General features: G+C 73.4%; 95 protein-coding genes and 3 pseudogenes. 40 read left to right on the top strand and 58 right to left on the bottom strand.

What is annotated here, in order from left to right; translation table 11 throughout:
- The 16 genes from ACIPM1_RS29625 to ACIPM1_RS29550 form a co-directional block, all read right to left on the bottom strand.
- A partial coding sequence (locus ACIPM1_RS29625) for a flavodoxin-dependent (E)-4-hydroxy-3-methylbut-2-enyl-diphosphate synthase (RefSeq protein ID WP_402439758.1) occupies positions 1–293 on the bottom strand: 293 nt, incomplete at its 3' end.
- 4 nt (positions 294–297) lie between these two features.
- Entirely contained in the window at positions 298–1,320 is a 1,023-nt protein-coding gene (gene hpnH / locus ACIPM1_RS29620; RefSeq protein ID WP_402439756.1) for an adenosyl-hopene transferase HpnH, read from the bottom strand.
- A 5-nt stretch (positions 1,321–1,325) separates the two neighbouring features.
- On the bottom strand, positions 1,326–2,015 hold the full coding sequence (locus ACIPM1_RS29615; RefSeq protein ID WP_402439754.1) for a 1-hydroxy-2-methyl-2-butenyl 4-diphosphate reductase: 690 nt from the start codon (positions 2,013–2,015) through the stop codon (positions 1,326–1,328).
- Positions 2,015–4,024, bottom strand: a complete 2,010-nt coding sequence (gene shc / locus ACIPM1_RS29610; RefSeq protein ID WP_402439752.1) for a squalene--hopene cyclase — start codon at positions 4,022–4,024, stop codon at positions 2,015–2,017. The genes ACIPM1_RS29615 and shc overlap by 1 nt, the downstream gene beginning before the upstream one ends.
- Positions 4,025–4,143: 119 nt before the next feature.
- A complete protein-coding gene (locus ACIPM1_RS29605) occupies positions 4,144–5,208 on the bottom strand; it encodes a polyprenyl synthetase family protein (RefSeq protein WP_356194012.1) in 1,065 nt (354 codons plus the stop codon).
- 71 nt (positions 5,209–5,279) lie between these two features.
- The gene (gene hpnE / locus ACIPM1_RS29600; protein WP_402439750.1) at positions 5,280–6,707 is read right to left on the bottom strand and encodes a hydroxysqualene dehydroxylase HpnE; all 1,428 of its coding nucleotides are present in this window, start codon (positions 6,705–6,707) and stop codon (positions 5,280–5,282) included.
- Entirely contained in the window at positions 6,704–6,844 is a 141-nt protein-coding gene (locus tag ACIPM1_RS29595) for a DUF6380 family protein (protein WP_402439748.1), read from the bottom strand. Before ACIPM1_RS29595 ends, hpnE begins: the two co-directional genes overlap by 4 nt.
- Positions 6,844–7,794 (bottom strand): presqualene diphosphate synthase HpnD, encoded by a 951-nt coding sequence (gene hpnD / locus ACIPM1_RS29590; protein ID WP_402439746.1) that lies wholly within the window; start codon positions 7,792–7,794, stop codon positions 6,844–6,846. Before hpnD ends, ACIPM1_RS29595 begins: the two co-directional genes overlap by 1 nt.
- Positions 7,791–8,687 (bottom strand): squalene synthase HpnC, encoded by an 897-nt coding sequence (gene hpnC / locus ACIPM1_RS29585; RefSeq protein ID WP_402439744.1) that lies wholly within the window; start codon positions 8,685–8,687, stop codon positions 7,791–7,793. Before hpnC ends, hpnD begins: the two co-directional genes overlap by 4 nt.
- Before the next feature lie 358 nt (positions 8,688–9,045).
- Complete coding sequence (locus ACIPM1_RS29580) at positions 9,046–9,837, bottom strand: ABC transporter ATP-binding protein (protein ID WP_392196499.1); 792 nt, start codon at positions 9,835–9,837, stop codon at positions 9,046–9,048.
- Complete coding sequence (locus ACIPM1_RS29575; RefSeq protein ID WP_356193977.1) at positions 9,830–10,759, bottom strand: ABC transporter permease; 930 nt, start codon at positions 10,757–10,759, stop codon at positions 9,830–9,832. Before ACIPM1_RS29575 ends, ACIPM1_RS29580 begins: the two co-directional genes overlap by 8 nt.
- Before the next feature lie 93 nt (positions 10,760–10,852).
- Entirely contained in the window at positions 10,853–11,746 is an 894-nt protein-coding gene (locus ACIPM1_RS29570; RefSeq protein ID WP_402439741.1) for a glycosyltransferase family 2 protein, read from the bottom strand.
- Positions 11,743–12,522: a CDP-alcohol phosphatidyltransferase family protein gene (locus tag ACIPM1_RS29565; RefSeq protein ID WP_402439739.1), complete on the bottom strand. Its 780-nt coding sequence runs from the start codon at positions 12,520–12,522 to the stop codon at positions 11,743–11,745. The genes ACIPM1_RS29570 and ACIPM1_RS29565 overlap by 4 nt, the downstream gene beginning before the upstream one ends.
- A complete protein-coding gene (locus tag ACIPM1_RS29560; RefSeq protein WP_402439737.1) occupies positions 12,500–13,561 on the bottom strand; it encodes an iron-containing alcohol dehydrogenase family protein in 1,062 nt (353 codons plus the stop codon). The genes ACIPM1_RS29565 and ACIPM1_RS29560 overlap by 23 nt, the downstream gene beginning before the upstream one ends.
- Entirely contained in the window at positions 13,549–14,301 is a 753-nt protein-coding gene (locus ACIPM1_RS29555; protein WP_402439735.1) for a sugar phosphate nucleotidyltransferase, read from the bottom strand. The genes ACIPM1_RS29560 and ACIPM1_RS29555 overlap by 13 nt, the downstream gene beginning before the upstream one ends.
- Positions 14,298–16,106 carry a DUF5941 domain-containing protein gene (locus ACIPM1_RS29550; protein ID WP_402439734.1) on the bottom strand — a complete coding sequence of 603 codons (1,809 nt, stop codon included), beginning with the start codon at positions 16,104–16,106 and terminating at the stop codon, positions 14,298–14,300. The genes ACIPM1_RS29555 and ACIPM1_RS29550 overlap by 4 nt, the downstream gene beginning before the upstream one ends.
- A 488-nt stretch (positions 16,107–16,594) precedes the next feature.
- Here ACIPM1_RS29550 and galE point away from each other — a divergent pair, with 488 nt between their 5' ends.
- From galE to idi, 3 genes are all read left to right on the top strand, one after another.
- Positions 16,595–17,566 carry a UDP-glucose 4-epimerase GalE gene (gene galE, locus ACIPM1_RS29545; protein ID WP_402439733.1) on the top strand — a complete coding sequence of 324 codons (972 nt, stop codon included), beginning with the start codon at positions 16,595–16,597 and terminating at the stop codon, positions 17,564–17,566.
- Positions 17,567–17,730: 164 nt separating this feature from the next.
- Positions 17,731–18,669 carry a cation diffusion facilitator family transporter gene (locus ACIPM1_RS29540; protein WP_356193990.1) on the top strand — a complete coding sequence of 313 codons (939 nt, stop codon included), beginning with the start codon at positions 17,731–17,733 and terminating at the stop codon, positions 18,667–18,669.
- A 174-nt stretch (positions 18,670–18,843) separates the two neighbouring features.
- The gene (idi, locus tag ACIPM1_RS29535; RefSeq protein WP_402439732.1) at positions 18,844–19,437 is read left to right on the top strand and encodes an isopentenyl-diphosphate Delta-isomerase; all 594 of its coding nucleotides are present in this window, start codon (positions 18,844–18,846) and stop codon (positions 19,435–19,437) included.
- A gap of 9 nt (positions 19,438–19,446) precedes the next feature.
- Here idi and ACIPM1_RS29530 read toward each other — a convergent pair whose 3' ends face one another.
- A complete protein-coding gene (locus ACIPM1_RS29530) occupies positions 19,447–19,986 on the bottom strand; it encodes an ATP-binding protein (protein WP_402439731.1) in 540 nt (179 codons plus the stop codon).
- Positions 19,987–20,298: 312 nt separating this feature from the next.
- On the opposite strand from ACIPM1_RS29530, the gene ACIPM1_RS29525 reads away from it, so the two are divergent.
- Positions 20,299–21,054 (top strand): enoyl-CoA hydratase/isomerase family protein, encoded by a 756-nt coding sequence (locus tag ACIPM1_RS29525; protein ID WP_402439730.1) that lies wholly within the window; start codon positions 20,299–20,301, stop codon positions 21,052–21,054.
- A gap of 98 nt (positions 21,055–21,152) precedes the next feature.
- Positions 21,153–23,543 carry a Tex family protein gene (locus tag ACIPM1_RS29520; protein WP_402439729.1) on the top strand — a complete coding sequence of 797 codons (2,391 nt, stop codon included), beginning with the start codon at positions 21,153–21,155 and terminating at the stop codon, positions 23,541–23,543.
- A gap of 169 nt (positions 23,544–23,712) precedes the next feature.
- Here ACIPM1_RS29520 and ACIPM1_RS29515 read toward each other — a convergent pair whose 3' ends face one another.
- Together ACIPM1_RS29515 and ACIPM1_RS29510 are read right to left on the bottom strand one after the other, a co-directional pair.
- On the bottom strand, positions 23,713–25,353 hold the full coding sequence (locus ACIPM1_RS29515) for an ABC-F family ATP-binding cassette domain-containing protein (protein WP_402439727.1): 1,641 nt from the start codon (positions 25,351–25,353) through the stop codon (positions 23,713–23,715).
- 36 nt (positions 25,354–25,389) lie between these two features.
- On the bottom strand, positions 25,390–26,412 hold the full coding sequence (locus ACIPM1_RS29510; protein ID WP_402439725.1) for an oxidoreductase: 1,023 nt from the start codon (positions 26,410–26,412) through the stop codon (positions 25,390–25,392).
- A 66-nt stretch (positions 26,413–26,478) separates the two neighbouring features.
- Between ACIPM1_RS29510 and ACIPM1_RS29505 the strand changes: the two genes are divergently transcribed.
- The gene (locus ACIPM1_RS29505) at positions 26,479–27,435 is read left to right on the top strand and encodes an FAD-dependent oxidoreductase (RefSeq protein WP_402439723.1); all 957 of its coding nucleotides are present in this window, start codon (positions 26,479–26,481) and stop codon (positions 27,433–27,435) included.
- A gap of 104 nt (positions 27,436–27,539) precedes the next feature.
- On the opposite strand, the gene ACIPM1_RS29500 is transcribed toward ACIPM1_RS29505, so the two are convergent.
- On the bottom strand, positions 27,540–29,489 hold the full coding sequence (locus tag ACIPM1_RS29500) for a Xaa-Pro dipeptidyl-peptidase (RefSeq protein ID WP_402439722.1): 1,950 nt from the start codon (positions 29,487–29,489) through the stop codon (positions 27,540–27,542).
- Between the two features lie 211 nt (positions 29,490–29,700).
- On the opposite strand from ACIPM1_RS29500, the gene ACIPM1_RS29495 reads away from it, so the two are divergent.
- Positions 29,701–31,194, top strand: coding sequence for a M1 family metallopeptidase (locus ACIPM1_RS29495; protein WP_402439720.1), 1,494 nt, complete (start codon positions 29,701–29,703; stop codon positions 31,192–31,194).
- Between the two features lie 61 nt (positions 31,195–31,255).
- Here the strand turns inward: ACIPM1_RS29495 and ACIPM1_RS29490 are convergent, their stop codons facing one another.
- The gene (locus ACIPM1_RS29490; protein ID WP_402439718.1) at positions 31,256–32,722 is read right to left on the bottom strand and encodes an amino acid permease; all 1,467 of its coding nucleotides are present in this window, start codon (positions 32,720–32,722) and stop codon (positions 31,256–31,258) included.
- 240 nt (positions 32,723–32,962) lie between these two features.
- On the opposite strand from ACIPM1_RS29490, the gene ACIPM1_RS29485 reads away from it, so the two are divergent.
- A complete protein-coding gene (locus ACIPM1_RS29485) occupies positions 32,963–33,703 on the top strand; it encodes a MerR family transcriptional regulator (RefSeq protein WP_402439716.1) in 741 nt (246 codons plus the stop codon).
- Between the two features lie 183 nt (positions 33,704–33,886).
- Here ACIPM1_RS29485 and ACIPM1_RS29480 read toward each other — a convergent pair whose 3' ends face one another.
- From ACIPM1_RS29480 to ACIPM1_RS29470, 3 genes are all read right to left on the bottom strand, one after another.
- Positions 33,887–36,064, bottom strand: coding sequence for a 3-hydroxyacyl-CoA dehydrogenase NAD-binding domain-containing protein (locus ACIPM1_RS29480; protein WP_402439714.1), 2,178 nt, complete (start codon positions 36,062–36,064; stop codon positions 33,887–33,889).
- Positions 36,065–36,105: 41 nt separating this feature from the next.
- Positions 36,106–37,320, bottom strand: coding sequence for an acetyl-CoA C-acetyltransferase (locus ACIPM1_RS29475; RefSeq protein WP_402439712.1), 1,215 nt, complete (start codon positions 37,318–37,320; stop codon positions 36,106–36,108).
- A gap of 63 nt (positions 37,321–37,383) precedes the next feature.
- The gene (locus ACIPM1_RS29470; RefSeq protein WP_402439711.1) at positions 37,384–38,523 is read right to left on the bottom strand and encodes a CaiB/BaiF CoA transferase family protein; all 1,140 of its coding nucleotides are present in this window, start codon (positions 38,521–38,523) and stop codon (positions 37,384–37,386) included.
- Between the two features lie 265 nt (positions 38,524–38,788).
- Here ACIPM1_RS29470 and ACIPM1_RS29465 point away from each other — a divergent pair, with 265 nt between their 5' ends.
- The gene (locus tag ACIPM1_RS29465) at positions 38,789–39,967 is read left to right on the top strand and encodes a saccharopine dehydrogenase family protein (RefSeq protein ID WP_402439709.1); all 1,179 of its coding nucleotides are present in this window, start codon (positions 38,789–38,791) and stop codon (positions 39,965–39,967) included.
- A gap of 137 nt (positions 39,968–40,104) precedes the next feature.
- Here the strand turns inward: ACIPM1_RS29465 and ACIPM1_RS29460 are convergent, their stop codons facing one another.
- From ACIPM1_RS29460 to ACIPM1_RS29445, 4 genes are all read right to left on the bottom strand, one after another.
- Positions 40,105–40,719 (bottom strand): hypothetical protein, encoded by a 615-nt coding sequence (locus ACIPM1_RS29460; RefSeq protein ID WP_402439707.1) that lies wholly within the window; start codon positions 40,717–40,719, stop codon positions 40,105–40,107.
- Positions 40,720–40,830: 111 nt separating this feature from the next.
- Positions 40,831–41,553 (bottom strand): endonuclease V, encoded by a 723-nt coding sequence (locus ACIPM1_RS29455; RefSeq protein WP_402439706.1) that lies wholly within the window; start codon positions 41,551–41,553, stop codon positions 40,831–40,833.
- Between the two features lie 245 nt (positions 41,554–41,798).
- A complete protein-coding gene (locus tag ACIPM1_RS29450) occupies positions 41,799–42,125 on the bottom strand; it encodes a plasmid stabilization protein (RefSeq protein WP_402439705.1) in 327 nt (108 codons plus the stop codon).
- Positions 42,126–42,196: 71 nt separating this feature from the next.
- The gene (locus ACIPM1_RS29445) at positions 42,197–43,309 is read right to left on the bottom strand and encodes a WD40/YVTN/BNR-like repeat-containing protein (RefSeq protein WP_402439703.1); all 1,113 of its coding nucleotides are present in this window, start codon (positions 43,307–43,309) and stop codon (positions 42,197–42,199) included.
- Between the two features lie 279 nt (positions 43,310–43,588).
- On the opposite strand from ACIPM1_RS29445, the gene ACIPM1_RS29440 reads away from it, so the two are divergent.
- Positions 43,589–44,005: an SsgA family sporulation/cell division regulator gene (locus tag ACIPM1_RS29440; RefSeq protein ID WP_402439702.1), complete on the top strand. Its 417-nt coding sequence runs from the start codon at positions 43,589–43,591 to the stop codon at positions 44,003–44,005.
- Here the strand turns inward: ACIPM1_RS29440 and ACIPM1_RS29435 are convergent.
- Together ACIPM1_RS29435 and ACIPM1_RS29430 are read right to left on the bottom strand one after the other, a co-directional pair.
- On the bottom strand, positions 44,002–44,838 hold the full coding sequence (locus ACIPM1_RS29435) for an isocitrate lyase/phosphoenolpyruvate mutase family protein (RefSeq protein ID WP_402439700.1): 837 nt from the start codon (positions 44,836–44,838) through the stop codon (positions 44,002–44,004). The genes ACIPM1_RS29440 and ACIPM1_RS29435 overlap by 4 nt on opposite strands.
- A gap of 180 nt (positions 44,839–45,018) precedes the next feature.
- On the bottom strand, positions 45,019–45,690 hold the full coding sequence (locus ACIPM1_RS29430; RefSeq protein ID WP_402439698.1) for a GPP34 family phosphoprotein: 672 nt from the start codon (positions 45,688–45,690) through the stop codon (positions 45,019–45,021).
- A 313-nt stretch (positions 45,691–46,003) separates the two neighbouring features.
- Here ACIPM1_RS29430 and ACIPM1_RS29425 point away from each other — a divergent pair, with 313 nt between their 5' ends.
- The 3 genes from ACIPM1_RS29425 (at position 46,004) to ACIPM1_RS29415 (ending at position 49,706) form a co-directional block, all read left to right on the top strand.
- Positions 46,004–47,629, top strand: a complete 1,626-nt coding sequence (locus ACIPM1_RS29425) for an ABC-F family ATP-binding cassette domain-containing protein (protein WP_402439696.1) — start codon at positions 46,004–46,006, stop codon at positions 47,627–47,629.
- A gap of 103 nt (positions 47,630–47,732) precedes the next feature.
- The gene (gene ddaH, locus ACIPM1_RS29420) at positions 47,733–48,509 is read left to right on the top strand and encodes a dimethylargininase (RefSeq protein WP_402439694.1); all 777 of its coding nucleotides are present in this window, start codon (positions 47,733–47,735) and stop codon (positions 48,507–48,509) included.
- Between the two features lie 219 nt (positions 48,510–48,728).
- The gene (locus ACIPM1_RS29415; RefSeq protein ID WP_402439692.1) at positions 48,729–49,706 is read left to right on the top strand and encodes an acyl-ACP desaturase; all 978 of its coding nucleotides are present in this window, start codon (positions 48,729–48,731) and stop codon (positions 49,704–49,706) included.
- A 165-nt stretch (positions 49,707–49,871) separates the two neighbouring features.
- Here ACIPM1_RS29415 and ACIPM1_RS29410 read toward each other — a convergent pair whose 3' ends face one another.
- On the bottom strand, positions 49,872–50,117 hold the full coding sequence (locus tag ACIPM1_RS29410; protein WP_402439691.1) for a WhiB family transcriptional regulator: 246 nt from the start codon (positions 50,115–50,117) through the stop codon (positions 49,872–49,874).
- 346 nt (positions 50,118–50,463) lie between these two features.
- Here ACIPM1_RS29410 and ACIPM1_RS29405 point away from each other — a divergent pair, with 346 nt between their 5' ends.
- Positions 50,464–51,255, top strand: coding sequence for a VOC family protein (locus ACIPM1_RS29405; RefSeq protein ID WP_402439689.1), 792 nt, complete (start codon positions 50,464–50,466; stop codon positions 51,253–51,255).
- Positions 51,256–51,354: 99 nt separating this feature from the next.
- On the opposite strand, the gene ACIPM1_RS29400 is transcribed toward ACIPM1_RS29405, so the two are convergent.
- From ACIPM1_RS29400 to ACIPM1_RS29390, 3 genes are all read right to left on the bottom strand, one after another.
- The gene (locus tag ACIPM1_RS29400; RefSeq protein ID WP_356190332.1) at positions 51,355–52,392 is read right to left on the bottom strand and encodes a LacI family DNA-binding transcriptional regulator; all 1,038 of its coding nucleotides are present in this window, start codon (positions 52,390–52,392) and stop codon (positions 51,355–51,357) included.
- 178 nt (positions 52,393–52,570) lie between these two features.
- Entirely contained in the window at positions 52,571–53,599 is a 1,029-nt protein-coding gene (gene ligD / locus ACIPM1_RS29395; RefSeq protein WP_402439687.1) for a non-homologous end-joining DNA ligase, read from the bottom strand.
- A 380-nt stretch (positions 53,600–53,979) separates the two neighbouring features.
- The gene (locus tag ACIPM1_RS29390) at positions 53,980–54,513 is read right to left on the bottom strand and encodes a lamin tail domain-containing protein (protein ID WP_402439685.1); all 534 of its coding nucleotides are present in this window, start codon (positions 54,511–54,513) and stop codon (positions 53,980–53,982) included.
- 409 nt (positions 54,514–54,922) lie between these two features.
- Here ACIPM1_RS29390 and ACIPM1_RS29385 point away from each other — a divergent pair, with 409 nt between their 5' ends.
- Positions 54,923–55,993 carry an ATP-dependent DNA ligase gene (locus tag ACIPM1_RS29385; protein ID WP_402439683.1) on the top strand — a complete coding sequence of 357 codons (1,071 nt, stop codon included), beginning with the start codon at positions 54,923–54,925 and terminating at the stop codon, positions 55,991–55,993.
- Positions 55,994–56,085: 92 nt separating this feature from the next.
- Here ACIPM1_RS29385 and ACIPM1_RS29380 read toward each other — a convergent pair whose 3' ends face one another.
- Positions 56,086–57,276, bottom strand: a complete 1,191-nt coding sequence (locus tag ACIPM1_RS29380; RefSeq protein ID WP_402439681.1) for a zinc-dependent alcohol dehydrogenase — start codon at positions 57,274–57,276, stop codon at positions 56,086–56,088.
- A gap of 175 nt (positions 57,277–57,451) precedes the next feature.
- On the opposite strand from ACIPM1_RS29380, the gene ACIPM1_RS29375 reads away from it, so the two are divergent.
- Positions 57,452–58,420, top strand: coding sequence for a DUF3048 domain-containing protein (locus tag ACIPM1_RS29375; RefSeq protein WP_402439764.1), 969 nt, complete (start codon positions 57,452–57,454; stop codon positions 58,418–58,420).
- A gap of 258 nt (positions 58,421–58,678) precedes the next feature.
- Here ACIPM1_RS29375 and ACIPM1_RS29370 read toward each other — a convergent pair whose 3' ends face one another.
- Positions 58,679–59,143 carry a MarR family transcriptional regulator gene (locus ACIPM1_RS29370; protein ID WP_356190345.1) on the bottom strand — a complete coding sequence of 155 codons (465 nt, stop codon included), beginning with the start codon at positions 59,141–59,143 and terminating at the stop codon, positions 58,679–58,681.
- A 232-nt stretch (positions 59,144–59,375) separates the two neighbouring features.
- Here ACIPM1_RS29370 and ACIPM1_RS29365 point away from each other — a divergent pair, with 232 nt between their 5' ends.
- From ACIPM1_RS29365 to pcaD, 7 genes are read left to right on the top strand one after another with little or no spacing between them, the layout of a single operon-like run.
- Positions 59,376–60,158: a CoA transferase subunit A gene (locus tag ACIPM1_RS29365; protein ID WP_402439678.1), complete on the top strand. Its 783-nt coding sequence runs from the start codon at positions 59,376–59,378 to the stop codon at positions 60,156–60,158.
- Entirely contained in the window at positions 60,158–60,802 is a 645-nt protein-coding gene (locus ACIPM1_RS29360; RefSeq protein WP_402439676.1) for a CoA transferase subunit B, read from the top strand. Before ACIPM1_RS29365 ends, ACIPM1_RS29360 begins: the two co-directional genes overlap by 1 nt.
- The gene (locus ACIPM1_RS29355; RefSeq protein WP_402439674.1) at positions 60,799–62,001 is read left to right on the top strand and encodes a thiolase family protein; all 1,203 of its coding nucleotides are present in this window, start codon (positions 60,799–60,801) and stop codon (positions 61,999–62,001) included. The genes ACIPM1_RS29360 and ACIPM1_RS29355 overlap by 4 nt, the downstream gene beginning before the upstream one ends.
- An 8-nt stretch (positions 62,002–62,009) precedes the next feature.
- Complete coding sequence (gene pcaH, locus ACIPM1_RS29350) at positions 62,010–62,783, top strand: protocatechuate 3,4-dioxygenase subunit beta (RefSeq protein ID WP_402439672.1); 774 nt, start codon at positions 62,010–62,012, stop codon at positions 62,781–62,783.
- A gap of 6 nt (positions 62,784–62,789) precedes the next feature.
- Positions 62,790–63,395 (top strand): protocatechuate 3,4-dioxygenase subunit alpha, encoded by a 606-nt coding sequence (gene pcaG, locus ACIPM1_RS29345; protein ID WP_356190357.1) that lies wholly within the window; start codon positions 62,790–62,792, stop codon positions 63,393–63,395.
- Positions 63,396–63,448: 53 nt separating this feature from the next.
- A complete protein-coding gene (gene pcaB, locus ACIPM1_RS29340) occupies positions 63,449–64,813 on the top strand; it encodes a 3-carboxy-cis,cis-muconate cycloisomerase (RefSeq protein WP_402439670.1) in 1,365 nt (454 codons plus the stop codon).
- Positions 64,810–65,943, top strand: coding sequence for a 3-oxoadipate enol-lactonase (pcaD, locus tag ACIPM1_RS29335; protein WP_402439668.1), 1,134 nt, complete (start codon positions 64,810–64,812; stop codon positions 65,941–65,943). The genes pcaB and pcaD overlap by 4 nt, the downstream gene beginning before the upstream one ends.
- Before the next feature lie 105 nt (positions 65,944–66,048).
- On the opposite strand, the gene ACIPM1_RS29330 is transcribed toward pcaD, so the two are convergent.
- Positions 66,049–68,727 (bottom strand): ATP-binding protein, encoded by a 2,679-nt coding sequence (locus tag ACIPM1_RS29330; RefSeq protein ID WP_402439666.1) that lies wholly within the window; start codon positions 68,725–68,727, stop codon positions 66,049–66,051.
- 305 nt (positions 68,728–69,032) lie between these two features.
- Between ACIPM1_RS29330 and ACIPM1_RS29325 the strand changes: the two genes are divergently transcribed.
- Positions 69,033–70,013: a DUF2510 domain-containing protein gene (locus tag ACIPM1_RS29325; protein WP_402439664.1), complete on the top strand. Its 981-nt coding sequence runs from the start codon at positions 69,033–69,035 to the stop codon at positions 70,011–70,013.
- Between the two features lie 155 nt (positions 70,014–70,168).
- Here the strand turns inward: ACIPM1_RS29325 and ACIPM1_RS29320 are convergent, their stop codons facing one another.
- Entirely contained in the window at positions 70,169–70,783 is a 615-nt protein-coding gene (locus tag ACIPM1_RS29320; protein WP_356190370.1) for a TetR/AcrR family transcriptional regulator C-terminal ligand-binding domain-containing protein, read from the bottom strand.
- 204 nt (positions 70,784–70,987) lie between these two features.
- Here ACIPM1_RS29320 and ACIPM1_RS29315 point away from each other — a divergent pair, with 204 nt between their 5' ends.
- Positions 70,988–71,971, top strand: a complete 984-nt coding sequence (locus ACIPM1_RS29315; protein ID WP_402439662.1) for a phosphatase PAP2 family protein — start codon at positions 70,988–70,990, stop codon at positions 71,969–71,971.
- A complete protein-coding gene (locus ACIPM1_RS29310; protein ID WP_402439661.1) occupies positions 71,968–72,993 on the top strand; it encodes a hypothetical protein in 1,026 nt (341 codons plus the stop codon). Before ACIPM1_RS29315 ends, ACIPM1_RS29310 begins: the two co-directional genes overlap by 4 nt.
- A 7-nt stretch (positions 72,994–73,000) precedes the next feature.
- Here the strand turns inward: ACIPM1_RS29310 and ACIPM1_RS29305 are convergent, their stop codons facing one another.
- The 13 genes from ACIPM1_RS29305 to ACIPM1_RS29245 form a co-directional block, all read right to left on the bottom strand.
- Entirely contained in the window at positions 73,001–73,822 is an 822-nt protein-coding gene (locus tag ACIPM1_RS29305) for a phospholipid scramblase-related protein (protein ID WP_356190376.1), read from the bottom strand.
- A gap of 52 nt (positions 73,823–73,874) precedes the next feature.
- Positions 73,875–75,926 (bottom strand): phosphocholine-specific phospholipase C, encoded by a 2,052-nt coding sequence (locus ACIPM1_RS29300; RefSeq protein WP_402439658.1) that lies wholly within the window; start codon positions 75,924–75,926, stop codon positions 73,875–73,877.
- Between the two features lie 449 nt (positions 75,927–76,375).
- Entirely contained in the window at positions 76,376–77,590 is a 1,215-nt protein-coding gene (locus ACIPM1_RS29295) for a Rieske 2Fe-2S domain-containing protein (RefSeq protein WP_402439657.1), read from the bottom strand.
- A gap of 179 nt (positions 77,591–77,769) precedes the next feature.
- On the bottom strand, positions 77,770–78,441 hold the full coding sequence (locus ACIPM1_RS29290) for a GntR family transcriptional regulator (protein WP_402439655.1): 672 nt from the start codon (positions 78,439–78,441) through the stop codon (positions 77,770–77,772).
- A gap of 44 nt (positions 78,442–78,485) precedes the next feature.
- Positions 78,486–79,487, bottom strand: coding sequence for a proline racemase family protein (locus ACIPM1_RS29285; RefSeq protein ID WP_402439653.1), 1,002 nt, complete (start codon positions 79,485–79,487; stop codon positions 78,486–78,488).
- 21 nt (positions 79,488–79,508) lie between these two features.
- On the bottom strand, positions 79,509–80,399 hold the full coding sequence (locus ACIPM1_RS29280; protein WP_402439652.1) for a dihydrodipicolinate synthase family protein: 891 nt from the start codon (positions 80,397–80,399) through the stop codon (positions 79,509–79,511).
- The gene (locus tag ACIPM1_RS29275) at positions 80,396–81,769 is read right to left on the bottom strand and encodes an NAD(P)/FAD-dependent oxidoreductase (protein ID WP_402439651.1); all 1,374 of its coding nucleotides are present in this window, start codon (positions 81,767–81,769) and stop codon (positions 80,396–80,398) included. The genes ACIPM1_RS29280 and ACIPM1_RS29275 overlap by 4 nt, the downstream gene beginning before the upstream one ends.
- Positions 81,759–82,058, bottom strand: coding sequence for a (2Fe-2S)-binding protein (locus ACIPM1_RS29270; RefSeq protein ID WP_402439649.1), 300 nt, complete (start codon positions 82,056–82,058; stop codon positions 81,759–81,761). The genes ACIPM1_RS29275 and ACIPM1_RS29270 overlap by 11 nt, the downstream gene beginning before the upstream one ends.
- Positions 82,055–83,245: an NAD(P)/FAD-dependent oxidoreductase gene (locus ACIPM1_RS29265; protein ID WP_402439647.1), complete on the bottom strand. Its 1,191-nt coding sequence runs from the start codon at positions 83,243–83,245 to the stop codon at positions 82,055–82,057. The genes ACIPM1_RS29270 and ACIPM1_RS29265 overlap by 4 nt, the downstream gene beginning before the upstream one ends.
- Positions 83,246–83,422: 177 nt before the next feature.
- Positions 83,423–84,238 (bottom strand): ABC transporter permease, encoded by an 816-nt coding sequence (locus ACIPM1_RS29260; protein ID WP_402439645.1) that lies wholly within the window; start codon positions 84,236–84,238, stop codon positions 83,423–83,425.
- Between the two features lie 17 nt (positions 84,239–84,255).
- Positions 84,256–85,155 (bottom strand): ABC transporter permease, encoded by a 900-nt coding sequence (locus ACIPM1_RS29255; RefSeq protein WP_356190434.1) that lies wholly within the window; start codon positions 85,153–85,155, stop codon positions 84,256–84,258.
- 3 nt (positions 85,156–85,158) lie between these two features.
- On the bottom strand, positions 85,159–86,358 hold the full coding sequence (locus tag ACIPM1_RS29250) for an ABC transporter substrate-binding protein (RefSeq protein ID WP_402439643.1): 1,200 nt from the start codon (positions 86,356–86,358) through the stop codon (positions 85,159–85,161).
- A 27-nt stretch (positions 86,359–86,385) separates the two neighbouring features.
- On the bottom strand, positions 86,386–87,423 hold the full coding sequence (locus ACIPM1_RS29245) for an ABC transporter ATP-binding protein (protein ID WP_402439641.1): 1,038 nt from the start codon (positions 87,421–87,423) through the stop codon (positions 86,386–86,388).
- Positions 87,424–87,646: 223 nt separating this feature from the next.
- On the opposite strand from ACIPM1_RS29245, the gene ACIPM1_RS29240 reads away from it, so the two are divergent.
- Complete coding sequence (locus ACIPM1_RS29240; protein ID WP_402439762.1) at positions 87,647–88,387, top strand: FadR/GntR family transcriptional regulator; 741 nt, start codon at positions 87,647–87,649, stop codon at positions 88,385–88,387.
- A gap of 36 nt (positions 88,388–88,423) precedes the next feature.
- Entirely contained in the window at positions 88,424–89,221 is a 798-nt protein-coding gene (locus tag ACIPM1_RS29235; RefSeq protein WP_402439639.1) for a cache domain-containing protein, read from the top strand.
- Between the two features lie 221 nt (positions 89,222–89,442).
- On the opposite strand, the gene ACIPM1_RS29230 is transcribed toward ACIPM1_RS29235, so the two are convergent.
- Positions 89,443–90,114 (bottom strand): hypothetical protein, encoded by a 672-nt coding sequence (locus tag ACIPM1_RS29230; RefSeq protein WP_402439638.1) that lies wholly within the window; start codon positions 90,112–90,114, stop codon positions 89,443–89,445.
- 225 nt (positions 90,115–90,339) lie between these two features.
- On the opposite strand from ACIPM1_RS29230, the gene ACIPM1_RS29225 reads away from it, so the two are divergent.
- From ACIPM1_RS29225 to ACIPM1_RS29215, 3 genes and pseudogenes are all read left to right on the top strand, one after another.
- Positions 90,340–90,996: a helix-turn-helix transcriptional regulator gene (locus ACIPM1_RS29225; protein ID WP_356190446.1), complete on the top strand. Its 657-nt coding sequence runs from the start codon at positions 90,340–90,342 to the stop codon at positions 90,994–90,996.
- 32 nt (positions 90,997–91,028) lie between these two features.
- Positions 91,029–91,565: pseudogene (locus tag ACIPM1_RS29220) on the top strand (toxin-antitoxin system, toxin component); the annotation flags it as partial.
- Between the two features lie 475 nt (positions 91,566–92,040).
- Entirely contained in the window at positions 92,041–92,265 is a 225-nt protein-coding gene (locus ACIPM1_RS29215; protein WP_402439636.1) for a hypothetical protein, read from the top strand.
- Positions 92,266–92,348: 83 nt separating this feature from the next.
- On the opposite strand, the gene ACIPM1_RS29210 is transcribed toward ACIPM1_RS29215, so the two are convergent.
- Both ACIPM1_RS29210 and ACIPM1_RS29205 read right to left on the bottom strand, forming a co-directional pair.
- Positions 92,349–93,029 carry a 4'-phosphopantetheinyl transferase gene (locus ACIPM1_RS29210; protein WP_402439635.1) on the bottom strand — a complete coding sequence of 227 codons (681 nt, stop codon included), beginning with the start codon at positions 93,027–93,029 and terminating at the stop codon, positions 92,349–92,351.
- Positions 93,026–93,886 carry a metallophosphoesterase family protein gene (locus tag ACIPM1_RS29205; protein WP_402439633.1) on the bottom strand — a complete coding sequence of 287 codons (861 nt, stop codon included), beginning with the start codon at positions 93,884–93,886 and terminating at the stop codon, positions 93,026–93,028. Before ACIPM1_RS29205 ends, ACIPM1_RS29210 begins: the two co-directional genes overlap by 4 nt.
- Before the next feature lie 380 nt (positions 93,887–94,266).
- Here ACIPM1_RS29205 and ACIPM1_RS29200 point away from each other — a divergent pair, with 380 nt between their 5' ends.
- Positions 94,267–95,424, top strand: coding sequence for an ATP-grasp domain-containing protein (locus ACIPM1_RS29200; protein WP_402439631.1), 1,158 nt, complete (start codon positions 94,267–94,269; stop codon positions 95,422–95,424).
- Positions 95,425–95,648: 224 nt separating this feature from the next.
- Positions 95,649–97,337 (top strand): carbohydrate binding domain-containing protein, encoded by a 1,689-nt coding sequence (locus ACIPM1_RS29195; protein WP_402439629.1) that lies wholly within the window; start codon positions 95,649–95,651, stop codon positions 97,335–97,337.
- Between the two features lie 274 nt (positions 97,338–97,611).
- Here the strand turns inward: ACIPM1_RS29195 and ACIPM1_RS29190 are convergent, their stop codons facing one another.
- The 3 genes from ACIPM1_RS29190 to ACIPM1_RS29180 form a co-directional block, all read right to left on the bottom strand.
- Positions 97,612–98,961 (bottom strand): 6-phospho-beta-glucosidase, encoded by a 1,350-nt coding sequence (locus ACIPM1_RS29190; protein ID WP_402439627.1) that lies wholly within the window; start codon positions 98,959–98,961, stop codon positions 97,612–97,614.
- 323 nt (positions 98,962–99,284) lie between these two features.
- Positions 99,285–100,478: an FAD-dependent monooxygenase gene (locus ACIPM1_RS29185; protein ID WP_402439760.1), complete on the bottom strand. Its 1,194-nt coding sequence runs from the start codon at positions 100,476–100,478 to the stop codon at positions 99,285–99,287.
- Positions 100,479–100,627: 149 nt separating this feature from the next.
- Positions 100,628–101,134, bottom strand: a complete 507-nt coding sequence (locus ACIPM1_RS29180) for a hypothetical protein (RefSeq protein WP_402439625.1) — start codon at positions 101,132–101,134, stop codon at positions 100,628–100,630.
- 386 nt (positions 101,135–101,520) lie between these two features.
- Between ACIPM1_RS29180 and ACIPM1_RS29175 the strand changes: the two genes are divergently transcribed.
- Positions 101,521–102,093 carry a TetR/AcrR family transcriptional regulator gene (locus ACIPM1_RS29175; protein ID WP_402439623.1) on the top strand — a complete coding sequence of 191 codons (573 nt, stop codon included), beginning with the start codon at positions 101,521–101,523 and terminating at the stop codon, positions 102,091–102,093.
- Positions 102,094–102,400: 307 nt separating this feature from the next.
- Positions 102,401–103,405 (top strand): annotated as a pseudogene (locus ACIPM1_RS29170) (glycoside hydrolase family 16 protein); the annotation flags it as partial.
- A 191-nt stretch (positions 103,406–103,596) separates the two neighbouring features.
- On the opposite strand, the gene ACIPM1_RS29165 reads toward ACIPM1_RS29170, so the two are convergent.
- Entirely contained in the window at positions 103,597–104,568 is a 972-nt protein-coding gene (locus ACIPM1_RS29165) for a helix-turn-helix domain-containing protein (RefSeq protein WP_402439621.1), read from the bottom strand.
- Between the two features lie 154 nt (positions 104,569–104,722).
- On the opposite strand from ACIPM1_RS29165, the gene tkt reads away from it, so the two are divergent.
- From tkt to ACIPM1_RS29140, 5 genes and pseudogenes are all read left to right on the top strand, one after another.
- Positions 104,723–106,798 (top strand): transketolase, encoded by a 2,076-nt coding sequence (gene tkt / locus ACIPM1_RS29160; protein ID WP_402439619.1) that lies wholly within the window; start codon positions 104,723–104,725, stop codon positions 106,796–106,798.
- Between the two features lie 19 nt (positions 106,799–106,817).
- The gene (tal, locus tag ACIPM1_RS29155; protein ID WP_402439617.1) at positions 106,818–107,963 is read left to right on the top strand and encodes a transaldolase; all 1,146 of its coding nucleotides are present in this window, start codon (positions 106,818–106,820) and stop codon (positions 107,961–107,963) included.
- Positions 107,960–109,708 carry a glucose-6-phosphate dehydrogenase gene (gene zwf, locus ACIPM1_RS29150; RefSeq protein WP_402439615.1) on the top strand — a complete coding sequence of 583 codons (1,749 nt, stop codon included), beginning with the start codon at positions 107,960–107,962 and terminating at the stop codon, positions 109,706–109,708. Before tal ends, zwf begins: the two co-directional genes overlap by 4 nt.
- Positions 109,705–110,631: a glucose-6-phosphate dehydrogenase assembly protein OpcA gene (gene opcA, locus ACIPM1_RS29145; protein ID WP_356195634.1), complete on the top strand. Its 927-nt coding sequence runs from the start codon at positions 109,705–109,707 to the stop codon at positions 110,629–110,631. The genes zwf and opcA overlap by 4 nt, the downstream gene beginning before the upstream one ends.
- Before the next feature lies 1 nt (position 110,632).
- Positions 110,633–110,821: pseudogene (locus tag ACIPM1_RS29140) on the top strand (glucose-6-phosphate isomerase); the annotation flags it as partial.

Here is a 110,821-nt window from a genome sequence, read left to right as displayed (position 1 = left end):
TGAATGTCCGCGATCACCGGGATCTGCGACTTCCGCGCGATCGTCGCCAACGCGTCCGCGTCGTCCTGCGTCGGACACGCCACCCGCACGATCTGACACCCCGACGCCGTCAGCTCCGCGATCTGCTGCAACGTCGCACCGATGTCCGACGTACGCGTCGTCGTCATCGACTGCACCGACACCGGGGCCCCGCCCCCGACCGGTACCGACCCGACGTCGATCCGCCGCGACACGCGCCGCTCGGCGATCGGCCGGCCCGGTACCTCGGGAACGCCCAGGGAAACGGCGGTCACGGCGTCACTCGCGGTTTCCGGAGACGGTCTCGCGCAGGGCGCGCAGGGACTCCTTGAGGGAGCCCATGGTGGCCAGCACGGCGGTGGGCTCGTACCCGCAGTGCGCCATGCAGTTGGCGCAGCGCGGGTCCTTGCCGCGGCCGTACTTGTCCCAGTCGGTGTCCTCCACCAGTTCGCGGTAGGTGGGGACGTAGCCGTCGCTCATCAGGTAGCAGGGGCGCTGCCAGCCGAAGAGGGAGTAGTTCGGGATCGCCCACGCGGTGCACGGGAAGTCCACCCGGCCCTCGAGGAAGTCGAGGAACAGCGGGGAGTGGTTGAGCCGCCAGCGGCGCCGGTTGCCGCCCGCGAAGGCCTTCCTGAACAGCTCGCGGGTCTGCTCGACGCCCAGGAAGTGCTCCTGGTCGGGGGCCTTCTCGTAGGCGTAGGCGGGCGAGATCATCATCTCGTCGACCTTCAGGTCGTCGTTGAGGTAGTTGAGGACCTCGACGACGGTCTGCGGGGTGTCGGTGTTGAAGAAGGTCGAGTTGGTGGTCACCCGGAAGCCGCGCCGCTTGGCCTCCTTGATGGCCTCGACCGCCTCGTCGAACACGCCCTCCTTGGCCACCGACTCGTCGTGCCGCTCACGCAGTCCGTCGATGTGCACGGCGAAGGCGAAGTAGGGGGAGGGCGTGAACCGGTCCATCTTCTTGCGCAGCAGCATCGCGTTGGTGCACAGGAAGACGTACTTGCGCCTGGCCGTCAACTGGCGGACGATCTCGTCGATCTGAGGGTGCATCAGCGGTTCCCCGCCCGCGATGGACACCATCGGCGCGCCGGACTCCAGCACCGCTCCCACGGCCTGCGCGACCGGCATCCGCTGCTTGAGCACGCCGGCCGGGTGCTGGATCTTGCCGCAGCCCTCGCACTTCAGGTTGCAGGCGAAGAGGGGTTCGAGCTCCACGATGAGCGGAAACTTGTCCCGCCTGCGCAGCTTCTGTTCGGCCAGGTATGTAGCGACCTTGATGGACTGACGCAGCGGCATGGCCATCTGGCTCACCTCCGGGGGAGCAACACACTACGGTGCCATTCGAAGAAAGTCGGCAGGACGGAACGAAGAACACGGAAAGCTGATATTCCACCGCGCACCGTGCCGATCCGGACGAGTTCATGTTCTGGAGCGTCCACGACCACCCGGACGGCCGCAACCGGGCGGGCGCCCTCGCGCACCGCGCCCAGGAGCGTGGCCGCGGACTCCATGTCGACCGCGATCGCGCCGGTGGCCCGCAGGCCGGAGCGTTCCGGACCGCGGACCACGTGGTCGGAGCCGGTGACCGGCCCGGTGTGGACGCTGCGCCCGGGCAGGGAGCGCGCGAGTTCCCCGACGAGCAGCTCGGTGCCCACGCACCGCACGGTTCCGCGCGGGTCCCGGGTCTCCTCGGCGACCACGAGGTCACCGGGGTGCATCCCGGGCGCGAGTCCGGCGCAGAAGCCCGTGGCGAGCACGGCGGCCCCGGCGAGCGTGGGGTCGGCGAGGAGCCGGGTGACGGAGCGTTCCGCCGCCTTCGGCCCCATGCCGGTGCGCAGCACGGTGACGGGCCCGCCGGCGGCCCAGTGGCCCGCTTCGGCCCCGGGGCGTCCGAGGCCCCTGCGCCCCGCACCGCGGCCGCCCGTGCGCAGGGCGAGGCGCTCGATGCCGAGCGCACAGGCGATCAGCAGCGGTCTCGGGGCGGGCCGGGCGTCCATCAGCCCCCCTCGGCCCCGGCGCGGGCCTTGGCGGCGAAGGGCTCGCCGTGGACGTACCGGCCGAGCGCTGTCAGCGGGAAGACCTGCCGGTAGAGGTGGTAGTTGATCGAGAAGTCCCAGGGGAAGCCGGTGCCGGTGAAGTACGGCTCGTCCCAGGAGCCGTCCTCCCGCTGGGTGGCGGCGAGCCACGCGACGCCGGACTCGACGGCCTTGGACTCCTTCTCCCCCGCCGCCAGCAGGGCGAGCAGCGCCCAGGCGGTCTGCGAGGCGGTGGAGGCGCCCCGGCCGCTCCACCCCTTGGCGTCCCGGTAGGAGCGCAGGTCCTCGCCCCAGCCGCCGTCGTCGTTCTGCACCGACTCCAGCCAGGTCACCGCGCGGCGGATCGCCGGGTGCGCGCCGGGCAGCCCGGCGGCGACCAGTGCGGGCACCACCGACCCGGTGCCGTAGACGTAGTTGACGCCCCAGCGCCCGAACCACGAGCCGTCCGGCTCCTGTTCGGCCAGCAGCCACCGGATGCCCCGCCGGGTGCGGGGGTCGTGGGAGAGGCCCTCCACCGCGAGCATCTCGACGACGTGGGCCGTGACGTCGGCCGAGGGCGGGTCGATGACCTCGCCGAAGTCGCAGAACGGCAACCGGTTGGGGAAGGGGCTGGTGTTGTCGACGTCGAAGGCGCCCCAGGCGCCGTTCTTCGACTGCATGCCGAGGTTCCAGCGCACTCCGCGGGCCACTGCCTTGTCGACCCGTTCCGGGTCGTGGTGGCGGACCCGGCGCAGGGCGAGGACGACCTCGGCGGTGTCGTCGGTGTCGGGGTAGTTGTCGTTGTGGAACTCGAACGCCCAGCCGCCGGGCGGCAGTCCGGGGCGGCGCACCGACCAGTCGCCGGGCCGCACGACCTGCTCGCCGAGCATCCAGTCGGCGGCCTTCACCAGTTGCGGGTGGTCCGCGGGGACGCCGGCGTCGGCGAGCGCGATGGTGGCCAGGCAGGTGTCCCACACCGGCGACTGGCAGGCCTCGATCATCCGGGCGCCGTCCGGGCGCCGGACGGCGAAACGGTCCAGCGACCGAAGGCCCGCGCGCATCACCGGGTGGTTGAGGTCGTAGCCCAGCAGGTGCAGCGCGATGATCGAGTACACGGCCGGCGGCTGGATGCCGCCCCAGCAGCCGTCGTTCTCCTGGCGCTCGATGATCCAGCGGGCCGCGGTGTTCATCGCGGCCCTGCGCAGCCGCTTCGGCGCGACCTTGCGCAGCGCGTGCAGCGCCTTGTCCAGACGCTGGAAGGCGCCGTCCCAACTCGCCGCAGGGGCGAAGGGCCTGGGCGGGTTGGGGCGGTCGGGGTCGGTGTGCAGCTCGTCCAGCGGGAAGGGGGCGGGCCGCACCGGCCGCTTGGCGGAGACGACGGTGAGCGGGACGATGGTCTGCCGGGCCCAGCAGCCGAAGTCGTAGATGTTGAGCGGGACCCAGGTCGGGAAGTAGAGGAGCTCCGGCGGGAGTTCGGGCAGGTCCTCCCACTTCCACCAGCCGAACAGGGCCAGCCAGATCCGGGTGAAGACGCGGGCGGCCGCGATGCCGCCCTGCGCGCGGATCCAGGCCGAGGCCCTGGCCATGTGGGGGTCGCCGGGCGCGTCGCCGGCCAGGCGGAGGGCGACGTAGGCCTCGATGGTCGTGGACAGCTCGCCGGGGCCGCCGAAGAAGGTGGCCCAGGTGCCGTCCTCGCGCTGCTCGCCGCGGATGAAGAGGGCGGCGGACCGGGTCGTCTCCTCGTCGAGGATGCCCAGGAACTGACGCAGCAGCAGGTCCTCGGCGTCCATCGTGACGTTGGTCTCGAGGTCGCCCTTCCACCAGCCTTCCGCGTCCTGCCGGGAGAGCAGGAAGTCGGTGGCGCGCCGGACCGCGCGTTCGGCGGCTTGTGCTGCCCCGGCCGCCACGGGTGTGGTGAGTACGGTTTCGCTGGCCGCGGCAGCGCGGGGCGGGAGAGTGGCCCCGGTACTTCCGTCGGTCGTCGCTGTCATGGCTTCCCCTTCGTGCAGTCGTGCGAGTCGTGCTGCTGTGGGTCCGCCGTCGGCCGGTGCCCGCAAACCTCCTGCGGCACCGGCCGGCGACTACGCGAGGCTGGTTCGACCGATAACGATCATCTCTTTCGTACGACGACGAAGTCGGCGAGCGCCGTGAAGGAGGCCCGGACCGGCTCGGGCATGTCGACGGCGTCGAGGGCTTCGATGGCGGTGGTGTGCTGGCGGCGCGCCTCCTCGGCCGTCCACGCACGGCCGCCCGCCTCCTCGATGAGGGCGGCGCGGGCCGCGAACTCCTCCTCCGAGAAGTTCTCGAAGTCGCTGCTCTTGGCGTCGGCGGCGAGCATCTCACCGAGCCGCTCCGAGGCCGATCCGCCCGCCGCGAGGGCGGCCACGACCGGCAGCGACTTCTTGCGCTGGCGCAGATCGCTCCAGGTCTGCTTTCCGGTGGCCTCCGGGTCGCCCCAGATGCCGAGGAGGTCGTCGACGGCCTGGAAGGCCAGGCCGAGGTGGTAGCCGTACTTCTCCAGCGCGTCGGCGGTCGCGTCGTCCGCGCCGCCGAGCACCGCGCCGATGGAGCTGGCGCAGGCGAGCAGGGCGCCGGTCTTGTTGCCCTCCATCTCCAGGCACTCCTCGACGCTGACGCGGTCGCGGTGCTCGTAGGAGATGTCCTGCGCCTGACCGTCGATCAGGGCGCGGCTGGCGGTGGTCAGGCGGCGGGTGGCCCGGCCTGCCTCGACGGTGCCGAGTTCCAGGAGGACCTCGTTGGCCAGGGCGAAGAGTGCGTCGCCGACCAGAATGGCCTGAGCCGGGCCGTGCACCTTCCAGACCGTGTCGCGGTGCCGGCGCTGCTCGTCGCCGTCCATCAGGTCGTCGTGCAGCAGCGAGAAGTTGTGGACCAGCTCGACGGCGACCGCGCCGGGGATCCCGGTCTCCGGCGCGGCCCCGGTGACCTCGGCGGAGAGCACGGCCAGGGCCGGGCGGACGGCCTTGCCGCCGTCGCCGTGGGCCGGCCTGCCGTGGGCGTCGATCCAGCCGAAGTGGTAGGCGGCCACCGTGTCCATGGGGGGTGCCAGGCGGTCGACCGCCGCCCGCAGAACCGGCGTGGCCAGGGTCCGGCCGCGCTCCAGCAGCGCGGTCACGTCCGCCGCGGTCCTCCGAGCGGGCGTCGAGGCCGGGGGCACAGTGGGCACAGTGTCTCTCCTTGTTGCGGTGCCGGGGATGCGGGGGCCTGCCGCGCCGTGCTGGTCGAGCATCACGCCGCCTCCTCCAGAGCGAAGAGGCGGCTCGGGCGGGGCCGGCCGAGGGCGCGCAGCGCGGCCTCCGCCGCGCTCACGCCGCTGCGGACCGCACCCTCCATGGTCGCGGGCCACCCTGTGGCGGTCCACGCTCCGGCCAGGTACAGGCCGGGTGCCTTGGTGCGGGCGCCGGGCCTGAGACGGCCGACGCCGGGGGTCGGGGCGAACGTCGCCGTGCGCTCCCTGGTGACGAAGAAGTCCTCGACCTCCGCGCCGCGCGCGCGGGGCAGCAGCCGCCGCAGCTCGGGCAGGTAGCGCTCCCTCAGCTCGGCTACGGGGGCGTCGATCTCGTCCTGGGCCGCCGACTGGGAGACGGCCAGGTACTGACCCCGCTTCAGGCCGGAGGCCTCCGTGCGGTCGAAGACCCACTGCACCGGGGTGCCGAGGGCGGCGAAGAACGGGCGGGCGAGCACCTTGCGGTCGTAGACGACGTGGACGTTGAGGATGGGCGCGGTGCCGATGCGCAGCAGCCGCTCGGGCGCGTCGAGGGCGCCGGGCGGCAGCAGTCCGTGCGCCTCGCGCTGCGGCACGGCGAGCACGACCGCGTCGGCCCGCAGCGTCTCGCCGGGAACCCGGACGCTCCAGCCGCCGTTCTCGTGGGGGGAGAGGGAGGTGACGCGCGTGCGGAGTTCGGTGCGCACGCCCGCGGAGTCGAGCGCCTTGCGGGCCAGCCCGTCGTGCAGTTCTCCCAGCGGGACGCGGGCCCAGCCGATGTCGGCCGCGCCCGGGTCGGACAGCAGACCGGTCTTGAACACCATCGCGGCGAGCCCGAGCGAGGTGTCGCGCGCGACCGCGTTGAGGGTGGCGACCCCGACCAGGTCCCACAGGGCCTCGACGGCCCGCGCCGACTGGCCGTGCGCGGTCAGCCAGCCGCCGAAGTCCTGGGCGTCCAGGGCCGGATCGGTGAGGTCGAGCGCCTTGAGCGCGAGGGCGGCCCGGCCGACCCGGGCGCGCTCGGCGAGCGAGAGGTGGGGGTAGGCGGCGAGGCTGCGTCCCAGGTGCAGGGGTACGGGCAGCGGGTCGCGCCGCAGCCGGCCGAGCCGTCGCCCCTCGGGTCGGGTGGCGTCGAGGACGGGCACGTCGAGCCGGTCCTGCAGCGGGGCGAGCGCGCAGGCGTCGATCCGGCCGAGGAACCAGCGGTAGGCGGTGCAGCAGCGCAGGTACACGTGCTGGCCGTTGTCGACGGTCAGGTCGCCGCGCCGGAAGGAGAAGGCGAGGCCGCCGAGACGCGGCCGCCCCTCGATCAGCGTCACGCGCACTCCCGCGTCGGCGAGCGCGAGCGCGGCGGTGATGCCGGCGAGCCCTCCGCCGACCACGACGGCGTGCCGCGCGGCGGCACGCGCGGTGCCGTCCAGCGGCTGGTCGGGCCGGGTGCCGTCGGTCATCGCGCCCCCTCCCCCGTGCGTCCGCCGTGGCGGCGCGGTGCCCCACGGCCGGTCGTCGCCCTCAGGGACGCCGCGTGGCGGCGGAGGGTTGCGCGCCGCTTCTCGGCGGTGGAGCCGCCCGGGAGGGAACGGTCCATCAGACGCGCCTCCTGACGGTCTGCCGGGACACGTGCCGGGTGTCCAGGCCGGACAGGCCGCGCACGGCGACGTACGCCTTCTCCCGGCCCGGCAGCGAGACCCGGCCGCGCAGCACGGCCTGCGGCTCGCGCTCGATGCGGTCGAGCAGACGGCGGTAGATCCCGGCCATGGCGGCGACGCACGCGCCGCTGCGCCGGTCCAGCAGGGGCAGCAGCCGGTAGCCCTCGGCGAACAGGGCGCGGGCGCGGCGCACCTCGAAGTGGACCAGACCCGCGAAGTCGGAGCCCTCCGGCGGGATCGGCCCGCGGAACCCGGCCGAGCAGCCGAACTTGGCGAGGTCGTCGGCGGGCAGATAGGTGCGGCCGCCCGCGGCGTCCTCGCGGACGTCCCGGAGGATGTTGGTCAGCTGCAGCGCGAGGCCGAGCGTGTCGGCGTACTCGGGGGCGCGCTCCGCGCTGCGCGCGCCCGGCTCGGTGCCGAACACGCCGAGCGAGAGCCGTCCGATGGCCCCGGCCACGCAGCGGCAGTAGGCCTTCAGGTCGTCCCAGGTCTCGTACGTCTCACCGCGGACGTCCATGAGGACGCCGTCGATGAGTTCGTCCAGGCCGCCGAGCGGGATCGGGAAGGTCCGGGCGGCATGGGCGAGGGCCACCGCGACGGGGTCGGTGTCGTCGTCCTCGACCCCGCCCTCGCGGATCCGGCCGAGCAGGGCCCGGGTGTCCTCCAACCGGGCGATCTTGACGTCGTCCGTCAGCTCGCCGTCGCCGATGTCGTCGACGCGCCGGGAGAACGCGTACAGCGCGGACATGGCGCGCCGCTTGGAGGTCGGCAGCAGCCGGATGCCGTAGGCGAAGTTGCGGGCCTGCTGACCGGTGACGGCCTCGCAGTAGCTGTAGGCGGCGAGTACCGGTGCGGACACCAGCGGCGGAGCTTCCACGGCCCGGATCACCCCTCTCCTCGCAGGGTCACGCCCACCTCGCGCAGCAACTGGAGCTTGCCGGGCTTGGGCGGGCCGGGAAGTACGTCGTACCGGGCGGCGGCGATCGCCCGGAGGGCCGCCCTTCCGCCCGCGACGAACCCCGCGAGCAGCAGCTTCAGCCTGCCGTGGACGCTGCCCACCAGGGGGTCGCCCTCATTCAGCAGGACGCGGGCGCGTTCCGCCTCGTACGCGACCAGGGCGCGCACCGACGCGCCGGCGGTGGGGGCGGCGAGATCGTCCTCCCGCACGTGGAAGCGCTTCAGGTCGGCGGCGGGGAGGTAGACCCGGTCGCGGCCGAGGTCCTCCGCGACGTCCTGGAGGTGCTCGACGATCTGCAGGGCGGTGCAGACCGCGTCGGAGCGGCGGATCCGCTCGGGGGTCGAGGTGCCGGTGACGGCGAGCACGAGGCGGCCCACGGGGTTGGCGGACAGCGCGCAGTAGGCCAGGAGGTCGTCGTAGGTCTCGTACCGCGTGACGAGCTGGTCCTGGCGGTTGGCCGCGATCAGGCCGAGGAAGGGCTCGGGGGTCAGCGCGTGGCGGCGGACGGTGGGCTGGAGCCGGCGCAGCAGCGGGTGGCGCGGCGCGCCGTCGAACACGCGGCGCAGGTCGTCCTCGAAGGCGTCCAGAAGGATCAGGCGGTCTTCCGCCTCCCCGCGCGACACGCCGAGCAGCCGGGCGTCGGCCCCGCCGGGAGCCAGGTCGCCGTCGCCGATGTCGTCGACGAGGCGGGCGAAGCCGTAGACCGCCATGAGGTCGGCGCGCCAGGCTCGGGGCAGGAAGAACGGGGCCACGGGGAAGTTCTCGCCCGCGGCCTTGTCCAGCGTGGCGCGCCCGGGGTCGCGCGCCGCGGTGGTTCCCGTCACCGCGCGCTGCCCGGGGCGGGGACGGCACGGCTTGCGCTGAGCTGGGGAGTTTCCGTAGCCATTGCCGTCACATCTCCCGTTCTACACTGCCGATCCGATACACACTATTTCGGACACGCCGCCGGACCCCCCGCGGGGCTGCCCCGAGGGGGGTGTCGCGCATTATCGCCCCATGTGCCGCTTTCGGGGACCGGTACAGCTTACGTTGTACAACGTGGTGTGTTCCGCAAGGGTGTCCCGCACATCACAACAACACACCGATCGGTGTCAAGATTCCGCGCCCTGGCCCGAGTTGACGTTTCCTTTGCAGACGCCGGGCCCCGCCGGAGCAGTTCCGGCGGGGCCCACGGTGTCCGGGTCACTTGCCGGTGAACTTCTCGTACTCCTTGAGCACCTCTTCGGTGGGGCCGTCCATGCGCAGCTCACCGCGCTCCAGCCACAGCACCCGGTCGCAGGTGTCGCGGATCGACTTGTTGTTGTGGCTGACCAGGAAGACGGTGCCGGCCTCCTTGCGCAGCTCCCGGATCCGCTCCTCGGACCGCTTCTGGAACTTGCGGTCACCGGTGGCCAGCGCCTCGTCGATCATGAGGACGTCGTGGTCCTTGGCGGCGGCGATGGAGAAGCGCAGCCGGGCCGCCATGCCGGAGGAGTACGTCCGCATCGGCAGCGTGATGAAGTCGCCCTTCTCGTTGATGCCGGAGAAGTCGACGATCTCCTGGTAGCGCGACTTGATCTCCTCGCGGGACATGCCCATGGCGAGACCGCCGAGGATGACGTTGCGCTCACCGGTCAGGTCGTTCATCAGGGCCGCGTTCACGCCCAGGAGCGAGGGCTGGCCGTCGGTGTAGACCTTGCCCTTCTCGGCGGGCAGCAGGCCGGCGATGGCGCGCAGCAGCGTGGACTTGCCGGAGCCGTTGGAGCCGATCAGGCCGATGGCCTCGCCGCGGTAGGCGACGAAGGAGACGCCCTTGACGGCGTGCACCTTGCGCACGCCGCGCTCCTCGCCGCGCTTGAGGATGCGGCTGAGCGCGGCGGTGGCGCTGCCCTTGCCCGTCTTGGCGCCGTTGACGCGGTAGACGATGTGCAGTTCGTCCGCGATGACGGTGGGAATCCGCTCCCCGTCGACGCGGGCGGCGTTCTGCTCAGCCACGGCCGTACCTCTCCTCCGCCTTCCAGAAGTAGACGAACCCGCCGGCGAAGACGACGACGGCCCAGAACAGGGCGACGGCCCACACGTGCGGCGGCAGGTGCGAGGCGCCGTACCCGTCGATCAGCGCGAACCGCATCAGATCCATGTAGACCGCGGCGGGGTTCACCTGCATCAGACGGATGAACCACTCCGGCCGCCCGGCGAGCATCCCGCTGATGGAGAACATCACCCCGGACGCGTACATCCAGGTACGCAGAAGGAACGGCATGAGCTGGGCCAGGTCGGGGGTCTTGGCGCCCATCCGGGCGACGATCAGCGCGAGGCCCGTGTTGAACAGGAACTGCAGTGCCAGCACCGGCACGATCAGCAGCCAGGACAGACCCGGGTAGCTGCCGAAGCCGATGGCCACCACGAACAGCACGACCATCGAGAACAGCAGCTGCTGGAGCTGCTGCAGCGCGAAGGAGACCGGCAGGGAGGCGCGCGGGAAGTGCAGCGCCCGCACCAGGCCCAGGTTGCCGGAGATGGCCCGCACCCCCGCCATCACCGAGCTCTGCGTGAAGGTGAACACGAACACGCCGGTGACCAGGAAGGGGATGTACGTCTCGGGCGTCATGCCCCGGCTGGCGCGCAGGATCACGCCGAAGATGAAGTAGTAAACGGCCGCGTTCAGCAGCGGGGTCGCCACCTGCCAGAGCTGGCCGAGCTTGGCCTGGCTGTACTGGGCGGTCAGCTTCGCCTGGGAGAAGGCGAGGATGAAGTGGCGGCGGCCCCAGAGCTGGCGGACGTACTCCGTCAGCGGGGGCCGGGCGCCGCTGACGGTCAGCCCGTGCCTGGCGGCGAGCCGCGCCGCCGTGAGGCCCTCGTCGGGCGACGGCGCCGCGTCGACCGCGACGCCGCCGTCGTGCGTTGTCTCACTCACAACCGGATACTTTCGTCTTCGAAGATGCGCCGCCTGTGCGGGCAGCGCGAGCGCGGGCCGGGTGGTGGCCCGGCACCCACGGGATCGAGCTTTTCAGATGACCGGAGGCCGGCCCAGCCGGGTCAGCCGCCACACCGTAATCCACTTCATGGGCCGGCGCGGACCGCACGGTGTGGTCCAGCCTTCCCGGAAACCGCCGAACCAGGCCTTCAGCGCCGGCCGGGAGGGGCGGCGGAGCAGGGTCAGCAGCATCCAGACCCCGAGGTAGACCGGGACCAGCGGCGCGGGCAGGTTGCGGCGGGCCAGCCAGACCCGGTTGCGGGCGACCATGCGGTGGTAGACCGCGTGCCGCGAGGGCGCGGTCGTGGGGTGGTACAGCACCATGTCGGACCGGTAGTCGATCATCCAGCCCGCGTCGAGGGCCCGCCATGCCAGATCGGTTTCCTCGTGCGCGTAGAAGAATTCGTCCGGCAGCGCGCCCACTTCCGCGAAGACCTGGGTGCGGACGGCGTTGGCGCCGCCGAGGAAGGTGGTGACCCGGGAGGAGCGCATCGGGTCGGCGGCGCGCAGCCGCGGCACGTGGCGGCGCTGGGTGACGCCGGTCTCCGGGTCGGCGATGCGGAAGCTGATGATGCCGAGTCCCGGATCGTCCGTGAAGGCCCGGCGGCACAGCTCGGCGGTGTCGTGGTGGGCGAGGAGGCCGTCGTCGTCGAGGAAGAGCAGGATGTCGACGTCCCGGCCGCTCGGGCCGAAGGCCTCGATGCCGACGTTGCGCCCGCCGGGGATGCCGAGGTTCTCCGGCAGCTCGATCGTGCGGACGCCCTCGGGGACGTCGGGGACGGGCGAGCCGTTGCCGACCACGACCACCTCGACCCGGCCGCCGTCCTGCTTGGCGACCGAGTCGAGCAGGGCGCGCAGCTCGTCGGGGCGGTTGCCCATGGTGATGACGACCGCGCCGACCTTGAGCTCGCTGCCCACGGCGCTCATCGCAACCTGCTGGAGGCGAGGACGGACACCAGGTGCAGCAGGGTCTGCAGCAGCGCGATCCCGGCGAGTACGGCGGTGCCGAGCCGGGTGAAGAACAGGTCGCCCCTGGCCGCGTCGGCGATCGCCAAAACCAGGATCAGCAGGGACGCCTCGATGCCGAGGATGAGGCGGTGGAACTTCAGCGCCGCGGCGGCCCGGCGGGCGAGCGCCATGCCGGAGGAGCGCGGCTCGGAGGCGGCCTCCTTGACCGGCGGCAGGCCGCCCTGGTGCCGGGCGACGCCGACCAGGTCGGTCTCGGCCTTGATCAGGATCGCGCCGAGGGCGGCGAGGGTCCCGAGGAAGGCCCACAGCCAGTCGATCCGCCCGCTGCCCCACAGGTCGGCGGCGCGCAGGCCCAGCCCGACCAGGACGGCGGCGTCGCACAGGTAGGCGCCGACCCGGTCGAGGTAGACCCCGCCGAGCGAGAACTGCTGCTTCCAGCGCGCTATCTCGCCGTCGACGCAGTCCAGCAGCAGGTACAGCTGCACCATGACCACGCCGAGCACGGCGCCCGGAATCCCCGGCACCAGCAGGGCCGGGCACGCCAGGACGCCGCAGAGGGTCATCAGGTACGTGAGCTGGTTGGGCGTGATCCTGGTGTTGACCAGGTAGCGGTCGACCCGCAGGGACACCTCACGCATGTAGAGGCGTCCCATCCAGTGCTCACCGCTGCGCCGGTCCTTGACCCCCGCGGGGTGGACGACCGGACGGAGTTCAGCTACCGATGGCCTTGACATAGTCGGCGTAGATGTCCTTGATCTGGTTCGTCTTGAGGGCGAGGTGTTCGAGGATCGTGTAGCGGCCGGGCCGGGTCTCCGGGGCGAACTCCACGGCGCGGACGAACTCGTCCACGGTGAAGCCGATCTCCTCCGGCAGCACCGGCAGTCCGTGCCGGCGCAGCACCCCGGCCATGAACGCCGACTGCTCGTGGGCCCCGCGCAGGTACATCGCGAAGGCCGCGCCCAGTCCGCACTGCTCGCCGTGGCTCGCGGCGCGCTGGGGGAACAGCAGGTCGAAGGCGTGGTTGATCTCGTGGCACGCCCCCGACGAGGGCCGGGAGTCGCCCGAGACCGACATGGCGATCCCGCTGAGCACCAGCGCCTCGGCGAGCACCTGGAGGAAGTCGTTGTCGCCGATGCCGCCCGGGTGCCGCAGCACGGCCTCGCCCGCCTGGCGGGCCATGGCCGCGGCCAGTCCGTCGACCTTCTCGCCGTTGACGCGGTGGGACAGCTCCCAGTCCGCGACGGCGGAGATGTTGGACACGGCGTCGCCGATGCCGGAGCGGACGAAGCGCGCGGGCGCCTCGCGGATCACGTCCAGGTCGATGACGACGGCGATCGGGTTGGGCACACCGTAGGAGCCGCGGCCCGCATCGTTGTCGAGGGTCGCGACCGGGGAGCACAGGCCGTCGTGCGCGAGGTTCGTCGGCACCGCGACCAGGGGCAGGCCGACGCGCGCGGCGGCGAACTTGGCGCAGTCGATGATCTTGCCGCCACCCAGGCCCACGACCGCGTCGAAGTGGCCGGACTTCATCTCGTCGGCCAGCCGGATCGCGTCGTCGAGGGTGCCGCCGCCGACCTCGTACCAGGTGGCGCCGGGAAGGGTGGGGGTGACCCGGTCGCGCAGCCGCGCGCCGGAGCCGTTGCTGACGGCGACGGCGAGCCGGCCGGAGTGCGAGATGCGCTCGTCGGCGAGCACGCCGCCCAGGTCGTCGAGGGCACCCGGGCGGATGTCCACGACGACCGGCGACGGGATGAGCCGGGTCAGTAGTGGCACGCGATCTCCCGTCCCCGGGCGAGGTCGTCGTGGTTGTCGATCTCGACCCAGCTGACGTCGCCGATCGGCGCCACGTCGATCCGGAAGCCGCGGTTGACCAGCTCCTGGTAGCCGTGCTCGTAGAACTGCTGCGGGTCGGTCTCCCACACGGCGCGCAGCGCGTCGGCGAGCTCCGGGGCGGCGTCACCCTCGATGAGGGTGACGCCGATGTACTCGCCGGTGGCCTCGGCCGGGTCCATCAGCTTGGTGATCCTCGTCATGCCCTTGTCGGGGTCGACGACGACCTTCATCTCCTCGTCGGCCAGGTTCTTCACCGTGTCCAGGGCGAGGATGATCTTCTTGTCGCCGCCGCGGGCGGCCAGCAGCGTCCGCTCGACGGAGACCGGGTGGACGGTGTCGCCGTTGGCGAGGATCACGCCGTCCTTGAGGGCGTCACGGCCGCACCACAGGGAGTACGCGTTGTTCCACTCCTCGGCCTTGTCGTTGTCGATCAGGGTGAGCTTCAGGCCGTACTTCCGCTCCAGGGCCGCCTTGCGCTCGTAGACGGCCTCCTTGCGGTAGCCGACGATGACCGCGGCCTCGGTCAGGCCGATCTCGGCGAAGTTGCCGAGGGTGAGGTCGAGGACCGTCGGCTCGCCCTCCACTCCCGCCGGCCCCACCGGCACCAGCGCCTTCGGCAGGGTGTCGGTGTAGGGGCGCAGACGCCGTCCGGCGCCGGCCGCCAGCACGAGGCCGATCATGCGGGTTCTCCTTCGTCGTGTACGGCGGGCGCCCCTGCGGACACCCAGAAGCGGATGCTCTCGGCGAGCACCAGCAGGGCGACGACCACGGCGAGGACCGTGAGCGCGACGGTGAACTGCGACGCGGTGAGCAGCGCCGCCAGCACGGTGACGAGCAGCGTCCGTCCTTCGTGCCCCCCGACGGCGCGCACCAGCCAGGCCGGCGGCGCTCCGGCGTCGCCGCGGATGCGGTACACCGTGTCGTAGTGATGGTAGGCGACCGCGGCCACCAGGCCGAAAGCCGCCGGAAGCGCTCCGTTCACCCCGGCCTTGGCGGCCAGGGCGAGGACGGTGCCGTACTCGGCGGCCCGGAACAGCGGTGGGACGAGCCAGTCGAGGGCGCCCTTGAGGGGGCGGGCGACGGCGAGTGCGGAGGTGACCGCGTACGCGAGGGCGGCGAGGGCCGCCCAGGGGCCGCCGAAGCCGGTCAGCGCGGCGGTGGCCACGACGGCGAGCGAGCCGAGCAGGGCGAGGGCCGGGGCGGCGGCGCCGGGCAGCCGGCCCGCGACGGTGCGCAGGGCGCCCGCGAGGACCTGGGCGAGGGGGCCGCTGTCCGCGAGGTCGGCCAGCGCCCCGGCCGCGCGGTCGGTGCGCGTCGCCTTGCGGGTCACCGAGCGCAGCACACGGCCCGCGGTGGTGTAGGCGGCCGCGAAGGCGCAGCCGGCGAGCAGCGCGTAGAAGGTGATGCGGGGCGTGGTGGCCGCCGTGAGGAGGGCGATCATCGCCCAGCGCTCGCCGATCGGCAGGACGATCATCCGGCGTACCCAGACCGTCCAGCCGACGCTGTCGAGCTTGTCGGAGAGGGCCGCGGTGGGGCTGGTGTTGGCGGTGGCGTCGTGGTTGGCCTCGTTGAAGGAGAAGTCGACCACGTGCCGGCAGGTCTGCAGGACCATCGCGCCGAGCGCGAGGGCCCAGACGTCGTCTCCGCCGCGGGCGGCGCCGAGCGCGAGGCCGGCGTAGTAGGCGTACTCCTTGGCCCGGTCGAAGGTGGCGTCCAGCCAGGCGCCGAGGGTGGAGTACTGGAGCGAGTAGCGGGCGAGCTGGCCGTCGGTGCAGTCCAGCACGAACGAGGCGATGAGCAGCACGCCGGCCGCGACGAAGCCACCGCGGGTGCCGGTGGCCGCGCAGCCGGCTGCTATCAGGGCCGTGAGCAGGGAGGCGGTGGTGACCTGGTTGGGGGTCAGGCCGCGCCGGGCGCACCAGCGGGCGAGGTAGCGCGAGTACGGGCTGATGCAGAAGGTGGTGAAGAAGCCGTCGCGGGCCTTCACGGCCGACTTCAGGCGTACGGCCTCGTCGTCGACGGAGGCGACGGCCTGCCGTGCCTCGTTGCGGCCCTGCGGGTCGGTGGGCACGGCGGCGACGAGGCTGCCGAGCTCGGGGCGGTGCACGGCGGAGCCCTCGGCGTCGAGGGCGGCGACGATGCGGTCCGCGAGGCTGTCCACGGCCAGTGCGGTGCCGCCGCCGGCGGAGTTCTCACGGGCCATCGCCCGGGTCAGGGCCTGGCGGCCGGCCGGGCGGGCGGTGACGGCGCCGGGCACGGCGGCGAGGTCGAAGCGGGGGTCGGTCAGGCCCAGGCGCAGGGCGTGCGGATGGCCGACGAAGCGGGCGTCGACGACGGCGACCCGCTGGTCGCCGGGGACCTGGGCCAGCTGCGTCTCGGCGTCGGAGGCGTCGGAGGCGATCCGCACGTCGAAGCCGAGGGACCGCAGATCGTTCTCGATCGACGATCCGGGAACCGGCTGACCGGTGAGGATGGCGGTCGACAACCGAAGTCACTCCCTGGGGGCCGACGCGTCCGCGCCGGTCATGTGCATGGTGGGGGGCGCCGTATGCCTGTGGCACCCGGGCGGCATGTCGGCAGAGGCTATCGGATGCGGGGAAGACCGTGTTCACCGCCCGTTCACGGGACGATCAACGCGGTCCGCTGCGGCCTGCGCCGCGATCATCATCGGTGATGCGGGGGGCCCGCCACAAACCGCGGGGGCGGGGACGGGCATCCGCGACGGGGGTGAGGGGTGCCGGGGAGAGCGGGCGCCTGGGAGAGCGGGGCGCCCGGGAGGCCGGGGGCCAGGACGCCGGGCGTACGACAGCGGACGGGGCGGCCGGCATCACGGCGGGGGCCCGAAGTCACGGTCGGTGCTCGATGTCATGGCGGGTGCCCGAAGTCACGGCGGGGGCCCGAAGTCACGGCGGGCGTCGGTGTCACGGCGGGTGTCGGGTGTCGCGGTGGGCGGCCCGCATAGGGTGGGGCGGCATGACGTGGCTGATCACCGGCGGGGCCGGGTACATCGGGGCACATGTGGCGCGGGTCATGGCCGGGGCCGGGAAGCGTGTGGTCGCGCTCGACGACCTGTCGGCGGGGCGGGCGGCGCGGCTGCCCGAGGAGGTGCCGCTGGTCCGGGGCTCCTCGCTCGACACGGAGCTGCTCGAGCGGGTGCTGGCCGAGCACGAGGTGACCGGGGTGGTGCACCTCGCCGCGCGCAAGCAGGTCGCCGAGTCCGTGGCGCAGCCGACCCGCTACTACCAGGAGAACGTGGGCGGTCTCGCCACGCTGCTGGACGCGATGGCCGGGGCCGGGGTCCGGCGCCTGCTGTTCTCCTCCTCGGCGGCCGTCTACGGCAACCCGGAGGTGGACCTCATCACCGAGGACACCCCGTGCGCCCCGGTGAACCCCTACGGCGAGACCAAGCTGGCCGGGGAGTGGCTGGTCCGGGCGGCGGGGCGGGCGCACGGCATCGCCACGGTGTGCCTGCGGTACTTCAACGTCGCCGGCGCGGCCGCCCCGGAGCTGGCCGACACCGGGGTCTTCAACATCGTCCCGATGGTCTTCGACCGTCTCACGCGCGACGAGGCCCCGCGGGTCTTCGGCGACGACTACCCGACGCCGGACGGCACCTGCGTGCGCGACTACATCCACGTCGCCGACCTTGCGGACGCCCACCTGGCGGCGGCCCGCCGCCTGGCCGGGACGGACGGCGGCGGTGACCTGACCCTGAACATCGGCCGCGGTGAGGGCGTGTCGGTCCGGGAGCTGATCTCGGTCGTCGGCGAGGTCACCGGCGACCGGCGGCCGCCCCTCGTCGAGGCCCGCCGTCCGGGGGACGCGCCGCGCGCCGTCGCCTCCGCGGAGCGGGCCGCCGCCGAGCTGGGCTGGCGGGCCCGGCGCGGCGTGGCCGAGATGGTCTCCTCGGCCTGGCAGGGCTGGCAGTCGCACCACGGCGGCTGACCGCGCCGCCACCCGGCCCCACCGCCCGATCAGCGGTTCGTTCAGGCAGGTCAGGCCGGGTACCGGGGCACATGACAACGGTGTTCAGTGCCGCGTTGCCCGGTGGCCGCCGCCCGTAGTTGACTGTGGTCCCGGAACGCGTCTTGAGGAGGGCGGAAGGTCAGATGGGGGCCGGTCACGACCACGGGCACGCGCACGGCGCGGCGGCCACCGGGACGGCGGCGGCAGCGCACCGCGGCACGCTGCGCGTCGCGCTGTCGATCACGCTCGCCGTGATGGTGGTGGAGATCATCGGCGGCGTGGCCGCGGACTCGCTCGCGCTCGTCGCGGACGCGGCCCACATGGCGACCGACGCCGTCGGCCTCGGCATGGCCCTGCTCGCCATCCACTTCGCCAACCGCCCGCCGAGCGGCAACCGCACCTTCGGCTACGCCCGCGCCGAGATCCTCGCCGCGCTCGCCAACTGCCTGCTCCTGCTCGGCGTCGGCGGCTACGTGCTCTACGAGGCCGTCCAGCGCTTCGTCACCCCGGCCGACACCCGGGGCGGCCTGATGATCGTCTTCGGGCTGATCGGCCTGGTCGCGAACTCCGTCTCGCTGACGCTGCTGATGCGCGGCCAGAAGGAGAGCCTGAACGTGCGCGGCGCCTTCCTGGAGGTGGCCGCGGACGCCCTCGGCTCGCTGGCGGTGATGATCTCGGCGGCGGTGATCCTGCTCACCGGCTGGCGGGCCGCCGACCCGATCGCCTCGCTGCTGATCGGCGTGATGATCGTGCCGCGCACCGTCAAGCTGCTGCGCGAGACCCTGGACGTCCTGCTGGAGGCCGCGCCCAAGGACGTCGACATGGCCGAGGTGCGGGCGCACATCCTGGCCCTGGACGGGGTGGAGGACGTCCACGACCTGCACGCGTGGACGATCACCTCCGGGATGCCGGTGCTCTCCGCGCACGTCGTGGTGAGCACGGACGTGCTCAACGCCATCGGGCACGAGAAGATGCTGCACGAGCTCCAGGGCTGCCTCGGCGACCACTTCGACGTGGAGCACTGCACCTTCCAGCTGGAACCGGGCGGACACGCGGAGCACGAGGCACGCCTGTGCCACTGAGGTGTGTCCGCGCGGCCGAGGCGCGGCTGGGCCACTGAGTAGCTGCTGTGCAACCGAGGCGCGCCCGGCCGCGGACCCCGGCCCGGCGCGGACATGCGAGAGTGCCGGGAAGCGCCGGGAGTGCCGCTTTCGTACGGCAGACTTGGGGTTCGAGGACCGATGTGAAGGATGGGTATGTCGATCACACCTGCCACCGAGACGCACAGCTCGCCGAGCGGCACCACGGAAGCGATCCTGCTGGAACTGGTCGACGAGCACGGCGTGACGATCGGCACCGCGGAGAAGCTCGCCGCCCATCAGCCGCCGGGACAGCTGCACCGCGCCTTCTCCGTGTTCCTCTTCGACGAGCGCGGCCGGCTGCTGCTGCAGCGGCGGGCGCTCGGCAAGTACCACTCCCCCGGTGTGTGGTCCAACACCTGCTGCGGCCACCCCTACCCCGGTGAGGCGCCCTTCGCGGCGGCGGCCCGGCGGACGTACGAGGAGCTCGGGATCTCCCCCTCGCTGCTCGCCGAGGCGGGCACGGTCCGCTACAACCACCCGGACCCGGACTCGGGCCTGGTGGAGCAGGAGTACAACCACCTGTTCGTGGGTCTGGCGCAGTCCGCGCCGCGGCCGGACGAGGCGGAGGTCGGCGCGACGGCGTTCGTGACGCCCGCCGAGCTCGCGGAGCGGCACGCCCGGGACACCTTCTCCGCCTGGTTCATGACCGTGCTGGACGCGGCCCGCCCCGCGATCAGGGAGCTGACGGGTCCGTCGGCCGGCTGGTGAGACGGTACGTCACCGCGCGGGCTTGAGCGGCAGGGCGGCCCAGATCACCTTGCCGCCGCTCGTCGTGTGCTCCATGTCGCAGACCCCGCCCGCCTCCCGGGCGATCTCCCGGACCAGCAGCAGCCCGCGCCCGCCGGTCCGGCCGTGGTCGGCCTCCAGAGCGGTCGGGCGGTAGGGGTGGTTGTCCTCCACGGACACCCGCACCCACTCGGCGCCGACGGCGACCTCCACCGCGAGCATCGGCGACAGCAGCGCCGCGTGCCGTACGGCGTTGGTGACCAGCTCGGAGACGATCAGCAGCAGCCCGTACACGAGGTCGTCCGAGACGGGCACCCCCTGACGCAGCAGCAGGTCCCGCACCGCGTGCCGGGCCTGCGGGACCGAGGCGTCGACGGCGGGTGCGGTGAACCGCCAGACACCCTCGTACGGCGCCGGATCCGGCGGCCTCTCCTGCGGGGGAAGCCCCGCGCCGCCCGCTGGGCGCGGGCCGAAGCCCTGCCCGTGGTCGCCCGTCGTCGGGTCGCCACCCTCGCGCTCGATTGTCGCCACACGTCGAGTGTTGGCAACGCACGCGTCCCACCTGAGGGACTGAGCACAAGTCAGCTGGTTTGAAGCGCTTTCTGACCGGCTGGGTATGACACGGCCACGTGTGGGACCGCTCCTGTCGCCCTCCGCGCCGCGTTCGCGAACTCTTCGGTTTGTACGGGCGGCCCGAGGGCGCCCGGGTCCGCGCCTCCGCGGGCGGCGCCGCGCCCGCCGAAACGGTCGCGTTCGGGCCGAGCCGGTCGCCCGGCGACGTGTCGTACCTCTCCCCGGGCCCTTCTTGATCGAACGGCCGGGCCGGCGGATAGCATCCGGCGCATGGAGCCGCAGCTGCAGCACGAGGTCACCGACGGCGTCGCCACGGTCGTCGTCGACCACCCGGCCAAGCGCAACGCCATGACGGCGGCGATGTGGCGGGCGCTGCCGCCGCTGCTGACGGGCCTCGCGGCCGATCCGGGCGTGCGGGCCCTGGTGCTGACCGGGGCCGGCGGGACGTTCTGCGCGGGCGCCGACATCTCCACGCTGCGCGGCTCGCCCGAGGAGGCGCAGCGCCTCGCGGTGCTGGCCGAGGAGGCGCTCGCGGCCTTCCCGAAGCCGACGCTGGCCGCGGTGCGCGGGCACTGCGTGGGAGGCGGCGCGCAGCTCGCGGCCGCCTGCGACCTGCGGTTCGCGGAGGCGGGGTCACTGTTCGGGGTGACCCCGGCGAAGCTGGGTATCGTCTACCCGGCCTCCTCCACCCGGCGGCTGGTCTCCCTGGTCGGCCCGGCCACCGCCAAGTACCTGCTCTTCTCCGGCGAGCTGATCGACGCGGAGCGGGCGCTGCGCACCGGGCTCGTCGACGAGGTGCTCCCCGAGGGCGAACTCGGCGCGCGGGTCACGGAGTTCACCCGCATCCTGGCCGCCCGCTCGCAGCTGACCCAGGCCGCGGCGAAGGAGTTCGCGAACGGCCGCACGGACCGTGACGCCCACTGGACCGCCCAGTCCCGCGACGGCGCCGACACCGCGGAGGGTGTCGCCGCGTTCCTGGAGCGCAGGCGCCCGGTCTTCACCTGGACCGTTCCCGCGTCGGACTGAGACGGCCGCGCCCCGCCGAGGCACGCCCTGAGCCCCGGCTGCCGGTCCCGCCTGCCACAATTGCGGCGCAACCCGAAGTGAGAAGGCGGTACGGGATCGTGACGACACCCCTCGTAGGGTCCATCGAAGGCAGGATCGCCGAGGAGCTCGGCGTACGGGAGCGGCAGGTGAAGGCCGCCGTGGAGCTGCTCGACAGCGGTTCGACGGTGCCTTTCATCGCCCGCTACCGCAAGGAAGCGACTGAGATGCTCGACGACGCGCAGCTGCGCACGGTCGAGGAGCGGCTGCGCTATCTGCGGGAGCTGGAGGACCGGCGGACGGCGATCCTGGAGTCGGTGCGCGAGCAGGGCAAGCTCACCGAGGACGTCGAGGCGCGGATCCGGGGTGCCGAGACGAAGGCGCGCCTGGAGGACATCTACCTGCCGTTCAAGCCGAAGCGGCGGACGAAGGCGCAGATCGCCCGTGAGGCGGGCCTGGAGCCGCTGGCCGAGGGCCTGCTCGGCGACCCGTCCGTCGAGCCGCTCGCCGCGGCGGCGGCCTTCGTCGACGCCGGCAAGGGCGTCGCCGATCCGCAGGCCGCTCTGGACGGCGCCCGGGCGATCCTCACCGAGCGCTTCTCGGAGGACGCCGACCTGATCGGCGAGCTGCGCGAGCGCATGTGGGTGCGCGGACGGCTGGCCGCCAAGGTGCGGGAGGGCAAGGAGGAGGCGGGCGCCAAGTTCGCCGACTACTTCGACTTCGCGGAGCCGTTCACCGAGCTCCCCTCGCACCGGATCCTGGCGATGCTGCGCGGTGAGAAGGAGGAGGTCCTCGACCTCGTCCTGGAGCCGGAGGAGCCGACGGACGGTCCTTCCTCGTACGAGGGGATCGTCGCCGCGAAGTTCCGCATCGCCGACCGCGGGCGTCCCGCGGACAAGTGGCTGACCGACACGGTCCGCTGGGCCTGGCGCACCCGCATCCTCGTCCACCTCGGCATCGACCTGCGCCTGAGGCTGCGCACGGCCGCCGAGGACGAGGCGGTGAACGTGTTCGCGGCGAACCTGCGCGACCTGCTGCTCGCCGCCCCGGCCGGCACCCGCGCGACGCTCGGCCTGGACCCCGGCTTCCGTACGGGCGTGAAGGTGGCCGTGGTCGACGCGACCGGCAAGGTCGTGGCCACCGACGTGATTTACCCGCACGTCCCGGCCAACCGGTGGGACGAGGCCATCGCCAAGCTGGCCCGGCTGGCGAAGGAGCACGCGGTCGACCTGGTCGCCATCGGCAACGGCACGGCGTCCCGGGAGACCGACAAGCTCGCCGGTGAGCTGATCACGAAGCACCCGGAGCTGGAGCTCACCAAGGTCATGGTGTCCGAGGCGGGCGCGTCGGTGTACTCGGCGTCGGCCTACGCCTCCCAGGAGCTGCCGGACATGGACGTGTCGCTGCGCGGCGCGGTCTCCATCGCCCGCCGGCTCCAGGACCCGCTGGCCGAGCTGGTGAAGATCGACCCGAAGTCGATCGGCGTCGGCCAGTACCAGCACGACCTGTCCGAGGTGAAGCTGTCCCGCTCGCTGGACGCGGTGGTCGAGGACTGTGTGAACGGCGTGGGCGTGGACGTCAACACCGCGTCCGTGCCGCTGCTCGCCCGGGTGTCCGGCATCACCTCCGGCCTCGCCGAGAACATCGTGGCGCATCGCGACGCCAACGGGCCCTTCACGTCCCGTTCGCAGCTGAAGGGCGTCTCGCGGCTCGGCCCGAAGGCGTTCGAGCAGTGCGCGGGCTTCCTGCGGATCCGGGACGGCGAGGACCCGCTGGACTCCTCCAGCGTGCACCCCGAGGCCTACCCGGTCGTACGGCGGATGGTGAAGACCTCGGGCCAGGACGTGGCCTCCCTCGTCGGCAACACCGCGGTGCTGCGCTCGCTGCGGCCCGCCGACTTCGTGGACGACACCTTCGGTCTGCCGACGGTCTCCGACATCCTCAAGGAGCTGGAGAAGCCCGGGCGCGACCCGCGGCCCGCCTTCAAGACGGCCACCTTCAAGGAGGGCGTGGAGAAGCTCTCCGACCTGTCCGCCGGGATGGTCCTGGAAGGCGTCGTCACCAATGTCGCCGCGTTCGGCGCCTTCGTGGACGTCGGTGTCCACCAGGACGGCCTGGTGCACGTCTCCGCGATGTCGAAGACGTTCGTCAAGGACCCGCGTGACGTCGTGAAGCCGGGTGACATCGTCAAGGTGAAGGTCCTCGACGTGGACATCCCGCGCAAGCGGATCTCGCTGACCCTGCGGCTGGACGACGAGGCGGCGCAGCAGGACCGCCAGGGACAGGACGGCGAGGGCGAGCGGCGCCGGCGCGGCGGTCGCCCGCCGCAGCAGCGCCAGGGCGGCCGGGGCGGCGCGGGCGGGAGCGGCGGCTCGCGTCAGCCGCGCCAGGCGCCCGCGCCCGCCAACAGCGCCATGGCCGACGCGCTGCGCCGCGCGGGCCTGCTAGACCCGAAGAACGGGCGGCGCTGACGCGACGGGCCCGGACTCCCCCGCCCAGCGGGGGTCCGGGCCCGGTTCTCCGCCCCCTGCAGGGGCGAGGGGCCTGGCCTCCGTCCGCGCGGGTTCCCCGTCCGGGCGGCTCACCTCCGTCAGGGGCGCCGGGCGCGTGCTCGGAGACCGGCCCCCGTGGGGCGCGCGCTCAGCGCTCCGTCACCTTGCCGTCCGCCACCTCCAGGCGGCGGTTCACCCGGACCGCGTCCAGCATCCGCCGGTCGTGGGTGACCAGGAGCAGGGTGCCCTCGTAGGAGTCCAGGGCCGTCTCCAGCTGTTCGATGGCCGGCAGGTCGAGGTGGTTGGTGGGTTCGTCCAGGACCAGCAGGTTGACGCCCCTGCCCTGGAGGAGGGCGAGGGCGGCCCGGGTGCGCTCGCCCGGGGAGAGGGTCGCCGCCGGACGCAGGACGTGGTCGGTCTTCAGGCCGAACTTGGCGAGCAGCGTGCGGACCTCGACCGGCTCGGTGTCCGGGACCGCCGCGCGGAAGGCGTCCAGCAGCGACTCGGAGCCGTGGAACAGCTCGCGTGCCTGGTCGACCTCGCCGACGAGCACGCCCGAGCCGAGCGCCGCGTGCCCGGCGTCCAGGGGGACCCGCCCCAGCAGGGCGGCCAGCAGGGTCGACTTGCCCGCGCCGTTGGCGCCGGTCACCGCGACCCGGTCCGCGAAGTCGATCCGCAGGGACACCGGGCCGAGCACGAAGCCGCCGCGCCGCACCTCGGCGTCGCGCAGCGTGGCGACGACCGCGCCGGAGCGCGGGGCGGCCGCGATCTCCATGCGCAGTTCCCACTCCTTGCGGGGTTCCTCGACGACGTCGAGGCGTTCGATCATGCGCTGGGTCTGGCGGGCCTTCGCGGCCTGCTTCTCGCTGGCCTCGCTGCGGAACTTGCGGCCGATCTTGTCGTTGTCGTTGCCGGCCTTGCGGCGCGCGTTCTTCACGCCCTTGTCCATCCAGGAGCGCTGCACCTGGGCCCGTTCCTGGAGGGCCGCCTTCTTGTCGGCGTACTCCTCGTAGTCGTCGCGGGCGTGGCGGCGGGCCACCTCCCGCTCCTCCAGGTAGGCCGCGTAGCCGCCGCCGTAGAGGTTCACCCGGCCCTGGGCGAGGTCGAGTTCGAGGACCTTGGTGACCGTGCGGGTGAGGAACTCGCGGTCGTGGCTGACGACGACCGTCCCGGCGCGCAGGCGGGACACGAACCGCTCCAGCCGTTCCAGGCCGTCCAGGTCGAGGTCGTTGGTGGGTTCGTCGAGCAGGAAGACGTCGTAGCGGGACAGCAGCAGGGAGGCGAGGCCCGCGCGGGCCGCCTGCCCGCCGGAGAGGGAGGTCATCGGCTGGTCCAGGTCGACGGCCAGGCCGAGGGAGTCGGTCACCTCCTCGGCGCGCTCGTCGAGGTCGGCGCCGCCGAGGCCGAGCCACCGCTCCAGGCTGGTCGCGTAGGCGTCGTCGGCGCCGGGCGCGCCGTCGACGAGCGCCTGTGTGGCCTCGTCCATCACGCGCTGCGCCTCGGCGACCCCGGTGCGGCGGGCCAGGAACGCCCGCACGGTCTCGCCGGGCCTGCGCTCCGGCTCCTGCGGCAGATGCCCGACGGTCGCGGCCGGCGGGGAAAGGCTGAGCTCGCCCTGCTCCGGGGCGGCCAGTCCGGCGAGCATCCGCAGCAGGGTGGACTTGCCCGCGCCGTTGGCGCCGACCAGCCCGATGACGTCCCCGGGGGCGACGACGAGGTCCAGCCCGGTGAACAGCGAGCGGTCGCCGTGACCGGCGGCGAGGTTCTTGGCGACGAGGGTGGCAGTCATCAGACCGCCGATCCTAACGGCCGTCGGAGGAGGTGTTCAGCGCCCCACGGGGGCGACGAGCACGCTCCCCGGCGCCCGTGCCACCAGGAAGGCCTGTCCCTTCACGGCCCGGGCGTCCAGCGGGACGCGGTGACGGCCGGGCTCCAGGAGCCCGTCGAAGACCTGCCGGGTGTGCGTGCGGTGGAGGCGGTCGAGGCGGTGGGCGGTGAGGCGGACCCGGCAGGAGGAGGTGACCTCCACCTCGGCCGTGCCGTCGGCGGCGGTCAGGCCGCGCAGGCGGCGCCGCTCCTCGGGACCGCGGTCCAGGGCGTGTTCGATCTGGGCGACGAGCAGGGGGACGACGGGGGCGAGTCCGCCGACGAGAGGGACCTCGGCTCCCGCGCGGGCGAAGGCGTCGCGTACGGCGGCCCGTTCGGCCGCGCCGACGGCCGGGCCGAAGGCGACGGCGCCGTACGGGCGCAGTTCCTCCGCGGGCACGCCGGTGACGTCGCGGGCGATGTCGGCGCCGATGCCGAGGGTGCTCAGGGCGGCGGCGAGCCGCGCGAGGACGGCGACCCGCGGCCCGATCAGCAGCACCCGGGGGCGGCGCGCGGGCGCGTCCCCGTCCAGGAGGGCGTACAGCGCCGCTCGGTAGGCGGCGCCCTGGAAGCGGAACGGGCCGATGCCCCGGTACCCGTTGAGTTCCAGGTCGGCGTCGTCTCCGGTCTGCCAGGCGAAGTCCCGCCAGACGTAGTCGTCGCCGGCCCTCTCGATGACCGCGGTGACCGCGCCGCAGGCCAGGTCCGCGCACTCGGGGCAGCCGTAGATGACGTACCGGCCGCCCGGCAGCGGTGCCTTCGCCTCCAGCAGCAGGGCGCGCACCTGGTCGGTGAAGACGGCGGGCGGGACGTCGGAGGCGAGCGGGGAGACCGCGTCCAGGTCGCTGAGCCGGAACAGCAGGGGCCGTCCGTCCACGACGAAGTCCACGAAGTCCCGGTGGACCTGGTGGCCGCCGTCGGCGAGGACCTCTCCGGCACGCATCGCCGGGGCCAGGCCGAAGGTGGCGTACTCGGCAGACATGGGGTGAGTATTCCCCTCCCGCGGCCGATGCGAGCGCCGCGCGCCGCATTCCGCTACCGTCCCGGCGTGCGCGGTGAACCGAGTGGTGAGGTCGTGGTGGTGGGCGGTGGGGTCGTCGGACTGACCACGGCCGTGGTGCTGGCCGAGGGCGGCCGACGGGTGCGGGTGTGGACACGGGAGCCGGCCGAGCGGACCACCTCGGCGGTGGCGGGGGCCCTGTGGTGGCCCTACCGGATCGAGCCGGTGTCCCTCGCCGGGGAGTGGGCGCTGCAATCCCTCGCGGTCTACGAGGAGTTGGCGGCGCGGCCCGAGGAGACCGGGGTGCGCATGGTGGAGGGCGTGCACGGCGAGACCCGGCTGGACTCCCTGGGGCCGTGGGCGGCGCGGGTGCCGGGGCTGCGGGCGGCGCGTGCCGGGGAGTACCCGGGGACCGGGTTGTGGGCGCGGCTGCCGCTGATCGACATGCCGGCGCATCTGCCCTGGCTCAGGGAGCGGCTGCTGCGGGCCGGCGGCACGGTGGAGGAGCGCACCGTGCGCGACCTGGCAGCGGTCGACGCCCCGGTCGTGGTGAACTGCACGGGTCTCGGCGCCCGGGACCTGGTGCCCGACGCGGAAGTACGTCCCGTGCGCGGCCAGCTCGTCGTGGTGGAGAACCCGGGGATCACGACCTGGCTGACGTCGGTCGACCACGCCTCGGCCGCGACCACGTACTTCTTCCCGCAGCCGGGCGGGCTGGTCCTCGGCGGCACGGCCGAGGAGGACGTCTGGTCCCTGACGCCCGATCCGGCGGTGGCCGAGCGGATCGTCGCGCGGTGCGCGGTCTTCCGGCCGGAGATCGCCCAGGCGCGGGTGCTGGGGCACCGGGTGGGTCTGCGTCCGGCGCGGCACGCGGTGCGGCTGGAGCGGGTGCCGCTGCCGGGCGGGCGGGTGCTGGTGCACCACTACGGGCACGGCGGGGCCGGGGTCACCGTGGCCTGGGGGTGCGCGCGGCAGGCGGCCGGGCTGGTGGGCCCGGCCGCCTAGGGGCCGTCCGGCGGATCACGTCGCAAAGAGGCAACGGCGCCTCATCAGCGCAGGTGAGCGGGGTCTGGGGCGCCGTGAACCTTTCCGGTCACAGCACCAGCGTGTCAGTGCCCGGGGATCCGGTGGGCGGCGCCCGGCGCCCGGACCCCGGCCGGCGTCCGGGCCGTGGAGGGCGCGGGGCCCGGTCCGGCCGTGGCGCGGGCGAACGCCGCCGCCCCGCCGACCAGGGGCACCCGCGCCGAGGTGCGCGCCAGGTCCAGGGTCAGGGTCGGGGTGGTGGAGGGGGGATCGACGAGGTCCTTGTCGGTCCCCGCGACGATCAGCGCCAGCCGGTGGCCCCGGGGCACGACGTGGTCGGTGGCCGCGAGGTCGAGCGTGATGGTGTACGCCCGCCCCGGGGTGAGCGGGACGCCCGTGCCGGCGTCGGCGTAGGTGCCGAGGTCGGCCCAGCCCCGGCTGAGGACGGTGTGGCCGACGGCCGCCGTTTTGGCCCTGGTCTCCTTGAAGCAGGCGCTGTCGCCCGCCGTGCTCGCGCCCCAGCAGGTGCGGTCGGTGAGCGTGGTGATGCCTTCGGCGGCGTCGGCGTAGTCCCGGATGGTGTCGGGGCCGAGGTCGACGAGGACGGCGGACAGGTGGGCCGTCGACGTGGTCGGGGTGGCGGTGACGGTGACCCGGGAGGAGCCGGACAGCCGCAGGTCGCGGGTGAGCGGCCGGCTGACGAACCCGGCCTTGTCCGGGGTCGGGGTGTCGATCTGGGCGGCCCAGTCGGTCTCGCCGCGGCGCGGGTCGTCGGTGACGGTCTCGGTGCCCCGGCTCCGGCGCAGGCCGAGGGCACCGACGCCCGCCCGCTCGCCGGGGGCGGGGCGCAGGGTGGCCGTCGCCGTACCGCGCGGCGGCCAGGTCTTCGAGGTCTCCCACTGGTCGGGGTGGCGTTCGACGTCGGCCATGGGCGCGCGGTCGATGCCGTTGTCGTAGCCGAGGAGTTCGTGGTCGAACCAGCGGTGCAGGGTGTCGACCCAGGCTCCGCGCCGGAAGTCGAAGGGGTCGACGTGGCCGGTCTGGGAGAGCCAGATCTTGCGCTCGACGCCGTTGCGTGCGAGCGCGTCCCACCACTGGCCGAAGTTCTTGGTGCGCACGTTGAGGTCCTGCAGCCCGTGCACGAGGAAGACGCTCGCCCTGACCCTGTTGGCGTGCCGGACGTAGTCGCGCTCGGTCCACAGCGGCGTCCAGTCGCCGCTGCGCGGGGCCCCGTCGACGAGTTTCCGCTGCACGGCGGCGCACCGGGAACGGGCGTCGGGGCTCTCGACGTAGCCGGACAGCCAGTCGGGGCCGGAGTCGTAGAGCGGGGCGCCCTGGGCGAAGTAGTAGTCGTACCAGGAGGAGATGGCGCTGATCGGCACGATGGTCCGCAGGCCCTTGACGCCGGTGGCCGCGACGCCGTTGGCGACGGTGCCGTCCCAGCTCTTGCCGATCATGCCGGTCCGGCCGTTGGTCCAGTCCGCCCGGACGGTGGTGGAGCCGGTCCGGGTGGTGTAGGCGCGGGCGCGGCCGTTGAGCCAGTCGATCACGGCCTTGGCGGACCGGACGTCGGAGCGGCCGCCGACGTCGACGCAGCCGTCCGAGCGGTTGGTGCCGGCGAGGTCGACGCCGACGAACGCGTAGCCGCGGGGAACGAAGTAGTTGTCGTAGAACAGCGGCATCCCGACGACGCGGCCGTTCGCGTCGTACGTCTTCTTCTGGCTCTCGTTGCCGCGCCCGCAGCAGGAGTAGTACGGGCTGGCGTCCATGATGACGGGGATCTTCCGGCCCTGCCGGGCGGGCTCACGGGGCCGGACGATGTCGGCGGCGACCCGGTCGGTGCGCCCGTCGCCGTCCGAGTCGAGCCCGGTGTCCACCCAGACCGCCTCGCGGACGGCGTTCGCGTACGAGTAGACCGGCCGGCTCTCGCGCGGGGCGCCGTGGGCCGCCGCCGGGGTGAGGAGAGCGGCCGCGAGGACGGCGATGGCCGTCACGGTGAGCGGTCTCCAGGTCGTGCAGCGCATGCGTATCGGCATGTGCGGGACGCTACAGGCGGCAACTGCCTTACAAAAGAGGGACATTGACGGCCAGTCGGGTCGGCGGTGGCCGTGCGGGGCCGGTGGGAGCGCCCTCGTCCATGGCGGCCGGATGGCGATCGTGTGACAGCGGCGGCCATGGACACGTACGGGGGTGCCGGGACTCAATAGGCTCCGAACGGACTGCGAACCCCTACGACTTGGAGTTCTCGTGCACCGTAGAACCATCGTTCCGGGAGCACTCGCGGCGGCCTCCCTGTTGCTGGCGATCCCGGCATCGGCCGCAAGCGGCACCCCCGGCGCACCGGGCATCGGCGATCCCTACTACCCGAACTACGGCAACGGTGGATATGACGTCTCCCACTACGACCTTCGGCTGACCTACCGTCCCGCCACGGACGAGCTGGCGGGTACGGCGACGATCCAGGCGCGGACCACCCAGGCCCTGTCGCGGTTCGACCTGGACTTCCTGCTGGACGTGAGCGAGGTACGGGTCAACGGCGCGAGGGCGGCCTTCACCCGCTCGGGAGAGCACGAGCTGGAGATCACCCCGAAGACCCCGCTGGCCGAGGGCGCGCCGGTCACGGTGGTCGTCCACTACAGCGGAGTGCCGTCGGCGAAGAGCGCCTACGGGTTCACCACCTGGCACCGGACGCCCGACGGGGCGGTCGCGGCCGACGAGCCCGAGGCGGCCTGGTGGTGGTTCCCGAGCAACGACCACCCGAGCGACAAGGCCACCTACGACGTGTCGGTCGCGGTGCCGGACGGTACCCGGGCGCTGTCCAACGGAACGCTCCAGTCGACGAGTTCGAAGCTCGGCTGGACACGGTACAACTGGCGGCAGAACAAGCCGCAGGCGACGTATCTGGCCACGCTCGCGGTCGGCCGGTTCGACATCACGACCGGCACGTCCGAGGGCGGGGTACCGGTCGTCAACGCCTACAGCGAGGATCTCGGCGACAACGACGGGGCCGCGCGGGCGAGCGTGGAGCGCACCGGCGAGATCGTCGACTGGCTGAGCGGCTATTTCGGGCCGTATCCGTTCGCCTCGGCCGGCGGCTACGTCCCGAACACGACCACCGGGTACGCGCTGGAGACGCAGACCCGGGTGTACTACAGCCCGAGGCAGTTCGCGGGCGGCTCCAACACCTCGGTCGTCGTGCACGAGCTGGCGCACCAGTGGTACGGCGACGACGTGTCGATCAAGGGCTGGAAGGACATCTGGCTCAACGAGGGCTTCGCCCGGTACGCGCAGTGGCTGTGGTCCGAGCACGAGGGCGAGGGCACCACGCGGGAACTCGCGGACTACGTGTACGCCTCCCACCCGGCCGACGACGCGTTCTGGACGGTGAAGCCGGGCGACCCGGGTCCGGACCACCAGTTCGACATCGCGGTCTACGACCGGGGGGCCCTCGCCGTCCAGGCGCTGCGCGACGAGGTGGGCGACGACGCGTTCTTCGCCATCCTGAAGGGCTGGCCGAAGGAGCACGCGTACGGCAACGCGTCGGTGGCCGACTTCCGGCAGTACGCCGAGCGGGTGTCGGGCAAGCCGCTGGCGGCGCTGTTCGACACCTGGCTGTTCCAGCCGGCGAAGCCGGGCGCCCCGGCGGCCCGGGCGGCGTCCGTGGCGACGGCGCCGACGGCCGTGGCGCAGCCGAGGTCGTGGAAGAAGATCGAGGCGACCGACGACGTGCACGCGGGGTGAGTGACGGCCGGGCGGGGCGGCGGAACACCGCCGCCCCGCCCGGGGCCGTGGCCGTGGCCCGTTACTTCGTGAGCTCCGAGAGCTCCTCGTCGGCCGCCCGCGCGACCCGGCGGCGGACGCCGAACCAGCCAGCGACCAGGAGGGCCGCGATCAGCGGGATGAGCAGCAGGGTCCTGCGGCCCACCTCGGGGTCGTTCCACATCAGGCCGAGGCAGACGAGCAGGAAGGCGATCGTCGCGATCTCCGTGACCGGGCTGCCGGGCAGCCGGAAGTGCGGCCGGGCGATCCGGCCCTCCTTGGCCCGGCGGACGAAGACCAGGTGGCAGACCATGATGATCACCCAGGTGCTGACCACACCGAGGGAGGCGACGTTCAGCACGATCTCGAAGGCCTGGCTGGGCACCAGGTAGTTCAGGCCCACGCCGAGCACGCACACCGCGCAGGTCAGCAGGATGCCGCCGTACGGGACCTGGCTGCGGCTCATCACGCGGGTGAACTTCGGGGCGGAGCCCGCCATGGCCATGGAGCGCAGGATGCGTCCGGTGGAGTACAGGCCGGAGTTCAGCGAGGACATGGCGGCCGTGAGGACCACCAGGTTCATCACGTCGCCGGCCGCGGGGACGCCGATCCTGGACAGGACCGTGACGAAGGGGCTCTCGTCGCCCGAGTAGAGCGAGCCGGGCAGCAGCAGGGCGAGCAGGACGACCGAGCCGCAGTAGAACAGGCCCACCCGCCACATGATCGAGTTCACCGCGCGCGGGACGACCTTCTCCGGGTCGGCGGTCTCGCCCGCGGCGACGCCGACCAGCTCCAGCGCGGCGTAGGCGAAGATCACGCCCTGCATCACCAGGACGACCGGCATCATGCCGTGCGGGAAGATGCCGCCGTTGTCCGTGATCACGGACAGGCCCGGGGTCCGGCCGCCGACCTCGTGCTGCGTGGCCAGCAGGAACACGCCGATCAGCATGAAGCCGACCAGGGTGGCGACCTTGATGACCGAGAACCAGAACTCCATCTCGCCGAAGATCTTCACCGAGATCAGGTTCACGGCGAGGACGACCGCCAGGGCGATCAGCGCGAGCACCCACTGCGGGACGCTGGTGAACAGGCTCCAGTAGTGCGTGTAGAGCGCGATGGCGGTGATGTCGGCGATGCCGGTGGTCGACCAGTTGAGGAAGTACATCCAGCCGGCGACATAGGCGCCCTTCTCGCCGAGGAACTCGCGCGCGTACGACACGAAGGACCCGGACGAGGGCCGGTACAGGACCAGCTCGCCGAGGGCGCGGACGACGAAGAAGGCGAAGACGCCGCAGACGAGGTAGGCCAGCGCGAGCGCCGGGCCCGCGGTCTGGAGGCGGCCGCCGGCACCGAGGAAGAGTCCGGTGCCGATGGCGCCGCCTATGGCGATCATGTTGACGTGGCGGTGCTTGAGGTCCTTGCTGTATCCGGCGTCGCCCGCGTCGGCGGGCGTCCCGGTCGCCTGGGGGTGTGCGGCGACCTGTGCCGTGTGCACGGAGTCCTTGCTCACGGGTGGTTCCACTCTCTGGTGCCCCGGGGCGGTTGTGCGCCCGGTGTCCGTACAAGTACAGGCCCGCACCACCCATGACGCGGTACAGACCAAGTGGGCAGCTTCCCCGCGGGATCACGTCTCATGCGATGGCCCATGTCACACAGCGGCGCTTCTCACACGATCTTCGCGCCGCGCTCACCGCCTCCCACCACGGACAACGGGTTTCACAGTGGTGGTGAGACAGCGATACTGCTGCACATGACGACCGACACCGGGGAGCCGGCCCTCACCATCGACGAGCTGGCCGCGCGGGCCGGCGTCACGGTGCGCACGGTCCGCTTCTACGGCACCCGCGGCCTGCTGCCGCCGCCGGCGATCGGCCCGCGGCGGGTGGGGCACTACGGCAGGGAGCACCTGGCGCGGCTGGAGCTGATCGAGGAGATGCAGCACCAGGGCATGACGCTCGCCGCGATCGAGCGCCATCTGCGGGGGCTGCCGCCGGACCTCACCCCGCACGACCTCGCCATCCACCGCGCGGTGGTCGCGTCCTGGGCGCCGGACGCGGTGGAGACCGTGTCGCGCGGGGAGCTGGAGCGGCGGGCGGGGCGGCCGCTCACCGACGAGGACCTGCGGCGGCTGGCCGCGATGGACGTGGCGGTCCGGGACGGGGAGTCCTTCCGCCTCGATTCCGGGCTGCTCCGGCTCGGTGTGGAGCTGCTCGACGTGCCGCTGTCGGAGGAGACGGTGCTGGCGGCCCGCACCGCGCTCGTCGAGCACGCGCGGGCCGCCGCGCACGAGCTGGCGCGGCTGCTGCGGGAGGCGGTGGCCGAGCGGGACACGCGGGACGTGAAGTCCCTGTCCGCCCACATGCACCCGCTGGTGGTGCAGGCGCTGCTGACCACCTTCCAGCGCTCGCTGAAGGAGGAGCTGCGGGAGTGGCTCGACGGGGGACGGCAGGAGCGCCCCGGGGAGGATCCCGGAGCCGCTCCGTCCGCGTGAGCGGGTCCCGCGTCAGCGCGGCCCGCGTCAGCGGGCGGGAGCACGACGTCCGCACGCGGGAGCGACGCGTGCGGACGTTTCGGGGCCCGCGGCCGCCGCAGGGGCCCACGTCCGCCCGGTCGGGGCCGGCGTCCGCCCGTCGGGGGGCGCTTCGCCGGTACGGCGCCGCGCCCCCCACGCGCGTCAGCGGGCGTCGGTGAAGGTCTCGCCCTTATCCGCCTTCTCCACCAGCAGGGCGGGCGGGGTGAAACGCTCGCCGTAGCGCTCGGCGAGTTCGCGCGCGCGGGCCACGAAGCCCGGCAGGCCGCCCTCGTAGCCGTTGACGTACTGCAGCACGCCACCGGTCCAGCCCGGGAAGCCGATGCCGAAGACGGAGCCGATGTTGGCGTCGGCGACGGAGGTCAGGACGCCCTCCTCCAGCAGCCGGACGGTGTCGAGCGCCTCGGAGAAGAGCATCCGCTCCTGCATGTCCCGGAACGGGATCTCGTGCCCAGGCTTCCCGAAGTGCTCGCGCAGCCCCGGCCACAGCCCGGCCCGCCTGCCGTCCTCGCCGTACTCGTAGAAGCCGGCGCCGCCGCTGCGGCCGGTGCGGCCGAACTCGTCGACCATGCGGTCGACGACCGCTTCGGCCGGGTGGGGCGTCCAGGTGCCGCCGGCCTCCTCGACGGCCCGCTTCGACTCGGCCCGGATCCTGCGCGGCAGGGTCAGCGTCAGCTCGTCCATCAGGGACAGCACCTTGGCGGGGTAGCCGGCCTGGGCGGCCGCCTGCTCCACGGAGGCGGGCTCGATGCCCTCGCCGACCATCGCCACGCCCTCGTTGATGAAGTGGCCGATGACCCGTGAGGTGAAGAAGCCGCGCGAGTCGTTGACGACGATCGGGGTCTTGCTGATCTGCCGGACCAGGTCGAAGGCGCGGGCCAGCGCCTCGTCCCCGGTGCGCTCGCCCTTGATGATCTCGACGAGCGGCATCTTGTCGACCGGCGAGAAGAAGTGCAGCCCGATGAAGTCGTCCTGGCGCTCCACGCCCTCCGCCAGCAGGGTGATGGGCAGCGTGGAGGTGTTGGAGCACAGCAGCGCGTCCGGCGCGACCACGCTCTCGATCTCCTCGAACACCTTGTGCTTGAGGGCCACGTCCTCGAACACGGCCTCGATCACCGCGTCGCACCCGGCGAGGTCGCGCACCTCGGCGGTGGGCGTGATGCGCGCGAGCAGCGCGTCGGCCTTCTCCTGGCTGGTGCGGCCCTTGGCGACGGCCTTGGCGCACAGCTGCTCGGAGTAGCCCTTGCCCTTGACGGCCGCTTCCAGGGAGACGTCCTTGAGGACGACGTCGATGCCCGCGCGGGCGCACGCGTAGGCGATGCCCGCGCCCATCATCCCGGCGCCGAGCACGGCCGCCCTGCGGACCTTGCGGGGCTCGACGCCCTGCGGGCGGTTGGCGCCGGAGTTGACGGCCTGGAGGTCGAAGAAGAAGGCCTGGATCATGTTCTTCGAGGTCTGCCCGGCGGCCAGCTCCACGAAGTAGCGGGCCTCGATGACCTGGGCGGTCTCGAAGTCGACCTGGGCGCCCTCGACGGCGGCCGCGAGGATGTTGCGCGGCGCCGGGTAGGGCGCGCCGTTCGTCTGCTTGCGCAGGGTGGCCGGGAAGGCGGGCAGGTTGGCGGCGAACTTGGGGTTCGCGGGCGTGCCGCCGGGGATGCGGTAGCCCGGGCGGTCCCAGGGTTGCTGCGACTCGGGGTGCGCGTCGATGAAGGCGCAGGCCTTGGCGATCAGCTCGTCCGGCGTTTCGGCGATCTCGTCGACCAGGCCGTTGTCCAGGGCGCGCCGCGGGTTGTACTGGGTGCCCTGGAGCAGCACCTTCAGCAGGGCGTCGGCGATGCCGAGCAGGCGCACGGTGCGGACCACGCCACCGCCGCCGGGCAGCAGGCCGAGGGTGACCTCGGGGCAGCCGATCTTGGAGCCGGGCGCGTCGAGGGCGACGCGGTGGTGGCAGGCGAGGGCGATCTCGTAGCCGCCGCCCAGGGCCGCGCCGTTGAGGGCCGCGACCACCGGTTTGCCGAGGGTCTCGATGCGGCGCAGGTCGCGCTTGATGGCGAGGCCGCCGTCGAACAGCTCCTGCGCGGTGTCGGGGGTGACCCGGATGAGGTCGCGCAGGTCGCCGCCCGCGAAGAAGGTCTTCTTGGCCGAGGTGACGATGACGCCGCGGATGGCGTCCCTCTCCGCCTCCAGCCGGTCGGTGACGGCGGCGAGGGAGTCGCGGAACGCCTGGTTCATCGTGTTCGCGGACTGGTGGGGGTCGTCGAGGACGAGGGTGACGACACCGGTGTCGTCCTGCTCCCAGCGGATGGTGGTGCTCTCGGTCATGACAGGGGTCTCCGTTGAGGTCTGGTGGTGGCGCCGGGAGGTCAGATGCGTTCGACGACGGTGGCGATGCCCATGCCGCCGCCCACGCACAGGGTGGCGAGGCCGTAGCGCTTGTCCTGGCGCTCCAGTTCGTCGACGAGGGTGCCGAGGAGCATCGCGCCGGTGGCGCCGAGGGGGTGACCGAGGGCGATCGCGCCGCCGTTGACGTTGACCTTGTCCAGGGACAGGCCCATGTCCTTCACGAACCGCAGCACGACCGCCGCGAACGCCTCGTTGATCTCGACGAGGTCGATGTCGTCGATGGTCAGCCCGGCCTTGGCGAGCGCCTTGCGGGTGGCGGGGGCGGGCCCGGTGAGCATGATGGTGGGCTCGGAGCCGGAGACGGCGGCGGAGACGATCCGCGCGCGCGGCCGCAGACCGTAGCGCTCGCCGACCTCCCGGGAGCCGATCGCGACGAGGGACGCGCCGTCGACGATGCCGGAGGAGTTTCCCGCGTGGTGGACGTGGTCGATCTTCTCCACCCAGTGGTACTTCTGCAGCGCCACGGCGTCGAAGCCGCCCAGCTCGCCGATGTCGGCGAACGACGGCTTGAGGCCCGCCAGCGAGTCGGCGGTGGTGCCGGGGCGCAGGTGCTCGTCGTGGTCGAGGACGACCAGGCCGCTGCGGTCCTTCACCGGGACGACGGACCGGTCGAAGCGGCCGTCCTTCCAGGCCGCGGCCGCCCGCTCCTGCGAGAGCGCCGCGTACTCGTCGACGTCCCGCCGGGAGAAGCCCTCGATGGTGGCGATCAGGTCGGCGCCGATGCCCTGCGGCACGAAGTTCACGGCGAGGTTGGTCATCGGGTCGTTGAACCAGGCGCCGCCGTCCGAGGCCATGGGCACCCGGGACATCGACTCGACGCCGCCGGCGAGCACGAGGTCCTCCCAGCCCGAACGCACCTTGGCGGCGGCCAGGTTGACGGCCTCCAGGCCCGAGGCGCAGAAGCGGTTCTCCTGCACGCCGGCGACGGTGTCCGGGAGGCCCGCCGCGACGGCGGCGATGCGGGCGATGTCGGAGCCCTGGTCGCCGACCGGGCCGACGACGCCGAGCACGATGTCGTCGATCGCGGCCGGGTCGAGGCCGGGGAAGCGGTCGCGGATCTCGTGGATGAGGCCGACGACCAGGTCGATGGGCTTCGTGCCGTGCAGGGCGCCGCTGGCCTTGCCGCGCCCGCGCGGGGTGCGGATCGCGTCGTACACGTACGCTTCGGTGCTCACTGACAAGCCTTTCGGTGAGGGTTCGGTCGGGGCGGGTGCGGGGGTGTCAGAGTCGTACGTCCATCAGGCGCCGTCCTCCCGGAGCGCGGGCACGTCCCAGTCACGGGCCACGTCCAGAGTGTCGGCGCCCGGCCGGGCGGGGCCCGTGCGGACGGTGGTGGGGGTCGCGGAGAAGCGGGGCGCCGGGGCGGGCTGGGTGATGCCGGAGTGGTCGGTGAAGGTGCCGCGGGCGGCGAGGTGCGGGTGGTGCGGGGCCTCCCGCAGCGACAGGACGGGTGCCACGCACGCGTCCGAGTTCTCGAAGACGGCCGTCCACTCGTCCCGGGTGCGGGACTTGAACCGGGCGGCGACGGCCGCGCGAAGTTCGCTCCAACGGGTGACGTCCGTGTGGGCGGCCCTGTGGTCCTCCAGGCCGATGAGGGTGAGGAACTCCTCGTAGAACTGCGGCTCCAGGGCGCCGACCGCCATGTACCCGCCGTCGGCGGTCTCGTAGGTGCCGTAGTACGGGCAGCCGCCGTCCAGGAGGTTGGCGCCGCGGCGGTCCTGCCAGCCGCCGGCCGCGAGCATGCCGTGGATCATGGCGGCGAGGTGGGAGGCGCCGTCGACGATGGCGGCGTCCACCACCTGGCCGGTCCCGGTCGCGCGCGCGTGGTGGAGGGCCGCGAGGACGCCGACGACGAGGTAGAGCGAGCCGCCCGCGTAGTCGCCGAGGAGGTTGGCGGGGACGGCCGGCGGCTCGTCCGGGGCGCCGATCATGCCGAGGGCGCCGGTGACGGCGATGTAGGCGATGTCGTGCCCGGCGCGCGGGGCGAGCGGCCCCTGCTGGCCCCAGCCGGTCATCCGGCCGTAGACCAGGCGCGGGTTGCGGGCGCGGCAGGCGTCGGGACCGACACCGAGGCGTTCGGCCACGCCGGGGCGGTAGCCCTCGATGAGGACGTCCGCGCGGGCGGCCAGGTCGAGGACGCGGGCGGCGCCGTCCGCGGCCTTCAGGTCCACGACCACCGAGCGCTTGTTGCGGTTGGTGACGTCGTACGCCGGGTCGATCCCCAGCGCGGCGCCGCCGGGGCGGTCGACGCGGACCACGTCGGCGCCCAGGTCGGCCAGGAGCATGGCGGCGAACGGCCCGGGACCGATGCCGGCCAGTTCGACCACGCGCACGCCGGAGAGCGGGCCGTCACGCCCTGGCGCCCGTGCCGTTGTCATCCAGCCCCCTCGCTGTGACACAACCGATGTAACACCGATGATGCTAAGAACGTGTTTCAGTCCGCACAAGACCTGGACGAGCAAGCGCTTAGCCAAGTTGTGCGCGTGCCGCTCCTCCCCGTGGGTCGGGCCACCGCGGGACATGGGCCACCGCACACCTCCGGGCTCCTCGTCGGGCTCCGCACCCCTCACGCTAGCCTCGGCCACCGAGAGCGGCGCGTACTGCGGAACCGAGGCGGAACCGGTGCCGGGACAGAGAGGTGTCATGAGCAGGATGAACAGGACGGACCGTCCGTACGACCTCGTGCTCTTCGGAGCCACCGGGTTCGTCGGGACGCTCACCGCGGAGTACCTCGCCGCGCACGCTCCCGCGTCACTGCGCTGGGCGATCGCCGGCCGCAGCGAGCGCAGGCTCCGGGAGCTGCGCGAGCGGCTGCCCGGCGGCGCGTCCGTCGGGGTCCTGCGGGCGGACGTCGCCGACCCGGCGTCGCTGCGCGAACTCGCCCGGCAGGCGCGCGTGGTGGCCACCACGGTGGGCCCCTACGTCACGTACGGGGAGGAGCTCGTGGCCGCCTGCGCGGACCGCGGCACCGACTATCTGGACCTGACCGGCGAGCCCGAGTTCGTCGACCTGGTCTACGTCCGGCACGACGCCCGCGCGCGGGAGACCGGGGCACGGCTGCTGCACGCCTGCGGCTTCGACTCGGTCCCGCACGACCTGGGCGCGTACTTCACGGTCCAGCAGCTCCCGGAGGGCGTTCCGCTGACGGTGGACGGGTTCGTCCGGGCGGACGCGGCCTTCTCGGGCGGGACGTTCGCCTCGGCGCTCAACCAGTTCGCCCGGCCCGGCCGGATGCTGGCCGCCGCGCGGGACCGCGCCCGGCACGAACCACGGCTGCTGGGCCGGCGCGCGTCCGCGCCGGCGGGCGCGCCGCGGTTCGCCAAGGAGGTCGGCGCCTGGGCGCTGCCGCTGCCGACCATCGACCCGCAGATCGTGCGGCGCTCCGCCCGGGCACTGGAGCGCTACGGCCCCGACTTCCGCTACCGGCACTACGCGGCCGTCGCGCACCTGCCGGTCGCCGTGGGCGGGGTGGCGGCCGTCGGGGCGCTCGCCGCCGCGGCCCAGCTGCCGCCCGCGCGCCGCTGGCTGTCCGGCCGGCTCCGGCCCGGCGAGGGCCCGAGCGCCGAGAAGCGGGCCCGGAGCTGGTTCTCGGTGCGCTTCGTGGGCGAGGGCGGGGGCCGGCGGGTGTGCACGGAGGTCGCCGGCGGCGATCCGGGGTACGACGAGACGGCGAAGATGTTCGCCGAGGCCGCCATGTCCCTGGTCCTCGACGACCTGCCGTCGACGGCGGGCCAGGTCACCACGGCCGTGGCCATGGGCGACGCGCTGATCGACCGCCTGCGCGCGGCGGGGATCACCTTCCGGGTGGCGGCGAGGCGTTAGGGCCTCTCTTTCGGCTCTTGCCGGGGTCCCGGGGCCTGGCACCTCGGAAGGAACCGTCCGCCCGGAGCCGGCCCGATCCGAAGGAAAGGCCATGGTCCGGTGAGCCCGCCCCCCGTGGGGCGGGCCCGCCGGCAGGATCACGCGGCGCTCGCGGGCACCGTGGGGACCGGCCTCGATCGCTTGCGTTTGACGTGCGTGGTGTAAGCCGTGTTGTAGGCCAGGCCCACGACGAGAAGGCCGAACTGAATGGCCAGATGGGCACCACGCCCCAGCCCGGAGTAGTACATCATGATCGCGTTGACGGCGAGGGCCAGGAACACCACCGTCCAGAAACTGGTCAGCGCGTAGCACACACGCACGAACTCACCCGTCTGCCAGCGTTCGGGGTCGACTTCCTGGCGGGCGAAGTCCTGGACGAACGGGTGGCCCATGATCATGGAGATCGCGGAGGCGGCGAAGAGGATGGTCCCGGGGAAGACGCCCACATGACGCAGGAACCACACGTTCCCCGCCCACACTCCGAACACCAAAGTGGCGGCGAAGAATGCGGCGATGGCCCACAGGAGGACGCCACGGGTGAGTCGCAGCACCGCTATGACGGCCAGCATCGCGGCACCGGTGTAGGCGGCGATGTTCAGCCGCAGCAGTGAATGCCCCCACGAGATGAACAAGAAGGCGTAGAGCGGCAGGAAGGACGGGAGGATCTTGCCGGTCTGCCTGAGGCTGCCTCGGGTGATCTCGTCGATGGGCATCGAAGGCTCCCATCCAAACGCGCATGGACCTGCGCAAACCCCGATTTCACCCTATGGCCGGGGTGCTACCGGGGCAAACGGCGCCTCCGTGAAGGGCGATGGCCCGGCGAGCTACGACTCGGTGACCCGGGATGCGGGCGTCCGCCGCGTCGTCGCCTCCCGCAGGGCCCGCCGGCACAGCGCGTCCGCCCTGCGAGTGGTCTCCGGGAGGCGGTACGCGGGGGTGAGGGCGAGCGTGTGGGCGCAGGCGTCGTCCAGGGTCGTCCGGTGGCCGACGGAGACGAAGACCGGCTTGACGCCGTCCCGGGTGCGCAGGGCGCGGCCGACCACCTCGGCGCCCGCCAGCAGGGGGGACCAGCTCCCGCGCGGGGCGTCCGGTTCGTCGTAGGTGAAGGTGAAGGGGTTCTTGGCCACGCCGATCGTCGGCAGCCCCGTCAGGACACCGAGGTGGCTGGCGAGGCCGAAACGCCGGGGGTGGGCCAGGCCGTAGCCGTCGCACACGACCAGGCCGGGCGGGCAGGTCAGGGCGTCGAGGGCGGCCAGCACGGTGGGGATCTCCCGGAAGGCGAGCAGTCCCGGCACGTACGGGAAGGAGACCCGGCCGACGGCGGTCGCCTCGGCGACGACCTCCAGGGTGGCGGCGTCCAGCACGACGGCCGCCGCGGCCACGACGTCCCGTTCGTCGTCGTAGGCGACGTCGACGCCCGTGACGTGTCCGGTCCCGGCGGGCGGCCCCGGCTCGTCCCGCACCACCCGCGCCCGCAACTCGTCCTGGACGGCGCGGGCCTGTTCCTCGGTCGCGGGCCAGCCCGCGGGGATGCGTACGGTCGTCATGATGGGGTCGAGCGTACGGGCCCGGTCGCGCGGGAGGTCGACGTGGGGCTGGGGGGGGCACGGGGCGCGGGGGCTCGACGCGGGGCCGGGGACCACGGCGGGTGCGCGGTCTCGACGCGGGCGGGGAGACGCGACGGGCGCGGGGGCCGGTCGACGAGGGACGGGGACACGCGGCGGGGCGGGCTGGGTGCCTGGGGGCGCGAGGCCCTCCGGGCGCGAGCGCCGCCCCGCCGTGAGCGGACCGCTCAGTTCTTGCCGAGCGCCTTCTGCAATTGCTGCTTGTTCATGTCCGAGCGGCCGTGGATGTTGCGCCGCCTGGCCTCTTCGTAGAGCTGGTCGTAGGTGGGTCCCTGCGAGCCCTGGCCCGACCGCCGGCCGCCGCGCCGGCCCGAGGACATGTCCTGGACCGAGGTGCGACTGGCCGTCTTCGACTCGCCGGCCCGGGAGCGCTCCTTGTTCACCGTGCGCGCCGCGATCTCCTTGGCGCGGCCGGCGCTCTCCCCCCGTTCCTGCGCGCTCTCCTTGATGTGTTCGTACTGGCGCTCCCGTTTGGCACTGGAACCGCGTGGCATGCCGTTCACTTCCTCTCTGTGCAGGGAACGGATACCCGCAGTCTTGGACGATTCGCCCCATCAGGCGATTTTCAGCCACCCAATCGAGCGACGCGCCCTGTTTCGCCGGCCGCCCAGCAGCCTCCGTCCGGGGCGCAGTCGACGGTGTCGTAGGAACCGGTGTCCACCGTCCGCCAGGTGCGGCCGCCGTCGGTGGTGAGGTCCGTGCCGGTCGGCCCGACCGCGAGGGCGGCCGTGCGGCGGTGCGGGAGCCAGGCGACGCCGGAGCGGTAGGCGGGCGGGGGCGTGGCGGCGGGCTGCCAGCTCCGGCCGCCGTCCCCGGTGGTGGCGGCCGCCCGCGGTGACGCCTGGTCGGCGCGGTAGTCGCCGCCCACGGCCAGCCCGTGGACGCGGTCCCGGAAGGCGAGCGCGAAGACCCCCTTGGCCGGGTCGCCCGCCGGGACCGGCGTGTCGGCGGCCGTCCAGGTCAGCCCCCGGTCCGCCGAGTGCAGCACGCGTGCGTGCGCCGCCCCGCCGGTGGCCAGCCACACGTCCCGCGGCCCCGACGCGACCAGGCACTGGCCACTGGCGGCGAAGCCCGCCTCGCCCGGCTGCGCGGCCGGCACCCCGGTGTCCGGCAGCACGGTCCAGGAACGGCCGCCGTCGCTGGTGGACAGGAGGCGGAACCGGCCGTCCACCGGGTCGCTCATCGCCAGTCCGTGCCGGTGGTCGAAGAAGGCGAGGCAGTCGTAGAAGGCACGTGCGTCGGTGTTCCGGAAGGACTCCGTCCAGGTGGCTCCGCCGTCGTCGGTGCGGTAGACGCGGGACGCCTCGCCCTCGCCGATGGCCAGCACCACGGCGCGTCGCGCGCCGAACGCCTCGACGTCCCGGAACTGGAGGTCCGCGGCTCCCGGCGGCGAGACGTTCCGCCAGTGCGCGCCGCCGTCGGTGGTGCGCAGCACCGTGCCGCCGCTGCCGGCCACCCAGGCGGTGTCGCGGCCGACGGCGGACAGCCCGCGGAAGCGGACCCCGGGTGCGCCGGTGTCCGTGAGCCGCCAGTGCGGCGTCCGCGGTTCCCGTCCCCGGGCCTGTGCGGGGGCGGCCGCCGTCACGGCCAGCAGCACCCCGATGCCCACCGCCGCGGCCACCGCGCGGCTCGTTCGTTTCGTCGGTCCCGTCCCTCGCGTGCTCCCCAAGCGCCTCATGGCGGGCGAAGCTAACCCACTCCCCCGGCGCCGTCCAGACGGCCGTCGCCGCTCCAACTCCCTTTCCCCCTACGGCGGGAGTCCGGGCCCGTGCGGCGGCGGGAGCCGGCCGGGCGGCGAGGCACGGGCGCGCGGGGAGGCGGGGCACGGGTGCGCGGGGAGGCGGTGACGCAGGTCACGCGTCCCCCGCGTGCACGGATTGGCTGATTCCGACGTCTCTTCCAGTACCCGGCCTCATCCGCCCGGACGTCCGTCCAGCCGTCACAAGGGAGCAAGGCGTTGCCCACCGTCATCGAGCAGCTCGTGGAGGCGCGTCTCGTCGCCGCCGCGCCCCGGATGCCCAACATCCCCGCCACGCTGCACTACGACCGCCGCGACCCGTTCGCCGTCCGCATGACCTTCCCCGCCCCGGCCACCCTGGAAGGGGTGGAGGTCTGCTGGACCTTCGCCCGCGAACTCCTCACGGCCGGCCTGCGGGAGCCCGACGGCCACGGCGACGTGCGGGTGCGGCCGTACGGGTACGACCGCACCGTGCTGGAGTTCCACGCCCCCGAGGGCACCGCCGTGGTGCATGTCCGGAGCGGCGAGATACGAAAGTTCCTGGAGGCCACGAACGAGCTGGTGCCGGTGGGTCTGGAGCACCTGCAGCTCGACCTCGACCACGGCCTGGCGGAGCTGATGCGGGACGCCTGCTAACGCTCCGGCGTCACCAGCGCGTTGAGCTCGCCGTAGGCGAGCCCGTCCGCCAGCGCCCCGTACGTCCCCGCGTCCAGCAGCTCCCGCGCGGCGCGGCGGACCAGGGCGTGCGCGGCCGCCGCGAGGCTCGATCCCGTGCTCACCCGGGCGACACCGAGCGCGGCCAGTTCGGCGACCGGCGGCGCGCCCGGACCGGCCAGGATGTTGAGCGGCGCCTCGACTCCGTCCGCGAGCACCTTCACGATCCCCGGGTCGACGGCCCCGGGGACGAAGATCCCGTCGGCGCCCGCGGCGCGGTAGGCGGCCGCCCGCTCCAGGGTGAGGTCCACGTCGCCGGCGCCCCGCAGGAAGGTGTCGACGCGGGCGTTGACGAACAGCGGCACCCCGGCGGCGTCGGCGGCCTCCCGGGCGGCCGCGATCCTCTCGGCCTGCTCGGCGACGGGCCGCAGCGGTGCCGCGCCCGCCTCGTGCAGCGCGTCCTCGATGTTCACCCCGACCGCGCCCGCCGCGAGCACCGCGCGGACCGTGTCCGCGACCCCGGCCGCGTCCTCGGCGTACCCGCTCTCGATGTCGGCGGTGACCGGGACGCCGACGACGCCGGTGATCCGCGCGAGGGCGGCGAGCGCCCGGTCCCGGCCCAGCCGGTCGCCGTCGGCGGCGCCGAGGGCCCAGGCCAGCCCGGCACTCGTGGTCGCCACGGCCGCGGCGCCGGCCTCCTCCACGACCCGGGCGCTCACGGCGTCCCAGACGTTGGCCAGGACCAGTGGCCGCCCGGGCACGTGCAGGGAGCGAAAGGCGAGTGCGCGGTCGCGCGGGGTGTTCTGCTTCGTCATGCGTGACACTCAACCAGCCCGGCGGGGCGCAGGCTGGCAGAAATCCGACGTGCACGTCGCCCGCGACCGGACCCCGGTCCGGGGAACACCGGTGTGCGGTGGCGTGCCCGACCGGCCCACGGCACCACACCGGGCCCTGCCCGGCCACGGCACCGCGCGACGACGCGACCGGCCGCCGCCTCAGCCCCCCGCCGGCGCCGACGCCGCCGCGGCAGCCGCTGTCATCGCCGTGCGCACCTCGCGGACGACCCTGCGCAGGGCGGGGGCCGCGGCGCCGCTGCGTTCGGTCAGTTCCTCGATACGCTCCCGGTGGCGCCTGCGGTCCCGGCCGGACGCGAGCGTGCGCAGCCCGGCCGCGGCGGCCAGGGCGACGACGGCCGCCTCCCGCTCGGAGACCGCCGCGACCGGCAGCGATCCCCCGAGCACCTCCCGGGCCTCCTCGCGCAGCGCGTCCACCACGGCGACGCGCTCCAGGGCGTACTCCACCGACGGGAAGACGCCGAGGACACGCCGCTTCTCCGCGCGCAGATAGCCCTCGGCGGCCAGCTGCTCCCGTACGGCCACCAGGGTGTGCCGGGCGCGCAGCGTCACCCAGGTCCGCCAGCGGCGGGGCAGCGACTCCCGTACGAGGTCGAGGAGGCCGTCGAGTACCGCGTCCCCGGTGCGGGCGTCCAGGTCGACGGGGGTGGCGATGCCGTCGTCGTCGAGCAGCAGTCCGCGCTGGGCCAGTTCGGTGAGGGCGCCGGCGCGGACCAGGTGGTGCAGATGGGCGGTGCCGGTGATCCGCATCCGTGCGGTGTCCCAGGCGAGCAGGTAGAGGCGGGCCGGAAGCGAGAGCGAACCGTTGGGCACGGGACCTCCTTGGTGCGGTGGCCCCGGGCCCACGGAAATTCCGTTGACGGCCCTCCGGCCCCCTCGTACGGTCTGAGTGGTTCTGTCGCCGTCGATTGGAGAAGGACGTTGCTCGTCTGAGGTCCCGAGACACCGCCTCACACCGGTCAGGTGTGTGCGTCGTGTGCGACCTCGGCGTGCGAGCCGTCCTTCCGGAAGTCCGGCCCAGGCCCTCCTAGTGCCCTCTTACCGGTTTCCTACACGGCCCCCTCGCCCCGCGGTGTCTCGGCACGTGCCCGTTCCCCCGACCGCACCCGGCAACCGCGAGGCGCCCATGTCCACCTCACTCACCTGCACCTCCCTCTCCTACGCCTGGCCCGACGGCACTCCCGTCCTCGACGGCCTCGACGCCGCGTTCGGCCCCGGCCGGACCGGCCTCGTCGGGGTCAACGGCTCCGGCAAGTCCACCCTGCTGAAGCTGATCGCGGGCGAGCTCACCCCGTCCGGCGGCACCGTCCGCGTCACGGGCGAAGTGGGACTCCTGCCGCAGAGCGTCACCCTCGACACCGCCCTCCGCGTCGACGAGGCGCTCGGCATCGCGGAACGGCGGGCCGCGCTGCACGCCATCGAGGCGGGCGACACGGCCGAGGAGCACTTCGAGACCGTCGGCGACGACTGGGACGTCGAGGAGCGCGCCCTCGCCACCCTCGGCGAACTCGGACTCGGCCACATCGGCCTGGACCGCACGGTCGGCGAGGTGTCGGGCGGCGAGTCGGTGCTGCTGCGCCTGGCCGCGCTGCTGCTGCGCCGCCCGGACGTCCTGCTGCTGGACGAACCGACCAACAACCTCGACCTGTACGCCCGCCGCCGGCTGTACGCGGCCGTCTCCGCCTGGCCGGGCGTGCTCGTCGTGGTCAGCCACGACCGCGAACTGCTGGAGCTGGTCGACCAGATCGCAGACCTGCGGGCCGGGGAGATCACCTGGTACGGCGGGAACTTCTCGGCGTACCAGGAGGCCCTGGCCACCGAACAGGAGGCGGCGGAGCGCATGATGCGCGTCGCCGAGGCGGACGTGCGCAGGCAGAAGCGCGAACTGGCCGACGCCCAGGTCAAACTGGCCCGCCGCAAGCGGTACGGCCAGAAGATGTGGGACAGCAAGCGCGAGCCGAAGATCGTCATGGGGGCGCGCAAGCGGGCGGCCCAGGAGTCCGCGGGCAGGCACCGCATCCTGCACGAGGAGCGGCTCGCCGAGGCCAGGGAGCGGCTCGACGAGGCGGCGGAGGCCGTACGGGACGACGACGAGATCCGCGTCGAGCTGCCGTACACGGCCGTACCGCCGGGCCGCGGCGTGCTCACGCTCCAGGACCTCCGGCCGGCCCACGGCGCGCGCGTCGAGGGCGTCTTCGAACTGCGCGGCCCGGAGCGGGTGGCGCTGATCGGGCGCAACGGGGCCGGCAAGACGACGCTGCTGCGCACCATCGCCGGGGAGATCCCGCCGCTGTCGGGCGAGGTGACGGCGCACGTCCCGCTGCGCTTCCTGCCGCAGCGGCTGGACGTCCTCGACGACGAGCTGACGGTCGCGGAGAACGTGGCCCGCCACGCGCCGGACGCCACCGTCAACCGGATCAGGGCCCGCCTGGCGCGCTTCCTGTTCCGGGGGGCGCGGGCCGACCAGCGGGTGGGGACGCTGTCCGGCGGCGAACGCTTCCGGGCGGCGCTGGCCGCGCTGATGCTGGCCGAACCCGCTCCGCAGCTGCTGATGCTGGACGAGCCGACGAACAACCTCGACATCGCGAGCGTGCGCCGGCTGACGACGGCTCTGGAGTCGTACGAGGGCGCGCTGATCGTGGCCGGCCATGACCTGCCGTTCCTGGAGTCGATCGGCATCACGCGCTGGGTGCTGCTGGAGAAGGGGGTGCTCGGGGAGACGACGCCGGAGGCGGTCCGGGGCCCCGCCTGACGGGCCGCCCGGGGTTTTGCGGGCACCGGCAGTTGGCGCATGATGGCGGACCGGTGCCGCACCGTCCGGCCCGCAGAACCGTCCCGCCGATTCGGAGGCCGCCGTGCCCAGCAAGAAGGCCCTCGTCCGCCGCCCCAGCCCGCGCCTGGCCGAGGGGCTGGTGACCCACATCGAGCGGGAGAAGGTCGACGTCGAGCTCGCGGTCCGGCAGTGGGAGGCGTACGTCGAGGCGCTGCGCACCCACGGCTGGGAGACGATCGAGGTGGATCCGGCGGACGACTGCCCCGACTCCGTCTTCGTCGAGGACACGGTTGTCATGTACCGGAACGTGGCGCTGATCACCCGGCCCGGCGCCGAGTCCCGGCGCGCGGAGACCGTCGGCGTCGAGGAGGCCGTGGCCCGCCTCGGCTGCTCGGTGAACTGGATCTGGGACCCGGGCACCCTGGACGGCGGTGATGTGCTGAAGGTGGGCGACACGATCTACGTCGGCCGCGGCGGGCGCACCAACGCGGCCGGGGTGCAGCAGCTGCGGGCCGCCTTCGAGCCGCTCGGGGCGCGGGTCGTCGCCGTCCCGGTGAGCAAGGTGCTGCATCTGAAGTCGGCGGTGACGGCGCTGCCCGACGGCACCGTCATCGGCCACATCCCCAAGGTGGACACGCCGTCGCTGTACGCGCGCTTCCTGCCGGTGCCCGAGGAGTCCGGCGGCCATGTGGTGCTGCTCGGCGGCGGCAGGCTGCTGATGGCGGCGAGCGCGCCGAAGACGGCGGAGCTGCTCGGCGACCTCGGCTTCGAACCCGTCGTGGTGGACATCAGCGAGTTCGAGAAGCTCGAGGGATGTGTGACATGCCTCTCGGTGCGGCTGCGCGGGCTGTATGCCTGACCGGTTGAGCACATGCCTCGTCCGGCCCCGGGACCTGCGGTCCCGGGGCTGTGGCACACCCGGCCCAACTGCCCGATGACGGCGGCCTGATCAGCGATCTTTACGCAGAACTTAACCTACGGCTTCGTAACCTACGGCCTCGTAGCCTACGATCCCGTAGGTTCCCGGTGCCGCTCGCCGGTCCGTTCCGCCGTCCCGCTCGTCCCCTCTGGAGTTCCCGTGACGCTCACTTCCGCCCACCTCGGCAGCCCGTCCTCCGCCTGGACCGACGCGCGCCTGCTGTACGCGCTGGAGGAAGTGGTCGAGAAGGAACTCAACCGGCATCTGAAGGTCGCCAAGGACTGGATGCCGCACGAGTACGTCCCCTGGAGCGACGGCCGCAACTTCCCCGGCCTGTTCGAGGACGGCGAGGCCTGGGACAAGGAGCAGTCCAAGGTCACCGAGCTCGGCCGCATCGCGCTCGTGGTGAACCTGCTGACCGAGGACAACCTGCCCAGCTACCACCACGAGATCGCCTCCCTGTTCGGCCGGGACGGCGCCTGGGGAACCTGGGTGCACCGCTGGACGGCCGAGGAGGGCCGGCACGGCATCGTGATGCGCGACTACCTGCTCGCCTCGCGCGCGGTCGACCCCGACCAGCTGGAGCGGTTCCGCATGGCGCACATGAGCGAGGGCTTCGAGTCCGACAACCGCCACTCGATGCTGCACTCGGTCGCCTACGTCGCCTTCCAGGAGCTCGCCACCCGCATCTCGCACCGCAACACCGGCCACCAGTCGGGCGACCCGGTCTGCGACCGCATGCTGACGCGCATCGCGACCGACGAGAACCTGCACATGGTCTTCTACCGCAACCTGCTCAAGGCGGCCTTCGAGATCGCGCCCGACCTCACCATGCAGGCGGTGCGGGACGTGGTGGTCGACTTCCGCATGCCGGGCCACGGGATGCCGGGCTTCGAGCGCGCGGCGGCGCAGATGGCGATCGGCGAGGTCTACAACCTGCGCATCCACCACGACGACGTGCTCCAGCCGGTGCTCCGCTTCCTGAAGATCATGGACATCGACGGCCTCGGCCCCAAGGGGCTCAAGGCGCAGGAGGAACTGGGTCTGTACCTGGACGGCCTGGACGCGGAGGCCACGAAGTTCGACGAGAGGCTCGCCGCCCGCAAGGCCCGCATGGCGGCCCGCGCGGCGGGCTGACGGGCGCCGGGGCCGGTCGGCCGAGCGCGGCCGGGACGGATCGGCCGAGGGCGCAGGGGTGGGTCGGTCCAGGGCAGCCGAGTCGGCGGTGGGCCGACGGCCGTGACGGACCGGCCGGGAGCGGTATGCCCCGGCGAGCACCGGCCAGGCCCGGGAAGCACCGGATCAGCCGGACGTCCGGCGCAGCGCCAGTCGCTCCTTCTCGGACAGGCCGCCCCAGACGCCGAAGCGTTCGTCGTTGTCCATCGCGTACTCCAGGCAGGCCGTGCGCATCTCACACATGCCGCAGATGCGCTTGGCCTCGCGCACCGAGCTGCCCGGCTCGGGGAAGAAGAAGTCCGCTCCGGTCTGCGCGCACAGGGCCAGGGTCTGCCAGGCGGTGTCGGCCGGCGTGATCGTCTCGATGTGCATGGACGAGAGCGTGCCGGGCGGCGAAAAACGTTCCATCAACGCGGGATCAACGCACCGCCCGGCCCCGTACGACCCGCTCGGCCCCCTGGCCGCCTCGGCTCCCTTGCTCCCCTGGCCTTGTCCCGCCCGGCCGGCGCTCGGCGCGCGGCCGGGCGACCCCCCGATGATCGACCCCGTCCCCCCGGCGGCGCACGGCGGCGCGCGGGAGCGGTGGGGACGAACCGGCCCGGGCGACCCCCGCGCGTGACGCCCGCCGGGTGCTCCCGCGCGCGCCCCGCACCGATTGTCAGTGGGCGGTGCCAGACTCGGCAGAGCAGACAACGGGACCCTTCGAAGGAGGGCACGGATGCTCACCACCCGTTTCGTCAACGGCGCCCCCAGCTGGCTCGACGTCGGCACATCCGACATCGACGGCGCCCGCGCCTTCTACGGCGGCCTCTTCGGCTGGCAGTTCCAGTCGGCGGGGCCCGAGGCCGGCGGCTACGGCTTCTTCCAGCTGGACGGCCGGACCGTGGCCGGCGGTATGCAGACCGGAGCCGACCAGGGCCCGCCCTCCTGGAACGTGTACTTCCAGACCCCCGACGCGGAGGCCACCGCCAAGGCAGTCGAGCAGGCGCACGGACGCGTGCTGGTCCCGCCCATGGACGTGATGGGCGAGGGACACATGGCCTTCCTCGCCGACCAGGCGGGCGTGACGTTCGGCATCTGGCAGCCGGGGCGCACCAAGGGCCTGGACCGGGCGGGCGACCCCGGCTCGCTGTGCTGGGTCGAGCTCTACACGCCGGACATCGCCGCGGCCGCCGCCTTCTACCACAAGGTGCTCGGCCTGGAGACCTCGGCCGCGCCCTTCCCGGGCGGCACGTACACCTGCGTGAATCCCGCCGAGGGCGGCGAGGACGCGATGTTCGGAGGCATGGTCCCGCTCGGCGACGACCCGGCCGAGGCGCAGGCAGGCCCGGTGTGGCTGCCGTACTTCGAGGTCGCCGACGTGGACACCACGGTTGCCCGGGCGCAGGAGCTCGGCGGCACCGTGCGGGTGCCCGCCACGGACATGGAGGGCGTCGGCCGCATGGCCCGGCTCGCCGACCCCTACGGAGCCCGTTTCGCGGTGATCAAGAGCGCCTCGCCGCAGACCTGAGGCCGGCGGCGCAGGGGGCGCCGGACGGCGCGAGGGCGTACCGGGATCGTGAGAACGCGGGGGCGTACCGGGTCCCGGTCCACGCGAGGGCGTACCGGGTCAGGCGGAGGCGCGCCGCACCAGCGTCGTGGGCAGTATCACGCTGGACGGCACGCCTCCCACACCCGGCCCTGCGCCGTGCCGGTCGAACCCGCGCAGCAGCAGGCGGGCCATGAGCCGGCCCATCTCCTCGATGTCCTGACGGACCGTCGTCAGCGGCGGGTCGGTCTGCTCGGCCACCGGCAGCATGTCGTCGAAGCCGACCACGGCGACGTCCTCCGGGACCCGCAGCCCCCGCTCGCGCAGGACGCGCAGGGCGCCCGAGGCGGTGAGGTCGTTGGCGGCGAACACGGCGTCCAGTCCGGGGCAGCGGTCGAGGAGTTCGCGCATGGCACGCTCTCCGCCGGCGGGGGTGAAGTCGCTCTCCACGATCAGCCGGGGATCGACGTCGACCATGACGTCCCGGAAGCCGTCGAGCCGGTCCACCGCCGAGGTCTGGTCCAGGGCCCCGGAGATGTGCCCGATCCGGGTGCGGCCGAGGCCGACGAGATGCCGTACGGCCTCGCGGGCGCCGCCCCGGTTGTCGCTGTCGACGTACGCCACCCCGCGCGTGCCGTCGCTCCAGCCGGGCCGCCCGCCGAACACGGTGGGCACCCCGGCGCGCTGGATCAGCCCGGGCAGCGGGTCCTGCAGGTGCAGCGAGAAGACGAGCGCGCCGTCGACATGGCCCCCGGCCAGGTAGCGCCCGACCCGTGCGTGGTCGTCCCGGCCCTCGGTGAGCAGCAGGACCAGCTGCGTGTCGTGGGCGGTCAGTTCCTTGCTGATGCCGCGCAGTTGCAGGGCGAAGAAGGGGTCGGCGAAGACCCGGGTCTCCGGTTCGGCTATCACCACGGCGACGGCGTCGTGCCGTTTCGTGACCAGGCTGCGGGCCGCCTGGTTGGGCACGTACCCGAGCTCCTCGACGGCCTGCCGGACCCTCTCGGCCAGGGGCTCCCTGACTCCGTCCGAACCGTTCACCACACGGGAGACGGTCGCCCGCGACACCCCCGCCCGTGCGGCCACGGCCTCGAGCGTGGGACGCGACGCTGTCTCGGTCACTTGGGCACTCCTCACCTGCGGTTGCGGATCAGGATAGCCCCGGCGGCACCGGACCGTGAGAGCGCTCTCCCCCGGGGTACGGGCACGAGGTGCGGGTGCTCGACCGGCCCGGCGGCGACCTGTGCGAGACCGCTTCGGTCCGACGGCTTCGACCGGGTCGGGCCCGCCGGAGCCGGCGTCACCCGGAAGGGCCCGGGCCCTGCTTCCGCGCCCGGCTCGGCTGCACCCGTTTCGGCTCGCCCGGCATCTTCGGGTACTCGGGCGGGTAGGGCAGGTCGCCCAGGCCGTGGTCGTGCTCGTCCTTCCTGGCCAGCTCCAGCAGCGCCTCCAGGGAGAACGCGTGGTCGTCCATGTCGGCGTGCACGTCGCCGAGTTCGGCGAAGCGCGCGGGCATGGTGGCGAGGTCGAAGTCGCGGGGCCGGGCGGCGTCCACCTCGTCCCAGCGCAGGGGCGCCGAGACCGGGGCGTGCGGGTGGGGGCGCACGGAGTAGGCGGAGGCGATGGTGCGGTCCCGGGCGGTCTGGTTGTAGTCGAGGAAGACGCGGCGGCCGCGCTCCTCCTTCCACCAGGTGATGGTCACCAGCTCCGGCATCCGGCGTTCCATCTCCCGCCCCACCGCGATCGCGGCGCGCCGCACCTGGGTGAAGGTCCAGCGGGGCTCGATCGGCACGAAGACGTGCAGGCCGCGGCCGCCGGAGGTCTTGGGCCAGCCGCGCAGGCCGCCGAACTCATCCAGCAGAGCGCGCAGTTCGTGGGAGGCCCGGACCGCGTCCGCGTAGTCGGTGCCGGGCTGCGGGTCGAGGTCGATGCGGAGCTCGTCGGGGTGCTCCACGTCGGCGCGGCGCACCGGCCAGGGGTGGAAGGTGAGCGTGCCGTACTGGGCGGCCCACACCACGGCGGCCTCCTCGGTGGGGCACATCTCGTCGGCGCTGCGGCCACTGGGGAAGGTGATGTGGGCGGTGGGGATCCAGTCGGGCATGCCCTTGGGGGCGCGCTTCTGGTAGAACCACTCGCCTCCTACGCCGTCCGGGTAGCGCTCGAGGGTGGTGGGCCGGCAGCGCAGGGCGCGCAGGATGCCGGGGGCGACCGCCTCGTAGTACCGGGCGACGTCCAGCTTGGTGAAGCCGCGCTCCGGGAAGAAGACCTTGCCCGGGCTGGACAGCCGCACCGTCCGGCCGGCCACCTGGAGTTCGACCGCATCGCCCATGCGAGTCACGGTAGGCCCGGCGCACACGCCTCGCACATCGGAGACGGACCGGGGCGGACGGGCCGCGACCGCGACGTGCCGCCGCACCGCCGGGCGCCTCCTCCCCTCGGCCGCGACCGCGAGGTGCGACCCGGCGGCCGCCGAGGTCACCTCGGCCGCGACCGCGAGGTGCGGCCGGCCCGGCGGCCGCAGAGGCCCCCCGGCCGCGCCTCGCGAAAGTCCTTTCGGCCGCGACCGCGAGGTCCCGCCGGATTGCCGGCCGAGTCCGAAGGAGCCGGCAGGCCGGCGGGACGGTCCGGAGGAGCCTGCCGGACCCGCGGCCGCGACCGAAAGGCGCCCGCCGGCACCGCGGGGTGCGGTGCCGGCAGGCCGGGAACGGGTCAGCGGCGGACGTCGTGGCCGCGATCCCCGTGGTGGTGGCGGTCGCCGTCGTGACCGCGGCGGTCGCGGTCGTCGCCCCAGGAGACGGAGTCGACGTAGCGGCCGCGGTCGTTGCGCAGGGTCACCGTGTCGGAGTGCCGGTCCCAGATGGAGCGGAAGCGGTCCTGGTAGACGTCGGTGCCGGTGTCCCGGCCGAAGCCGGTGTGCACGCGGACGGTGGCGCGGCCGTAGAGACGGTAGTGGTGGAAGGTGTAGCGGTGGCCGTCCTCGTCGGCGAGCGTCCAGCCGTCGAGGTTGACGGCGTGCCGCGTGGTGTTGGTGACCTCCACCCACTCCTTGTTCAGAGCGCGGCCGGAACGGTCGTAACGGCCGTAGCGGTCCTGGGAGGCGTGGTGCACTGCGCTGATCTCCACGCGCGGCCCGTGCGACCGGACGTGGTCGGCCGCGGAGGCCGGCATCGCCACCGCCCCGGTCAGGGCCGCGGCGGTGAGAGCTGCGGCGGCCAGACGGCGGGCGGTAACAGTCGTGGACATGGTCACAGGTCCCCCTGCTGGGTTCGAGCACCCCCGCCACGGCGCCGTGGCCGGCGCGGGCGGGGTGGTGCGAGGTGCGGTGGGCGGCCGGTCGGCCGCACACGCACACTGTGGCGTCCCCGACGCGGGGGTTTGACCCTTCCACGAGCGGTGTTACGAATTGCCCATATTCACGTGACACTTGAATGTAGCTTCCATTTATCTGCCGAACTCTTCGCGCCACCCCGGCCTGCCGGATCGTTCCGCTTGTGCGGCTTGTCCCTTGATGACCCTTCGCCCTGTCACGCCACCCCAGGCCCGCCCGGTCCGTCACCCAAAAGTGAGTAACAGCCGTGCCCGGCCGACCGCCCCCGGTACGCCGCGGCGCGCCCGACGGGCGGCCGCCCGGGGCGGCTCCTAGAGTCGGAGCATGGATCTGCCGGTGATGCCGCCCGTGAAGCCGATGCTCGCCAAGCCGGTGGCGGCGATCCCGCCGGACATGCAGTACGAGGCCAAATGGGACGGGTTCCGGGCCATCGTGTTCCGCGACGGGGACGAGGTCGAACTCGGCAGCCGGACCGGCAAGCCGCTGACCAGGTACTTCCCCGAGCTGGTGGGGGCGCTGAGGGAGCGGGTGCCCGAACGCTGCGTGCTCGACGGCGAGATCGTCATCGCGCGGGAGGGCCGGCTCGACTTCGACGCGCTGACCGAGCGGATCCACCCCGCGGACTCCCGGGTGCGGATGCTGGCCGAGCGCACTCCGGCGTCGTTCGTGGCGTTCGACCTGCTGGCGCTGGACGGCGAGTCGCTGCTGGACGTGCCCCTGTCCGACCGGCGGGCGCTGCTGGTCGGGGCGCTGGCCGGGGCCACGGCTCCGGTCCATGTGGCCCCGGCGACCACCGACATCGAGGTCGCGCGGCAGTGGTTCGAGCAGTACGAGGGCGCGGGGCTCGACGGCATCGTCGCCAAGCCGCTCGGTCTGCGCTACCTCCAGGACCAGCGCGCGATGTTCAAGGTCAAGCACGAGCGCACGGCCGACGTCGTCGTCGCCGGCTACCGCCACCACAAGAGCGGCCCCGTCGTCGGCTCACTGCTCCTCGGCCTGTACGACGACGGGGGCCGCCTCCAGCACGTGGGCGTGTCGGCCGCCTTCCCGATGAAGCGGCGCGCGGAGCTGGTGACGGAGCTGGAGCCGCTGCGCATGGAGGACGTCAGCGGGCATCCGTGGGCGGCCTGGTCCGAGGAGGCGGCCCACGCCGCGGCCCGGCTGCCCGGCGCGCCCAGCCGCTGGTCGGGCAAGAAGGACCTGTCCTGGGTCCCGCTGCGCCCGGAGCGGGTGGCCGAGGTGGCGTACGACCACATGGAGAACGGGGAGCGCTTCCGGCACACGGCCCGCTTCCGCCGCTGGCGGCCGGACCGCACCGCCCGGAGCTGCACCTACGCGCAGCTGGAGGAGCCGGTCCGCTACGACCTCACGGAGATCCTGGGATCACCGGACTGATGCCGCTCGGGGCCTCCGAGCGGCATCAGCTCCGCAGGCGTGCCCCTCACGGCGTCAGCTCCTCAGGCGTCAGCCCTTCAGGCGTCGGCCCCTCACGGCGTCATCAGCACCTTGATGGCGCCGTCCTCCTTGCGCTGGAACATCTCGTACGCGTGCGGCGCGTCCGCCAGCGGCACCCGGTGGGTGGCGAAGTCGTCGACGCCGAGCGGGTCCTCGTCCGTGAGGTACGGCAGGAGGTCGTCGCTCCAGCGGCGCACATTGGCCTGGCCCATGCGTATCTGGATCTGCTTGTCGAACATGGTGAGCAGGGGCATCGGGTCGGCCGTGCCGCCGTACACGCCGGAGATCGAGATGGTGCCGCCGCGGCGCACCAGTTCGATGGCGGTGTGGAGCGCGCCGAGGCGGTCCACGCTGAAGCGTTCCGCGAGCGGGCCGCTGAGGGCGCGCGGCAACACCGCGGCGGTCTGCTGCATGAGGCGGGCCGCGACACTGCCGTGCGCCTCGGTCCCGACCGCGTCGATCACGGCGTCGGGACCGCGCCCGTCGGTCTCGTCGCGGATCGCCGCGACCAGCTCCTTCTCGTGGTCGAAGTCCCGCAGGTCGTACGTCCGCACCCCGCGCCGGCGCGCCCGGGCCAGCCGCTCGGGCACCAGGTCCACGCCGAACACCTCCGCCGCGCCGCGTGCCAGGGCGATCCGGCAGGCCATGTCCCCGATGGGCCCGAGGCCGAGGACGGCCACGGTGCCGCCGCGCGGCACATCGGCGTAGGCCACCGCCTGCCACGCGGTGGGCAGCACGTCGGAGAGGTAGACGAAGCGGTCGTCGGCCGGGCCCTCGGGGACCTTCATCGGGCCGTAGTGGGCCTGCGGGACGCGCAGGTACTCGGCCTGGGCGCCCGGCACGGCGCCGTACAGGCGGGTGTAGCCGAACAGGGCGGCACCCATGCCCTCGCTGGTGACCTGGGTGGTCTCGCACTGGGTCTGCAGGCCCGAGGAGCACATGAAGCAGTGGCCGCAGGAGATCTGGAAGGGGACCACCACCCGGTCGCCGGGCTTGAGGTTCGGCACCTCCGGGCCCACCTCCTCGACGATGCCCATCGGCTCGTGGCCGAGGATGTCGCCGGGGGTCATGAACGGGGTGAGCACCTCGTACAAGTGGAGGTCGGAGCCGCACAGGCCGGTGGAGGTGACGCGGATGACCGCGTCCGTCGGCTCCTCGATCCTCGGATCCGGCACGTCCTCGACCCGGACGTCCCGCCTGCCCTGCCAGGTCACAGCCTTCATCGCCTCGTGCTCCCTCCGTGACGTCTGCGGACGGCCCGGGTACCCGGGCCGCATCCGCCGAACCGCCCCCTCCGGGACGGCCGGCCCGCGGGACGGGCGGGATCGGGGCCCAACGGGTCTGGGCAGCGGCGGCCCGGCGGGCCGACAATCGGTGCACGGGAACGGGGGCGTGAACGTGGACGAGGGACGAAGAGCGCGCGCACGGCGCGCGAGGACGACCGCGGTCCTGCTGGCCGCCGTGGCCGCGGCCGCCCTGGCCGCGGGCTGCACGTCCGGGCGCGAGTCCGGCGGGGACGGGCGGGGAAGGCCGACCAGACCGGCCGGGCACACCGGGCCGGTGCTGGCCGTCAAGATCGACAATGTGCCGCCGGCCCGGCCGCAGACCGGTCTGGAGGCCGCGGACGTCGTGTACACGGAGCAGGTGGAGGGCGGGCTCAGCCGCCTGATGGCCGTGTACGCCACCCGGCTGCCCCCGGTGGTGGGGCCGGTGCGCAGCGCGCGCGAGTCCGATCTGGAGCTGCTGCGTCAGTTCGACCGGCCGACGCTCGCGTTCTCCGGGGCCCAGCGCAAGCTGCTGCCGCTGATCGACGCGGCCCCGCTGTCGGCCCGGACGCCCGGCGACACGCCCGGCGCCTACTTCCGGGAGACCGGCAGGACGGCCCCCCACAACCTCTATCTGCGCCCGGGCCGGCTGCTCGGCTCGCCGCCCGGGGCCAACGCGCTGACCACCGGTTTCCGTTACGGTCCGGCTCCCGCCGGCGGCCGGCCGGAGACCTCCCGCACCGTGCGCTACCCGGCGGCCCGGTTCACGTTCACCTGGTCCGCGATCCGGCACGGCTGGCAGGTGGCGATGGACGGCCGGCCCACGGTCGCGGCCGACGGGAAGCCGGTCACGCCCGCGACGGTCGTCGTGCAGCACGTGAAGGTGCGCGCGTCCCGGCTGCACGACGTGCTCGGCAGCCGCACCCCGTACACCGAGACCGTGGGGTCGGGGAAGGCCGAGGTGCTGCGGGACGGACGGGCCTTCGCCGTCACCTGGAAGCGCCCGCGGGCGGCGGACGGCACGCGGTTCACGGCCGCCGGCGGCGCGCCGGTGGACTTCGCGCGGGGTCAGGTGTGGGTCGTCCTGACCGACGCGCCGTGACCGGCGTCGCGTGACCGAGGCGCCGTGACGGCCGTCGCGTGACAGATGCGCCGCGACCGCCGTCGCGTGACCGACGCGCCGCGACCGCCGTCGCGTGACCGACGCGCCGTGACGGCCGTCGCGTGACCGACGCGCCGTGACCGGCGTCGCGTGACCGACGCGCCGCGACCGACGCCCGTGACCGGCCTCGTGACCGGGGCAGGAGGGCCGCTTCGGCCGGGCCGGGCGGCTTCGGCCGGGCCGGCCGCGCAACCCGGATCAGGGCTGCGCGGCGACGGGTTCCGCCGGGTTGCGCAGGCCCTCGGCCGCGTCCGCGACACGCCGGATGAGGTCGAAGAACAGGGCCTGCTCCTCGGCGCTGAGCGGGGCCAGGAAGACCTGGTTCATCCGGGCCGTGCGCACGGTGAGCTTCCGGTGGGTGCGCTCGCCCTCCGCGGTCGGGCGCAGCAGCGACCGGCGCCCGTCCTGCGGGTCGCGGACCTTGTCGAGGAGTCCGCGGCGGGTGAGCCGGCTGATGACCTCAGCGATCGTGGACCGGTCGAGGCCGACCCGCTCCCCCACCGTGCGCTGGTCGAGCCCCGGCTCGGCGACGAGGGTGTTCAGGACCGCGAACTGCGGCGAGGTGATCTCCTCGGAGACCATCGTGTTCCACAGCAGGTAGTGCGCCTGCTGAAGCCGCCGGGCCAGGTGCCCGGGGTGCGTCGTCAGGTCCACCGCGCCCATGTGCGCTCCTTGCTCCGGTCGGTCGTCACGTCCGAGGAATTACGTAGGTGCACTGAACGATACAGCGCCCGCCCCACCCCCACCCCGCCTTCATCCCCTCATCCGATCGGCCTCTTGCTGGGGCCTTGACGGCCCCTCCGCCTGATGGCAGCGTGAGGGAAACCTCGCGGAAATACTCAGTGCCCTGATTAATTTGGGGTGCGGGACGCTCGGAAGGGATGGGACTTCTCCGATGGACAAGGTGGTCGCCACGGCCCTGGAGGCGGTGGCCGACGTGCCGGACGGCGCGTCGCTGGCGGTGGGCGGTTTCGGGCTGAGCGGCGTGCCGAACGTACTGATCCAGGCCCTGTACGAGCGCGGCACCGGCTCGCTGAGCGTCGTCTCGAACAACTGCGGGGCGATGGAGTCCGGGCTCGCCGTGCTGCTCTCGGCCGGGCGGATCGCGCGGGTGACCGGCTCCTACATCGGGGCCAACAAGGAGTTCGCCCGCCAGTACCTGGGCGGCGAGCTGGAGGTGGAGATGATCCCCCAGGGCACGCTGGCCGAGCGGCTGCGCGCCGGCGGCGCCGGCATCCCCGCCTTCTACACCCCCGCGGGCGTGGGCACCCAGGTCGCCGACGGCGGGCTGCCCTGGCGCTACGACGGGCAGGGCGGGGTCGCCCTGGCCTCGCCGCCCAAGGAGGTCCGCGAGTTCGACGGCGCGCAGTACGTGCTGGAACTCGGTATCCGCACCGACTTCGCGCTGGTGCGCGCGGCCCGGGGCGACCGGCACGGCAACCTGGTGTTCAGCAAGTCCTCCCGCAACTTCAACCCGCTCGCCGCGACGGCCGGCCGGGTGACGATCGCCGAGGTCGAGGAACTCGTCGAGCCGGGCGACCTCGACCCGGACGCGGTGCACCTTCCGGGGATCTTCGTCCAGCGGGTGGTGGCGCTGACGCCGGAGCAGGCGGCCGACAAGCGGATCGAGAAGCGGACGGTGTCCGCTCCTTCGGCACGAGAGGCGGTGAACGACTGATGGCCTGGACGCGGGAGGAGATGGCCGCCCGTGCCGCGCGGGAGCTGACCGACGGCAGTTACGTCAATCTCGGCATCGGTCTGCCCACGCTGATCCCCAACTACCTGCCCGAGGGGGTGGAGGTGGTCCTGGAGTCGGAGAACGGCATCCTCGGCACCGGCCCCTACCCCACCGAGGAGCGGGTCGACCCCGACCTGATCAACGCGGGCAAGGAGACGGTCACCGTCCTGCCGGGCGCCTCGTTCTTCGACTCCGCGCTGTCCTTCTCGATGATCCGCGGCGGCCACATCGACATCGCCGTACTCGGTGCCATGCAGGTGTCCGAGCACGGCGACCTGGCAAACTGGGCCGTCCCCGGCAAGATGATCACCGGTATCGGCGGGGCCATGGACCTCGTCCACGGCGCCCGTACGGTCGTCGTGGTCATGACGCACACCGCCAAGGACGGCTCGGCGAAGATCCTCCGGCAGTGCACGCTGCCGCTGACCGGCAGGGCGTGCGTGAACCGGATCATCACCGATCTCGGCGTCCTCGACGTGACCGGCGACGGACTCGTCCTCGTCGAGACCGCGCCCGGCGTGACCGTCGACGAGATCGTCGCCCGGACCGACGCCGAGCTCACCGTCGTGGAGGGACTCGTATGAAGACCGTCTACCTCGTCGACGCCGTGCGCACCCCGATCGGGCGCTACAACGGCGGCCTGGCGGGCGTGCGCCCGGACGACCTGGCCGCACACGCCCTGCGCGAACTCCTCGCCCGCACGCCCGCACTGGACCCGTCCCGCATCGACGACGTCTACCTCGGCAACGCCAACGGCGCCGGCGAGGAGAACCGCAACGTCGCCCGCATGGCCGCCCTGCTGGCCGGGCTCCCGACCTCCGTGCCCGGCGTGACGGTCAACCGGCTGTGCGCCTCCGGCCTGGAGGCCGTGATCCAGGCGGCCCGCGCCATCGCCGTCGGGGACGCCTCCGTCGCGGTCGCGGGCGGGGTGGAGTCGATGACCCGCGCCCCCTACGTGCTGCCCAAGAGCGACCGTCCCTTCCCGGCGGGACACGCCGAGCTGTACTCGACCACCCTCGGCTGGCGCATGGTCAACCCGGCGATGGACCCGCAGTGGACCGTCCCGCTCGGCGAGTCCGCCGAACTCGTCGCCGACAAGCACAAGATCACCCGCGAGCGGCAGGACGAGTTCGCCCTCGCCTCCCACCGCAAGGCGGCCAGGGCGCAGGCGGAGGGGCTGTTCGACGCCGAGCTCGCGCCCGTGGCCGTCCCGCGCCGCAAGGGCGACCCCGTCATCCTCGCCGCCGACGAGTGCGTGCGCCAGGACGCGTCCCGGGAGGCGATGGCCGCGTTGAAACCGTCCTTCCGCACCGAGCACGGCACGGTGACCGCGGGCAACGCCTCCCCGCTCAACGACGGCGCCGCCGCCCTGCTGCTGACCGACGAGGAGGGGCTGCGGGCCCTCGGCCGCGAGCCGCTCTCCCGGGTGAGCGCGACCGGCGTGTCCGCGACCGACCCGCAGTACTTCGGACTCGCCCCCGTCGAGGCCACACGGCGCGCCCTCGCCAGGGCCGGCCGGACCTTCGCCGACCTCGACGTCCTCGAACTCAACGAGGCGTTCGCCGCCCAGGTGCTGGGCTGCCTCGCCGAATGGCCCGAGTTCGACCGCGCGGTCCTCAACCCGCAGGGCGGCGCCATCGCCCTCGGCCATCCGCTCGGCGCCTCCGGCGCCCGCCTCGCGGGCACGGTCGCCCACCAGCTCGCCCGCAAGGGCTCCGGTGTCGGCGTCGCCACCCTCTGCATCGGCGTGGGCCAGGGCCTCGCCCTCGTCCTCGAACGCTAGGAAGACCCATGGCTCTCACCCAGCACGACATCGACCAGGAGATCGCCGCCGAGCACGCCGCGTACGACAAGCGCGTCGCCGACGGCTCCCCCGTCGAGCACCACCCGCGCCGCGACTACGCCCCCTACCGCTCCTCCGTGCTGCGCCACCCCCGACAGCCGCCGGTCGCCATCGACGTCGCCCAGGACCCGGAGCTGGTGGAGCTGTCCTCCCCGGCCTTCGGCGAGCGCGACCTGACCGAGATCGACAACGATCTCACCCGGCAGCACACCGGGGAGCCGATCGGCGAGCGGATCACCGTCTCCGGCCGGCTGCTGGACCGCGACGGGCGGGCGGTGCGCGGCCAGCTCGTCGAGATCTGGCAGGCCAACTCGGCGGGCCGCTACGCGCACCGGCGCGAGCAGCACGACGCCCCGCTCGACCCCAACTTCACCGGCGTCGGCCGCACCCTGACGGACGACGACGGCTTCTACCGCTTCACCACCGTCCAGCCGGGCCCGTACCCGTGGCGCAACCACGTCAACGCCTGGCGTCCGGCGCACATCCACTTCTCGCTCTTCGGGGCGGCGTTCACCCAGCGGCTGGTGACGCAGATGTACTTCCCGAACGACCCGCTCTTCCCCTACGACCCGATCCTGCAGTCGGTGACGGACGACGCCGCCCGGCAGCGGCTGGTCGCCACGTACGACCACAGCCTGTCGGTGCCGGAGTTCTCGCTCGGCTACCACTGGGACATCGTGCTGGACGGCCCGCACGCCACCTGGATCGAAGAAGGACGCTGACCCGCCATGACGAGGATCGACACCGACCGGCCCGAGAGCGTGCTGCCCACCCCCTCGCACACCGTCGGCCCCTTCTACGGATACGCCCTGCCCTTCCGCGGCGGCGAGGACATCGCCCCGCTGGGGCACCCGGCCACGGTCACCGTGCACGGGTACGTCTACGACGGCGAGGGCAGGCCGCTGCCGGACGCTCTGGTGGAGCTGTGGGGGCCGGACCCGGACGGCAACCTGCCGGCGACCGACGGCTCGATGCGCCGCGACCCGGCATCGGGGGGCTTCCTCGGCCGCAACGGGGTGGAGTTCACCGGCTTCGGCCGCGTCCAGACCGACGCGAACGGCCACTGGTACGCACGGACGCTGCGGCCCGGCGCGCGCGGGCGCAACGCGCCGTACGTGAGCGTGTGCGTGTTCGCGCGCGGGCTGCTCGTGCACCTGTTCACCCGGATCTACCTGCCCGGTGACACGGCCGCGCTCGCCGCCGACCCGCTGCTGTCCCGGCTGGAGGAGGAGCGGCGCGGCACGTTGATCGCCGCCGAGGAGGCCCGGGGGACCTACCGTTTCGACATCCGCCTTCAGGGCGAAGGCGAGACGGTCTTCCTGGAGTTCCGGTGACATCACCCGACCACCCCGTGCCCGGCGGCCACTCCGTACCCGACGGCCGTCCCGTGGCAGCCGACCGACCGGCACCCGCCGGCGATCCCGGGGCCGCCGCGCCGGACGCCGGTCTGCTCGCCCCCGGAAGGGCGGGCTCGCCCGCGGCGGCCACGACGAGCGACCTCGCGTATCTGCGGGCGCTGCTCGACGCGGAGACCGCCCTCACCCGGGCCCAGGCCGCGCTGGGCCTAGCCCCGGCCGCCGCGGCGGACGCGGTGACCCGGGCCGCCGACGCCGCCCGCTTCGACGTGCACTCCCTCGCCGAGCGGGCCCGTGGCGGCGGCAACCCCGTCATCCCCCTGGTCGCCGATCTGACCGCGGCGGTGGGCACGGAGTACGGTCCCCACGTCCACCGGGGCGCGACCAGCCAGGACATCATGGACACCGCGACCATGCTGGTGGCCGTACGCACCCTGGAACCGGTGCTCGCCGATCTGGGCCGCACCGAGCGGGCGCTGGGGCGGCTGGCGGCCCGGCACCGCGACACCGTGATGCCGGGACGGACGCTGACCCAGCACGCCGTACCGACGACGTTCGGCCTGAAGGCGGCGGGCTGGCGCTCGCTGGTGCTGGACGCCCGGGACCGCCTGACCCGGGTGCGCGACTCGCTGCCCGCCCAACTCGGCGGCGCGGCAGGCACGTTGGCGGCCTTCTCGATGTACGGCGCCGAGGACGCGACCGCGCTCCCGGCGGCGTACGCGCGAGAACTGGGCCTGGTGGCACCGGCGTTGCCCTGGCACACCCTGCGCACGCCGGTCGCCGACCTCGCCGGGGCCCTCGCCTTCACCGCCGGGGCGCTGGGCAAGATCGCCGCGGACGTGCTCACCCTCTCCCGCACGGAGATCGCCGAACTGGCCGAGGGCAGCGGCGGCGGCTCGTCGGCCATGCCGCACAAGGCCAACCCGGTGCGGTCCACCCTGATCGCGGCGGCGGCCCGGCGCGCACCCCAGCTCGCGGCCACGCTGTACGGTTCGCTGGCCGCGGAGGACGAGCGGCCGGCCGGGGCCTGGCACGCCGAGTGGGAGCCGCTGCGCGACCTGCTCCGGCTGGCCGGCGACGCGGCCCGCGACGCCGCGGAACTGGCCGAGGGTCTGCGGGTGGACACGGCGGCGATGCGCGCGCATCTCGGCCTCACCCACGGGCTGATCGTCTCCGAGCGGCTGTCGGCGGAGCTCGCCCCCCGGCTCGGCCGCGCCCGCGCCCGGACGCTGCTCACCGAACTCGCCCGGCGCTCCGCGGCCGAAGGACGCACGCTCGGCGAACTGCTTGCTGAAGAAACCGAGTTGAAGGACATCGACCTGGCGGATCTGACCGACCCCGTCCGCTACACCGGCTCCGCCGGAGCCCTCACCGACCGTGCGCTGGAGCGACGTTGACCGAGAAACTCCTGAACCACCGCATCGAAGGGCCCGCCTCCGCTCCCCCGCTGCTGCTCGGGCCCTCGCTCGGCACCTCGTACGCGCTGTGGGACGGGATCGCCCCCGAACTGGCGATCACCCACCGGGTGGTGCGCTGGGACCTGCCCGGCCACGGCGGGTCCCCGGCGGACCTCGTCCGGCCCGGCGCGACCGTCGCCGACCTCGCCGCCCTGGTGCTCGAGCTGGCCGACGCGCTCGGCGTCGAACGGTTCGCCTACGCCGGGGTGTCGCTGGGCGGCGCGGTGGGCCTGCACCTGGCCGTGCACCACCCCGAGCGCGTCGCGTCCCTGGCGGTGATCTGCTCCTCCGCCCACTTCAACGGCTCGCGGCCGTGGCGGGAGCGGGCCGAGCTGGTCCGGCGGGAGGGTCTGGAGCCGCTGGTCGGGACCGCGAACGACCGCTGGTTCAGCGGCGGGTTCACGGCGCCGGAGCTGATCCGCGACCACGCGCGGACCGACCCGGAGGCGTACGCCGCCTGCTGTGACGCGCTGGCCGCCTTCGACCTGTCCGAACGGCTGCCGGAGATCACCGCTCCCACGCTCGCCCTGGCGGGCCGGGACGACCCGGCGACCCCGCCCGCGCATCTGCGGCAGATCGCGGACGCGGTGCCGGGTGCGGCGCTGGCCGAGATCCCGGGCGCCTCGCACCTGGCGCCCGCGCAGTGCCCGGAAGCCGTCCTGGCGGCGCTGCGGGCGCACTTCGCCCCGGCCGGAGGTGCCGGGCGGGGCATGGCGGTACGGCGCGAGGTGCTCGGCGACGCGCACGTCGACCGGGCGCAGGCGCGGCAGACCCCCTTCACGGCCCGCTTCCAGGAGTTCATCTCCCGTTACGCATGGGGCGAGATCTGGACCGACCCGACGCTCACCCGCCGCGAGCGCAGCATGGTCACCCTGACGGCACTGGTCGCGCACGGCCACCACGACGAGCTGGCCATGCATGTGCGCGCGGCCCGCCGCAACGGGCTCACCCGCGAGGAGATCGGCGCGGTGCTGCTGCAGACCGCCGTGTACTGCGGGGTGCCGGCGGCGAACTCGGCGTTCGCGGTGGCCCAGCGGGTGCTGGCCGAGGAGACCGACGACGGGTCCTAGGTGCGTGGTGAGCCTCCCCCCGGGGGGGGGTCGCTTGGATCGGCCCGGGTCCGCGACGCCCGGCACGGCCTGGTCCGGGATCCGACCTGATCCGAACGAGGCCCGCTAGCGCAGCCCGCTCGCGGACTCCAGCACCTTTCGCGCCCGGGCCGCCAGGCCGTCCGCGCCGCACGAACGGGCCAGCGCCAGACCGCGGTTGAGTTCGGTGGCGGAGCGGGCGAGGATGCCGTACTCGACACGGGCGGCGGCGTGCTCGTACTGGCAGGGGGAGGCCTCCAGGTAGGCGACGGCCTGGGCGGCCAGTCGCACCGCGCGCTGGCCGGTCTCCAGGGCCGCCGCGCAGCGCAGGGCCTCGCCGATGGCGGTGTCGGTGCCGAAGCGCTCGGCCTGGCGGCGGACGTCGGCGGCCAGCCGTCCGGCCCGCGCCGGGTCCTCGGTCGCCAGGGCCAGGGCGAGGTCGACCGCCCAGGGCACCATCACCGGGTTGAGGTGGCCGCGCACGGCCGCCGCCTTCTCGGCGGCCTCCAGTTCGTTGATGCCGTCCTTGGTGCGGCCGACGGCGAGCAGCAGCCGGCCGCGCACGGAGCGCGGGTCGGGGATGACGATGGTCGTGGGGTAGGGCGGGGCGAACCCGTACCGCTCGGCGATCTCCCATGCCTCCTCGACGTGCCCGCGGGCGATCAGGGTGTCGACGAGGTTGCAGGTCGCGGTCCAGTACAGGGGCAGTCCGCGGCCGACCCGCTCGGCGAACCGCAGGGACTCGCGCAGGGAGGCCTCCGCCTCCTTCAGCCGGCCGCGCCTGCGGTGGCCGAGGCCGACGTAGGCGTGGGCCAGGGCGAGGTGGCCGCCGCTCCAGCCGGCGGTCTCGTAGGCGCGCAGGGCCTCGTTGTAGAGGGCGTCGGCGCGGTCCAGCCGGTCGCAGTAGGCGTAGGCGCTGGCCAGCATCAGCAGCAGCTCGATGCCCCACTCGGGGTCGGTCCAGCCGAGGCCGGGGGCGAGGCGGCCGTTGACGAGGGCGCGGTCGCACAGTGCGACGACCTCCTCGGCGCTCTCGCCGTGGGTCATGGCGTCGAAGCCGCGCAGGATCAGCAGGGCCCGCTCGGGGTTGTCGCGTCCGGTGCAGCCGGCGGCGAGGCGGGCGAGCCGCTCGGAGCGGTCCGGCGAGCTCGACTCGCCCGCGTGGATGCCCTCCCACATGAACTGCACGGCCTGCAGCCGCAGCCGGGTGGGCCCCGGTTCGTGGCGGGCGGCCTCCGCCTCGACCGTGCGGACGGCCTCCTCCAACTGGTCGTTGTGGAGCAGCGCCTGGGACAGGCGCCAGACGGCGTCCACCCGGGTGTCGCCGTCGAGTCCGGGCATGCTCAGGGCCCGTTGGAGGTGCTCGATGGTGCGGGCCGGCGCGGTCAGCAGGGTGGCGCAGCCCAGTTCGTACAGGACGCGGGCGTGGATCTCGGGGACGGGCGGTTCCAGCAGGGCCCGTTCCAGGCAGCGGCGGGCGGCGTCGGGGGCGCCCACGGCGAGGTGTTCGCGGGCGGCCAGGCGCAGTTGCTCGACGAGTTCCTCGTCGTCGTCCGGGTGCACCTGGAGCAGGTGCCGGGAGGCCGCGGCGGCCCCGAGTCCGCAGTCGGCGACGACCTGGGCGGCGATGCCGTGCATGGCGGTGCGCAGGGCGTCCGGGATGGAGTGGTAGACGGCGCTCGCGATGAGCGGGTGGACGAACTCCAGGTCTCCGTCGCCGCCCCGGGCCCCGGCCGGGTCGGGCCTGGTCAGGATCCGGGCGCCGCGCAGCAGTTCGGCGCAGCGGGCGGCCTCGTCGCGGCCCATGGTGGCGAGCCGCGCGACCAGGTCGACGGTGATGCCGGTGCCGAGGATGGCGGCGGCCCAGGCGAACCGGGTGGCGTCGATGCCCAGGTCCTCCAGGCGGGCGACGAGGCCGCCGCCGCGGGCCGAGCGGTTCAGGGCGCGCAGTTCGCCGGCGCGGGCCTCGACCGGTTCGATCTCGCTGTCCTGGCACTTGGCGAGCAGTTCTACGGTCTCGTAGGGGTTGCCGGCGGTGACGGCCCACACCTCGCGGCAGAACGCGGCGTCCGCGTGCGGGCCGAGGGTGGCGCGGGTGAGACCGGCGGTGGCCTGCGGGGTCAGGGCGTTGAGGGTGCTGATGCCCGCGGCCGCGCCGACCGCCGCGAGATGGCGGCCGCTGTCGCCGCCGACGTCCCCGGGGCGGCGGGTCACCACGACCAGCACGGACAGGTCGTCGAGGCGCTCGGCGAACGCGGCGAGCCAGCGCAGGGTCTCCTGGTCGGCCCAGTGGGCGTCGTCGATCAGCAGCACGAGCGGCCACTCGCGCCTGGCGAGGCGGCGCACCGCGGCGACCAGCCCGTCGCACACGCCCTGCGGGTCCGCGTGCCGGTCGCCCGGTTCGGCGATGCCGAGGGCGGGGCCGGCGATGTCGTACCAGTCGCCGAGGTACTCGCGCGCCTCCTCCGGCATCAGCGACAGGAGCGCCGGCTGGAGCAACTGGCGTACGACGTTGAAGGGGACGGACCGGAGGGTCTCGCCGCTGCGGGCCGACCAGACGGTGCAGCCGCGCCGCTCGGCCAGGCGTCGGGTCTCCGTCAGCAGGGCCGTCTTGCCCAGTCCCGCCTCGCCCTCGAAGAGCAGCAGGCTGCCCGAGGACGACCGGTCGGCGCACAGGGTGTCGACCGCGCGCAGGACGGCGGCGACTTCCTCGTCTCGCTCCCACAGGGAAGCCGAGGCGGCCGCACCCGGCCCTACCTCCGTCATCCCGCTACCTCCCCAAGTCGCCCGAACGACGTACAGAACTCGAGAGTAGTCGTCGGGCCGGGGAAGTGGAGGGCGCTCCGGCCACCTGTTGCCATGACGGGTGACGGACGGTGCGGACGGACGACGCGGCGGGTCCCGCGACCTGCGCGGCGGGCGGCCGTTGCGTCAACAGGCCCTGGACGGGCGCTGGTTCGGTTGCCGCGCCGGGGCCGGGCGGGGACGTCGCCCGACCCCGCGGGCCGGTGCCTCCACGCGAACCCGGGTCCTCTCATCCGGCTTTCACCGACACCTCATACGGTGGGGGCATGACGCAGGTGACTCCTCCCGGGTGGTACCCCGACCCCGGGCAGACGAAGGACGGTCCCGCCACCGAGCGCTGGTGGGACGGCACGGCTTGGACGGACCGGACCCGCGCCGCGGGGACGGCCGCCGCATGGGGTCCCCCGGCGCAGGCGCCGGCCGCCGGGGCATATCCCGGATACCCGGCGTATCCGGCGCAGCCGCGGACCACGCCGCGCCGCGGCCTGCGCACGGGCGTCGCCGTGGCGGCGGCCGCGGCGGTTCTGGCCAGCATCGGGATCGGCGTGTTCGCCCTGGCCGCGCACGGCGGAGGCGGCGGCGACCGGGCGGGGTCCCGGCAGGGCCCGGGCGGCCGGGGCGGGCCCGGGGAACCCGACGGCCGGGGCGACCCGTTCGGCGGCTCGGGCGGGTCCGGCGGCCGTTCGCCCGGCCCCGGCGAGTCCGAGGCCCCGAAGATCCGCAGCGGCTCGGTCACCGACCGGCTCAGCGGCATCAGCCTTCCCGTCCCCGGGGGCTGGTACGGCCAGCAGCTGACCGCGGGCGCCCAGGTGACGTCGGACGACGCGTACAAGTGCCCCGGCGACACCTCCAAGACGTGCACCAAGGGCGGTGCGTACTCGGCGCCCGCCCTGCTCCTGGGCACCCGGGGCAGCACGGCCGAGGAGGTCGCGAAGGCCGACATAGCGGCCAACGCCCGCGAGTCCTACGGCGGCAAGACGTACGGCTCGATCACCTCGCACCAGGTGCTGGCCTCCGAGGGCGTCACCGTGGCCGGGCAGAAGGGCTATCTGGTCCGCTGGAAGGCGGTCACCGGCAAGGGCGCCGACGGCTACGTCGAGTCGCTGGCCTTCCCCTCGCCCGCGGACTCACGGCGGATGATCGTCGTCCGCTTCGGTGTGGACGTCGGGCAGAAGCAGTCCGTCATCGACGAGATCACCAAGGGCATCAAGGTGGCCACGGGCGGCGGAGACGGCCGGAACGTGTGACCGGCGCGCCCGCCCCCGCGGCACACATCGGCCGGGCGGGGTCCCCCTCCGCTCCAGAGGGACCCCGCCCGGCCTGGGGTGCGCGCCGCCCCCGTCCCCACGGTGCGGCGCGGTCAGGTCGCCGTCCCGTCATCCCGTGGACGGCGGCCTGAGTCTCAGGTGAGGCCGAGCGCCGGCAGCACGGCGGCCTCCACGAACCGGACCAGGTAGTCCGGGTCGGCGTACTTCCCCTCCAGCACGGGCCGGACGCGCAGCACACCGAACATCTGCACCGGCACGAACTCCAGGGCGGGATGACCGGCGGGCACCTCCCCGCGTTCGACCCCGCGCCGCAGGATCTCCCGCAGGGCGGCGATCTCCGGCTCCACGAGTGTCTCGCGCAGCGCGCACCTCAGCTCCGGGTCCTGCGTGATGGCGTGCCCGAGCGCCTCCACCAGCCTGGTGTCCTTGCCCGACCACTCCCCCGCGGCCCGCGCGGCGCACCGCAGGTCCTCCGCGAGCGAGCCGGTGTCGACGCCGTCGAAGCGCGACCGGCGGTCGGAGCGCAGCGCGGCCGCGACGAACTGCGGCTTGGTCCTCCACTGCCGGTACAGCGTGGACTTGCTGCAACGGGTGCTCGCGGCGACGCCCTCCATGGTCACGGAGTCGTAGCCGCACTCGCGGATCTGGTCGAGCACGGCGTCGAAGAACTCCTGCTCGCGCTCGGGCGTCAGTTTGGAGCGGCGCGAGGCGACGACCGGTTCGGGTCGGTCCGCGGCCTGCGACGTCATCGCTCATCCCCTCGGTCGGCGTCCGGCGGGCCGGGCGGCCCGCCCCCAGTGTGGCGCACATCTATCGATACGGCAGTGTACCGGTACCGAACCGTATCGGTACACTCGCGTATCGGTACGCTACCGTATCGATGCCCGTCCGGCCCGTACTCGGGGCCCGGGCACGCACCACCACACGCACCACCGTCAGCGAGGGGGCCGGGGATGACCGCCCGTACCGAGGCCGCCGGGACACCGGGGGCGATTCCCCGTACCGGGGCCGCCGAGGCGGTCGGGGGCACGAACGCCCGGGCCGCGTTCACCGGCGAGCCGATCCGGGCCACTGCGGCCGAACCGGTCCGGGGCGCGAACGCCCTGGCCGCGGCCGACGTGGCGGAACCCGGCGCACCCGCGCGCCCTCCGCTCGTCCGGGAGTTCCTGCTCGTGGCGGGCCTCTTCCTCGTCTACAAGCTCGGCCGGCAACTGGCGGCGGGGCACACCGCCGAGGCGTTCCGCGACGCCCACCGGGTCTGGGACCTGGAGCGGGCGCTCCACCTGCCCGGCGAGGGCGCGCTGCAGTCCCCGCTGCTGTCCGGCGGCCTCCCGGCGCACCTCGCCAACACCTACTACGCGGCCGTCCACTTCCCGGCCACCGCGGCCTTCCTGGTCTGGCTCTACCTGCGGCGTCCCGCGCACTACGTCTGGGCCCGCCGGGTCCTCGCCGTGGTCACGGCGGCGGCCCTGGCGCTGCACCTGGCGTTTCCGCTCGCCCCGCCCCGGATGCTCGGCGCGGCGCACCTGGTGGACATCGCGCGCGTGTACGGGCCGTCGGTGTACGGACCGCCGCGCGGCGACCATCTGTCGAATCAGTTCGCGGCGATGCCGTCGCTGCACTTCGGCTGGGCGCTGATGGTGGCGGCCGGGCTGATCGCGGCCACCCGGTCCCGGTGGCGCGCGCTGTGGCTGCTGCACCCGCTGGTGACACTGCTGGTGATCGTGGGCACGGCGAACCACTACTGGCTCGACGCGCTCGTGGCGGCGGCCCTGCTCGCCGCGGCCCTGACGGCGGTCCGCCCACCGCACCGGACGGAGGCTCCGGCAACCCCGACGGCCTCGGCAGCTCCGGCGACGGCGACGGCCCTGGCGGCACGCGGTCCCGGGCAGTTCGGGCCGGCCGCGGCGAACGCCCTGGCGGGGGCGGGCCGATGAGCGCCACGCTGCTCGCCGTGCTCGTGTCGCTGTTCTCGGCCGTCGCCTACGCGGCCGCCGCCGTCGCCCAGGAGCGGCTGGCCCGGCGTGACGCCGGGGCGGGCGCCGGGCGGCTGCTGCGCTCCGGCGACTGGTGGTCGGCCGTGGCGCTGAACGGGTCGGCGGCCCTGCTGCACGTGGTGGCGCTCCGGTACGGCCCGCTGGCCGTGGTGCAGCCGTTCGGCGCGCTGACGCTGGTGGCCGCCGTGCCCATGGGGGCCCGGACGGCCGGGCGGCGGGTGAGCGGGACCGAGTGGCGCGGCACGGCCTGCACGCTCCTCGGACTCGGCGCGCTGCTCCTCTCGGCCTCCGGGCCGGCGCCCGAGCAGGTGCTGAGCCCGGTGCAGGCGGTGGCCGTCGCCGGCGGCACGGCCGCTCTCATCGGCGCGCTGTCCCGGCCGGGAGCGCGGCCGGGCCTGCGGCACGCGACCGCGTCCGGCGTCGCCTCGGGTGTCGCCTCGGCCCTGACGCAGACGGTCACGGTGGCCGCCACCGACCATTCGGGGCCGCTGCTGAGCGTGCGGGTGGTGCTGGTGGCGCTGCTGGTCGCGGCGTTCGCGACGAGCGGGCTGCTGCTGTCGCAGACCGCCTACCGGGCCGGCCTCGGCGCTCCGCTCGCTGTGGTGACGCTGGCGAACCCGGTGGCGGCGGCGCTGATCGGGCTGACCCTGCTCGGCCAGGGCCTGTCCGGCGGCACGACGGGCGTCCTGCTCGCCCTGGCGGGGGCGGTGCTCGCCGCCGCGGGTGTGGTGCTGCTCTCGCGGGCGGCGCCCCGGCCCGAGCGGCCCGAGGCGGCGCCGCGGCCCGTACGGACCGGGACGGCGGGACGGGACGCGTCGGCACCGTACTCCGCGGCGGAACGCGGCAGCGGCCCCGAGGCGCACCCCGTGGCCGCTGTTCCGACCCTGGAACCGGAACCGGCGTCGCAGCAGAAGGTGGTGCTGCCCCGGCCCGCCGGGCCGGGGCGTCTCACACGGCTGTGACCGCCCGTCAGCCCAGGCCGCGCGAGTCCTGCTTGAGCGCGGTGTCGACGGTCAGCGCCGTCGCCACCACCAGGCTCAGCAGCGGCTCGGGCAGCTGGAAGTGGATCTGCAGGACGTAGTTGTCGGCCGTGGTGAACATCGTCTTGGCCAGGCCCTCCCAGGTCTTGGTGATCCGGGCGACCTCGTTCTGGGCGTGGTCGACGATCGCGAAGTTCCAGGCGCGCCAGTTCTCCGCCTTGATCGCGCCGACCTGCTGGCCGTTCGCGTTCATCGCGAAGTTGATCTTGCCGAAGACGTTCTGCTGGACGATCTCGCCGACGACGGAGCCGTCCGGACGGGACACGACCACCCGGGACTTGAATATCTTCGCGGGCCGGGTCAGCAGCAGCTGCGGCCGACCGTAGGAGTCGCGGATCTCCAGCTTGTGCGTCATGAACTGGTCGAGGCTGGAGACGAACCGGAGGATCTTCTTCAGTGCGCTCTGACCGACCTCGGTGACCGCGCCGATCTGATTGCCGTTCTGGTCGAAGACCTTGTACTCGTTGGTCAGCTCGATCAGCTTGGCCTTCTGGTTCACCACCAGCACGGGCTCGCTGAAGAGGGAGCCGCCGCCGACGCCGCTCGGGGCGACACCGGCCTGCTGCTGCACCTGGCGCTGCACGCGCGCGTCGGGACCGGCCTGCTGCTGCGGCATCTGGGGCGTGCCCTGGACCGGCTGGCCGGCGTGGGTGTGCTCGGTCCACTGGGAGCCGTCCCAGTAACGCAGCGTCTGGGACGCCCCGTGCGGATCCGGGTACCAACCTGCAGGTGTGTTCGAATGCGTGGTCACCGGGGCACACTACCGTGAGTCGGCCGGAAAGACACCGGCCCCGAGGGGCACGTCATCCGGTCGCGATCGCCGGGTCGCTCACCCCCGGACGCCCGTTCTCGACATGTCCGGCGAACCGCCGCAGATACGTCGCGTCCGCCTCGGAGGTGACCTCCAGGTCGTACCAACGGCTGCTCGCCGTCAGGTCGAAGAGCTGCTTCACCGTGGCGCCGGAGCGCACCGTCACCGTCCGCGACGCGCCGCCGTAGCCGCTGGTCACCTTCAGCCGCACCGTGGCCGCGCCCTTGTTGGTGAAGGTGAGCTCGACGTCGTCGCCGGTGTGCCGGGCGGTGACCTCGGGGCCGGCCACCGCGCCGGGGCCCTTGAAGACGCGCAGGAAGCCGCCGGGGCCGTGCACGGTCAGGTCGTGGGAGCCGCCGGAGTACGCGGAGTTCCAGGTGTCGGAGACCGTCTTGCCGGCCTCGGCCGTGTACGTCCACGGGCCGTCGGCGCGGTTGCCGGAGGTGACGAGGAAGACCGCACCGGCGTGCGCGCCGGAGGCGAAGGTCAGCGTGAGCTTCCCGGCCGCGGTGTCCGCCGAACCGTCCACGACGGGCGCGTACTTGAGGGGGCGGGTGGGCCGGTGGCCGCTCTCCTGGCGGGGCAGCACCGGGTGGGCGGGCGGGGTCGGGACGTAGTCGGGGTGGCGGTCGTGGTCCGGCGGCCGGTAGCCGGAGGTGTCCGGCAGCGAGACCGGCCGGGTGTCCGTGCGGGAGAAGTCGAACGCCGAGGTCAGGTCACCGCAGACGGCGCGGCGCCAGGGCGAGATGTTCGGCTCGTGCACGCCGAAGCGGCGCTCCATGAACCGGACGACGGAGGTGTGGTCCAGCGTCTCGGAGCAGACGAACCCGCCCTTGCTCCAGGGCGAGACGACGAGCATCGGCACCCGCTGGCCGAGTCCGTACGGGCCGGGGACGTGCGCGCCGTCACCCGGGAAGACGTCCGGGCCGACGTCGACCGTCGACCTGCCCTGCGCGGCGGAGGCGGGCGGGAAAGGCGGAGGCACGTGGTCGAAGAAGCCGTCGTTCTCGTCGTAGGTGACGAACAGGGCCGTCTTCGCCCACACCTCGGGGTTGGAGGTGAGCGCGTCCAGGACCTGGGATATGTACCAGGCACCGTAGTTGGCGGGCCAGTTGGGGTGCTCGGTGAACGCCTCGGGGGCGACGACCCAGGAGATCTGCGGCAGTTCGCCGTTCTTGGCGTCGGCCCTGAGGCGGTCGAAGTACCCCTCCCCCTTGCGGGCGTCGGTGCCGGTGCGGGCCTTGTCGTAAAGGGGGTCGCCGGGCTGGGCGTTCTGGTACTGCTTGAAGTAGAGCAGGGAGTTGTCGCCGTAGTTGCCGCGGTAGGCGTCCTCGATCCAGCCCCAGCCGCCGGCGGCGTCGAGGCCGTCGCCGACGTCCTGGTAGATCTTCCAGGAGACGCCCGCCTTCTCCAGCCGTTCCGGGTACGTCGTCCAGCTGTAGCCCGCCTCGTCGTTGCCGAGGACCGGGCCGCCGCCCTGGCCGTCGTTGCCCGTGTATCCGCTCCAGAGGTAGTACCGGTTGGGGTCGGTGGAGCCGATGAACGAGCAGTGGTAGGCGTCGCAGACGGTGAAGGCGTCGGCGAGGGCGTAGTGGAACGGGATGTCGTCCCGGGTCAGGTACGCCATCGTGGTGGACGACTTGGCGGGCACCCACTGGTCGTACTTGCCCTGGTTGAAGGCTTGGTGTCCGTCGTTCCAGCCGTGCGGGAGGTCCTGGAGGAAGGCCAGCCCCAGGTCGTCGGCGTCGGGGTGGAAGGGCAGCACGTCCTTCGTGCCGTCCGACTGGTGCCAGACGGGCTTGCCGTTCGGCAGGGTCACCGGGCGCGGGTCGCCGAAGCCGCGGACTCCGCCGAGGGTGCCGAAGTAGTGGTCGAAGGAACGGTTCTCCTGCATGAGGACGACGATGTGCTCGACGTCCTCGATCGACCCGGTGCGGTGGTTCGCGGGCAGTGCGACGGCACGTTCGATGCTGCCGGACAGCGCCGTGAGGGCCGTCGTGGCGCCCGCGAGCTGGAGAAAGCGGCGCCGGTTGACTTCGGACATGGGTGAGGGACCTCTCATCCTGACGTACGGATGGCCGGTGCAGGGGGGACTGCGCGGAGCGAGTGTTCCAAGCGCATCGAACGGGAGGGAAGGGTCGGATTGCGCCCATGTGAAGCTCGGCGGTACGTGAGGTGCGCGAGCGCCCGCCCTCGCGGAGCCGGCACGACCAGGTCTTCCGGAGGCCCCGCAGAAGGCACCAGGACCCCCGAGCGCACGGCTCGCGTGCCCGATCGCTCCCCCTGTGCCCGTCGGCTGCGACATCCCCCACGGCGGCATCGCCGCGCTCGCCCCCGGCACCCGGCTCCGCACGCAGGGCTGTCCACCGGACGTCGGACCGCCGGGGGCTGAACCCCTCTGACCAGCCTTCTCACGGCGGAAGTCGGGGGCGTCCTACATCACCGAGGCGGTGGGCCGGAACCGGACGTCCGCCGAACGGCCCCCGCCCGCGCTCACACGCCCGGCTGGTCCACGGAGGGCCCCGCAGCGGCGGGCGTGCCCGGTCCTGCCGGATGGTGGCCGGGCGCCGACGCACGGCCGTCGCCCGAGACCGGGCCGCAGAGGGCAGCCCGGGGGCGCAGCGGCACACCGTTGGCGCGCAGCACCTCGCGCACGTCCAGGATCAGGGGGAAGACCTCGTGGTTGCGGTCCTCGCCCTGTTCCTCCCACGCCCGTTGCTCGGCTTCGACGGCCATGCGGTCCTCGGCGAAGACGCGCTCGGTGAAGCGCCTGATGAGCGGCCACGCCAGGTGCAGCACGCCCGGAATCCCGGGCTTCTCGATCATGAGGAGGCCGTAGACGTGACACCGGCGCTGCTCGGCGTCCTCGGGCACGTACGCGGTCCACAGGCGGAAGGCCGGGCGTTCGGCGTTCTCCGGAACCAGGTCGAGTGTCTGGTACGGGTAGTCCGTGCGGATGGTCATCACATCGGCGGAGTCGCTGCCCCCGATGCCCTCCCCGGCCAGCAGGCCGGCGCCGCGGTTTCGCTTCCCTCCGGCGTGGGTGAACAGGTACTTCGCCTCCACCGAGCGCTCACCGGTGCGGTACTCCAGCAACTCGGGGTGGAGCCTGCCGACGACGCCGCGGTGGAGGAACTGGTGGTTCATGTCGAGCAGGTTCTCGTGCATGAACGAGTAGTGGCAGCGCACCGTCCGGGAGAAGGTCATGGTCCGGTACTTCGGCGAGCCGAACGCCGGCAGCTCGGGCGGCCGTGTGACCGCCGCCTTCTCCGGATCGCCGGGGAAGACGAACACCAGGCCGTACGCCTCGTGGACGGGGTAGCCGCGCACGCCGCGCGGCGGGCGGCCGTCGCCCTTGGAGAGGTACGGGATCTGCGAGATGCGGCCGTCGCCGCGATAGGCCCAGGCGTGATAGCAGCAGCGGAGGGTCTCGCCCTCCACGACCCCCATGCTCAGCGGCACCTGCCGGTGGGCGCAGCGGTCCTCCAGCGCGTGGACGGCACCGCTCCGCCCGCGGTAGAGCGCGATCCGCTCGCCGGCGAAGGTGGTCGCGATCACCCGGCCGCTGCGCACCTCGCCGGACCGCGCGACCGGGTACCAGAAGTCGGGGTTCGCCCCCACACGCCTCAGGTCGACGATGCCGGAGCCGGGATCGCGGCGCCCGTTGCAGCGGCCGCCCGTAGCACCCTCGGAGTCTGTTTCGGTCATGCCTCTCCCTTGCCGAGGGAACACCGGCGTGGACAGTCGCGCGTCAGCCCGGGCGTCACCGACTCGCCGGTGCGGCAGGTCCGGCCCCCTCCCATCCTGGAGGATGTGGCCGCCCCTGTCGTGTGCGGCACGCCCGGAGGGTTGAGCGGGCCGGGCGGGCCCGAGAGCGGTCCTCGCTCTCAGGGGGCGGCCCAGAGTCCCCGCACGTGCCCGAGGTGGCGGGTCAGCACCGTCCGCGCGGTCTCCTCGTCCCGGGCGAGCAGCGCGTCCAGCAGGTCCAGGTGCTCCTCGGCCGACGCCTGGAGCCGCCCCTGTTCGGCCAGGGAGGTCAGCCCGTAGAGCCGGGAGCGCCGCCGCAGGTCGCTGACCACGTCGACCAGGTGGCCGTTGCCCGCGAGGGCCAGCAGACCGAGGTGGAAGCGCAGGTCCGCCTCGACGTACGCGATGAGGTCGCCGGCCGCCGCCGAGGTCACGGTCTCCCGCGCCACGGGCCGTAGCGCCGCCAGGTCGCCGGGGTCGGCGGTGGTCGCCAGTGAGGCCGTGGTCGGGATCTCTATCAGGGCGCGGACGTGGGTGTACTCGTCGAGCTGCCGCCCGGAGACGGCGGTGACCCGGAAGCCCTTGTTGGGGACGGTGTCGACCAGACCCTCCTTCGCGAGGTCGAGCATCGCCTCGCGCACCGGTGTCGCGGAGACCCCGAAGCGGGCGGCGAGGCCGGGCGCGGAGTACACCTCGCCGGGACGCAGTTCGCCGGTGATCATCGCGGCCCGCAGCGCGTCCGCCACCCGCTCCCGGTAGCTGGGCCTCCTGCCGCCCAGCGCGGGCAGTGCGGGGCCGTGCTGCGGTGCCATGGGGTCGTCCTCCTCCTCGATCACCGGCACATTACCGGTGCGGCCTACAGGACGAACCCGGCCGGGAAGGGGTCCTCGGGGTCGAGGAGGTACTGGGCGGTGCCGGTGATCCAGGCGCGGCCGGTGAAGCTGGGCAGCACCGCGGGGCGTCCGGCCACCTCCGTGGTGCCGAGCAGCCGGCCGGTGAACCGGGTGCCGATGAAGGACTCGTTCACGAACTCGGTGTGCAGGGGCAGTTCGCCCCGCGCGTGGAGCTGTGCCATCCGCGCGCTGGTGCCGGTGCCGCAGGGCGAGCGGTCGAACCAGCCGGGGTGGATCACCATGGCGTGCCGCGAGTGGCGTGCGGTGGCGCCGGGGGCGTACAGGTGGACGTGGTGGCAGCCGCGGATGGACGGGTCCCCCGGGTGCACCGGCTCTCCTTCGGCGGCGACGGCCTCCATCAGGGCCAGTCCGGCGGCGAGGATGTCGTCCTTGCGGGCGCGGTCGAAGGGCAGGCCGAACTCCGACAGCGGGGCGATGGCGTAGAAGTTCCCGCCGTACGCGAGGTCGTACGTCACCGTCCGCCCGTCCGGCAGGGTGGCCTTCCGGCCGAGCCCGACGGCGAAGGACGGGACGTTGCGCAGCGTCACGGCCCTGGCGGCGCCGTCGCGTACGTCGACCTCGGCGACCACGGGGCCCGCCGGGGTGTCCAGCCGGATGGTGGTGACCGGTTCGGCCACCTCGACCATCCCCGTCTCGACCAGCACGGTCGCCACGCCGATCGTGCCGTGTCCGCACATCGGCAGCCAGCCGGAGACCTCGACGTAGAGGACACCCCAGTCGCAGTCGGGGCGGGCCGGCGGCTGGAGGATCGCCCCGCTCATGGCGGAGTGGCCGCGCGGTTCGTCCATCAGCAACCGCCTGACGTCGTCCCGGTGTTCGCGGAACCACAGCCGCCGCTCGTTCATGGTCGCTCCGGGCACGGCGCCGATCCCGCCGGTGACGACGCGGGTGGGCATGCCCTCGGTGTGCGAGTCGACGGCGTGCAGGACGAGTCTGCTGCGCATGAACGTCCGCCCTTCTCCGCGCTAGGCGAGTCCGGCCGCGAGGGCCTTCTCGGTGGCGGCGCGGACGGCGGCCTCCTGCCCCGGCAGCAGGGGCATACGGGGCGGCCGCACCGGGCCGCCGTACCGTCCGGCCACGTCCATGGACAGCTTGACGGCCTGCACGAACTCGGGGCGCGAGTCCCAGCGCAGCAGCGGATGCAGCTGCCGGTACAGGTGCCGGGCCGTGGCCAGGTCGCCGTCGACGGCGGCGTGGAACAGCTCGACGGTCGCGGCGGGCAGGACGTTCGGGAAGCCGGCCACCCAGCCCTTGGCGCCCGCGAAGGCGAACTCCAGCAGGACGTCGTCGGCACCGGCCAGCAGGTCCAGGTCCGGGGCGAGTTCGGCGATCCGCCAGGCGCGGCGGACGTCTCCGGAGAACTCCTTGACGGCTCGGATGTGTCCCTCGCCGTGCAGCCGCGCCAGCAGCTCGGGCACGAGGTCGACCTTGGTGTCGACGGGGTTGTTGTAGGCGACGACGGGCAGACCGGTCCTCGCGACCTCCGCGTAGTGGGCGAGGACCGAACGCTCGTCGGCGCGGTAGCCGTTGGGCGGCAGCAGCATCACCGCCCGGCAGCCGGCGCCGCCCGCCTGCTCGGCCCAGCGGCGGGCCTCGGCGGACCCGTAGGCGGCCGCGCCCGGCACCACGCGCTGCCCGCCGATCGCCGCGACGGCGGTGTCGACGACCCGGGAGCGCTCCTCGGGGGTGAGCACCTGGTACTCGCCGAGCGAGCCGTTGGGCACGACGCCGTCGCAGCCGTTCTCGACGAGCCAGGCGCACTGCTCGGCGTAGCGGTCGTAGTCCACGGACAGGTCCTCGCGCAGCGGCAGCGCGGTGGCGACGAGGACGCCGTGCCAGGGGCGGTGGCCGGTCATGGGGTTCCTTCCTCGGTGACGTCGTCGGGGTGGCGGGCGAGCACGCCGAGCGGCACGGGCCGGGCCAACGGCATCCGGCCCGGCACGAGTTCGCAGCCGGCGGTCCCGGCGACCGCCGGTGCGCACATCCGGCCCTGGCACCAGCCCATGCCGGCCCGGGTGAGCAGCTTCACGGTGCGCAGGTCTCCCGCGCCGAGCCCGGTCACGGCCGCGCGGACGGCGCCCGCGGTGACCTCCTCGCAGCGGCAGAGCACGGTGTCGTCGGTGACCTGGTCGGCCCAGTGCGCGGGCGGGGCGTACGCGGCGTCGAGTGCCGTCGCGCAGGCCCGCAGCCGGCGGCGGGCCCGGGCGGCCGCGGACCACCCGCGCGGGTCGGGTGCGGTGCCCTTCAGCCGGGCCGCGGCCGACCGGCCGGCGATGTGGCCCTCCGCGAGCGCCAGTGCGGCGCCGCCGACGCCGGTGGTCTCCCCGGCCGCCCACACTCCGGGCACGTCCGTGCGCTGCTCGTCGTCCACCCGCACGGCAGGGCCGTCGAGTCCGCAGCCGAGCGCTTCGGCGAGGTCGGTGTGCGGGAGCATCCCGTGCCCGACGGCGAGGGTGTCGCAGTCGAGGTGCCGCGCGGTGCCGGGCCGGACGCGGCCCGCGGTGTCCAGTGCGGCGACGGTGACGCCGGTCAGCGCGGTGTCGCCGTGCGCACGGACGACCGTGTGGCGGGTCAGGAGGCGGACGCGGTGGCGCAGCAGCCGGGCCGCGTGTCCGGCTCCCTCGGGCACCTTGGCGGCCAGGGCCCGCCCGTGCCGTACGAGGGTCTCGGCTGCGGTGGACTCCACCAGCGCGGCGACCTCGACCCCGGCCGTCGCCAGCCCGGTCGCCACCGGCAGCAGCAGCGGCCCGGTGCCCGCCACGACGGCCCGGCGCCCCGGCACCACCAGCGCCCCCTTCAGCAGGGCCTGCGCCCCGCCCGCGGTGACGACGCCGGGCAGGGTCCAGCCGGGGAAGGGCAGCACCTTCTCGTAGCCGCCGGTGGCGATCAGCACGGCGCGCGCGCGGACCGCGACCGGCTCCCGCTGGTCCGGGCCGCGCAGGGCGTGCACGGTGAAACCGCGCTCCACGAACCACACATGATGGTCCGTCAGTATGCGCACGTCACTGGCCGCGAGCGCGTCCCGCATCCGTTCCCGGATCCGCCCGTGGTGGTGGAGCGTCCGGGGGCGCGGGGCGCCGAGGCCGGGTGCGGGCTGCCGGTGGAACTGGCCGCCGGGCGCCGGGGCCGCGTCGAGCAGGGTGACCCGCGTCCCGCGCGCGGCCGCCGCCAGGGCCGCGGCGATCCCCGCCGGTCCCGCGCCGACCACGGCGAGGTCAGTCCTCATGGCCCGTCCCCTCCTGCGTGCGGATCACGTCACCGGGCCGCACCGGCGCCAGGCAGGCCCGCTGGTTGGGGCGGCCGTTGACGGTCACCAGGCAGTCGAAGCAGACGCCGATCCCGCAGAACACCCCGCGCGGGCGGCCCGCGCCCCGGGTGGTGCGCCAGGAGGTGACGCCCGCGGCCCAGAGCACGGCGGCGACGGTCCGGCCGGGCAGGGCCTCGATCTCCCGGCCGTCGAAGGTGACGGTGAAGGCGGGACCGGGCCTGGCCCCCACCCGTTCGAGCGGGTTCACCGGGCCTCCCCCCGGACCCGCGCGGGGCGGGCCGGTCCGGCGCCGGGCGGCGGGAAGCGGTCGGGCCGGAACGGCGCCGGGTCCAGGGCGGGTTCGGCCCCGGTCAGCGCCCGCGCGATGAGGGGCCCGGTCCCGGTCGCCAGCCCGATGCCCGCGCCCTCGTGCCCGCACGCGTGGTACAGCCCGGGCGCGCGGGGGTCCGGGCCGATCGCGGGCAGGTGGTCGGGCAGGTACGGGCGGAAACCGGCGTAGGTCCGCAGCGCCCGTACGCCGGTCAGGAACGGGAACAGCCGGATCGCGCCCGCCGCCAGCGCCCGCAGCGCGGGCAGGGACGACGACCGGTCGAAGCCGACCCGTTCGCGGCAGGCGCCGATCAGGAGCGGACCGGCGGCCGTCCCCTCGACCACCGGGGAGGTCCGCAGGACGGCCGAGTCGCCGGCGACGTCGGCGACGTAGCCGGCCGCGTAGACCTTGTGCCGGACGCGGGGCGGCAGCGGTTCGGTGACGAGGACGAAGCCGCGCCGGGGCAGCACGGGCAGGAACACCCCGGCGAGCGCGGCGAGTTCGCCGCCCCACACCCCGGCCGCGTTGACGACGGCCGGGGCGTGGACGGTGCCCCGGTCGGTGCGCACCCCGCGCACCGCGCCCGCCGGGCCGCGCAGCACCTCGCCCACCGTCCGGCCGGTCAGCAGCCGCGCGCCGGAGGCCCGCAGCACGTGCGCGGCGGCCAGGGCGGGCATGACCTGGGCGTCCTGCGGGTAGTGCACGGCGCCGGCCAGTCCGGGCGCCAGGTACGGCTCCAGTACGCGGAGTTGCCCGGCGGACACGCCCACCGCGCGTACCCCGCAGGCTCGTTGGGCCGACGCCAGGGCCTCCAGCCCGGTCAGCGACTCGGGGGTGGTGGCGACGACGACCCCGCCCTTGGGCTCGTATTCGACGAGATCGCCCAGTTCCCCGGCCAGTTCGCGCCACAGCCGCAGGGAGTGCAGGGCCAGGTCGAGTTCGGGGCCGGGCTCCTTGTCGGAGACGAGGAGGTTGCCCTCCCCCGCGCCCGTCGTGCCGGAGGCCACCGGTCCGCGGTCCACCACGGTCACGTCCAGGCCCGCCCGAGCGGCGTACAGAGCACACGCGGCGCCCACCATCCCGGCGCCGACGATCACGACATCGCAGGTCAGCGACTCGCCCACGCCAGTACTATGTCACACACCACACGTGGAGGGAACAGGCCCGGCCGGGCGGCCGGGCCCCGTGCGCACCCGCGCGGGCCGGCACCCGCCGACGGCCCCGGACAGCCCGCGGCCGACCCCTGACAGCCCCGGCCGGACCCGGCCGATCCCCGCCACGCGGGCACCACCCCGCCCCGGCTACACCCGGCTCGTGGTCGCCGTGTCCGCCGACAGCCGCTGGGCGACGTAGATGGGCACGACGGACAGGAGCACGAGGAGGGCCGCCACGACGTTCACCACCGGCGCCTGCTGCGGCCGGGTCATGTTGCCGAAGATCCAGACGGGCAGGGTCTCGACGCCCGGCCCGGCGGTGAAGGTGGTCACCACGATCTCGTCGAAGGACAGCGCGAAGGCGAGCAGGCCGCCCGCGAACAGCGCCGAGCGCACCAGCGGGAAGGTGACGTCGGCGAAGGCGCGGAAGGTGTGCGCGCCGAGGTCGGCCGCCGCCTCCTCGTAGGAGCCGGAGGTGCGCCGCAGCCGGGCGACGACGTTGTTGAAGACGACGACGATGCAGAAGGTGGCGTGCCCGACGACCACCGTGAACAGGCCGAGGCCGACGCCGAGGGGCTCCAGGACCGCGCTGAACGCGGAGTTGAGCGCGATGCCCGTGACGATGCCGGGCAGCGCGATCGGCAGCACGACCACGAAGGAGAGGGTGTCGCGGCCGAAGAAGCGGTGCCGGGCCACCGCGAAGGCGATCAGCGTGCCGAGGACCAGGGCGACGGCGGTGGCGCCGAGGCCCGCCTTCACCGACACCCACAGAGCCGCGCGGGCACCGGAGTTGTCCCAGGCCACCGACCACCAGTGCGCGGTCAGTCCTGGCGGCGGCCAGCTCGCACTGCGGTCCGGGTTCAGGGAGTTGACGAGGACCAGCAGCAGCGGCACGTAGATCACCGCGAAGCCGAAGCCGGCGGCGACGCGCAGCGCGAGGCGGGCCGGACGGGAGAGCTGCATGACGAGGAACACCCCTCTTACAGGCTGCTGAGGGCGCCCGTGCGGCGCACGGCCAGCAGGTACAGCACGATGACGACGACGGGGACCGTGCCGAGCGCGGCGGCCATGGGCAGGTTGAGTTCGATGTCGGAGTAGACGAGGTTGCCGATCAGCTGGGTCTTGCCGCCGACGATCTGCACGGTGATGTAGTCGCCGAGGCTGAGCGAGAAGGTGAAGACCGACCCGGCGGCCACGGACGGCAGCACCATGGGCAGCACCACCGAGCGGAAGGTGCGCCAGGCCCCGGCGCCCAGGTCGGCGGAGGCGTCGAGCAGGTTGGCGGGCAGCTGCTCCAGGGCCGTGTGGATCGGCAGGATCATGTACGGCAGCCACAGGTACGTCAGGGTCAGCACGGTGGCCGCCAGGCCGAACCCCGGACCGGCGAGCCCGAACGGCCTCAGCATCCAGTCGGCGAGGCCGCCCTCGGACAGGATCAGCCGCCAGGCGTACACCTTGACCAGGTAACTCGCCCACAGCGGGGTGAGGATGGCGACCACCAGCAGCGGGCGGCGCCGCGGCCGGGCCACGCGGGCGGTGTAGAAGGCGAGCGGGAAGGCGATCACCACGCAGAGCGCCGTGACCGCGAGCGCGACGCCGATGCTGCGCAGCACCACCTGGCGGTAGACGGGCGTGGTCAGCAGCGCGCGGAAGTTGTCGGCCGTCCAGACCCGCACCACCTCGGAGGTGAAGGCGTCCGTGGTCCAGAAGGCGGACACGAACAGCGCGGTCAGCGAGCCGAGGTACAGCACGGTCAGCCACAGCAGCGGGGCCGTGAGCAGCGCGGAGAGCCGGAGCCGGGGGTGGCGGTGCAGCACTCCGGCCAGCCGCCGGACGGTGGCCCGCGAGCCCCGCCCGGCGCTGTGCGCGGTGACGGTCATGGATCAGCCCTTGATCTCGGTCCAGGCCTGCACCCACCGCGCGTACGGGACGCACTTGACATCGGTGCGGCCGTCCAGGCACTGCTGGATGGGGGTGTTCCAGAAGGCGATCCGCTTCCAGTAGGCGGTGTCGCCGGCGTGGTAGGTGGCGCAGAAGTTCTTGTCGGCGGTCAGCGCGCAGGCCTTGGCGTTGGCGGGGGCCTCGCCGAAGTACTCGGCGACCTGGGCGTTGACCTTCGGGGAGACGATCCAGTCCAGCCACTTGTAGGCGCAGGTGGGGTGCTTGGCCTTCGCGGCGACCATCCAGGTGTCGGACCAGCCGGTCGAACCCTCCTTCGGCACCACGGCCTTGACCTTGGCGCCCTCGGAGGCGGCGAGGTTGGCGATGACCTGCCAGGTGGTGCCGACCACGGAGTCGCCGCTCTTGAAGGCGGAGACCTCCTTGAGGTAGTCGCTCCAGTACTCGCCGATGTTCGTGTTCTGCTTCTTCAGCAGGGCGACGGCGGCGTCGAACTGCCTCTGGTCGAGCGCGTAGGGGTCCTTGATCTTCAACTCGGGCCGGGTGGACTTGAGATACAGGGCCGCGTCGGCGATGTAGATGGGCGAGTCGTACGCGGTGACGTGGCCCCGGTGCGCCGAGGCGTCGTCGAAGACGGCGGACCAGGAGGTGGGCGCGGGGCTGACCTTCTCGGTGTTGTACATCAGCAGGTTGGCGCCGCGGCCGTGCGGGATGCCGTACGCCTTGCCCTTGACGGAGTTCCAGGGCTGCATCTTCAGGTCGCCGAAGATGTCCTTGTAGTTGGGGACGAGGGCGGTGTTGACGGGGGCCGCGTCGCCGGAGGCGATCAGGCGCAGCGAGGCGTCGCCGGAGGCCGACACGGCGTCGTACTGGCCGGTCTTCATCAGCTTGACCATCTCGTCGGAGCTGGCCGCCACTTTGGAGTGGACCTGACAGCCTGTGTTCTTCTCGAAGTCGCCGACCCAGTCGACCTTGGGGTCGTTGGAGCCGTCCTCGACGTAGCCGGCCCACGCGATCAGGTTGACCTGGCCCTCCGCCGCGCCCAGCTTCGACGGCGCCTTGAGGTCGGGCGGGTTGAGCCCGGGGGACGAGGAGGAGCCCGCGGAACCGGAGGATCCGCAGGCGGTGGCCGTCAGCAGCAGCGCGGCGGCGGCTGCGGCCTGAAGGGTTCGGGTGAGGCGCACGACGTTCTCCCTGGGAGGTGGGGTGGATCAGCGGGCGTCGGGGACCTGGACCGCGTGGCGGCGCTGCCACGCCAGGCGGACCCGGGTGCCGCGGTAGGCGGCGACGTCCTCGGCGGAGGTCTCCAGGTTCTGCTGGAGAGCGGTGAGCCGGCCGCCGGCGTCGAGGTCGACCAGGAAGCGGGTGCTGTCGCCCAGGTAGACGACCTCGGCGACGGTGCCCGTGGCGGTGGCGACCTCGGGCTCGTCGGCGGTGGCGGCCTCCTTGAGGACCCGGATCTTCTCCGGGCGGACGCTGTGGGTGCCGGACGCTCCGAGGATCCGCCGGGCGGACTCGCCGAGCAGCATGTTCGAGGTGCCGACGAAGGACGCCACGAACGGGGTCGCCGGGCGCTCGTAGATCTCGGCGGGGGCGCCGACCTGTTCGATGCGGCCCTGGTGGAAGACCGCGATGCGGTCGCTCATCGTCAGTGCCTCCTCCTGGTCGTGGGTGACGAAGACGAACGTGATGCCGACCTCGCGTTGCAGCGCCTTCAGTTCGACCTGCATCTGCTCGCGCAGCTTCAGGTCGAGGGCGCCGAGCGGCTCGTCGAGGAGCAGCACCCGGGGGCGGCCGACGAGGGCGCGGGCCAGTGCGACGCGCTGGCGCTGACCGCCGGAGAGCTGCGCGGGGCGGCGCCCGCCCAGACCGTCGAGCCGCACCTCGGCGAGGGCCTCGCGGGCCCGCACCAGCCGCTCGGCCTTGGGAACCTTGCGGATCTTGAGGCCGTAGGCGACGTTCTGCTCGACGGTCATGTGCGGGAACAGCGCGTAGTCCTGGAAGACGGTGTGGACGTCCCGCTCGAAGGGCGCGAGGCCGGTGACCTCCCGCCCGGCGAGGTCGATACGGCCCTCGGTCGGCGTCTCGAAGCCGGCGATCAGGCGCAGGACGGTCGTCTTGCCCGAGCCGGAGGGGCCGAGCATCGAGAAGAACTCGCCGTCCCGGATCTCCAGGTCGACCCCGGCCACGGCGGCCGTCTCCCCGAACGTCTTCCGCAGGCCCTGCAGCCTTACGGCCATTCCCTCCATGCGGGGAACCTTTCTGGCGCTCTCGAACGTTGAGCGGAAACATATGAAGTCATAGTTCAAATCTCAAGACCGCATCAAGGCAAAGCTTGGGTCAACTGGCAAGGTGGTGGCCGTGAAGCAAGAAGAACTCGGGAGCGGGCCCGGCCCGACCGGCGAGACCGGCACCACCGGCGGGGCGACGGGCACGGCGAGCGGTGCCGGCGAGAGGGGCGGGCTCGGCGCGATGGGCGGGGCCTTCGGAGCGGGCGACGCCCGCAGGGCCGTCTTCGCACCGGTGGACGGCCGGGCGCGGGTGGACGCCGTGGTGCGCCGGATCGGCGACGCCATCGAACTCGGGCTCCTCGCGGACGGGGAGCAGCTGCCCGGCGAGAGCGAACTGGCTGGTCTGCTCGGGGTGTCCACGGTGACCCTGCGGGAGGCGCTGATGGCGCTGCGGCAGCAGGGTCTGGTGACCACCCGGCGCGGACGCGGCGGCGGCAGCTTCGTCGCGCTGCCCGAAGTACCGGGCGAGGAGCGGCTGAGGTCCCGGCTGAGCGGCTGGAGCACCGAGGAGCTGCGCGACCTCGGCGACCACTGGGCCGCCCTGGCGGGCACCGCGGCCCGGCTCGCGGCGGAGCGCACGGAGCCGCACGACCTGACCCACCTGCGCCGTACGGCCGAGGAGCTGGCGCGCGCCGAGGACGCGGCGGCGCGCAGCCGGCTGTACGGCCGGTTCCATGTGGAGCTGGCGGCGGCCGCGCAGTCGGCGCGGCTCACCCGGGAGCAGGTCGCCCTGCAGACGGAGGTCGGGGCGCTGCTGTGCCTGGTGTTCGGCGACGACGAATATCGTGAAGAAGTCGCAGAACGTCACCGTGCCGTGATCTGTGCCGTGCAGGATGGGGACCGTGACGCGGCCCGCACGTCGGCCGAGCGGTGCGTGCGGGAGTCGGTGGCGCGGCTCGTAGCCGTACGCCTGACCCTGTAGCCGCACCGCCTCCGCTCCCGTCCGCTGGAGGGCGCCATGAGCCACAGCCCCGCGCTCGCCGAGGCGGCGGCCGCCGCCGCGCGGGACGCCTCCGCGGCGGAACGGACGGAGGCGCGGGTGACCGCACGGGTCGGCCGCGCCTTGGAGGCGGTGTTCGACGTGGTCGCCGACACCGCAGCGGACACGGCCGCGCTGCTGGCGCGGGCGGCCGGGCGGGGACATCGGCCGGCCACCGCCGACCTCGCCGCGCTGCGGCCGGGGCTGCATCTGCGCCTGGCCCGGGAGGAACTGGTCTCCGGGGTCGGCTTCATCGCCGCGCCGGGGCTGCTGGCCGATGTGCCGGCCTGGCTGGAGTGGTGGCAGAGCACGGCGCAGGGGGACGTGCGGCCGCTGCTGCCCGACCTCGATCCGGGGCGGTCGGCGTACGCGGACTACACGCACTGGGACTGGTTCGCGCTGCCCCGCGACACCGGGCTGCGGGCGGTGGCCGGGCCCTACGTCGACTACCTCTGCTCCGACGAGTACAGCCTGACGCTGTCCGCGCCGGTGACCGTGGCGGGCCGGTTCGCGGGGGTGGCCGCGGCCGACGTGTACCTGCGGCACTTCGAGGCGGCGGTGCTGCCGCTGCTGCGGGAACTGCCCGGCCCCGCCCGCCTGGTGAACGCCCGGGGGCGGGTGGCGGCCTCCGCCGATCCGGCGCACCTGGCCGGATCGCTCACCCGGGGGCCGGACTTCGGGGCGGTGCTGGAACGGGCGCGGGCCGTCGCCCACGGCGGGCTGCGGCTGGTGCCGTGCAGGTCGGTTCCGCTCGTGCTCGTGATCGGCGAGAGGTGAGGGCGCGGGCGGTACGACGGTGGCGCGCCGTGAGCGAGCCGGGCGAGGGATGTGAGCCCGGCGTCCAAGGCGGGTCGCGCGAGAGCCGGGGAGGGCGTCAGCCCGGCGTCCGGGGCGCGTCACGTGAGCCGGTCGGAATCCGCGGGCCCGGCGTCCGGGGCGAGTTCGGAGGGGTGGATGAACCCGGCGCCGTGGGCGACCTGAACGCGGACGGTGCCGGGTCAGGCCTCCGGGGCGGTCACCACGCTGAGGTGGCTCGCCGCACGCCGCGGGCGCTGTCGTCCGCGCGGGTCCTGCGCGGGAGGGCGCGTCTCGCGCAGCACCAGGGTGAACCGTGTGCAGCCGAGGTCGCGCAGGGTGGCCGGGGTCTCCTCGATGATGCGGCAGTCGGTGGCGCCCCAGCGCGGGTCCGGGTGCAGCAGCGGTCGGACCGCGCCGTCGGACACGACGGCCGCGTCGCCGACCGCGCGGATCCAGTGCGGCAGGCCGTGCCGGTAGGCGGCCTCCATGATGGGGTCCTGCGCGATGTCGCGGCGGACGGCCTGGAGCGCGGGGTCGTGACCGCGGCGCTCCATGGCGGACTCGAAGTGCGCCAGCATCGGCAGGCACCACCGTGACTCGTGCTCGCCGAGGACGCTGCCCGCGTCCGGGTGGAACAGCACGAACCGCAGGAAGTTGTCGTGCGGCATGGCCGTGGGGTGCGGTCCGACCTCGCCGAAGAGCGAGGTGAAGGCAGGGTTGGTGAGGACCACGTCCCAGCGGTGGTCGACGACGAACGAGGGAAAGGAGACGGCCTCCAGAAGCGCGGCGTAGTCCTGGAGATAGGCCCGCGCCTCGGGACTCTCGGGGACGGGCCGCGGTTCCGACCGCTGCCCTCCTGCCTGATATGCCATCGGGAGGTGTCACCCCTCTTGCCTCTGCGGCCTTCACGCGGCGCCTTGATCCTCCTGCCCGGACGCGAGTCGTGTCAACTATCGTGGCATTTCATGCCCGTCGACGGCTGAAATTGGCCACAGTTGTGGCGAGACCTGGATGTGAGTTCGAACGACCCGCTACTCTCCGGGAAGTTCACGGCAACCGCTTGTGAGAAGCCTGTGAGAGACGTAGGAGATCTGTCGGTGACGGATGGCTTCGAGGATCCGGGCACCACGGCGTCGGCTGTCCTGCCGGCCGTCGTCGCACGCGTCACCGCACTCGCCGACCGGCTCGACGTCCCGCACGCCGAGGTCTTCGACGTCAGCCGCCTGTCCGTGGCCTGCGGCGTGCCGGAACCCGTGGTCAGGGCCCTGCTCGGCGGACGGCCCGCGGGCGAGCCGGACGTGCAGGCCCGGTTCCTGCAGCGGCTGGACCTGCTGCGCCGCACCCGGCTGAAGCCCAACGGGCGCCGCTACACGCAGCAGGAGATCGCCGACGGCGCGGGCATGTCGCGGCAGCAGGCGGGCGCCCTCATCAACGGCGACCGGCGCCCCACCATGGAGCACTGCGACGCCATCCAGCGCTTCTTCCGGGTGCACGCCGGCTTCCTCACGGCCGAGGACCCCGAGGCCCTCGCGGGCGCCCTCCAGCGCAGTGAGCAGGAACTCCTCCAGCGGCTCGCCGACCGCGAGCGGCAGGCCGCCGAGGCCGCCGACGACCCGCTGGAACGGCTGTTGCAGGACCACGGCGTGCGCGGAATCGCCTGGCGGGCCGCGCAACTGCCCACCGACCAGCACCGCGACAAGGTCGCGGAGTGGCTGGACATGCTTCTGGAGAGCGTCAAGCGGCCCGAGTCGTGATGCTGGGGAGAAACATGGGCATCGGCAGGGACATGCGCCGCCTGTGCGGCGAGCTGGTCGCGGAGCTGAGCCTGCCGGCACCGGCCCGGCCGGCCGAGCTGTACGCCGCGCTGTGCGACGCCATGAGCAGGCGCCGCGGCCGTCCCGTCCGCTTCCGCACGGCCGCCTTCCCGCCCGGCACCGCCAGCGGGCTGTGGCTCGACATGACCGACCAGGACCTGGTCCTGGTGGAGGAACGCACGGCTCCCGACCACCAGTTGGTCATCCTCGGCCACGAGCTGTGGCACATGCAGGCCGGGCACTGCGGCCACCACGTCGACGGCGTCTCGGTCGCCGCGCGCCTGATCGGCGACCGGGCCGACCTCGCCGACCTGCGGGCGACCGTGCACCGGGCCGCGGCGCGCACCCGGTTCGACCTCAGCGAGGAGGAGCAGGCAGAGGCCTTCGGGCTGCTCCTCGCCAGCAAGTGCCGTACGTGGCTTGCCGGTTCGTCCTTACGCGGGCCGGTACGGCGCAATCATCTCGCCGGGCGGATCGAGGCGTCCCTGGGGTACCTGGGCCGCCGCGGGGAGGGCGAGGCGCACGACGCCCCCGGGGAGGGTGACATGTCCGAGGACGGCGGCGCCCCCGGGACCGGGGACGCCCCAAAAGCCGCGCGGGACGCGGGCGAGGCCCAGGACGGACGCGAGGCCCGTAACGCACCGCAGGACGGGAACGAACGTCAGGACCGCAACGTATGCGCGGCTCCGGGCGCCCCTGACGCCTGTGCGGCGGACCCGCGGCAGGGCGAGCCGGCCTGAGACGGCGGGGCAACGCGGGGCGGTAGGGGCAGTACGCACGGTGCGGTCGACGCGCCTTCCGGCCGTCCGGCCGTGGTCACGGCTGGTTTCGCCTCCGCTGAGCGGGCGAACCGGTACGGATCGCCGGGGGCATTGTCAGTGGCGGGCGGCAAGCTGGGAGTGCGCAGCCGCCGTGCGGAGGCGTACGCGCCCTCCGAGGGGCCGGGCGCGTGACCGTGTGACGCCGACCGGGGAGAGCGAATCCATGCCGACCGCCGTACTGACCGACCGCGAGCGCACCGCCGTCCAGGCCTACCTGCGCTTACTGCACACGGTACACGCGGCCTTCGACGGGCCGCCGGAGGGCCGGCCACCGCTCGTGCCGCCCGCCGTGCTCGCCGAGGCGGAGCGCGCCCTGGCCCGCGCGGGCCTCACCGGGAACGAGGAGGCGTTCTTCCGTCTGCTGCGGACCTGGTGCCCGGGGTCGTGAGCCGCGCCGGTGGACCCCTTCGGGCCGCCGGACCTCTTCGGGTCTCCTGCGGGGGCGGGTCGGCCGCCCCCGCATGGGGGATGTCAGGCGTGAGGCACCGTCACGGCGGTGGCCACCAGGCCCCGCCGGACGGCCCAGCGGCCCTCGAAGTGCGTGAGCGGACGGCCGCCCACCAGGGGCCCGGGGACCAGCAGTTCGGCACGGAAGCGGCCGAGAGGCGGCGTCCCCGGGTCGGCGTGGACCTCGATGTCCGCCTCGGTGAAGTCCAGCCACTTCCCGGTGAGGGGGAACCACGCCTTGTAGACGGACTCCTTGGCGCTGAACAGCAGCCGGTCCCAGTGCACGGCGGGCTCCCGGGCGGCCAGCAGGCTCAGCCGCTCCCGCTCGGCGGGCAGGGCGACGGCGGACAGGACGCCGTCGGGCAGCGGGGCGTGGGGCTCGGCGTCGACACCGAGGGAGGCCAGGTCGGCGGCGCGGACCAGGGCGGCGGCCCGGTAGCCGTCGCAGTGGGTCATGCTGCCGGTCAGCCCCTCCGGCCAGCGCGGGGCGCCGCGGTCGCCGGGCAGTACGGGCTGCGGCGGCACGCCGAGCTTCTCCATGGCCCGGCGGGCGCAGGCGCGCACGGCGGCGAACTCGCGGCGGCGCTTGTCCACCGCCCGCGCCACCACCGCCAGCTCCTCGGGGTGCAGCGGGGCGCGGTCGGTCTCGTCGTCGCCGTACGCCTCCACGGTCACCACCGAGTCCGGGAGCAGCTCCTCGATCAACGGGATCCGACCTCCATCGGAAGCACGCGGCGCAGCCGTCCCGGCGGTTCCGGGCGCTTGCGCCACTCACGGGGGTAACCCACCGACACCTCCTCGAAGCGGACGCCCTCGTGCCAGGTGGTCCGCGGGATGTGGAGGTGGCCGTAGACCATGGTGGCCACGCGGAATCTGCGGTGCCAGTCGGCGGTCAGCCGGGTGCCGCACCACATGGCGAACTCGGGGTGCCACAGGACGTTCAGGGGGTGCCGGTCCAGCGGATAGTGGTTGACCAGCACCGTGGGCAGGTCGCCGGGCAGTTCGGCGAGCCTGCGCCCGGTCTCCGTGACACGGGCCCGGCACCAGGCCTCGCGGCTCGGGTAGGGGTCGGGGTGCAGCAGGTACTCGTCGCTGCACACGATGCCGGTCCCGTGCGCGTACGCCAGCCCCTCGTCCTTGGTGGCGCAGCCCGCCGGCAGGAAGGAGTAGTCGTACAGGAGGAACAGCGGCGCCACGGCCACCGGGCCGCCGGGTCCGTCCCAGACCGGGTAGGGGTCCTCGGGCGTGATGACGCCCAGGTCGCGGCAGACCTCGACGAGGTGCTCGTAGCGCGCGACGCCGCGCAGCGTGACGGTGTCCCTCGGATGGGTCCACAGCTCGTGGTTGCCGGGTGCCCACACCACTGTGCGGAAGCGGTCCGCCAGCGTCTTCAGGGCCCAGCGGATGTCGGCCACGGTCTCGGCGACGTCCCCGGCCACCAGCAGCCAGTCGTCGTCGGAGCCGGGCACCATCGCCTCCACCAGCGCGCGGTTCTCGGCGTAGCCGATGTGCAGGTCGCTGACGGCCAGCAGCTCTCCGGCACCGCCGGCCTTCCTCGTCACCTGTCGCCCCCCTCCGCGCGCACGACGGTGACCACAAGAACACACCCGGCGCCGACCGGACAAGGGAACCCCGCGCCGACGGCGGGCGCGGCGGCCGAAAACCGCTGCTGCCGCGCAGGTCGTGCGGCGGTCCGTGTCGGCCGGCCCGCGCCCGCCGCTCGCCCCCGTGGCCGGGTGCCGGGCGCCCCCGTCGCCGGGGTCCGCGGAAGCGGCGAATCCGTAACACGCGCGTTGTACGCGGCGGCCTTCGGAAGCCGTATGATCGCCCCAACACCACCGCCGTAACTCTCCCTCGCGCAGGGCGGTTTGGTGTCCCTCCATCCCCCCTGGCCGGGCACGGCCCGGTTCGCCCTGCCCGCGCACCCCGAAAGGCGGCCTGCATGGTCTCTCGCGTACGCGTCTGGCTCAACCGCACGTACGCGGAGAACGTGTTCTTCATGGAACAGCTGCGGAGAAATCCCGGCGACCGGGCCGTGGAGATCCACGCGACGCACGGCGACGCCGACTCCCCCGTGCTGGCCGCCGCCGACACCGCCGACATGGAACCCGAGGGCCTGTCCCCGGCCGGGTATGTGGAGTACGCGCTGGCCCAGTGCCGGCGGCGCGGCATCGACGTGTTCGTGCCGCGGCTGCACCAGGCGGCGATCGTGGCGCACCGCGCCGACTTCGCGGCGGCGGGCACCGCGCTGCTCGCGCCGACGCCCGAGGCGGTCGCCGTCTTCGAGGACAAGGCGACCGCGTACGAGGCGGTCCGCTCCATCGGCGTGCCGGTGCCGCCCTGGTGGCGGGTGCGCACCGCCGACGAACTCCTCTCCGCCGTTACGGAGTTGGAGTCGAAGGGGCACCAGGCGTGCTTCAAGCCGGCGGCCGGCGCGGGCGGTGTGGGCTTCCGGGTGATCACCCGTGCCCCCTTCTCGCTCGCGCAGCTGAGCGGCTTCCCGAGCCCCTCCGTCCCGCTCGACCTGGTGCTGCGGGCCCTGGAGGAGGCGGACGAGGAGGCGGCCGGGCAGGTCGACTGGCTGGTGATGCCGCGGCTGGGGCAGCCGGAGGTGTCGGTCGACTGCCTGACCGGGCCGGACAACCGTGTCCGCATGGCCGTGGGCCGCACCAAGAACGGACGTCGCCGCGGTTTCACCGTGCACGAGCGGTGGCTGGATCCGGCCCACCGGATCGCGGAGGGCTTCGGGCTGCACTACCTGTCCAACATCCAGTTCCGGATGTACGGCGACCAGCCGGTCCTGCTGGACGTCAACACCCGGCCGGCGGGCGGGCTGCACCAGCTGTCCCTGTGCGGGATCAACGCCCCCTGGGCGGCGGTGCGGTTGGCGCTGGGCGAGGACCCCGGGGAGATCGAGCCCCCGTTCCTGGGACCGGACTACACGGTGGTGTCGGGCCCGCGTCCGCTGCGGCCGGTGTCCCTTCCGGCACAGCGCGCGCAGGAGCCGGAGCGGCTGCTGCCGGCCGTGCCCGCACCGGCCCCGGAACCGGCCGGCGCCACCCCGGCGCAGACCACCCCGCGGGCCACGGCACCCGCCTAGACTCCCGCGCGCGGACGCGCCCGGACACTCCCGGACGCGCGCCGGAGACCCGCCTCGCGGCGGGCGGCCCCCGACGGGCGCGCCCGCCGGCCACAACTCGATACCGGTCTGGACCAATCCCGGCGCCGCGTCTTGACACCGGGATTGGTCCATACCAACTTGGTTGCGCACCACCGCACTTCAGCTGTGCCTCCCGAACACCCCACTTTCATCAGGGAGATCGCGTGCGCAACACACCCGGACGTCACAGACGTCGGCTTCTCGCCCTGCTGGGCTCCGCGGCCCTCGCCCTGGCCGGGGCCGTCGCCCTCCCCGGCACGGCCCACGCGGCCAACATCCTGTCCAACCCCGGCTTCGAGTCGGGCGGGCTGTCCCCCTGGACCTGCACCGGGAACCTCGGCTCGGTCGTCTCCTCCCCCGTGCACGGCGGCACCAAGGCGCTCTCCGGCGCGGTGACGTCGAGCGACAACGCCCAGTGCAGCCAGACCGTCCCGGTCCAGCCGAACACGACGTACACGCTGGAGGGCTGGGTGCGCGGCTCCTACGTCTACCTCGGCGTGAACGGCGGCGCCTCGACCTGGACGACGTCCCCGTCGGCGTACAGCCGACTGTCGGTGTCCTTCACCACCGGCGCCGCCCAGACCAGCGCCACGATCTACGTCCACGGCTGGTACGCCCAGGGGACCTACTACGCCGACGACATCAGCCTGGACGGCCCGGGCGGCGGCGGTGGGGGCTCGGACACCCAGGCGCCTACCGCGCCCAGCGGCCTGACCTCCACGGGCCGGACGTCGTCGAGCGTGTCGCTGAAGTGGAACGCCGCGACGGACAACGTGGGCGTGACGGCGTACGACGTCTACAGCGGCTCGAACAGCGTGCTCAGCGTCTCCGGCACGAGCGCCACGGTCGGCGGGCTGTCGCCGAGCACCTCCTACACCTTCACCGTGAAGGCGCGGGACGCGGCCGGCAACACGTCGGCGGCCTCGAACTCCGTGAGCGTCACGACGGACGCGGGCACCGGCGGCGGCACCGGCTTCAGACAGGCCGCGCCCTACCTCTACCTCGGCTGGGGCGACCCGCCGAGCGCGACCTCGGTGATGAGCGCGACCGGGATCAAGTGGTACACGATGGCGTTCATGCTGGACTCCGGCGGCTGCAACCCCGCCTGGGACGGCAGCCGGCCGCTCACCGGGGGCACCGACCAGAGTGTCATCAACCAGATCCGCTCCGCGGGCGGTGACATCGTCCCGTCGTTCGGCGGCTGGCAGGGCAGCAAGCTCGGCGCCAACTGCTCGTCCGCGAGCGCGCTGGCCGGGGCGCTGCAGAAGGTGATCGACGCCTACGGCCTCAAGGCGATCGACATGGACATCGAGAACACGGACGAGTTCGAGAACGAGGCCGTCCAGGCGAAGATCCTCACCGCGCTGAAGACCGTCAAGGCAGGCAACCCCGGTCTGCGGACGATCGTCACCTTCGGCACCTCGACGACCGGGCCGACGTACTACGGCAACCGGCTCATCGAGCAGGCGCAGTCGCTGGGCGCGAACATCGACGTCTTCACGATCATGCCGTTCGACTTCGGCGGCGGCTCCGACATGTACGGCAATACGGTCAACGCCGCCGAGGGGCTCAAGGCCAAGCTCAAGTCGACCTTCGGCTGGGACGACGCCACGGCCTACGCGCACATCGGCATCTCCGGTATGAACGGCCTGTCCGACCAGCAGGAGACCACCACCCCGGCGATCTGGACCCAGATCCGCGACTGGGCCGACACCCACCACATCGCCCGGCTCGCCTACTGGGCGGTCAACCGCGACCGCCCCTGCCCCGGCGGCGGCGTGGTGAGCAACTGCTCCGGAATCGACCAGAGCACCTGGCAGTTCACGTCCATCACGGCCGGCTTCACCGGCTGAACCCACCGCACACCGCGTCGGAGGGAGTCCCCCGGATCCCGGTCCGGGGGACTTTTCCTCGGCGGGGGTGTATCAGGGCGCCGACCGCCCGCTCTATAGGAATGAAAGGCACGGGGGAAGCGGGGGACCACGGGGGGATCACGGGGGACACGGGGGATCACGGGGGGCCTGGCGGTCGGTCGCTGTTACGGGGGAGCGACCGACCGCCCGGCGGAACCCCGCCGGCGCGGGTCCACTCCCCGGCGGTACCCGACCGACGTGGGCGCGGCGCCGCCTACGACCGGTCCCGGCCGAGGTACGCCAGGCCGGGGTGGACGGCGCGGTAGCCGTCGACCAGTCTGCGGGCCACGTTCACCGAGTCGACGAGCGGGTGCAGCGCGAAGGCCTTCACCGCCGTCGCGCGCGAGCCCGACGCGGCGGCCGAGAGCACCTCGCGCTCCACCGCCTTGACCGCGCAGACCAGGCCCGCCGCATGACCGGGCAGCGGATCGGCGGCGATCGGGTGCGCGCCGTTCGCGTCGACCAGGCACGGGACCTCGACGACCGCGTCGGAGTCCAGCACCGACAGAGTGCCGCGGTTGCGGACGTTGAGGATCAGCGTCGCGCGTTCGTCCCGGGCGATGGCCCGCATCAGGGCCAGGGCCACCTTCTCGTACCCGCCGGACAGGTCGTCGGCTTCGCGCTCGCCCGCGCCGGCCGTCTCCCGGTTCTCCGCCATGTAGGTGGCCTCGCGCTCGGCGCGGGTACGGTCCCAGGCGGCCAGCGCCGACACGTCCGGGTCGCGCGCCTCCGCGTAGAAACGGGCCTGCTGGTCGCGCAGGAAGGCGCCGCGGGTCTGCCCGGCCTCCTGGTAGGCGCGTACGGTCTCGCGGCTGAAGTAGTAGTAGTGCAGGTACTCGTTGGGGATCGCGCCCAGCGACCGCAGCCAGTCGGCGCCGAAGAGCCTGCCCTCCTCGAAGGAGCCGAGCAGGCCGGGGTCGGCCAGCAGGCGCGGGAGTTCGTCGCGGCCGGCGACGCGCAGGCCGCGCACCCAGCCGAGGTGGTTGAGGCCGGCGTAGTCGATCCACGCCTCCTCGGGGCGCACGCCGAGCACGCGCGCGATCCGCCGGCCGAGGCCGACCGGGGAGTCGCAGATGCCGATGACGCGGTCGCCGAGGTGGCGGGACATGGCCTCGGTGACCAGACCCGCGGGGTTGGTGAAGTTGATGACCCAGGCGTCGGGAGCGAGCCGGGCCACGCGCCGGGCGATGCCGTCGGCGACCGGCACGGTCCGCAGCCCGTAGGCGATCCCGCCCGCGCCGACCGTCTCCTGGCCGAGGACGCCCTCGGCCAGCGCCACCCGCTCGTCCTCCGCCCTCCCCTCCAGGCCGCCGACGCGGATCGCGGAGAAGACGAAGTCGGCGCCGCGCAGGGCCTCGTCCAGGTCGGTCGTGGCGGACACCTCGGGTGCGTCCGGCACGCCCGCGGCCTGCTCGGAGAGGACCCGGGCCACCGCGTTCAGCCGCCCCGCGTCCAGGTCGTGCAGCACGACCCGGGTGACCCGCCCCTCGGCGCGGTCGCCGAGGAGCGCCCCGTACACGAGCGGCACCCGGAATCCGCCGCCGCCCAGAATCGTCAGCCTCACAACCGCACCCTTCCCGCCGCGACCGCCGCGACCGCCCCGGCACCCGCGTTCACCCCGTACGCCTCGCGCGCCCTGGGCACCATGATGGTCGATCCCGGGACGCGCCGTTCCCGATCAACGCCGCGGGCGGACGGGAAGGAGGCCGGTGAGGAGTGCGAGTTCGATGGCGTGGCGCCGCGGGTCCTCAGGCCGTGTCAGCAGCTCGGCGGCGCCGCGGCCCAGGCGCTGCGGCATGACGGCGCATCAGGAAGCGGCGGTCGGCCGTGACGGCTTCCCCGCTGATCGAGTCCGGACGGGCACGGTGGTCGACCGGTTCGACGTGATCAGTCGTCCTTCCCTCCGCCCCGCCGGCGGGCGAGGTACCAGCGTCGGCCAGAGGCGAAGGCACGCCGTGCCGTGCGCACCGCGGCGATCTGGGTGGCGAGATGGAGTTGGAGGTGCCAGGGGCTCTGCCCGCCGTGGCGTACCGACATGGCATGCGCGAACGCCACAGCGCCGCGGTCGACGTACTGGTCCACGTGCTCGAACCACGCCATGCTCGTACGCGAGGCCGCCTGCACCGGATGGAGTTCCGCGCGGCGATGGCGGTCGTACTCCCGCAGCGCCTCCTCCACGTCCCCATAGGTCTGCAGGCTGTGTGCGAGGACGATCGCATCGATGATCGCCAGTCTGGTGCCCGAGCCCAGTGTGAAGTGGGTGGTGTGGGCGGCGTCGCCGACGAGCACCGTCCTGCCGTCGTACCAGGTCTCGTTGGTCACGTGCGCGAAGCGCTGCCACTTCGCCGGTGCACCCCGTGACCGGCTGATCAGGCGGTGGCCGTCGAGTGGGCGCTTGAAGATGTCCTCCAGGAGCCGCACTCCCTGTTCGCGGTCCAGCTCGTCGAGTCCCAGGCCGTGCCAGGTCTGCGGTGAGCATTCGACGATGCAGGTGCTGACGCCGGCGATCGAGGGGTAGGCGTGAAACCAGATCCATCCCGCGGACGTCCGCTCGAAGCTGAACACGAAGCTGCGGAACTCCTGGTCCGTGCCGAGCCAGATGTAGGGGTTGAGCCCGACCTCGATGCGCGTTCCGAACGCTTCGCTCTGGCTCCTGATCCCGCTGTTCGCGCCGTCGGCGGCGACGACGAGGTCCGCTTCGGGAAGCGTCGAGAGATCCGTGACGCGGTGGCCGTACTGGACGTCGATCCCGAGTTCCACGGCACGGCGGGTCAGGACGTCGAGCAGGTCGGCTCGGCTCATGCTGTACCCGTAACCCCCGAAGTAGGCCGTCTGCTCGCCGTCCGGGCCGTGCACGCGCACCTCCTGGTCCTGCCACAGCACGGACTTGGCGGCGATCTCCCGGGCGCTCTCCGGATCGTTGTGGTAAAGGACGTCCAGCAGGTCGTCCCAGTACACGACGCCCCAGCCGTAGGTGGCCGCGGGCGGGTCACGGTCATACACGGTGATCTGGTGCCCGGCATTGCGCAACTTGGCCGAGATCGCAAAGTACAGCCCCGCGGGCCCCGCACCGACGCACACGATCCTCACCGCTGAACACCACCCCGAAGTCGGTCGGATGGGAGGCCTGCTGCTCCAGACAGGTCCGGATGCCCGAAATATACGGGCATCCGGATCCGGCACTCACAGGACTGCGGCGTGTTGATCGCGAACTCACTGCGCTGGAGCAGTCAGTGCCCGCCACCGCCACCGCCGCCGCCACCGCCGTAGCCGCCGCCACCGCCACCGCCGTGGTCACCGCCACCGCCGTAGCCGCCGCCACCGCCACCGCCGTGGTCACCGCCACCGCCGTAGCCGCCGCCGTGGTCACCACCGAAGCCGTGGTCACCACCGCCGTGGTCGAAGCCGTGGTCGAAGCCGTGGTCGAAGCCGTGGTCGAAGCCGTGGTCGAAGTCGTGGTCGAAGCCCCAGCCCCAACCCCAGCCGTCGCCGAAGTAGCACCGGTCGCCCCAGCCCCAGCCCCAGCCCCAGCCGTTGCAGCAGTCCCAGCCCCAGCCGCCACGGAAGAAGCAGAAGTCCGAACGGAACTTGCTGTCGTGAGTGGGAGCGGAAGCGACATGGGACGACGAGGGGAAAGCGGCCGCGTGGGCAGCGCCTGCTCCCGCCGCGATGGCAAGGAGGGGCGCCGTGCAGACCGCAGCGGCGATTCGCCGCATCCTGCTCTTGGTCGCGCGCATGATGATGTCCCCCTTCCGGGGGGTGAAACAGGAATCTCGGGCATTCGGAAAACGCCCCTGTGCGTCAGATCCTGCGCGCGGGTCTGACGCGAAGTGATCGGCCCGCCCGACGTGCTGACCACCGTGCAGCAGTTCCCAGACGGGCCTTCCAGATCTTACTATTAAATTACCAAACGGGGTATACGGTACGAAACGCCCCGTTTCGGTAAGCATAGGACTGCTTTTCGGGCCAAGTCAACGGGGTGCCAGTGGGCTCGCAAGGGAGGCACGCGGTGGACATCCCCAGGCCCCAGGAAGACCGTCAGAGCGCAATGGCTCCTGTACGCGCCCAGCCCGACCGCATCACACCTGACGCACGGCGGCGCCGCCGCGAGTCTCACGAGGCCGTGCTCCGAGCCACGAAAGACCTCCTCGGCGAGGTCGGATACCAGCGTCTGGCGTTCGAGGGCGTCGCCCGGCGGGCCGGAGTCAGCAAGGCCACCATCTACCGGTGGTGGCCCAACAAGGCCGCACTCGTGATCGAGGCCCTCAGCGGCAGGGTTCCCCTCCCCCCCATCAACGAGACCGGCGACCTCGAAGCCGACCTGCGCACCGCCGTCCGTCTCACGATCGAGCTCGTCTCCGCCATGCCCACGTGCCTGATCCTCCCGGCGCTCCTCGCCGACGTGATCGAGGATCCCACCGGCACGGGAGCCTTCGCGGAGCTCATCGAGCCCCGCCGCGCGTCGGTCGTGAACCTGCTGGAGCGGGCTCGCAACGAAGGCCGGCTGCCCCCGGACACCGATACGTCACTGATGGTCGACATCTACTCCGGGGCGGTCGTGTACCTGGCAGCGGTGAACCGTACACCGCCGGGCGAGGCGGTGGTGGACCAGCTCGTCAGCCTGCTCCTGCACGGCCACCTCCCCGTCTCGCGCGGATCCGCACCCGCGGACCGGGATGGATCGTCAGGCGGGTGACTCAGCCGCACGCCGCCACTGCCGGCCAGGCCCCGAAGAGCACGGGTTCGCACCTGGGGTACGCCCGGAGCGGGCTCGGGCGAAGCACACGACTGTGACAGGTGCGGGCAGGGCGACATCTGGGAAATCCCGGCCTTCATCACCTGAACTTCCCCCTCCCTAAATCACTTTCCTTGTTTTAAGCCTTGACGATAGGGGCGGCCGAGAGCACATTGGCGGCGCACACCCGCATGAGAGCGCTCTCAGGCATCCGTCGGCGCTCTCGGACGAGGCACCCGCGCACCCACTCCGCACCCGAGAGGCCCCCATGAGCGACCCATCCGGCACACCCTCAAGCGTCCCCTTCGACAGGCCTACGAGCGCCGCCGCCTCCTCCGGAGCGCGTCGCGGCCGGCGTTCGGTGCGGCGGAGGCTCATCGCCGCCCTCGGCACGCTCGGTCTCGCGGCGGCCGTCACCACCGCCGCGACGCCGCCCGCCGACGCGTCGGCGCCCACGCCGCCGTCCGGCTGGACGCAGGTGTTCCTGGACGACTTCGACGGCGCCGCGGGCTCGGGCGTCGACACCACCAACTGGCAGTACGACACCGGCACGTCGTACCCCGGTGGCGCCGCCAACTGGGGCACCGGTGAGGTCGAGACGATGACCTCGAGCACCAGCAACGTCTCACTCGACGGCAACGGCAATCTGCTCATCACCCCGCGCCGCAGCATCTCCGGCAAGTGGACCTCGGGCCGCATCGAGACCAACCGCACCGACTTCCAGCCCCCGGCCGGCGGCAAGCTGCGGGTCCAGGCCCGCATCCAGCTCCCGAACGTCACCGGCGCCGCCGCCAAGGGCTACTGGCCGGCGTTCTGGATGCTCGGGGCGCCGTTCCGCGGCAACTACCAGAACTGGCCGGGCGTCGGCGAGCTGGACGTCATGGAGAACGTCCAGGGCCTCAACACCGCCTGGGCCACGATGCACTGCGGCACCAACCCGGGCGGTCCCTGCAACGAGACGTCGGGCATCGGCAATTCGACCTCCTGCGTCGGCACCACCTGCCAGGCCGGCTTCCACACGTACTCCATGGAGTGGGACCGCTCGACCAGCCCCGAGGAGATCCGCTTCTACCTCGACGGCGTCAACTTCCACACCGTGAAGTCCACCCAGATGGACGCCACGACCTGGAACAACGCCACCGCCCACGGGTTCTTCATCATCCTCAACGTGGCGATGGGCGGCGGCTTCCCGAACGCCTACGGCGGCGGCCCCGACCGGGGGACCGAGCCCGGCCACCCGATGGTGGTGGACTACGTCCAGGTGCTCCAGTCCTCGCCGTGACCGACACCCACCACGTCTGCCTCACCTTCAGCGGCGGGCAGTCGGCCGGCCCCGTCGACGTCGGCCGGTGCGGCTCCGGCCGCTGACCCCCACCACCCAGAGAGGAAGGGGCCCCACGCGCGTCCGCGTGGGGCCCCTTCCCGCGCCCGGCCGCCACCAGGGGGCGGCAACACGGCGCGCGCTCAGCGCAGTTCGGCGCGGAAGGCCACCGGGGTCCGTCCCGTGTGCAGCTGGAAGAACTTGGAGAAGTTCGCCGCGTCGGGGAAGCCGACGGCGGCGCCGATCCGGCCGATCGGCAGGTCGGTGTGGGCGAGCAGGCGCTTGGCCTCCAGCACGACCCGCTTGTCGATGAAGCCCTTGGGCGTCTCGCCGGTGGCCGCGCGGACCGCGCGCACGAGGGTACGGCGGGAGTAGCCGAGGGCGTCGGCGTAGGCGCTGACGCTGTGGTTGGTGGCGAAGTCCCGCTCGACGGCGTCCCGGAAGCGGGTGAAGGTCGTGTCGTCCTGCTGCGGCGCCGACCGGGCCGAACTCGCCGCGAGATGCGCGAGGCGCAGCAGGAACGCGGTGAGCGAGTGGCGCAGCACCGAGGCGTGCAGGCTCGGCGGCAGCGTCGCGGTGTCCTCGTACTCGCGTTGCAGTTGCGCCAGCGCGGCCCGCAGACCGGCGAGCTGGGCGTCGTCGGGCCGCAGCAGGGGCGGCAGGTCGTAGCGGTACAGGCCGGTGGCCTCGACAGTGGCGCGGGGCAGGAATCCGGGCTGCATGGTCAGGACGGTTCCGCGGTACTCGCTCGTCCGCGAGAAGCGGTGGACCTGTCCGGGACGGATCCAGAGCACGTCGCCGGCCCCGGCCTCGTACTCGGCGAAGTCGATCATGTGCCGTACGGGTCCGTGGCTGAAGAGCATGACCACGTGGAAGTCGATGCGGTGGACCCGGTGCAGGGGCGCCTCGGCGTGCCAGGTGCGGCCCGCGCCCATGGGGCCGATCTGCATGCCGACGCCGCGGACGCCGAGTTCGACCGGGAAGGGGAAGGTTCTGATCCCGACGCCGTCCTCCGCGCCGTGCCCGTCTCCCGCTCCGTCTCCGTCTCCGTCCCGCCGTCCGTCCCGGTCCCGGTCTCCGTCCGCGACTCCGCCTCGGATGGTTCTGTCCGCCATGTCCTTCTCGCGCCGTCCCGCTCGCACGCCGATCCCTCAGCGTGTCCCACTTTCACCACAGGCTGACACAGGGAGACCTTCCCGTGAAAAAGTCAGACTTTTAAGTTTGAACGCGTCCGGCAGCAATCCGCGACCTTTCGAGGACTTCTTGAAGATGAGCACGCAGACATCCGACCGCTTGGAGTGGACCGAACTCGACCGGCGTGCCGTCGACACCGCCCGCATTCTGGCGGCCGACGCGGTGCAGAAGGTCGGCAACGGTCACCCCGGCACCGCGATGAGCCTCGCCCCTGCCGCGTACACGATCTTTCAGAAGGTGATGCGTCATGACCCGGCCGATCCGGAGTGGACGGGCCGTGACCGCTTCGTCCTCTCCCCCGGTCACACCTCGCTGACCCTCTACACGCAGCTGTTCCTGTCCGGGTACGAGCTGGAGCTCGACGACCTGAAGGCGTTCCGCACCCAGGGTTCGAAGACGCCCGGTCACCCCGAGTACGGGCACACGGCCGGGGTGGAGACCACCACGGGCCCGCTCGGCCAGGGCGTGGCCAACGCCGTGGGCATGGCGATGGCCGCCCGCTACGAGCGCGGCCTGTTCGACCCCCAGGCACCCGCGGGCGACTCCCCCTTCGACCACACGATCTGGGCGATCGTGTCCGACGGCGACCTCGAGGAGGGCGTCTCCGCGGAGGCGTCCTCGCTCGCCGGCCACCAGAGGCTCGGCAACCTGGTCTTCCTCTACGACGACAACCACATCTCCATCGAGGGCGACACCGCCACCGCCTTCTCCGAGGACGTGCTGAAGCGCTACGAGGCCTACGGCTGGCACACGCAGCGCGTGCAGCCCGCCGAGGACGGCGACATCGACGTGCCCGCGCTGTACGCGGCGCTGCGGGCGGCGCAGGCCGAGACGGGACGCCCGTCGATCATCGCGATGCGCACGATCATCGCGTGGCCGGCCCCGAACGCGCGGAACACCGAGGCCGCGCACGGCTCCGCGCTCGGCGAGGAGGAGGTGGCCGCCACCAAGCGCCTCCTCGGCTTCGACCCCGAGCGGTCCTTCCAGGTCGACGACGAGGTCCTCGCCCACGCCCGCCGGGCCCTCGACCGGGGCGCCGAGGCGCACGCCGCCTGGGACAAGCGGATCGCCGAGTGGCGCGGCGCCGAACCCGAGCGCGCACGGCTGTTCGACCGGGTCGTCGCCGGGAAGCTGCCCGAGGGCTGGGAGGACGCCCTGCCGGTCTTCGAGGAGGGCAAGGCGCTCGCCACCCGCGCGGCCTCCGGCAAGGTCCTCCAGGCGCTGGGCGCCGTCGTGCCCGAGCTGTGGGGCGGCTCCGCCGACCTGGCCGGCTCGAACAACACCACCATCGACAAGACGTCTTCCTTCCTGCCCGAGGGCAACCCGCTGCCGGAGGCCGATCCGTACGGCCGCACCGTCCACTTCGGCATCCGCGAGTTCTCCATGGCCGCGGAGATGAACGGCATCGCCCTGCACGGCAACACCCGCGTCTACGGCGGCACCTTCCTGGTCTTCTCCGACTACATGCGCAACGCCGTGCGCATGTCCGCCCTGATGCAGCTGCCGGTGACGTACGTGTGGACGCACGACTCCGTCGGCCTCGGCGAGGACGGCCCCACCCACCAGCCGGTCGAGCACCTGGCCTCGCTGCGCGCGATCCCGGGCCTCAACATCGTCCGCCCGGCGGACGCGAACGAGACCGCGATCGCCTGGCGCGAGATCCTGCGGCGCCACTCCACCGGGCCGGCCCCGCACGGCCTCGCGCTCACCCGCCAGGGTGTGCCGACGTACGCGCCGAACCCGGACGCGGCCCGGGGCGGTTACGTGCTGCGGGAGTCCCCCACCGGGACCGTGGACGTGGTGCTGCTCGCCACCGGCTCCGAGGTGCAGCTCGCCGTCGCCGCGAGCGGGCTGCTGGAGGCCGAGGGAATCGGCGCCCGGGTGGTGTCGATGCCGTCCGTGGAGTGGTTCGAGGAGCAGCCCCGGGCGTACCGCGAGCGCGTGCTGCCCCCGTCGGTGCGGGCGCGCGTCGCCGTCGAGGCGGGGATCGCCCTGACCTGGTACCGCTACGTGGGCGACGCCGGACGCGTCGTCTCCCTCGAGCACTTCGGTGCCTCCGCCGACGCCCAGACCCTGTTCACCGAATTCGGCTTCACCCCCGAGAACGTCGTCGCGGCGGCCCGCGAGTCGCTGGCCGCCGCACGCGCCTGATCCGAACGCGACAAGGAAGTTGATCACTGTGACCGAAGCAACCGCGACCGCGGGAGCGCTCAAGCGCCTGTCCGACGAGGGCGTGTCCATCTGGCTGGACGACCTGTCGCGCAGGCGGATCACCTCGGGCAACCTGGCCGAGCTCGTGTCGTCGCGGCACGTCGTGGGCGTCACCACCAATCCGTCGATCTTCCAGGCCGCGATCGGCTCCGGCGAGGGCTACGAGGAGCAGCTCGCCGACCTGGCGGTGCGCGGCGTGACGGTCGACGAGGCCGTACGGATGATGACCACCGCCGACGTGCGCGCCGCCGCCGACGTCCTGCGGCCGGTGTACGACGCGACCGGCGGCCGGGACGGCCGGGTCTCCATCGAGGTCGACCCGCGGCTCGCCCACCGCAGCGCGGCGACCGTCGCCGAGGCCAAGCAGCTCGCCTGGCTGGTGGACCGCCCCAATGTGATGATCAAGATCCCGGCCACCCGGGCGGGCCTCCCGGCCATCACGGAGGTCGTCGGTCTGGGTATCAGTGTCAATGTGACGCTGATCTTCTCCCTGGAGCGCTACCGCGAGGTGATGGACGCCTACCTCGCCGGTCTGGAGAAGGCACGGGCCGCGGGCCTCGACCTGGCGGCGATCCACTCCGTCGCCTCCTTCTTCGTCTCCCGGGTCGACAGCGAGATCGACAAGCGGCTGACACTGCTCGGCACGGACGAGGCCCTCGCCCTGAAGGGCCGGGCGGCGCTGGCGAACGCGCGGCTGGCCTACGCGGCCTACGAGGAGGTCTTCGCCGGCGAGCGCTGGCTCGCCCTGGCCGGCGCGGGAGCCAACGCGCAGCGTCCGCTGTGGGCCTCCACCGGGGTGAAGGATCCGGCGTACAAGGACACCCTGTATGTGGACGAGCTGGTCGCTCCCGGCACGGTGAACACCATGCCGGAGGCCACGCTCCACGCCACCGCCGACCACGGCGGGATCACCGGTGACACGGTGACCGGCGGCTACGACCGGGCCCGCGCGGACCTCGCGGCCGTCGGGGCGCTCGGGATCTCGTACGACGAGGTCGTGCGGCAGCTCGAGGACGAGGGTGTCGCCAAGTTCGAGGTGGCCTGGCAGGACCTGCTGGACGCGGTCACGAAGTCCCTGAACAGCAAGGGAGTTGACGCGGAATGACGAAGAAGCCCGCCGAGGCGGCGGCCACGCGGGCCGCCGGGGCGGCGTCGGCCGGCGCACCGGCCGACGCCAGGACCGACGGGACCGGGGCCGCCCTGTCACCGGCCGCCGCGCCGGGCGAGGGCGCCGCCGCCGGGGCGCCGCGGGCGGCGACCGCCGAGACCGAGGCCGCGAAGTCCCGCGCCGCCGAGGCCGACGTGCGGGTCCCGGTCGTCCCGGCCGCCGACTGGGTGAACCCGCTGCGCGACGAGCGGGACCGCCGGCTGCCGCGGATCGCGGGGCCGTCCGGCCTCGTCATCTTCGGCGTGACCGGCGACCTGTCCCGCAAGAAGCTGATGCCGGCCGTGTACGACCTGGCCAACCGCGGCCTGCTGCCGCCGGGCTTCTCACTCGTCGGCTTCGCCCGGCGGGACTGGGAGGACCAGGACTTCGCGCAGGTCGTGCACGACGCCGTCAAGGAGCACGCCCGGACCCCGTTCCGCGAGGAGGTCTGGCAGCAGCTCGCCGAGGGGATGCGGTTCATCCCCGGCGACTTCGACGACGACACGGCGTTCAAGCAGCTGCGCCAGGCCGTGGAGGAGCTGGACGCCTCCCGCGGCACCGGCGGCAACTTCGCCTTCTACCTCTCCGTGCCGCCGAAGTTCTTCCCCAAGGTCGTGCAGCAGCTGAAGAAGCACGGCCTGGCGGAGGGCCCGCAGGGCTCCTGGCGGCGAGCGGTCATCGAAAAGCCGTTCGGCCGCGACCTGGCCACCGCCCGGGAGCTCAACCGGATCGTGCACGAGGTGTTCGACCCGGAGCAGGTCTTCCGCATCGACCACTACCTGGGCAAGGAGACGGTCCAGAACATCCTGGCGCTGCGCTTCGCCAACCAGATGTACGAACCCGTCTGGAACCGGTCGTACGTCGACCACGTGCAGATCACGATGGCCGAGGACATCGGCATCGGCGGCCGGGCCGGCTACTACGACGGCATCGGCGCCGCCCGCGACGTCATCCAGAACCACCTGCTGCAGCTGATGGCGCTCACCGCCATGGAGGAGCCGATCGCCTTCGACGCCGAGGCGCTGCTCACCGAGAAGCTCAAGGTGCTGAAGTCGGTGCGGCTGCCCGACGACCTCGGCGCCCACACCGTGCGCGCCCAGTACGCGGACGGCTGGCAGGGCGGCGCGAAGGTCGCCGGGTACCTCCAGGAGGAGGGCATCGACCCGCAGTCGAACACGGACACCTACGCCGCCGTGAAGCTGGAGATCGACAACCGGCGCTGGGCCGGCATCCCCTTCTACCTGCGCACCGGCAAGCGCCTCGGCCGCCGCGTCACGGAGATCGCGGTGGTCTTCAAGCGCGCCCCGCACTCCCCCTTCGACTCCACGGCCACCGAGGAGCTCGGCCAGAACGCGATCGTGATCCGCGTCCAGCCGGACGAGGGGATGACGGTGCGGTTCGGCTCGAAGGTGCCGGGAACCTCCATGGAGATCCGGGACGTGACCATGGACTTCGCCTACGGCGAGTCCTTCACCGAGTCCAGCCCGGAGGCCTACGAGCGCCTCATCCTGGACGTGCTGCTCGGGGACGCGAACCTGTTCCCCCGCCACCAGGAGGTGGAAGAGTCCTGGAAGATCCTCGACCCGATCGAGGAGTACTGGGACACGCACGGCAGGCCGGCGCAGTACCCCGCGGGCACGTGGGGTCCCCGGGAGGCCGACGAGATGCTCGCACGAGACGGACGGAGCTGGCGCAGGCCATGAAGATCGACCTGACCGACACCACGGCAAGCAAGATCAACAAGGCGCTGGTGCACGGTCGCCGGGCCATCGGCACGCCGGCCGTGGGCATGGTCCTGACGATGGTCATCGTCACGGACGAGGAGAACGCCTACGACTCGCTCAAGGCGGCCGAGGAGGCCTCCCACGAGCACCCCTCACGCACCCTGGTCGTGATCAAGCGGCACGCCCGCACCCTGCGGGACCGCACGCACTCGCGGCTGGACGCGGAGGTACGGGTCGGCTCCGAGGCCGGCACCGGCGAGACGGTGGTGCTGCGGACCTACGGCGAGGTGTCCGGCCACGCCGACTCCGTGGTGCTGCCGCTGCTGCTGCCGGACGCCCCGGTCGTCGTGTGGTGGCCGGTGGACGCGCCCGAGAACCCCGCACAGGACCCGCTGGGCGCCCTGGCACAGCGCCGGATCACCGATCTGTACGCCGTCGAGCGCCCGCTGGAGGTCCTTCAGACCCGGGTGCGCTCCTACGCGCCCGGTGACACCGACCTCGCCTGGACCCGGCTCACCCCGTGGCGCTCGATGCTGGCCGCCGCCCTGGACCAGGCCCGGGTCAAGGTGACCTCGGCGGCCGTGGAGGCGGAGGCCGAGAACCCGAGCGCCGAACTGCTCGCCCGCTGGCTCGAGGCCCGGCTGGACGTCGAGGTGGACCGCGTGGTCACCGCCGGCCCGGTCGTCACCGCCGTACGGCTCGGCACCGAGAGCGGCGAGATCGTCATCGACCGGCCGGAGGGCCCGCTGGCCACGCTGACCCTGCCGGGCCAGCCCTCGCGCACCCTCGCGCTGAAGGTCCGCGCCACCTCCGAACTCATCGCCGAGGAGCTCCGCCGCCTCGACGCCGACGAGATGTACGCCGTCGCCCTGCGCGGCGAGGGCATCAAGGAGACCGTCTGACATGTCCGACACCCCCAAGCTCACCCGGCGCCCCGAGTGGACCGCCCTGGAGGACCACCGCGCGACCACGCTCCGCGCGCCGAACCTGCGGGAGTTGTTCGCGGCCGACCCGGGGCGCGCCGAGCGGTACACGGTCCGGGTCGGCGACCTGTACGTCGACTACTCCAAGCATCTGATCACCGACGAGACC

The sequence above is a fragment of the Streptomyces sp. NPDC086766 genome (assembly GCF_044746005.1).
Classification (GTDB): Bacteria; Actinomycetota; Actinomycetes; order Streptomycetales; family Streptomycetaceae; genus Streptomyces.
The sequence above is the reverse complement of the archived record's forward strand: the minus strand, read 5'-3'. Positions and strand labels throughout refer to the sequence as shown.

Excerpts from the sequence above, each read along its gene's own strand:
- hpnH (WP_402439756.1), bottom strand. The coding sequence starts at position 1,320 with ATGGCCATGCCGCTGCGTCAGTCCATCAAGGTCGCTACATACCTGGCC.
- ACIPM1_RS29615 (WP_402439754.1), bottom strand. The coding sequence starts at position 2,015 with ATGGACGCCCGGCCCGCCCCGAGACCGCTGCTGATCGCCTGTGCGCTC.
- shc (WP_402439752.1), bottom strand. The coding sequence starts at position 4,024 with ATGACAGCGACGACCGACGGAAGTACCGGGGCCACTCTCCCGCCCCGC.
- hpnE (WP_402439750.1), bottom strand. The coding sequence starts at position 6,707 with ATGACCGACGGCACCCGGCCCGACCAGCCGCTGGACGGCACCGCGCGT.
- ACIPM1_RS29595 (WP_402439748.1), bottom strand. The coding sequence starts at position 6,844 with ATGGACCGTTCCCTCCCGGGCGGCTCCACCGCCGAGAAGCGGCGCGCA.
- ACIPM1_RS29570 (WP_402439741.1), bottom strand. The coding sequence starts at position 11,746 with ATGAGCGCCGTGGGCAGCGAGCTCAAGGTCGGCGCGGTCGTCATCACC.
- ACIPM1_RS29565 (WP_402439739.1), bottom strand. The coding sequence starts at position 12,522 with ATGTCAAGGCCATCGGTAGCTGAACTCCGTCCGGTCGTCCACCCCGCG.
- ACIPM1_RS29555 (WP_402439735.1), bottom strand. The coding sequence starts at position 14,301 with ATGATCGGCCTCGTGCTGGCGGCCGGCGCCGGACGGCGTCTGCGCCCC.
- galE (WP_402439733.1), top strand. The coding sequence starts at position 16,595 with ATGACGTGGCTGATCACCGGCGGGGCCGGGTACATCGGGGCACATGTG.
- ACIPM1_RS29540 (WP_356193990.1), top strand. The coding sequence starts at position 17,731 with ATGGGGGCCGGTCACGACCACGGGCACGCGCACGGCGCGGCGGCCACC.
- idi (WP_402439732.1), top strand. The coding sequence starts at position 18,844 with ATGTCGATCACACCTGCCACCGAGACGCACAGCTCGCCGAGCGGCACC.
- ACIPM1_RS29525 (WP_402439730.1), top strand. The coding sequence starts at position 20,299 with ATGGAGCCGCAGCTGCAGCACGAGGTCACCGACGGCGTCGCCACGGTC.
- ACIPM1_RS29515 (WP_402439727.1), bottom strand. The coding sequence starts at position 25,353 with ATGACTGCCACCCTCGTCGCCAAGAACCTCGCCGCCGGTCACGGCGAC.
- ACIPM1_RS29510 (WP_402439725.1), bottom strand. The coding sequence starts at position 26,412 with ATGTCTGCCGAGTACGCCACCTTCGGCCTGGCCCCGGCGATGCGTGCC.
- ACIPM1_RS29500 (WP_402439722.1), bottom strand. The coding sequence starts at position 29,489 with ATGCCGATACGCATGCGCTGCACGACCTGGAGACCGCTCACCGTGACG.
- ACIPM1_RS29485 (WP_402439716.1), top strand. The coding sequence starts at position 32,963 with ATGACGACCGACACCGGGGAGCCGGCCCTCACCATCGACGAGCTGGCC.
- ACIPM1_RS29480 (WP_402439714.1), bottom strand. The coding sequence starts at position 36,064 with ATGACCGAGAGCACCACCATCCGCTGGGAGCAGGACGACACCGGTGTC.
- ACIPM1_RS29470 (WP_402439711.1), bottom strand. The coding sequence starts at position 38,523 with ATGACAACGGCACGGGCGCCAGGGCGTGACGGCCCGCTCTCCGGCGTG.
- ACIPM1_RS29465 (WP_402439709.1), top strand. The coding sequence starts at position 38,789 with ATGAGCAGGATGAACAGGACGGACCGTCCGTACGACCTCGTGCTCTTC.
- ACIPM1_RS29460 (WP_402439707.1), bottom strand. The coding sequence starts at position 40,719 with ATGCCCATCGACGAGATCACCCGAGGCAGCCTCAGGCAGACCGGCAAG.
- ACIPM1_RS29455 (WP_402439706.1), bottom strand. The coding sequence starts at position 41,553 with ATGACGACCGTACGCATCCCCGCGGGCTGGCCCGCGACCGAGGAACAG.
- ACIPM1_RS29450 (WP_402439705.1), bottom strand. The coding sequence starts at position 42,125 with ATGCCACGCGGTTCCAGTGCCAAACGGGAGCGCCAGTACGAACACATC.
- ACIPM1_RS29445 (WP_402439703.1), bottom strand. The coding sequence starts at position 43,309 with ATGAGGCGCTTGGGGAGCACGCGAGGGACGGGACCGACGAAACGAACG.
- ACIPM1_RS29435 (WP_402439700.1), bottom strand. The coding sequence starts at position 44,838 with ATGACGAAGCAGAACACCCCGCGCGACCGCGCACTCGCCTTTCGCTCC.
- ACIPM1_RS29425 (WP_402439696.1), top strand. The coding sequence starts at position 46,004 with ATGTCCACCTCACTCACCTGCACCTCCCTCTCCTACGCCTGGCCCGAC.
- ACIPM1_RS29410 (WP_402439691.1), bottom strand. The coding sequence starts at position 50,117 with ATGCACATCGAGACGATCACGCCGGCCGACACCGCCTGGCAGACCCTG.
- ACIPM1_RS29405 (WP_402439689.1), top strand. The coding sequence starts at position 50,464 with ATGCTCACCACCCGTTTCGTCAACGGCGCCCCCAGCTGGCTCGACGTC.
- ligD (WP_402439687.1), bottom strand. The coding sequence starts at position 53,599 with ATGGGCGATGCGGTCGAACTCCAGGTGGCCGGCCGGACGGTGCGGCTG.
- ACIPM1_RS29390 (WP_402439685.1), bottom strand. The coding sequence starts at position 54,513 with ATGTCCACGACTGTTACCGCCCGCCGTCTGGCCGCCGCAGCTCTCACC.
- ACIPM1_RS29385 (WP_402439683.1), top strand. The coding sequence starts at position 54,923 with ATGGATCTGCCGGTGATGCCGCCCGTGAAGCCGATGCTCGCCAAGCCG.
- ACIPM1_RS29380 (WP_402439681.1), bottom strand. The coding sequence starts at position 57,276 with ATGAAGGCTGTGACCTGGCAGGGCAGGCGGGACGTCCGGGTCGAGGAC.
- ACIPM1_RS29370 (WP_356190345.1), bottom strand. The coding sequence starts at position 59,143 with ATGGGCGCGGTGGACCTGACGACGCACCCCGGGCACCTGGCCCGGCGG.
- ACIPM1_RS29365 (WP_402439678.1), top strand. The coding sequence starts at position 59,376 with ATGGACAAGGTGGTCGCCACGGCCCTGGAGGCGGTGGCCGACGTGCCG.
- ACIPM1_RS29360 (WP_402439676.1), top strand. The coding sequence starts at position 60,158 with ATGGCCTGGACGCGGGAGGAGATGGCCGCCCGTGCCGCGCGGGAGCTG.
- ACIPM1_RS29355 (WP_402439674.1), top strand. The coding sequence starts at position 60,799 with ATGAAGACCGTCTACCTCGTCGACGCCGTGCGCACCCCGATCGGGCGC.
- pcaH (WP_402439672.1), top strand. The coding sequence starts at position 62,010 with ATGGCTCTCACCCAGCACGACATCGACCAGGAGATCGCCGCCGAGCAC.
- pcaG (WP_356190357.1), top strand. The coding sequence starts at position 62,790 with ATGACGAGGATCGACACCGACCGGCCCGAGAGCGTGCTGCCCACCCCC.
- ACIPM1_RS29330 (WP_402439666.1), bottom strand. The coding sequence starts at position 68,727 with ATGACGGAGGTAGGGCCGGGTGCGGCCGCCTCGGCTTCCCTGTGGGAG.
- ACIPM1_RS29325 (WP_402439664.1), top strand. The coding sequence starts at position 69,033 with ATGACGCAGGTGACTCCTCCCGGGTGGTACCCCGACCCCGGGCAGACG.
- ACIPM1_RS29320 (WP_356190370.1), bottom strand. The coding sequence starts at position 70,783 with ATGACGTCGCAGGCCGCGGACCGACCCGAACCGGTCGTCGCCTCGCGC.
- ACIPM1_RS29315 (WP_402439662.1), top strand. The coding sequence starts at position 70,988 with ATGACCGCCCGTACCGAGGCCGCCGGGACACCGGGGGCGATTCCCCGT.
- ACIPM1_RS29310 (WP_402439661.1), top strand. The coding sequence starts at position 71,968 with ATGAGCGCCACGCTGCTCGCCGTGCTCGTGTCGCTGTTCTCGGCCGTC.
- ACIPM1_RS29300 (WP_402439658.1), bottom strand. The coding sequence starts at position 75,926 with ATGTCCGAAGTCAACCGGCGCCGCTTTCTCCAGCTCGCGGGCGCCACG.
- ACIPM1_RS29295 (WP_402439657.1), bottom strand. The coding sequence starts at position 77,590 with ATGACCGAAACAGACTCCGAGGGTGCTACGGGCGGCCGCTGCAACGGG.
- ACIPM1_RS29290 (WP_402439655.1), bottom strand. The coding sequence starts at position 78,441 with ATGGCACCGCAGCACGGCCCCGCACTGCCCGCGCTGGGCGGCAGGAGG.
- ACIPM1_RS29285 (WP_402439653.1), bottom strand. The coding sequence starts at position 79,487 with ATGCGCAGCAGACTCGTCCTGCACGCCGTCGACTCGCACACCGAGGGC.
- ACIPM1_RS29280 (WP_402439652.1), bottom strand. The coding sequence starts at position 80,399 with ATGACCGGCCACCGCCCCTGGCACGGCGTCCTCGTCGCCACCGCGCTG.
- ACIPM1_RS29275 (WP_402439651.1), bottom strand. The coding sequence starts at position 81,769 with ATGAGGACTGACCTCGCCGTGGTCGGCGCGGGACCGGCGGGGATCGCC.
- ACIPM1_RS29260 (WP_402439645.1), bottom strand. The coding sequence starts at position 84,238 with ATGCAGCTCTCCCGTCCGGCCCGCCTCGCGCTGCGCGTCGCCGCCGGC.
- ACIPM1_RS29255 (WP_356190434.1), bottom strand. The coding sequence starts at position 85,155 with ATGACCGTCACCGCGCACAGCGCCGGGCGGGGCTCGCGGGCCACCGTC.
- ACIPM1_RS29245 (WP_402439641.1), bottom strand. The coding sequence starts at position 87,423 with ATGGAGGGAATGGCCGTAAGGCTGCAGGGCCTGCGGAAGACGTTCGGG.
- ACIPM1_RS29240 (WP_402439762.1), top strand. The coding sequence starts at position 87,647 with ATGGGCGGGGCCTTCGGAGCGGGCGACGCCCGCAGGGCCGTCTTCGCA.
- ACIPM1_RS29235 (WP_402439639.1), top strand. The coding sequence starts at position 88,424 with ATGAGCCACAGCCCCGCGCTCGCCGAGGCGGCGGCCGCCGCCGCGCGG.
- ACIPM1_RS29230 (WP_402439638.1), bottom strand. The coding sequence starts at position 90,114 with ATGGCATATCAGGCAGGAGGGCAGCGGTCGGAACCGCGGCCCGTCCCC.
- ACIPM1_RS29215 (WP_402439636.1), top strand. The coding sequence starts at position 92,041 with ATGCCGACCGCCGTACTGACCGACCGCGAGCGCACCGCCGTCCAGGCC.
- ACIPM1_RS29200 (WP_402439631.1), top strand. The coding sequence starts at position 94,267 with ATGGTCTCTCGCGTACGCGTCTGGCTCAACCGCACGTACGCGGAGAAC.
- ACIPM1_RS29180 (WP_402439625.1), bottom strand. The coding sequence starts at position 101,134 with ATGCGCGCGACCAAGAGCAGGATGCGGCGAATCGCCGCTGCGGTCTGC.
- ACIPM1_RS29165 (WP_402439621.1), bottom strand. The coding sequence starts at position 104,568 with ATGGCGGACAGAACCATCCGAGGCGGAGTCGCGGACGGAGACCGGGAC.
- tkt (WP_402439619.1), top strand. The coding sequence starts at position 104,723 with ATGAGCACGCAGACATCCGACCGCTTGGAGTGGACCGAACTCGACCGG.
- zwf (WP_402439615.1), top strand. The coding sequence starts at position 107,960 with ATGACGAAGAAGCCCGCCGAGGCGGCGGCCACGCGGGCCGCCGGGGCG.
- opcA (WP_356195634.1), top strand. The coding sequence starts at position 109,705 with ATGAAGATCGACCTGACCGACACCACGGCAAGCAAGATCAACAAGGCG.